Origin of the sequence: Amycolatopsis vastitatis (assembly GCF_002234595.1) — a bacterium.
In the GTDB taxonomy this organism is placed as follows: Bacteria; Actinomycetota; Actinomycetes; order Mycobacteriales; family Pseudonocardiaceae; genus Amycolatopsis; species Amycolatopsis vastitatis.
In genome coordinates, this window is record NZ_NMUL01000028.1 from 1 (window position 1) to 114,275 (window position 114,275).

A 114,275-nucleotide genomic window follows, 5' to 3' on the forward strand; every position below is an offset into this window, starting at 1 on the left:
CCCTTCGCGCGGGGGTCCCCACGGCAACCACAAGCCTCTGACCTGCACGTTTATACCTTATTTTTAGCCGTGTATTGACCCGCAGTGTGGTCGCCGTTACATTTTGCGCGGTTGTGACGCCGAGGTCCCCGCCCGTTACGCCGCGTCTCCATCCCGGGCACACCTCTCGATGAACGCCGCGGGTGCGGCGGAGGAGGTTTCGCATGAAGACGAGACGGCGGGTGATGACGCTCCTCGCGGCAGCGTCGGTCCTGGTCGGAAGCCTGACGACGACAGCGGACGCCGCGGTCACCCCGGATGGGTGGTACACCGTGACCGCCGCCAACAGCGGCAAGTGTGTTGACGCGCGGGCCGCCGGCTCCGCGAACGGGACCGTCGTCCAGCAGTACTCCTGCAACCGGACCTCCTCCCAGGAATGGCAGTTCCAGCCCACCGGTGACGGCTACTTCCGGGTGAACGCCCGGACCAACCCGGCCGCCGCCTGGGATGTCGCCGACGTCTCCGCCGCCGATGGTGGGCTCGTCCAGCTGTGGACCTACTCCGGGGGCGCCAACCAGCAGTGGCAGGCCGTCGACGAGGGGAACGGCCGCTACCACTTCGTCAGCCGCAACAGCGGGAAGTGCCTCGATGTGCCCGGGGCGTCCGCCGCCGACTCCGTGCAGCTCCAGCAGTACTCCTGCAACGGCACCGCCGCCCAGTCCTTCATGCTGACGCCTGTGACGACGAGCCAGCCCGACTTCGGCCCGAACGTGGTGATCTTCGACCCGTCCATGCCGAGCTCGACGATCCAGAGCCGGCTCAACAGCATCTTCAGCCAGCAGGAACGCAACCAGTTCGGCAGTCAGCGCTACGCCGTCATGTTCAAGCCCGGCACCTACGCCAACGACGTCAACGTTGGCTTCTACACCCAGGTGCTGGGCCTCGGCCTGAGCCCGGACGCCGTCACGATCAACGGCGCCGTGCACGTCGAGGCCGACTGGTTCCCGCCGCAGAACGCCACCCAGAACTTCTGGCGGGGCGCCGAAAACCTGTCCGTGAACCCGAACGGGGGCGCCGATCGGTGGGCCGTCAGCCAGGCCGCGCCCTACCGCCGCATGCACGTCCGCGGTGACCTGCAGCTCGACGACGGCGGCTGGGCCAGCGGCGGCTGGATCTCCGACACTAAGGTCGACGGCCAGGTCCGGTCCGGCTCGCAGCAGCAGTGGATCTCCCGCAACTCGCAGTTCGGCAGCTGGGCCGGCGCCAACTGGAACATGGTCTTCGCCGGTGTGCAGGGCGCGCCCGCCAACACCTTCCCGGCGCCGCCCTACACGACGGTCGGCCAGACGCCGGTCGTGCGCGAGAAGCCGTTCCTCTACATCGACAGCGCGGGCAACTACCAGGTGTTCGTGCCCAGCGTGAAGACCAACGCGTCCGGCACGACCTGGGCGAACGGCACCGCTCCGGGCACGTCGCTGCCCATCGGCCAGTTCTACATCGCCAAGCCCGGCGCCACCGCCGCGGACCTGAACGCCGCGCTCGCCGCCGGGAAGAACCTGCTGGTCACGCCCGGTGTCTACCACCTGAACCAGACGCTGCGCGTCACCCGTCCGGACACCGTCGTGCTCGGTCTCGGCATCGCCACGCTCGTCCCGGACAACGGCATCACCGCGATGACCGTCGACGACGTCGACGGCGTCAAGGTCGCCGGCCTGCTGATCGACGCCGGCACGACCAGCTCGGCCACGCTCATGCAGGTCGGCCCGGCCGGCTCGGCCGCGAACCACGCCGCGAACCCGACGTCGCTGCACGACGTCTTCTTCCGGATCGGCGGCGCCGCCGTCGGCAAGGCGGCGACCAGCCTGGTCGTCAACAGCGGCAACGTGATCGGCGACCACATGTGGATCTGGCGCGCCGATCACGCCGAGCGCGACGAGTACGTCGGCTGGACCACCAACACCGCCGACACCGGGCTCGTCGTGAACGGCAACGACGTCACCATGTACGGCCTCTTCGTCGAGCACTACCAGAAGACGCAGGTGGTCTGGAACGGCAACGGCGGCCGGACCTACTTATTCCAGAACGAGATGCCCTACGACGTGCCGGACCAGTCGAGCTGGATGAACGGGTCCACGCCGGGCTTCTCCGCCTACAAGGTCGGCCCGAACGTCACCAGCCACGAGGCCTGGGGCCTGGGCAGCTACTGCTACTTCAGCGCCAACCCGTCGGTCGCCAGCGCGCACGCCTACGAGGCGCCGAACACGCCGGGCGTGCGGTTCCACGACATGGTCACCGTGTCGCTCAACTACCAGGGCACGATCACGCACGTGATCAACGGCACCGGCGCGACGACCCCGTCCGGGACCAAGCCGGTCAACCTGGTGAGTTACCCCTGAGCCACCGGCGTGCGCCGTGGTGGCGGCCGCGGCGCACGCCGGTCCTTTGTGGATACGCCCGAACGGGGTGTTCGGGGAGCCCACCGGGGTGGTCGCCGCGATACTGGGTGCCCCACACCCGAGGAGCGACCTCATGACCTCCTTCGCAGCGTTCACCGTCGTCGAACCCCGCCGGGCCTGGCCGATCGCCGCCGTCCGCGGGGTGTTCGCCGTGCTCTTCGGGCTCTTCGCGCTGGTCTGGCCCGGTGCCACCGTGCTCGTCTTGGCGATCCTGTACGGCGTGTACGCGATCGTCGACGGCATCGGCGGCCTGATGCAGGCGTTCCGGCCGGGCGACGCCGCCCACCGCGCGGCCTACGGCGTCCTCGGCGCGCTCGGCATCGTCGCCGGCATCCTGGTGCTCGTGTGGCCGGGGATCACGGTGCTGCTGCTGGCGCTGCTCGTCGGCCTGTGGGCGATCGTCACGGGCATCGCCGAGATCGCCGCGGCGATCCGGCTGCGCAAGCAGATCCGCGGCGAGGCGTTCCTCATCGCGGCCGGCGCGATCTCCGTGCTCGCGGGCATCCTGATCGTGATCAACCCGATCGCCGGCGCGTACGGCATCGCGCTGCTCGTCGGGATCTACGCGCTGCTCTACGGGATCGTGCTGCTGGTGCTGGCCTTCCGGCTGCGCAAACTGGGGGACACCACCCCCGCCGCTTGAGTAACGTGCGGGAGTGTCGACCCGCGAACTGGTGGTGCTGGGCACCGCGAGCCAGGTGCCCACACGTCACCGCAACCAGAACGGCTACCTCCTCCGCTGGGACGGCGAGGGGATCCTCTTCGACCCCGGCGAAGGCACCCAACGGCAGATGCTGCGGGCCGGCGTCGCCGCCACGGACATCACGCGGATCTGCGTCACGCACTTCCACGGCGACCACAGCCTCGGCCTCCCCGGCGTGATCCAGCGGCTGTCGCTGGACAAGGTCGGCCATCCGGTGCACGCCCACTTCCCGGCGTCCGGCGCGCACTACTTCGAGCGGATGCGGCACGCGACGGCGTTCTACGAGCAGGCGGACCTGCGGGAACACCCGATCGCCGAGGACGGCCCGATCGCCACCGGGAAGGTGGCTCTCGAAGCCCGCCGGCTCAGTCACCCCGTCGAAGCGTTCGGCTACCGCATAGTCGAGCCGGACGGCCGGACCATGCTGCCCGAGCGACTGAAAGAACGCGGCATCACCGGCCCGGACGTCGGCAGGCTGCAGCGCGAGGGCCGGCTCGGGGACACCAGCCTCGACGACGTCAGCGAGCTGCGGCGCGGCCAGCGGTTCGCGTTCGTGATGGACACCCGGCTGTGCGACGCGGTGTACGCCCTCAGCGAAAACGCCGACATGCTCGTGATCGAGTCGACGTTCCTCGCCGAGGACGCCCATTTCGCCCGCGACTTCGGGCACCTGACCGCGCAACAGGCCGCGCGCGTGGCCGCCGAAAGCGGTGTCCGGCAGCTCGTGCTGACCCACTTCTCGCAGCGCTACCCGGATCCGCAGCGGTTCCTCGAAGAGGCGAAAGCCGAGTTCGACGGGGAGATCGTGGTGGCCGAGGACCTGGAGCGGGTCCAGGTGCCGAAGCGGCGTTCCTCCCCGCCCGCGCACGGCGCGCCGTAGGCTGCATTCGTGAGCCAGCCGATCCTGATGACCGTCGACGACGATCCCGCCGTGTCCCGCTCGGTCGCCCGCGACCTGCGGCGGCGCTACGGGAAGGACTACCGCGTCATCCGCGCCGACTCCGGCGCGGACGCGCTCGACGCGCTGCGCGAGATCAAGCTGCGCGGCGACGCCGTCGCGGCGATCCTCGCCGACTACCGGATGCCGCAGATGGACGGGATCGCCTTCCTCGAGAAGGCGATGGACCTGTTCCCGCACGCCCGCCGCGCCCTGCTGACCGCCTACGCCGACACCGACGCCGCGATCCAGGCGATCAACGTCGTCGACGTCGACCACTACCTGCTCAAGCCGTGGGACCCGCCGGAGGAGAAGCTCTACCCGGTGATCGACGCGCTGGTCGAGACGTGGAAAGCCGTCGGGGACCGGCCGGTCGAAGAGGTCAAGCTCATCGGCCACCGGTACAACTCGCCGTCGTTCCACCTGCGCGACTTCCTCGCCCGCAACGCCGTGCCCTACCGCTGGTTCTCCGTCGACGACGACGAGGCCGCCCGGATCCTGCAGGCCGCGGACGCCACGGAAAAGGACATCCCGGTCGTCGTCACCCCGGACGGGACTGTCCTGAAGCAGCCGACCGGCGGCGAGATCGCCGACGCGGTCGGCTTGTCGACCCGACCGGCGCAGGAGTTCTACGACCTCGTCGTGATCGGCGGCGGCCCCGCCGGCCTCGGCGCCGCGGTGTACGGCGCGTCCGAGGGCCTGCGCACGGTGCTCGTCGAGAAGAAGGCCACCGGCGGCCAGGCCGGGACGAGCTCGCGCATCGAGAACTACCTCGGCTTCCCGGACGGCGTCTCCGGCGCGCAGCTGACCGACCGGGCGCGGCGCCAGGCGCAGAAGTTCGGCGCCGAGGTGCTGACCGCGCGCGACGTCGTCGGCCTGGAGGCCCGCGGCTCGCAGCGGGTGATCACCTTCGGCGACGGCAGCGAGATCGCCGCGCACTCGGTGATCCTCGCGAGCGGCGTGAACTACCGCGCCCTGGACGCCGAGGGGATCGAGGAGCTGAGCGGCCGCGGCGTCTACTACGGCTCGGCTGCGACCGAGGCGCCCGAGTGCAAGGGCGAGCACGTCTACATCGTCGGCGGCGCCAACTCCGCCGGGCAGGCCGCGGTGTTCTTCTCCCGGCACGCCAGCGACGTCACGATCCTGGTGCGCGGCTCGTCGCTGGAAGCGTCGATGTCGCACTACCTGATCGAGCAGATCGCCGGCATCGAGAACATCCACGTCCGCACGCACACCACGGTCAAGCAGGTCCACGGCGACGGCCACCTCGAGCGGATCACGCTGTGCGAGAACGGCGTCACCGAGACGGTCGAGAGCGGGCACCTGTTCATCTTCATCGGCGCCGCCCCGCGCACCGACTGGCTCGGCGACGCCATCCACCGCGACGAGCACGGCTTCGTGTGCACCGGGCCGGACCTCCTGAGCGCCGGGCAGCGGCCGGCGGGCTGGCCGCTCGACCGTGATCCGCACTACCTCGAGTCGTCGATCCCCGGCGTGTTCGTGGCCGGTGACGTGCGGTCCCAGTCGGTCAAGCGGGTGGCGTCCGCGGTCGGCGAGGGCGCGATGGCCGTGACGCTGGTACACCGGTACCTGGAGGAACAATGAGCGCACTGCCGCGGGAAGAGCTTCGCGGCCTCTTCCTGTTCGAACACCTTTCCGAAGAGCAGCTCGACTGGGTCGCCGCCAACGCCGTGCTCGAGGAGTACGAGGGCGACAGCGCCGTCATCCGCGAGGGCGACGAAGCGACCTGCTTCTACGTGATCCTGCACGGTGCCGTCCGGATGACGCGGATGGTCAGCGGCACCGAGGTCGAGACCACCCGCTCCGACCAGCGCGGTGCCTACTTCGGTGCGACGCAGTTCTTCGTGCACCAGGAGGCCGAGCACCGCTACGGCGCGACTGTGCAGGCGCTGAGCGACCTGACGCTGGTCGCGCTGCCGGCGAGCGAGTTCGCCGTCCAGTTCCGCAGGTGGTTCCCGATGGCCACGCACCTGCTGGAGGGCATGTACCTCGGCTGGCGCAACAGCGACACCGTGGTCGGCTCGCGCCGCCGGCTGCTCGCCCTCGGCGAACTGTCGGCGGGCCTGACGCACGAGCTGAACAACCCGGCCGCGGCCGCCGTCCGGGCGACCTCCGCCCTGCGTGAACGCGTCGCCGGGATGCGGCACAAGCTCGCCTTCCTGGCGAAGAAGGACATCGACCCGGAGCTGCTCTACCAGCTCATCGACGTCCAGGAACGCCTGGTCAAGCAGGTCGCGCAGGCGGAGAAGCTGACCGCGATGCAGCAGTCCGACCGCGAGGACGAGATCGGCGACTGGTTCGACGACCGCGGCATCGACGGCGGCTGGGACCTCGCCGACATCTACGTCCGCGCCGGGCTCACCACGTCCGACCTGGACCACGTCCTCGAGCAGGTCGGCGACACCTTCATCGAAGGCGCCGTCCGCTGGCTCGCCTACGCGCTCGAGACCGAGATGCTGATGGGCGAGATCGAGGACTCCACCACGCGCATCTCCGCGCTGGTCGGCAAGGCCAAGCAGTACTCGCAGATGGACCGGGCGCCGCACCAGTGGGTCGACGTCCACGACGGCCTCGACTCCACGCTCGTCATGCTCGCCGGCAAGATCGGCCCCGGGATCCGCGTCGTCAAGGAGTACGACCGCGCCCTGCCGAAGATCCCGGCGTACCCGGCCGAGCTGAACCAGGTCTGGACGAACGTCATCGACAACGCCCTCGGCGCGATGAAGGGCGAAGGCACGCTCACGTTGCGCACCTGGGGCCAGAACGACCAGGTGCGGGTCGCCATCGGCGACACCGGGCCGGGCATCCCCGAGGAGATCAAGCCGCGGATCTTCGAGCCGTTCTTCACGACGAAGCCGGTCGGCGAGGGCACCGGGCTCGGCCTGGACATCTCGTGGAAGATCGTCGTCGAACGCCACCAGGGCGACCTGCGCGTCGAGTCCGAGCCGGGGAACACCCGGTTCGAGATCTGCCTGCCGACGGTCGAGCAGGCCTCGCTCTGATGGGTTCCGTCCCGGCGGTCACGACCGAGCTCGGGACGCTGGTGGGGCTGGCGGGCGACGGCGTCCGCGTCTGGCGCGGGATCCCGTACGCCCGCCCGCCGGTCGGCGAGCTGCGGTGGAAGGCGCCGCGGCCGCCGTCGCAGTCCGGCGGTGTGCACGTCGCGACCGAGCACGGCCCGCACGCGATGCAGTCGCCGGACCCGATGAACCCGTCCGCCGTGTGCGACGAGGACTGCCTGTACCTCAACGTCTGCACCCCCGAGGGACCCGCGCCCGACGGCGGGTGGCCGGTGCTGTTCTGGCTGCACGGCGGCGGTTACCGCGTCGGCCACGGCGAGCAGCTGGGTGACGGCGAGGAGTTCGCGCGGGCCGGGATCGTCGTCGTCACGATCAACTACCGGCTCGGTTCGCTCGGCTTCCTGCACCTCGCCGGGATCTTCGGCGAGTCCGAAGCGGATGCCGGGGTGTGCGGCCTGCTCGACCAGATCGAGGCGCTCAAGTGGGTGCGCCGCAACGTTTCCGCGTTCGGCGGCGACCCCGCGCGGATCACCGTCTACGGCGTCTCGGCGGGCGCGAAGAGCGTAGGGAACCTGATGGGCAGCCCGCTGGGCGCCGGGCTGTTCGCCCAGGCGATCAGCAGCAGCGGCGGTGCCGACCACGTCGCGACGCCCGAAGCCGGGACGGCGCTGGCCCGGCGGCTCCTCGACGAAGTCGGCTGCCATGACATGGCTGCTTTGCGGTCGGTCCCGGCCAAGGAGTTCGTCGAGGCGCAGGAGCGGATCCTGACCGGGTTCCAGGCGCTGTGGCTCTGGCGGCCGACGCTGCACCCCCGGGTGCTGCCGGAGGTGCCGATCGAGCCGATCCGCCGGGGCAGCGCGGCCGGGATCCCGCTGCTGATCGGCAACAACAGCAACGAAGGCAGCACGTACGCGATGATGCTGGGCGACGACGTCGCGACGGCTCCCGCCGCCGGTGTGCTCGCGAGCATCCTCGGCGAGGAAGGCGCTACGCGGCTTCTGGAGACGTATCTTCGCCGTGTTCCCGACCTCCAGGCCGCGAAGATCGCCGCGATGGGCGACGAACGGTACGGCATCCCGACGCAGCGGCTCGCCGACGCGCAGTCCGCGCACGCACCCGTCTACCGCTACCGCATCGACGTCGCCGCGCCCGGCGTGCCCGAACAGCTCGACGGCGGCCACGGCACCGAAACGACGATGGCGTGGAAGACGCCGTTGCCGCTGTACGCGCAGGCGACCGACGTGAACCCGAAGCGCGAGCGCGCGGCGTTGCTGATCCACCGCTGCTGGGTGCGGTTCGTCCGCGACGGCGTCGCGGACGCCGACGGTCCCGAATGGCCGCCGTACGGCCCGGAACTGCGTCCGGTGCTGGTTTTCCGGGAAGACACGGATCTGGTGCTCGACCCACGGGCGGACGAGCGGAAAGCCTGGGGCGACACGGAATGGGCGTCCGGGACCTGGTTCCCGGTGACCTGAGACCGTTCCTTCACCCCCTGTTCACTTCGAACCGGCTCGCTCCCGCGTCCAATGAGCGAAGGTCCGTCGAGGGGAGTGGCTCAGTGAAACGCCGGGTGTCGATCGGACTGGCCGTGGTGCTCCTGCTGGCCGTCGTGGCCGTGATCATCTGGGGTGACGACTCCAAGCCGGATCTCACGACCGTGCGCGGGGTGATCGGTTCCGAGAAGCAGGCGTTCTTCACCAATCAGCGTGTCGTCGACGCCTTCGCGCACCACGGGGTGAAGGTCGAGGTCGACACCGCCGGGTCACGCCAGCTCGCGACGACCGTGGACCTCGGGAAGTACGCGTTCGCCTTCCCGTCGTCGTCGCCGGCCGCGCGGAAGATCCAGCGCGACCGCAAGGTGACCACGGTGTACACGCCGTTCCAGTCGCCGATGGCGATCGCGACCTTCGAGCCGATCGTGGCGTTGCTGCGGGCGAACGGCGTGGTGCACAAGGGGGCCGGCGACTACGACGTCCTCGACGTCACGAAGTACCTGGAGCTGGCGAAGGCGGGAACGCGCTGGGACCAGCTGCCCGGCAACACTTCCTACCCGGCCCGCAAGAACGTCCTGGTCACCACGACCGACCCGCGCGAGTCGAACTCCGCGGCGATGTACCTGTCGATCGTTTCCTTCGTGGCCAACGGGAACGCCGTCGTCAGCACGCCGGAGCAGGAGGCGAAGGTGCTGCCCTCGGTGGCGAAGCTGTTCCTGGACCAGGGGTACACGCAGAACAGCACCGAAGGGCCGTTCGAGGACTACCTGTCGGCGGGCATGGGCAAGACGCCGCTCGCGTTGGTCTACGAGTCGCAGTACGTGGACCGGGTCGTGCGCGGTGACGGCTCGATCCGGCCGGACATGCGGATGCTCTACACCGCGCCGACGGTGTACTCGAAGCACACCCTGGTCCCGCTGAGCGCGGACGGCGACAAGGTGGGGCAGCTCCTCGCGACCGACCCCGAACTGGGCCACCTCGCCGCGACCTTCGGCTTCCGCACGAACGACCCGAAGCTGTTCGCCGACGTCGCCGCCCGGTCCCACGCGCCGGCGGACCTCGTGGACGCCGTCGAACCGCCGTCGTTCGAAACCCTCGAGCGGTTGCTCGACGCCGTCGGCAAGCAGTACTGACATGGACTTCGCGCTCATCCCACCGGAACCGGTCACGGCGATCCCCGCCGAACGCGCCGCCGGGCTCATCACGCTCAGCGACGACACGCGGTCGGAAGTCACCGTCCGCGCCGCGAAGTTCGCATCGCGGTTGGAAGCGCTCGACGTCCGATCGCCGGAGTTCGCCGACCTCCTGGACGAGCTGCTGGCCGTCGGCGAGGCCGACATGCGGGCCGCGGCCGGCGTCGCGGGGTCGATGCTCGAGCGGTCCCTGCGCAGCGCGGCCTCCCCGCAGGAGGGGGTCACGACAAGCCTGGCGAGTCTGCGCCGCGCGGTCGCCGAGCTGGACCCGGCGAAGCTGCCGCTCACCGGCCGGAAGCTGCTCGGGATGTTCCCGGTCGCCGCCGGCGCGAAGCGCGCCCTGGACCGGTACCGCGCGGCGAACGAGCCGGTCAACGCCCTGGTCGTCGACCTGCGCGGCCGCCAGGACGTCCTGCGTCGCGACAACGCCACGATCAAGGGCGAGCGCGAGCGGCTGTGGAAGGTCATGGGGAAGCTCGCCGAAGCGGCCGCCTTCGCCGAGGCGGTCGACGGCGCGATCGAGGCGCAGGCCGGGGTCTTCGACCTGACGGACCCCGCGCGTGCCACCGCGTTGCGGAGTGACGTGCTGTACCCGATCCGGCAACGGCACCAGGACCTGCTGACCCAGCTCGCGGTCAGCGCGCAGGGCTACCTCGCGCTGGACCTGGTGCGGCGCACCAATGACGAACTCGTCCGCGGCGTCGAGCGGGCGGTGTCGACGACCGTGGCCGCACTGCGGGTCGCGTTGCTGGTCAGCGGCGCTTTGGCGAGCCAGCGCGACGTCCTCGACGAGGTGGCGGCGCTGCAGGCGACCACCGACGGGCTGATCTGCGCGAACTCCGAGCTGCTGACGTCGCAGTCGGCGGAGATCCGGAAGGCGAGCAGCGACCCGGCCGTCGCCACCGAGACGATCCGCCAGTCGTTCGACCGGATCTACGCCTCGATCGACGCGATCGACGGGTTCCGTGCCGACGCCGTCCGCACGATGGCCGTCACGGTCGAGTCGCTGTCGGGCGAGATCCGCCGCGCCGAAGACCACCTGCGCCGTTCGCACGAGGGGGAATGATGAGAAAGGTGCTGGCGCTCTTCTTGGGGGCCCTGCTGCTGGCCGGCTGTTCGGATTCGTCGTCCGCCCCGCTGGGGGATCCCGAGCCGGGGACCTTGCGGGTGCTCGCGGGCAGCGAACTGGCGGACATGCAGCCGGTGCTCGACGAAGCCGCGAAGGCCACCGGTGTCAAGGTCAAGTTCACCTACACCGGCACGCTGGAGGGCGCCGAAGCGCTGGCGAACGGCAGTGTCGACGGGAAGTACGACGCCGTGTGGTTCTCCTCGAACCGTTATCCGGCAAGCATTCCCGAAGCGGCGAAGCGGCTCGGGAACCAGGTCAAGATCATGAGCTCGCCGGTGGTGCTCGGGCTCGCGACGTCGGTGGCCCAGCGGCTCGGCTGGGTGGGCAAGCCGGTCGGCTGGGGCGAGATCGCCGAGCAGGCGGGGAAGAAGGCGTTCAGCTACGGGATGACGGACCCGTCGGCGTCGAACTCCGGGTTCTCGGCGCTGGTGGGGGTCGCGTCGGCGCTGGCGGGAGCCGGCAACGCGATCGACGCCCGGCAGATCGTTGCGGTCACTCCGCGGCTGACGCAGTTCTTCGGCGCGCAGGCGCTTTCGGCGGGGTCTTCGGGCTGGCTGTCCGACGCGTACACGCGCCGCGCCACCGGCCAGGACCCCGGGCAGAAGGTCGACGGGCTGGTCAACTACGAGTCCGTGCTGCTCTCGGCGAACGCGTCCGGGAAGCTGCCGGAGCCCCTGACGTTGATCTACCCGAGCGACGGCGTCGTCACGGCCGACTACCCGCTTTCCCTGCTGGCGGACGCCGGTTCCGACGCGCGTTCGGCGCACCAGCGGCTTTCGGACTACTTACGCACGCCGGACGTCCAGAAGCGGATCATGGAGACCACGCAACGGCGTCCGGTCGTGCCGGGTGTCGCGCTGGGGGCGCAGTTCGCGGCGCACGACCTCGTCGAGCTGCCGTTCCCGGCGACGCGGCAGGCCGTCGACGCGCTGCTGACGGCCTACTTCGACAAGATCCGCCGTCCTTCGCGGACGCTGTACGTGCTCGACACGTCCGGGTCGATGGAGGGCGAGCGGATCGACTCCCTGCGGACGGCGTTGGCGGGGCTGACGGGCGCCGACGACTCGCTCACCGGCCGGTTCCGGCGGTTCCGGAGCCGGGAGGAGGTGACGATGCTGCCGTTCAACAGCGGACCGGGGACGCCTCGGACGTTCACCGTGCCGGAGCAGAATCCCGAGGGGGAGCTGGCGCGGATCAAGGCGTTCGCCGAAGGGCTTTCGGCCCGGGGCGGGACGGCGATCTACGACAGCCTGTCCCAGGCCTACCGGGTGCTGGAACCCTTGGCCGCCCAGGATCCCGACCGGTTCACCTCGATCGTCCTGATGACCGACGGCGAGAACGCGAACGGTTCGTCCCTTGCCGACTTCCTGGCGTGGTCCGGTTCGCTGCCACCCTCGATGAAGCAGGTGCCGGTGTTCACCGTGCTGTTCGGCGAGGGCAGCAGCGACGAGCTGACCCAGGTCGCGACGCGGACCGGCGGGAAGGTGTTCGACGCGCGGAACGTCCGGCTCGCGCAGGTGTTCCAGGAGATCCGCGGGTACCAATGATGCTGCGATACCTGGGCTCGACCAAGAACCTCGCCGGCTGCGTCGGCGGGCTGATCGGCGTGGTACTGCACCTGACCGGGGTGGTCGGGTGGTTCTGGCCGTTCGTCGTCGGGGCGTTGTACGCCGCCGGGGCGCTGCTCGCGCCGGCGGAGAAGGTGCGGCTGGTTCCCGACACGTCCGCCGAGCTGCGTTCGTCGTTGGAGACGCTGGTGCGGCGGGTCTCGGCGCAAGCCTCGCGCATGCCGCCGTCCGTTGTGGACACTGCAGGACGCATCGCCGAAGTGTTGCGGGACCTGCTGGCCCAGCCCGCCCGGCTGTCCGCCGATCCCGATCTCCGGCACGCCGTCGTGCGCCTGGCGGGCACGGACCTGCCGTTGTCGCTGGAGACCTACCTGAACCTGCCGTGGTGGTTCGCGGCCCGGCGGGCCGGTGCGGGCGAGGAACTGGTGGCACAGCTGGGTTTGCTCGAAGCGGAGGCGCACCGGGTGGCCGAGCGGTTCTACGCCTCCGAGGTCGATCGCCAGGCCGACCACACGCGCTATCTTCGGGACCGGGACGCCTGAGTCTCCGGCTCTACCCTTGTGAGTGATGATGTTCGAACGCGCGTTCGAGTAGCGTGGGCGGTGTCTGGCTCGTCAGGGGAGGAAGTCATGAACGCGTACCGAGTTTCGGCAGGGTCAACGTCATCGCGGCGGTCGTCAGCCAGCCCAGCAGGTCCGCGAGGGGAATGCGGGAAAGCCGGTCCGGCCATTCCTCCGCCACTGCGTGCAGCGCGAGTTCGTCGTGCTGGGGCTCGACCTTCGTCAGCCTTATCCCCGGCGGCAGTTCGGGCAGGGGCAGCACGATGGGCCGGAACCGCTTCGGTGCCCGCAGTTCCTTCTGTCCGATGTGGAGGGTCTGGGGCAGGAGCACCACTTCGTCGTCCGACACCTGGGGCCGCAGGGTCAGGTGGCCCCAGTGCGGGTGCTTGGCCCAGTGGATCCGGAGCAGCCCGTCCCCGGCCGGGGCCGCGACGATCCCGGGCCGGACCGCCGCCACCCGTTCGCGCAGCACGTCCGCGGACACGGCGATCCGCAGCCGCACCCGGGCGGGAATGGCGGCCGGCGTGGGCAGCGAGCGGAGGCGGACGTCTTCGGCGGTCACGGTGACCCGGCGCAGCGGAATGCTGCCGCCGTCGGGTTCGGGCCAGTCGACGTCCTCGGCGACGATCCGGACGTCGCCGAGGCGGCCGGTGGCCAGCCGGAGGCTGTCAGCCGGATAGTCGAGTTCGGCGAGGGTGAAGCGGACTTCGCGGTCGCCCGCGTTCGAGCCGCCTCTGTTCCGGTCGCCCAGGTTGGCCGTCAGCCTGCGGCCGACGAGCTGCTCGGTGACCGTGCGTGCCAAGGCGGCCGGCGTGACCGGGACGTTCGGGAACAGGGAACGCCCGGCCGCGGCCAGCCCGGCCAGTTCGGGCCAGGGCGACCACCCGTCGAACCACCCGCCGTCGCTCATCCGTCCAGTGTCGCCGAAGGACACCGGGGGCGGCGAGGGCGGGTGGCTCTCGAGGCGGGTGCGGACAGCGGGCCGACCGCCGTCACCGGCCCGCGAAGCGGGCGATGATGCCGGTCACGACCAGCCAGAACACCGCCGCCAGACCGTAGTCGAGGATCACGGCGAGGCTGGGGCTGTCCACCGGGAACAAACCGGGCCAGAACAAGGCGAGAGGAACCGCCAGCGACTTGATGAACTGGAAGAAGGCGTTGCCGGCGTTGGCACCGGCCAGCACCATGATCATGTAGAGAACTTCGATCCCCGCGAAGATCGCGCCGATCGCCGTGATGACCCGCACGGCCGTGTTCCGTCTGGTGGTGGTTCGCCAAGGAGACATGTCCGGAAAATTCCCGGATCGGGTGACCGATCAAACGCTCCAACCCCCAGATTGCGCCGTTCGGCCGCTTCCTGTTGCTCTCAGGAGTCGCGCGGACACGTTCAGTCGACGCTTTCTCGATCGGCGCCGAGCAGCCGGGCGAGGGCCCAGTCCTGCACGGCGAGACCCACGGACTTGAACACCGTCCGCCCGGTCGCCGCCGGGGGCGTGCGCAGGGCGTGGCCCAGCTCCAGCAGGCCGGCTCGTTCGAGAAGCCCGGTGTCGACGGCGTGGATCACCTCACCGGCCTCTTCGAGCGCGGCGTCGACCTGGTCCACCACGACGCAGCTCGCGGTCCGGAGGAGCTCCGCGGGAAGTTCCCGCATGGACGGCAGGTACGAACCGATCGCGTTGACGTGAACCCGTTCGGGCAAGGCTTCGGCCGGGAAGAGAGGAGTACTGGATGAAGTAGCGCAGCAGACGATCTCGGCGTCCGACACCGCGTCCGCCGCGAACGGCGCCACCCGCGTCACCACTTCGGGGAACTCCGAGCCCAGCCGAGCCGTGAAGGCCTGCGCGCGCTCGCGGTCGCGGCCGAAGACGGCCAAGCTGCGCACCGGGCGGACCGCCGCGACGGCGCGAACCTGGTCGGCGGCCTGCGCACCGGTCCCGAGGAGGGCGAGCCTGCTCGCGCCGGCCGGGGCGAGCAGATCCGTGGCAACGCCGGACACGGCACCCGTGCGCAAGGCGGTGACCTCGACAGCGTCGGCGACCACCTGGCCCGCGGCGGTGTTCCACACGAGCGTGCCCAGGATCATCGGCGTCCGCCCGGGCGCCAGGTTGAGCGTCTTCACGACGGTCGTCGACGACGGCGTGTGGCAGGCACTCATCACGAGCGTGGTACCGCCGCCGAAGGACAACCGTTGCGGCACCACGAAACGCCCGGCAGCGAGGTCGAGAAACGCCTCCCGCACGGCATCAACGGCGGCGGGCATCGACACGGCGCTCCGGACATCGTCGGCGTCGAGCATGGGCGGCCCCCCGGGATCGGCTGCCGCCAGCCTGGCGGGGTGTCCGACACCACGCAAGATGACGAATCGTGGCGGGGGCGGAGGGGACCGACACAATCTGCGCTCGTCGGCGCCGTGTCACCCGAACAAGCTGCGGTGCTCGTCACGTCGCTGGGGCTGCGGGTCCGGGCGTAGGCTCGCCGGGACCGGGAAGGGAGTGCCGCATGGGTGTCGTGACACCGGGTTTCCAAGGCCGGGCTCGCGGCGGCAACCCGCGCTTGCCGCCCGGGCAGTACCTGGCCGAGGACTTCCCGGTGCTGTCGGCGGGCCCGACCCCGCGCGTGCGCACCGAGACGTGGGAGTTCACCGTCACCACCGAGACCGGTGACAAGCACAGCTGGAGCTGGGCCGAGCTGATGGCGCTGCCCAGCGAAAAGCCCACGGTGGACATCCACTGCGTCACCCAGTGGTCCAAACTGGACACCCGGTGGCGCGGCGTTTCGATCGACACGCTGGTCGGTGGGCTCGACACCGAGGCCGACTACGTCATGGTGCACGCCTACGGCGGGTACACGACGAACCTGCCGCTGGCCGACCTGCTCGACGGCCAGGCCTGGATCGCCTACGAGTACGGCGGCAAGCCGCTCACCCCCGAGCACGGCGGCCCGGCGCGGCTGCTCGTGCCGCACCTGTACTTCTGGAAGTCCGCGAAGTGGGTGCGCGGGCTGGAGCTGAAGACCCGGGACGAGCCGGGCTTCTGGGAAAACGCCGGCTACCACGACTACGGGGATCCATGGCGCGAACAGCGGTATCAGGGCGACTAGCCTGGCGGGTCGCCCGCCTGGCCGGCTTCCGCGACGAGACGCCGACGGCGCGCACGCTCGTCTTCGACCTGCCCGGCTGGCCCGGGCATCTCGCGGGGCAGCACGTCGACGTCCGGCTCACGGCCGCGGACGGCTATCGCGCGCAGCGCAGCTATTCGCTCGCCGCGCCGGCCGATGGCGACCGGGTCGAGCTGACGGTGCAGCGCGTTGCCGACGGCGAGGTGTCCGAGCACCTCACCGGCCCGTACGCGATCGGCGACCCGGTCGAGATCCGCGGGCCGGTCGGCGGCTGGTTCGTCTGGCGGCCGGTGGACCCGGCGCCGGTGCTGCTCGTCGCGGGCGGCTCGGGCATCGTGCCGCTGATGGCGATGGTCCGCGCCCGCCGCGCGGCAGGCGTCCGGACGCCGTTCAAGCTGATCTACTCGCTGCGCACCCCGGCCGAGCTGTACTACGCCGAGGAGCTGCGCACGCCGCTGGCGGGCCTGGACGTCACGTACGTCTACACCCGCGAACTCCCCGAAGGGCGCCCCGGCATTCCGCGGCGCATCGACGTGGCCACGCTCAACACGGCTGCCTGGCCCGCGGAGTTCGGCGCGACCTGCTTCGTCTGCGGCCCGACGGGTTTCGTGGAGACCGTGGCGGACATCCTCGTCGCCCTCGGCCACGACCCGCACCGCATCCGCACGGAACGCTTCGGCCCCAGCCGAGACTGAGCGGCTTGGCCGAGCGTCATCCGATGAATAGGTGACTTCATGCCCCGATGAGCGGGAAATGGTCGACATGGGCCGCGAGAGATCCTATGTTTCGTCCATGCTGACCAAGTGGGGCTCGAAGCGGCGCCGCACCGCGGTGGTCGTTCTCCTGGGGGCGGGCGCGCTGCTCGCCACGACCGGCTCGGTGGCCGCGGCGGATCCGGACGCCGCGAGCCAGGACGTCTACGTCTCGCCCGCCGGATCCGACCACGCCCCGGGCACCGCGCACTGGCCCGTGCGGACCCTCGACAAGGCGCGTGACCTCGTGCGGCAGCGCGCGCCGCACCTCAGCCGCGATCTCACCGTGCACCTCGCCCCCGGCGTCTTCCGGCTGGCGCAGCCGCTGCGCCTCGACGCCCGGGACTCCGGCGGCAACGGCCACCGCGTCATCTGGCAGGGCAGCGGCGACACCGAGCTGAACGGCGGCCTGCGGGTCACCGGCTGGCGGCCGGTTCCCGGGCGTCCCGGGCTGTTCGCCGCGCCCGCGCCCGCCGGCCTGGACAACACCCGGCAGTTGTACGTCGACGGCGTTCGCGAACAGCGCGCCCGTGGCCCGCTGCCGGTCACCGTCAAGGCGACCGCCACCGGATACACCGCGAGCGCGGACACCTTGGCGCACTGGCGGAATCCGAAGGACGTCGAGTTCGTCTACACCGCGGGCGAGGCGCTCTGGAACATCCAGCGCGACGGCCTCGGTCAGTGGACCGAGCCGCGCTGCCCCCTCGCCGCGGCCGAGGGCGCCACGATCACGATGGCCCAGCCGTGTTGGGACAACTCCACGAAACGCGTGCTGTTCCCGGACATCCCCGGCCGCAGCGTGAACATGGTCGGCCCGGCCGACCTCACCAACGGGCGGCATCCGACCTACGCGGAAAACGCCTTCGAACTGCTCGACACCCCCGGCGAGTGGTACCTCGACCGATCCGCCCACGTCGTCTACTACCTGCCGAAGCCGGGTCAGGACCTTCGCCGCGCCGACGTCGAGGTGCCGGTGCTCGAGAAGCTCGTCGACGCGCAAGGCACGGCCGCGGCGCCGATCCACGACGTCGCCTTCCGCGGGTTGCGCTTCTCTTACGCGACGTGGCTGACGCCGTCGTCGCCGGAGGGCTTTTCGGAAATCCAGGCGGGCTACACGATCACCGGTGCCGACGGCTGGGCGGTGCAGGGCCTGTGCCAGTTCGTCCCCGGCGGCACCTGCCCCTACGCGTCGTGGACGCGGGAACCCGCGAACGTCTCCGTGTCGCACGGCCGGCGCGTCGAGTTCAGTGACAGCGTGTTCGCCCACCTCGGCGGCGCCGGGCTCGACCTCATCGACGGCACCAAGGAGTCCCAGGTCCGCGGCGACGTCTTCACCGACATTTCCGGCAACGGCGTCCAGGTCGGCGGGGTCGACAAGCCCGTCACGGACACCGACGCCGACGTCGTCCGCGACGTCGTGGTGACCGACAACCACCTCTACGGCCTGCCGCGCGAATTCCACGGCGGGGTGCCCATCGTCAACGGCTACACCGTGCGGAACACCATCTCCCACAACCAGATCGACCACGTCGGCTACTCGGCGATCTCGCTCGGCTGGGGCGGCTGGCCGGACAAGATCAAGAAGCCGGCGACGCCGAACCTCTCGCACGACAACGTCGTCTCGGACAACCTGATCTTCGACTACATGCTCATGCTCGACGACGGTGGCGGCATCTACACCCAGGGCATCACCGGCACTTCGCTCGAAGACGGCGAGAAGGTCACCGGCAACGTGGTGCACGACCAGTGGGGTCTCGGCAAGGCCGTGTACACCGACAACGGCAACACGTACGAGACGATCCGCGGCAACGTCCTGTACCGCACGGCGTACTTCAACGTCGGCACGGTGCACGTCGACTACCGCGACGACCTCGGCAACAACGACCCGACGCTGGTCGAGGACAACTACTGGGAGCAGGGTGACCGCGACAAGACCGACAAGGGCGCGATCACGCGCGGCAACAAGCTCCTGGGCCGCCCGTCCGACGCCCCGGCGGCGATCGTCGCGAACGCGGGCCTCGAACCGGCCTACCGCGGCCTGCTTGCCCGCCGGATCGGCGGATGCGCACCCCCCGAAGCGCCATCGCGCGTGGGCACGTTCGCGGTCGACGGCAAGCTGTACGCGACCTGGAACCCGACGTTCGCCTTCAACAACGCCCCGGTCACGGCCTACGTGGTGACGGCAACAGGCGGCGGCCGCACGCTCACGGCGACGATATCCGCCGCCGATTTCGCGAAGCGTGCGTACGCGGAGGTCTCGGGCCTGACGAACGGAACTCCGTACACGGTGACGGTCGCGGCTCGTAACGCGTACGGCACAAGCGAGCCTTCGCTGCCGGCGGCCCCGGTGACCCCGGGCCCGAAGCCGGGCGCACTCCCGGGCGCACCGACGAGCGCCCGAGCCCTCCCGAGCGCGACGGCGGCATCCAGCCGCTGGAACCCTCCGGCGGCAACGGGCGACACGCCGGTACTGGCCTACACGATCACGGTCTCCGACGGCCGCACGATCACGGTCCAGGGCCGCGACGCACTGGTCTCCCAGCCGACGATCAAGGGCATGACGAGAGTGGTGGACGGCCTGCAGCCGGCAACGGCGTACACGTTCACGGTGGCGGCGGTAACGGCGACGGGCACCGGCCCGGCAGCCACGTTCACGGCCACGACTGCCGCCACCGGCTGATTCGCGTCGCGCGCACTCCGGAATCGATCAGCGTCACCGCGGGAAAACCGCCGGGAAAGACCGGGAAATTGCGATCAATCCATCGGCGTCGTACACTCCGACGTTGCGATAGAACGATAATTTGATCCGGAAAGTCACGGCACGGCGACTCCGGTCTGGTGGTGATTTTTACGCCAGGCCGGATTGTCGTCGATCTGTTCGCGGTGTGGTGTGAGGGTGATCGAGGGATTGGGGAGAAAATGACGCAGGCAGAGCGTTCGGAAGACGGCACGTTCACGGTCGACTTGCGCGGCCTCGACCTCCCTGGGGAAGCTCAGGACAAGATCGCCCACGCGATCCAGAAAGCGGTGCTCGCCGAGATCGCGTCCCTTGATCTCGCGGAGAAACCGAAGATCCCCCGGTTCGATGCGACGCTGCGGCTTCCCGATCTCGTGGGGCCGAGGGGAATTGCGATCCGGGCGATCCGGGAATCGTGAGCGGGACGGAGTCCGCTGATGCCACCGGTCCGGATGCGGAAGCCGCCCGGTCGAGGTGCCCCAGTGGCCGCTGCCGTGAGGGCGCGCTGCTGATCGGCTTGATCGGCACGGACGGCCGGGTGCGTTACCTGGGCCGCCCGCAAGTGGTGGATTCCGGTTTCGTCGGCGCGGCCGAAGAAACCGGTACACCTGAGGCGCGCCTGCGTTTCAGCGAGCCGTGTGCGCAGGAGCGGTGTGCCCATTGGAAAGACCGGGCCTGCTCGCTCGCCGGAGCGGTGGCCGCCCTTCCCGAGGGCGGGGACCGGACGCAGGGTCTTCCCCGGTGCGGGATCCGGCGAAGCTGCGTTTGGTTCGCGCAGGAAGGTCCGGCAGCGTGCCGCGTGTGTCCGCTGATCGTGCACACGACCCGGGAAAGCCCGGTGTAGCCGGACCGGGCCGCGAAAGGCGGTGGCTCAGGGAGCGTCGGGCCGGGACAACAACTCCCGCAGCGTCGCCAGCAGCTCACGCCGATCAGCCGCGCCCAGCTTTCCTCGGATCCGGGCCATGTGGTGCTCCACCGTCTTGCCCGAAATGAACAGCTTGCTGCCCGCCTGCTTGTACGTCAGCCCCTCGACGACGAGCCTGGCCACCTCGAGCTCCCGTTCGCTCAACGCCGCCAATCCCGTCCCGCCCGCCGGTTCCGCCGACGCCCCGGGTTCGCGGCGGGCCGCCGTTCCCTGGAACTGGCGGGCCGCTTCCAGGAGCTGGACCATCGCTTTGCGATCCGACGTCCGGATCGCCGCCTGGCCGGCCAGGCGGGCCGCGTCCCAGCGGAGGCCCAGCTCGTGCAGCTCCGCTGCCGCCGCCGAAATCACCGCCGGGTCGAATGTTCCGCTCAGGACCGCCAGCCAGCTCTGGGCCGCCGTGGCCAGTGCGTGCGGGTGGCGGCCGCAGTGGGCGTGCTGCGTCAACGTCGCCAGGTGCGCCTTGGCCGCTTCCGCGTCCTCCAGCGTGATCGCCGCGTGGAGCTCGTGCCAGACCAGCGACACCGTCCACAATGGAGGCTCGCCGAGGCGGGACAGGAGGCCGTGGGCGCGTTCGAGCTGGCCGGACAGCTTGGCGAACGCGCCGGTGCGGGCCGCGGCGATCGCCAGCTCGCCCAGGGGCAGCAGCGTGAACAGGTCCGTCTGCTGCCGCATCGACGCCTGGTACGCGCGGTTCCACGACCGCTGCAGCCCGACCAGGTCGCTCGCCCGCCGGGCCAGGCCCAGCTCCAGCGTCGCGAAGAACAGCTCGTCGCGGGCTTCCAACGTCAGACCCGCCACGGCGTCGCGGTGTTCCGCCGCCGTCGCGAGGTCGCCCGCCGTCATCGCCACCCAGCCCAGGAGCAGGCGGTGCCGGGCCGCCAGGAGGTCTCCGCCGATCCGGCCGTCCAACGCCCGGGCCAGCACGGACTCCGCCAGCGCCAGTTCCCCGGTGTGCAGGGCGGCGAGCGCGGCCAGCGCGGCCGGGCTGTCCGGCAGCAGCGTGCCGCCCAGCGCCGGCTCCAGCATCGCCGCCGCGCCGAGGAGCGTCGACAACGTCTCCGTCGCGCAGCCGGACACCGAATCCACGATGCCGCGGGCCATCCGGGCCGCCGCGCCCGCGAACAACGTCGGCGCGACGCCGGGCGTGGGGGAGTCCAGGAGACGCCGGGCGCCTTCGAGGTCACCCGTGCCGACCAGCGCCGTCGCCGAGAACGCGTCCGTGCGGCCCGCCCAGTGGTACAGCTCGGCGCTGCGGGCCAGTTCGCCGCGGTGCGCCAGGACCGTCGCGGCGATTTCCGCCCCCGCCGCACGGGTTTCCGCGTCGGCCGCGCCGAGCATCCCGTCGCCGAGCTGCAGCGCGGTGTCGAGGTCGCCGGACAACGCCGCCGCGCGAGCCCAGCCCGCCGTGACGGCGGGGGAGCGGTCGCCTGCTTCGGCGGCGGCTTCGAACAGCCGGGTCGCGAGCCGCGCGTCGGTCGGCAGCGCTTCGCCCGCGGCCGCGGCGAACGCGGCCGCCGCGGACGCGCCGGAACTGCCCGTGCCGAGCAGCGAGCACGCCAGGTCGAGCACCGGGAGCCCGTTCGCCAGCTGCAGCTCGACCAGCCGCTGAACGGTGGTCAGCCGGCGGGCGGGCGGCCCGAAGTCGCGGACGGCCGCGGCCGCCAGGGGCAGCAGCGTGTCGTCGGGGGCCAGCAGGCCGGTCGCGCGGGCGCCGTCGACGATGCCGGGCAGCTGGTCGGCGTCGCGGTCCAGCAACGCGCACAACAGGTCCAGGTTGCGCCCCGCCCCGGCTTCGGCCGCGATCAGGTAGCGCAGCACGTCGTCGTCGAGCTCGTCGAGCTCCGGCCGGAACTCCTCCAGCCGCCCGAGCAGCGCACGCTCGGCCAGCCGCGGCACGCCGCCGCTGCGGGCGTGCAGTTCGGCCGCGGCCACCGGGTCGGCGGGCGAACCCGTCGCCGCGGACATCAGCTGCGCGATGTCTTCGACGCCGAGCGGGCCGAGCTGCAGCAGCGTCCAGCCGGGTGCCACCGCGGCCGGCCGGTGCGCGACGACGATCGGCCCGTCCGCGCCGGTGAGCAGTTCCGCCAGCTGGTCGGGGGCGAGCCGGTCGGCGTCGTCGACGAGCACGGCGTTGACGCCCGCGTCCCGGTAGCAGCGGTCGAGCGCGGCGAGCAGCACGCTCTTGCCGTACCCGCCGGGGGCGACGACGGCGAGCCGCAGCGGCGCGGCCGGTTCGGCGGCGACGCGGTCGAGCAGCCGCCGCGCCGCCGGGTGCACGGGAATGGTGCGAAGCGGGGGGACCTGCGTGAGCAGCGTGTTCAACAGTGACCTTCACCGGAGGGGGCGCAGTGGCTCGGGGCGGGGGTGGGGGGAGCGGGGGGACCCGCGTTGGCTTCACGGGCGGTGAGGGTGATCGCGCCGGCCGAGACGGCCGCGGCGAGCACCAGGATCGCGGCGGCGAGGGGGCGCCGGCGCCGGAACAGGTTCAGCGGGCTGCTGCGCTCGGGCAGTTCGAACGGCGTGATCTCGACCGGCGGCCGGGGCGGCCGCTCGCCGAGCTCACCGAGCGTGTCCACCTGGGGGAGCAGGGTGGTTTCGACGGCGGGAGGCTCCTGCGGCGTCCCCCGGCCGTCGGCACGCAGCGCCGCGAGGGCGGCCGCGCCGAGCGCGGCGGTCGCCGGCGGAACCGGTCCCGCGAACACCGGGCACGGCGGCCGGGCCGGCAGCGCGTGCGGGGGGACGTCGCCGCAGAAGACCACTCCGGCGAGCCCCTTGGGTGACGTCGAGGCCGCACCGGCGAGGGCGAACAGGGTGCTGAGCGCGGCCGCCGGGGCCACCCCCTCGGCACTCGCGCCGGGTTGCCAGCCACTCGCGCCGGACGCCGTCGCCAGCGTGACGTTCACGCCGTCGGCGCCGAACTCGCACACCCCGGCGACCTGGGCGCCGGGACCGGGGACGGGCAGGTGCGCGTCCAGCGCGGCGATCGAGCCGGGGACCAGCGTGACGGCGGTGAACCCGGTGTCGGCCAGCGCCCGCCGCAGCACGTCACGGCGGTAGGTGCCCCAGTCGCCGGGGTGGGTGAGCACGAGGTGGTCCGGGGCGCCGCCGAAGAGGTTCGCGGCGTGCTCGGCGATGCCTTCGACGAGCACGGCGGTGAGCGTTTCGGGCGGGAACGGCTCTCCCTCGACGAGCATCGGCACGTCGTCGCCGATCCGCCGGTGGAAGCCGGTGAGCAGCCGGGACGGGACTTCGGCGCCCGCCTGCGCGGCCGCGTCCCCGGTGAGCAGGTACCCCTCGTCGTCGAGGAACAGCGCGGACGCCGCGGCGGGGGATCGCTCACCCAGCCAGAGGGGTTCGGGTTCGCCCCAGCCGGGGCCTTGACGGCGGCAGGTGGCGGCGTGGGTCCGTCCCTGTGCCACGTCGATCCCGAGGACGTAGGGCAACGGTGCTTCCTCCTCACCTCGCAGGGCCGAACAGGGGCAGGGAATCCCCCTAGGGCTCGGGGCATCCTCACCCAAACGGGTTAGTCAGGCAAGGGTCTGGAGGGATTTAACCCAACTGAGCGCGTCTCGGATGACCCCCTAACTCCCTAACGATGACATATCGATCCCCTATCGGCTGACCGGACTGCGACTCGGAGTGATCCCCGATGTGCGCTGGGGGACCGGCTCCCTACCTTGAATCCGGAGCACCGGTCCCTGCGGCCGATGCTGTCCCCCGAACCACCGGATCTGGAGAAACCCCATGGACTCCGTGCAGACGTTGCACGACTTCGCCCTCAACCTGCTCAACGACCCGACCGCGCTGGCGGCCTTCGGGACGGACCCGCAGGGCGTCCTCGCCGCCGCCGGTCTCGGCGATGTCAGCGCCGCCGACGTGCACGAGGTCATCCCGCTGGTGCTCGACTTCGTGCCGGTCGACAGCCTCCCGGCCGTGGGCGGCCTCCCCGCCGTCGGCGACCTCTCCTCGGTCGGGACCGACGCCGTGGGCATCCAGGGTGCGATCGACCAGCTCACCGCCCTCACCGCGGGCCTCGGCCTGCCCGCCACCTCGGCCCTGCCGGGTGTCGGCGAGCTGGGCACGGGCGAGCTGCCTGTCGTCGGCGACCTCGGCCTGCCGGCCGTCCCGGCCGTCGGCGCGCTCCCGGTCGTGAACGACCTCACCAACACCGCCGCCGGCGTGACCGCGCTGGCCGGCGACCCGACCGGCGCCTTCGGTGCCGCGGGTGACCTCGGCTCGAGCCTGGACGCGGTCCAGGTCGCCGGCAACCTCGTGTACTCGGTCACCGACGTCGACCACAGCGCCGCCGTCGGCGCGCTCGGCCAGGTCAGCGGCCTCGGCGAGAGCGTGCTGGGCAACGTCTCCAACAACGCGACCGCCCCGGTCTACGAAGCCACCTCGCACGTCGGCGACGTCAGCGGTGACCTGACCCACACCGTCAACTCGGTCGTGGGCAACGTCGGCGACTTCTCCGGCATCCTCAAGGGCGCCGGCGACCTCGACGTCAAGCACGTCACCGGCGAGGTCACGAACACCGTCCACGGCCTCGGCGACGTCACCAGCACGGTGACCTCCGCCACCGGCATCAACGTGGACCACAACGTCGCGGGCCAGGTCGGCGACCTCGTCAGCGGCAACGGCTCGGCCGTCCACGACGTGGTCTCGGACGTCGCCAGCGTCGGCCACAACGCGCTGGGCAACTTGCACATCGGTGACATCGCGTCGAACAACGACATCCACATCGGGCACTGATCCCCGAACCGGTCACCGGTGCCCGTCCCGCGGTCTGGGTGCGACCGCGGGACGGGCACCCGGTGTGCGTACGGGGAGTGAACCGGGGAAACTCCTTGCCTGTGAACGCCCCTGCTTGGCTCGAAGTGCTCAACGAGACCCTGGACGCGTGCCGGACGCACGGCCGCGCCGATCTCGCCGAGCGCCTGCGCAGACGCCGGGACGCCCCCGCCGGGCAGACCCGGCTCGGCGTGCTCGGCTTCCCCAAACAGGGCAAGGGATACCTGCTCAACGCCGTGCTGAACGCGCCGGTGTGCGCGGTCGGCGACGCCGCGACCCCCGCCGTCCCCACGGAAATCACCTACGCGCCCGAACCCGCCGCGACCCTGGTCGGCCGGTCCCGCGAACGGATCCCCGTCGCGGTCGAACGGCTCACCGGCGAGCTCGGCGCCCGTCCCGCCGGGACGCTCAGCCGCGTCGAAGTCGGCGTGCCGCGCGAACTCCTCTCGGCCGGTCTCGTCCTGGTCGACACCCCGCCGGTCGGTGACCCGCGGTCACCGCGGACCGCCGCCGCGCTCGACTTCCTCGCCGAAGCGGACGCCGTGATCCTCGTCTCGGACGCGACCGCGCCGCTGAGCGCCGCCGAACTCGCGCTCGCGCGGCATGTGCGTACTTGGTGCCCGCATGTCGTGTTGGCGCTCACGAAGATCGACGCCTGCCCCGGGTGGCGAGCGGTCGCCGAACGCGACCGCGGGATGCTCGCCGAAGCGGGGGTCGACGCGCCGGTCCTGCCGGTTTCGGCCGTCGTGCGCCAAGCCGCCGCGAAGACCGGTGACGCGGATCTCAACGCCCGCTCGGGCTTTCCCGAGCTGCTGGGCTGGATCGCCGAGCAGGCCGCGCGCCCGCCCGAGCAGTCCCGCGCGCTGCTCGCCGCGGTAGGGGTGCGCGCCGCCGCCGCCGAACTGGTCGAGTCGCTGCGCGACCGCATCGACGCCGCCGGCCAAGACGCCGGGCTCGGCCAGGCCGCGCTGCTGCAGCGGGCGCAGCGCCGCGCCGACGACCTGCGGCGGCAGAACGCCCGCTGGCAGAACCTGCTTTCCGACGAGATCACCGACCTGCTGTCCGACGCCGAATACGACCTGCGCGAGCGGACCCGCAAGATCGTCAACACCATCGACCGGACCTTCGACGAGGGCGACCCGGCGAAGGTGTGGGACGAGTTCGCGCCGTGGCTGGACAACGCGCTGGCCGAAGCCGTCGACACCAACTACACGTGGATGGCCGACCGGGCGGAGTGGATCGCCCAGGCGGTCGCCGCGTGCTTCGGCGCCCAGTACGACCGCGCGCTGCCCGACCTGCGGCTCGACGGCTCGGGGGTGGAGGAGCTCGACGAAGTCCTGCGGCCGAAGATCGAGAAGTTCAAGATCGGCCACCAGGCGTTCACCGGGCTGCGCGGGTCGTACGGCGGTGTGCTGATGTTCGGCCTGGTCACCAGCCTGGCCGGGCTGCCGCTGATCAACCCGGTCTCGCTCGGCGCCGGCGCGGCGTTCGCGGCGAAGACGATCAAGGACGAGGGCGGGATGCGGCTGCAGCGCCGCCAGGCCGTCGCCAAGCAGGCGGCGCAGCGGCACGTCGACGACGTCTTCCTGCGGTTCGGCAAGGAATCCCGCGACGCGATCCGCGTCGTGCAGCGGCGGCTGCGCGACCACTTCACCGGCCTGGCCGAGGAACTCGCCGACGAGCTGACGCGGGAACGCGAGACGATCCTGGCCGGCACCGCCGAGCGGGAGCGGCGGACCGTCCACATCAGACGCGAGATCGACCGGCTCGCCGGGTTGCACCAGCGCGCGGGCGAACTCGGCACGATCGCCGGACGGCAGCAGCGGCGGGAGCTCTCGGCGTGACCCAGGACGTCCGCGACCTGCTGCACGCCGCGGCCGGGCTCTACCGGGACGACCCGCGTGCTTCGGCGCTCCTGCACGACTGCCTGAACCGGCTGGAGCAGCCGATGCGCGTCGCGTTCACCGGCGCCCCGGCGGCGGGGAAGACGACACTCGCCGCCGCGCTGGGCGAATGGCCGACGCGTGCGCTGCGCGACCTCGTGCTGCTGGACGACCCCGGCCCGGGCGACGACGTCCCGGACGCGACGGTCCGGCTGGTCCGCCACCTCGAACCGGACGAGCTCGCGGCGGCGCACCCGCCGGGCGGCTCGGCGTTCGCGCGGCAGAGCGCGGTCAACTCGGTCCTGGTGCTGTCACGGGCCGACGAGGTCGGCGCGGGCCGGATCGACGCGTTGCTGACCGCGAAGCAGCTGGCGCGCCGCGCGTGGCGGGAAGACCCGCTGTGCACGGGATTCCTGGGCGTCATCGCCGTCGCCGGGCAGCTGGCGTACGGCGGCCGGTCGTTGCGTGACGACGAGTTCGACCTGCTGGCGGCGTTCGCCGCGGTGCCGCGCGAAGAGCTGGAACGGCACGTGCTGTCGGTGGACTCGTTCACCGATCCGGCGTTCCCCGGCCCGATCCCGGTCGAGACGCGGCGGTCGCTGGTGGTGCGGTTCGGGATGTTCGGCGTCCGGCTGGCGCTCACGCTGATCCGCACCGGCTGCGACGACCGCGTCAAGCTCTCGGCGGAACTGGTGCGCCGCAGCGGTCTCGGCGAGCTGCGGGACACCCTGGCCGGGTGTTTCGTGGCGCGGTCCGAGGCGCTGAAGGCGCGGACGGCGGTCATCCGGCTGGAAACGCTGCTGGCGGCCCAGCCCCGCCCGGGTGGCGACCGCCTGGTGTCCCGGGTGGAACGGTTCGCCGCGGCCGCGCACGACTTCCGCGAACTGCGCCTGATCGCCGACATCCGCGGCGGCCGGACGGCGTTGTCCGGCGAGCCCGCGGAGGAGGCGGTCCGGTTGCTGGGCGCCCAGGGCACGGCCCCGGCGGACCGCCTGGGGCTCGAACCGGACGCGGACCCGGACGAGATCTACGACGCGGGTCTCGACGCGTTGCGGCGCTGGCGGCACGAAGCGGAGCGACCCGACCGCCCGCACGCGGAACGCGCGGCGGCGCACGTGGTGGTGCGCTCGGCCGAGGGACTGCTCTCGCTGTTCGCCTAGAGGACGGCGGTCACCTCGACCTCGACCAGGTGCTCCGGGACGTCCAGCGCCGCGACGCCGATGAGCGTGGCGGGCGGCTTCGCCGTGGTCCCGAGCTTGGCGCTGCCGCGGGCGATGCCGTCGAGCAGGGCGGGCATCTTGTCCGGTGTCCAGTCGACGGCGTAGATGGTCAGTTTCGCCACGTCGTCGAACGATCCGCCGGCTGCGCCCAGCGCGGCGCCGACGTTGACGTAGGCCTGCTCGACCTGGGCGGCGAGGTCGCCTTCGGTCTCCCAGGCGACCTGCCCGGCGACGAAGACGAGCTTCGTCCCCTCGGCGACGGCGACCTGGTGGTAGACGTCGATCTCGGGCAGTTCCGGCGGGTTCACCATGGTGACGGTCATCTTTTCCTCCGTGCTCTCTTGTGGTTACTCAGGAACCATAGGAGAGTGTGGGAAGATGCGGAAGAAGGCACTTTTCGGTGACGGGGGAACCAGATGGTGACCAAGCAGGACACGGACCTCGCCCGCGCGGATTCCCTGGCGCGCGAGATCTTCTCGGACGTCGCCAACAAGTGGGCGTTCCTGATCATCGAGACCCTCGGCGACCGCACCCTGCGGTTCAGCCAGCTGCGGAACGAGGTCGACGGCATCAGCCACAAGATGCTGACGCAGAACCTGCGCATGCTGGAGCGCAACGGGCTGATCGAGCGCGAGGTGTACCCGACCGTCCCGCCGCGCGTCGAATACACCCTCACCGAGCCCGGCCAGGGCCTGCGCGCGACGGTCGACAGCATGTGCGGCTGGACCCGGCGATTCATCGAGGACATCGAAGCCGCCCGGCGCAGCTTCGACGGCTGACGGGGTGAGGAAAGCACCGATCGGCGGGCCGGTGTGCCACCGGGTGTCCGGTATTGACGGCTGCCGGGCCGCGGCGCACCATAGAGCGGTCTATGGTCCAGCGCCGGCCCGAAGGGGACTCCCATGCCCGAAGACGTTCGCCCCAGGGCCCGGCTGTTCGGTGACCTCCTGGCGCACTGGGCAGCCGAACGCCCGGCGGGCACCGCGCTGATCTTCGGCGACCGGGCGTGGACGTGGGCGGAGTTCGACGAGCGGGTCCGCCGCCTTTCGGGTGCGCTCGCGGCCGCCGGGATCACCCGGGGCGACCGCGTCGCGTTCGTCGACAAGAACCACCCCTCCTGCCTGGAGACGACCTTCGCGGCGGCCGGGATCGGCGCCGCGAACGCCGTCGTCAACTGGCGGCTCTCCGGCGACGAACTGGCGTACGTGCTGAAGGACGCGGGCGCGAAGATCGTCTTCGCCGGCGCCGAGTTCGTCCCCGCGCTCGCCGCGATCCGCGACCGGCTGCCCGCGGTGGAACGCGTGGTCGTCGTCGGCGGGGACGCCGACGAGTACGAGTCCTTCCTGGACTCCGCCGCGCCGCACGCCGGGACCGACGTCGACGAGGACGACGGCGTGCTGGTCATGTACACCAGCGGCACCACCGGCTTCCCGAAGGGCGCGGTGCTGACCCACCGCAGCGTCCTCGCGCACGGCCTGGCCGCCGGGACCGCGTTCCCGATCGGCCCCGGCGACGTCAACCTGGTCGCGATGCCGCTGTTCCACGTCGGCGGCAGCTGTTACGCGGTTTCCGGCTTCCTCTACGGCGAACCGTCCTACCTGACCCGCGAACCGGACGCGGCGTCGCTGTTCGCGGCGCTGCGGGCCGGGATCACGCACGCCTTCCTCGTGCCCGCCGTCGTCGCCGGGATCGCGCAGGCCGGTGAGGCCGCGCTCACGGCGTTCTCCAAGCTGAAGTACCTCTGTTACGGCGCTTCGCCGATGCCTCTTCCGTTGCTGCGCACGGTGCTCGCCGCCTGGCCGGACGTCAAGTTCGCCCAGGTCTACGGCATGACCGAGCTGTCCGGTGCGGTCACCGCGCTGGACCCGGAGGCGCACCGGGACGCCGCGCACCCGGAGCGGCTGGCCTCGGCGGGCACCGCACTGTCCGGAGTGGACATCCGGATCGTCGACCCGGTCACCGGGGAGGACACCGAGGTCGGCGAGGTGTGGGTGCGCACCGAGCAGCGGATGGCGGGCTACCTCGGCAGGCCCGAGGCGACCGCGGAGACCATCGTGGACGGCTGGGTCCGCACCGGCGACATCGGGCGCCTCGACGACGGCGGGTTCCTGTTCCTCGAAGACCGCGTCAAGGACATGATCATCACCGGCGGCGAGAACGTCTACTCGCCGGAGGTCGAACGCGTGGTGGCCGAGTTCCCCGGCGTTGCCGAGGTGGCCGTGATCGGCATCCCGGACGAGAAGTGGGGCGAGCAGGTCAAGGCCGTCGTCGCCGGAGACCAGCTCGACGCCGACAAGATCGTGGAGTTCTGCCGCGAGCGGCTGGCCCACTACAAGTGCCCGCGCAGTGTCGACGTCGTGGATGCGTTGCCGCGCAACGCGACCGGCAAGATCCTCAAGCGTTCGCTGCGCGAGCCGTACTGGCGGGACCGGGACCGGAACGTCTGATGCCGGTGGTCACGCGGCGGGCGTACTTCGAGGCCGCGCTGGACGTGCTGGCGGAGCGCGGGTTCGCCGAGCTGAACGTCGGCGCGCTGTGCCGTCACCTCGGCGTCACGAGCGGCTCGTTCTACCACCACTTCGGCGGCTGGCCGGGGTTCGTGGCGCAGCTGCTGGACCACTGGGAGCAACGCCAGGTGCGCATCCTGCGCGAGCGCGAGTTCGGCACCGGCGGACCGGCGGCCGACTTCGCCGCGCTGATGGACCTCACGCTGGGGTTGCCCCACGAGGCCGAGGCCGCCATCCGGGCGTGGGCGAGGAACGACGAAACCGTGCGCGCGGCGCAGAAGCGGGTCGACGACGCCCGGCTGCGGACGGTCCGCAAGGCGGTCGAAGGCATCGTCGGCGACCGCGCGCTGGCCGGGACGCTGACCTCACTCGGGATGGCTATGCTGGTGGGCCACCAGCAACTCGCGTCGGCGGGGGAGCACGACGAGCTGACGGCGCTGCTCGCGGAGTACACCCGGCTGGTGCATTCCCGGGCGGGCGGCCGGTAGCCGGAGGGAGGGACGTCGATGGGGCCTGGCGCGGATAGTGGGATCGCCCTGCTGGTGTTCGGGGCACTTGGCGTGACGACGATGGTCGTCTTGTACCGGTGGCGGGAGAAGTCCGGCGGTCTCGGCCGGGTCCCGCCGCCTGACCCGGCCGACGCACACCAGCGGGTCACGCTGCGGGATGAGGACTACGACCTCGTCCTGCGGGGCACGGCCTCGGTGAACGGCGTCACCGTGACAGGGGGCCGCTCGAGGTTGCTGGTCACCCGCGACCAAGCCGAGCTGCGCGCCTTCTTCGCCCTTGAGCCGATCCGGTTCAGTCGCGCCGAGGTGACCGGCCTGCTTTGGGTGCCTGGCCCGTTCGGTGGCCGCAAGCTCAAGTTCCGGACCGCGTCGGGCCGGTTGGACAACGTGACCTTCTGGCCCCGGCGCAACGCCGAGGAACAGCTGGCCGAGCTCGGCTGGTACTAGGGCCGGTATCGAGTCGGTCAGGGCCTCAGGCGTTGCCGAGCACCCGGGTCACGGTGATCTCGATGACGACCCGCTGCGGGTTCGGCTTGGGTTGCCGGTAGCGGGCGGCGTACCGGTTTTCGGCGTCGCGCACCGAGTCCGGGTCGTCGCGCAGCACCGCGCGTCCCTCCAAAGTGGACCAGCGGGGGCCGTCGAGCTGGCAGACCGCGACCGGGATCCCCTCGGCGCCCGCGGCGCGCACGAGCCGGGCCTTGACCGACGGGGCGAACGTGATCACCCGGGCGAGGCCCGCGTCGAAGTCGACGGTGACGCCGACCGCGACGACGTGCGGGGTGCCGTCCGGCCGGACGGTGGTCAGCGTGGCCAGGTGGCGCTCGGTCCAGAACGCGCGGAAGTCCGGCCCGCGGCCGTCGAGGTCGATCTTCATGCTGCCCACGCTAGTCCGTCCGGGGGCCCGGACGGCGGGAGGACCCACGCACAGTGCTAGTAAGGAAGTCCCTCGCGCGGTGGTGGTTTCGCAGGAGTTTGCTCTGAGTGCACCCTGGGAGAGACGTTCACGCTCGCTCTCGCCACGTCTGACTGCACCCGTCCTGGACGCAGGTTCGCAAAACAAGGGTTGGATCGTCGGTGGAGGCCAAGCTGTGGAAGCCTCGATGCCCGGCAGGGCAGTCACACGCGGCTGTGCAGTGCCGAGACAAGATCGGTGGGCCCGCTTCCTTTGCGGCCCTGGCCAGCTCGGTGATCCCCGCGGCCACCTTGGTCAGTAGCTTGTCAGACTTAGTGCGATCGACCTTCTCGGCCACTCCGACGCCAGGGCCTGCAATGACCATGATGCCCTCTTTGTACACCGCAGTCAGGCCCGCCAAACTGTATCGCTTGGCGTCCTCGGTGCGTCCCTCGATCATCCACGTCGGTGTGATGCGCCATTGATTCACGATGAACAGGACTTCGTCTCGCTCGTCCTGCTGCTCGTTATCGAGGTCTTGTTGAACCTTGCGGAGCACGTCGAGCCGCGTCTGCTCCTCCTGACGCGTCGCCTTGGCCTTGGCTTCGACCTCGGTGGCACGTTGGTTCTCGGCGCGCAAGATCATGAATACTATTGGAATGCCAATGAGCAGCACCAAGAGAGCCACGCCCAGTACAGGTAATGACAGGCAAAAGGACCCAAGGTCGGGCCAAACGACCTTGGTAACCAGTGCCGCGCGCCGGGATCGACGGGTGGCCGCGTCTGTCGCCTGGCTGGACAAGCTGTGGACGGCGATCTCGACGTGGTCCCCGGACGCGACGGACTACTACGGGCGGGCATCACGATCCAAGTCCTGCTGATCCTGACCGGCAACTACGTGGTCGCGTGCGGAATCGCCGAACATCGGGAAAACGGAATGCGGGGTGGCGGGCGCGTGGGTGAGACTGGGGGCGTGACCGGTCACCCGCGCAGTGTCGAGGAGCTGACCCGCGCCCTCGACGCGGGGAAGCGGTTCAAGTACGTCTTCTTCTGGGGGCACCGGCCACCCCGCGGAGGCGGGGTCGGGGCCGGGTGTTTCAGCCAGTGGTGGCCGTCGCCGTTCGAGGTCGACGAGGTCCGCTTCGCCACGGCCGAGCACTACATGATGTGGCGCAAGGCGAAGCTCTTCGGCGACGAAGAGGTGGCCGCGCGGGTGCTCACCGCGGTGCACCCGAAGCAGGCCAAGGACTTCGGCCGCCGGGTGCGCGGCTTCGACGAGGACACCTGGGTGGCGCACCGCTACGGCATCGTGGTCGACGGCAACGCGGCGAAGTTCGGCCGGAACCCGGAGCTGGGAAGGTATTTGGCGGGCACGGGAAACCGGGTGCTCGTCGAAGCCAGCCCGGTCGACCGGATCTGGGGAATCGGCCTCGCCGCCGATGATCCGCACGCCGGAAAGCCCCGGGCCTGGCGTGGGCTCAACCTGCTCGGCTTCGCCCTCGCGGACGTCCGCGCTCAGCTGGGTTCGCGCAGCGGGAGTCCGGCGGCGCGGTAGATCTCGTCGATCACCGTCATCGTCTCCACCGCGTCCGCCGCCGGCGTCTTGACCGGCTCGCCCTTCAGGACCGCCGCCGCGAACGCGTCCAGCTGGTACGCGTATGACGCCCGGCGCGGGAAGCGCTCGGTCCGGCGAGCGCCCGAAGCCCGGACCGACAGGCGGTGGTAAGCCTGCGGGGCCACCGGGTTCAGCACCGCCAGCGACCCGCGTGAGCCGATCACCTTCGCGCTGATCTTGAGCAGCGAAGACGACCACATCGAACACTCGATCCGGCCCGTGTGGCCGGACGGGTACGCGAGCTCCGCCGTCATCGCTCGGTCGACCCGGGGCGACCGCAGCTTCGCCGAGGCCGAAACGACCGATGGCGTCTCGCCGCCGAAGACGCGGGCCATGTGGACCGCGTAGCAGCCCGCGTCCATCGTCGCGCCGCCCGCCAGGCCGTAGTCGTAGCGGATGTCCGAGAACTTCGGCAGCGGGAAGCACAACGCCGTCTCGACCCGCTGCAGCGTGCCCAGTTCGCCCGACGCCACGATCTCCTCCACCCGCAGCGCCAGTGGGTGGTAGCGGTAGTGGAACGCCTCCATCACCACGCGGTCCGATGCCGCGGCCAGGTCGGCGATCTCCCGCGCCTCGGCCGCGTTGGCCGTGAACGGCTTCTCGCACAGCACGTGCTTGCCCGCCTCGAGTGCGGCCCGGGTCCAGCGTCCGTGGAGGCCGTTCGGCAGCGGGTTGTAGACGGCGTCGAGGTCCGGGTCGGCGAGCAGTGCCTCGTAAGACGAATGCACTCGAGGGATGCCGTGCCTGGTCGCAAACGCTTGCGCACGCTCGGGTGAGCGGGCCGCCACCGCGTCCACCGACACCGAGGGGTTCGAAGAAGCGGGCTTGATCAGGGCGGCGGGGGCGATGCGAGCCGCCCCCAGGACGCCGATCCGCAGGCTCATGCCGCGAAGCTAGCACCGAATCAAGATTTCAACACACAGTTGACCTCTTCAACAACGAGTTGTACCGTTCCGGCCAGCCGAACAGTGGAGGCCTGAAATGACTCTTTCTCGTGCCGTGCAAGCGGGAGTGTTGCTCGCGAGCGTCGCCGTGCTGGTGACGGCTTGTGGTGGCGGTCCGGACGGCGCGGGCGGGACGTCGCAGGCCGCCGGCGCGCCCGCGTCGGGCATCCCGGACACCGCGGCCATCGTCCAGGGCGTGCAGAAGGACACCCAGCTCAACGCGGCCCTGCCGGACAACGTCAAGCAGGCGGGCCTGCACCTGGCCTCGAACCTGCAGTCCGCGCCCAACAACTTCTACGCCGCCGACGGCAAGACCCCGATCGGCTACGAGGTCGACCTCGCCAAGGCGATCGCCGCCAAGCTCGGCGTCCCCGTCACCCACCAGGACATGGCGTTCGGCTCGCTCATCACCAGCCTCCAGTCCGGCCGCATCGACCTGACCATGGCCGGGATGAACGACACGAAGGCGCGCCAGGCCCAGATCGACTTCGTCGACTACTTCACCTCGGGCATCACGATCATGATCCGCAAGGGCAACCCGGACGGCATCACCGGACCGGACACGCTCTGCGGCAAGAACGTCGCCGTCGTGCAGGGCACCAGCCACCAGAAGTTCGCCGCCGAGCAGAGCACCAAGTGCACGCAGGCCGGCAAGCCCGCCGTCAACGTCACCGCGACCGACAGCGACAACCAGAACCAGAACCAGCTGCGCACCGGCCGCGTGCAGGCGATCCTCAACGACCTCCCCAGCGCCGTCTACATCTCGCGGACGGCCGGTGACGGCAAGTTCTTCGAGGTCGTCCCCGGTGAGCCGATCGACGGCGGCCCGTACGGCATCGGCGTAAACAAGGCCAACACTGCGCTGCGGGACTCGGTGCAGAAGGCGCTGCAGGCCCTGATCGCCGACGGCACCTACGGCAAGATCCTGCAGGCCTGGGGCGTCGAGCAGGGCGCCATCGAAAAGGCGGCCATCAATGGCGGCTCCTGAGCCACTTCCCATCGTCCGGCTGAGGCACTGGGGCCGCTGGGTCGCCGCCGCGATCATCATCGCGCTGCTCGTCCTGCTGGGCATCGCCCTGGGCAACGCCCAGATCGAGTGGAACCAGGTCCCCGGCTTCGTCTTCTACCGCATCATGGCGACGGGCCTGCTCAACACGGTCATCCTCGCCGTGCTGTCCCAGGCCGTCGCGATCGTGCTCGGCATCGTCATCGCCCTGCTGCGCCGCAGCGCCAACCCGGTCGCCCGGTGGTTCGCCGCCGGCTACATCTGGATCTTCCGCGGCTTGCCCGTGCTGCTGCAGATCCTGCTCTGGTACAACCTGGCGCTCGTCTTCCCGGTGATCGACATCCCGTTTCTCGTCCACGAGCAGACGAACGTGCTGATCAGCGCGTTCACCGCGGCCTTCCTGGGCCTGGCGCTCAACGAAAGCGCGTACATGGCCGAGATCGTCCGTGCGGGACTGAACAGTGTCGACAGTGGACAGACCGAGGCGGCGAAGTCGATCGGCATGACGCCGGCGGCGACGCTGCGCCGGGTCGTGCTGCCGCAGGCCATGCGCGTGATCATCCCGCCCACCGGCAACGACTTCATCAACATGCTCAAGGGCACGTCGATGGCGTCGGTGATCGGCGTGACCGAGCTGATCCACGCGGCCAACAACATCTCGTCCAACAACCTGCTGGTCATGGAGACGCTGCTGGCCGCGGCCGTCTGGTACATGGTCGTGGTGACCGTCGCCGGCGTCGGCCAGCACTACCTGGAACGCTCGTTCGGTCAAGCCGATCGCGGGCCGCTGGCCCGCGCGGGCAAGGCGTTGCGCGGCGTGCCGCTGGTGAGGAGCGCCCGTGTCTGAGCCACTGCTGCGCGCCGTCGGCGTTCGGAAGTCTTACGGTCACACGGAAGTCCTCGGCGGGATCGACCTCGAAGTCCACAAGGGACAGGTCGTCTGCCTGCTCGGCCCGTCAGGCGCGGGGAAGAGCACGTTCCTGCGCTGCATCAACCACCTGGAGACGATCGACGCCGGCCAGATCTGGGTCGACGGCGAGCCGATCGGCTTCCGGCAACGCGGCGGGAAGCTGTACGAGCTGCGCGAACGCGACGTCGCCCGCCAGCGCCGTGACATCGGGATGGTGTTCCAGCGGTTCAACCTCTTCGCGCACCGGACGGCCCTGGAAAACGTCGTCGAAGGGCCGATCCGGGTCTTGGGCCTCAAACCGGACGAAGCCCGCAAGCAAGGACTGGCGCTGCTCGACCGCGTCGGCCTCGCGCACCGCGCCAACGCCTACCCGGCGCAGCTGTCCGGCGGGCAGCAGCAGCGCGTCGCGATCGCCCGGTCGCTGGCGATGAAGCCGAAGCTGATGCTGTTCGACGAGCCGACGTCCGCGCTCGACCCGGAGCTGGTCGGCGAGGTCCTCGAGGTCATGAGTACGTTGGCAGGGGAGGGGATGACGATGGTCGTCGTGACGCACGAGATGAGCTTCGCCGCGGAGGCCGCCGACGAGGTGGTGTTCCTGGCCGACGGCGCCGTCGTCGAGACCGGCCCGCCCGCCGAAGTATTGAGCGCGCCGAAGCACGAACGCACCCGGCAGTTCCTGGCGAGGATCCTCGCGTGACGCGGATTTCGCCCCGGTACCTGCTCCAGTTCGACGAGCCCGCCGGCTACCTCGACTTCGCCCGCTTCGGCCCGCCGTCGCACGCGGTCCTCGACACGACGGCCGCGCTGCTCCACCGGGCCACCACGGCCGGTCCGTCCACTGTGGACGAGCTGATGCGGCAGGAGGTCCGGGCCAAGGCCGCCGCGGCCCGGCTGTCCGGTTCGGACACCGACCACACCGTGCTGCTCCCGCACACCAGCCTCGGCCTCTTCCAGGCCGCGTTCCACAGCACCGGCGAGGTCCTGGTGTCGGCGGCGGAGTTCCCGGCCAACACCTACCCGTGGGCCAGGGCCGAGCAGGCCGGGCGCCTGCGTGTCCGGCGCCTGACCAGCGGTTACGTGACACCTGAGCGGGTGGCGGAGGCGTTGACGCCGGAGATCACCACGGTCAGCGTCAGCGCCGTCGACTTCCGCACCGGCTACCGGGCCGACCTGGCGGCGTTGCGCGAGGTCGTCGGTGACCGGCTGCTGGTCGTCGACGGGATCCAGGGCTTCGGCGTCGTCGATGAGCCATGGGAGGTCGCCGACGTCCTGGTCGCCGGCGGCCAGAAGTGGCTGCGCGCGGGCTGGGGGACCGGCTTCGCCGTGCTGTCCGACCGCGCTCTGGACCGGATGGATCCCGTGCTCTCGGGCTGGACCGGCGCGCGCGACCCCGGCCTGTTCGACGACGAGATCCACCCGCCGGACGCCACCGCCCAGTCCTGGTCGCTCTCCAACCTCAGCCCCATCACGTCCGGCGCCTTCGCCGAGGCACTGGAACTGGTCGAGGAGGCCGGGGTCGGCGCCATCGCGGCGCGGATCGCCGAGCGCCTCGGCGCGTTCGAAGAGGTGCTGGCCGCCTGTGGCGCGGAGGTCGTCTCGGCGGTGGACCGCCGGGCCGGGATCCTGGCGTTCACCCTGCCCGGCCACCCCGCCGAGCAGGTCGGCGCGGCGTTGACGAACGCGGGGATCGCGGCGACCGTGCGGCCCGAGCACGTCCGGCTCTCGCCGCACGCGTCGACCGCCGAGACGACTTGCGCGGAGCTGCTCCGGGAAGCGCTGGAAACGTTGACCGCGCCCCGGGAGCCGCTGGTCGTCCCGGCCGCGGGGGCGACGACGCACGAGGTGCTCACGGCGCTGGTCCCGGCGATCCCGGGGCTGGCCGCGATGCTCGGACCGGGCAACGAGGTGCTGCTGCACGACCTGAGCCGGCTGCCGGATTCGATCGTCGCCATCGCGGGCGACCTGACCGGCCGCAGCGTCGGCGGGCCGATGACCGACCTGCTGCTCGGCCTGGTCCGCCGCGGCACCACCCAGGACCTGACGAACTACCGCACGCACGGCCCCGACGGCCGCCCGATCCGCTCGTCGACGCTGTTCCTGCGGGACGCCGACGGGGTGGCGGTCGGCTGCCTGTGCGTCAACAGCGTCGACGCGGCCGCGCCCGCGGGCGGCAACGGGGAGCCGGAGACTTTCCCACCGGACGTCGACAGCCTGCAACGGTTCCTCGTCGACCGGGCGGTCGCGAAGGCGGGGATTCCGGTGGACCTGATGAAGAAACGGCACAAGGCCGCTGTGGTGCGGGAACTCGACGAGGCCGGTTATTTCCTCATCAAGGACGCGGTCGACCACCTGGCCGGGCGGCTCGACGTCACCCGGTACACGATCTACAACTACCTCAACGAAATCCGCGCCTGACGCTGCCCGAACGGACCTTGCCCGTGCGGCCGTTCGGGCGCACGATGGCGCACATGAGTGAACCGGACACGCACCGGGCCCTGGTGCGGCTCGAAGCGGACGGCGAGGCGGACGCCGAAGAGTTCGACCTGCTCGCCCGGCGGCTGCGTGCCGAGCTGGGCGGGCTGGACGTCGACCTGCTGCCGGTCCCGGGCGAGCTTCCGGCGGGAGCGAAGGCCGCGGACCCGGTGACGATCGGCTCGCTCATGGTGGCGTTCAGCGCGGCGGGCGGGGTGTTCCCGGGGCTCGTCGAGACCCTGCGCGAATGGCTCGGCAGGCAGGGCGGCAAGCACAAGATCAAGGTGACCATCGACGGCGACACCGTCGAACTGGAACGGGCGACCTCGGCCGAGCGGCAGCAGCTGATCGAGGCCTTCGTCCACCGGCATGGCTAGCCGGCACGCACTGCTGATCGCGACGGAGTCGGACACCGACCCGGCGCTGCGCCGCTTGACCGCCCCGGGCGCCGACGCGCGGGAGCTGGCCGCGGTGCTGAGTGACCCGTCGGTGGCGGGGTTCGAAGTGACGACGCTGATCGACGAGCCGCACCACGTGGTGGGGGAGGCGATCGGGGAGTTCTACCGCGGCCGCCGTCGCGACGAGCTGACGTTGCTGTACTTCACCGGCCACGGCGTCAAGGACGACGACGGGAGCCTCTACCTGGCGATGGCCAACACGCGCCGGCACAGCCTGATGTTCACGGCGCTGGCGGCGGAGCTGGTCGACCGCGCGATGGCCGGCTGCGCGTCCCGGCAGAAGGTGCTGGTGCTGGACTGCTGTTACAGCGGGGCGTTCCCCGCGGGAAAGCTGGCGAAGGCGGGCACGGACGTGCACACGCTGGAGCGGTTCCAGGGACGCGGGCGCGCGGTGCTGACGGCCTCGGACGCGACGCAGTACTCGTTCGAAGGCGAGGCGGTGGTGGGCTCGGCGGCGCGTTCGGTGTTCACGCGTCACCTGGTGGCGGGCCTGCGGGACGGCAGCGCCGACCTGGACGGCGACGGCGACGTCACGGTGGACGAGCTGTACAGCTACGTCCACGAGCGGGTGGTGGCGGAGATGCCCCGCCAGCGGCCGAAGCACCAGTCCGATGTGGAGGGTCGGATCGTGCTGGCCCGCAATCCCCGGTGGACGTTGCCGGAGTACCTCCGGCACGGACTGGCGAGCCCGATCGCCGACGACCGGCTGACGGCACTGGAAGGACTGCGGCGGCTGCACCGGGTGGGAAACGACCTGGTGCGGGAGCGAACGGCGGCGGAGATCAGACGCCTGGTGGACGACGACAGCCGACGGGTCTCGGCAGCCGCGGAGGCCTGGGCGGCGGAGACCGACAGCGCGACCGCCGAGCCGGTGGAGATGGGCGGGCCGGTGCCGGTGCCGGTGGCTGAGGCGCAGGAGCCCGTGCCGGTGGAGGCCGGAGAGCGCGTGCCGGTCGCGGCGGCCGGGCCGGTGTCAGTGGAGGCGGACGAGTCGGTGCCGGTGGACACGGACCGGCCGGTACCGGCCGGTGAGGCGGAAGCCCCGGTCGAACCGGATCCGTCTGCGTCGGCTCGCGCGCCCGCGGTCGCAGCGGCCCCCGTGGTCAAGCCGCGCCCGCCCGTGGCTCGCGGCGGCCCCAAGGTGGCTGCTCCCGCCTCTGCCAGGCCGGGTCCGCCGGGGCGAGTTCTCCCGGACGTGACCGGGCAAACGCCGTTTTTCCTGACCGCGGAGGGCAATTTCCTGATCGCGGGGCTTCTGCTCGTCTTGGCTGTCATCGTGCTCGGGGTGACCCGGGGTCAGGCGGTCGCCGGCCTCATGGTGCCGATCTCGCTGATCTTCTGGTTCTTCGTCGGCAAAGGGGTCTTCCGCTTGCGCCGGCAGCGGAAGTGACCGGTTTCCACCTTTCGTAGGGCATTCCGGTCCACCACGCCGGTTTGCCGTCCCCGCGAAGTCCGCGCGGGGCTAGGGTTCACCCCGCTCGATGCCGAGCCGAAAGGGGAGAAAACAGTGAGACGTGCCGTTCTCGCCGCGGTGGCCGCCGCCGCGGTGGCGTCCGCGCTCGTGGCCGCGCCGGCCGCGACCGCGGCGCCCGCACCGGCTGCCGGGACGATCGCCTGGGGGCCGTGCACCAACCCCACGCTGGTCGCCGCCGGCGCCGAATGCGGGTACCTCGGGGTTCCGCTCGACTACCGCAAGCCGGCCGGTGAGCAGGTCCAGCTCGCCGTCAGCCGCGTCAAGCACAAGGTCCCGGACGCGCAGTACCAGGGCGTCATGCTGACCAACCCGGGCGGCCCCGGCGGCTCCGGGCTGCTGCTGGCCACCCGCGGCCCGCGCGTGCCCAACCACGCCGGTGACGCCTACGACTGGGTCGGCTTCGACCCGCGCGGCGTCGGGGACAGCAAGCCCGCGCTGAGCTGCGACCCGAACTACATGGACTACAACCGGCCGCAGTACGTGCCGTTCACCCCGCAGCTGGAGCGGACCTGGCTCGACCGGTCCAAGGGCTACGCCGAGGCGTGCGCGAAGAACAACCCGCGCGCCCTGCTGGAGAACATGAAGACGACCGACACGGTCAAGGACATGGACTCCATCCGCCAGGCGCTGGGCCAGAAGCAGCTGAACTTCTACGGCTACTCCTACGGCACCTACCTCGGCCAGGTCTACGGCACGCTGTTCCCGCGGAACGTGCGCCGGATGGTCCTCGACTCGACGGTCGACCCGCGTGGCGTCTGGTACGGCGACAACCTCAACCAGGACGTCGCCTTCGACAAGAACATCCTGATCTGGTTCGGCTGGGTCGCCCAGCACGACGACGTCTACCACCTCGGCAAGACGCAGGCCGCGGTGCAGCGCGTGGTCAACGAGCAGCTGCTCAAGGCGTCCTTCAACCCGGCCGGCGGCGTGATCGGGCCGGACGAGATCATCGACGTCATCCAGCAGGCGAGCTACTACCAGCTGCGGTGGACGCTGCTGGGCGACGCGCTCTCCCGGTTCGTCAACAAGGGTGACTGGCAGAACTGGAAGACGCTGTTCGAGGCCTTCGGCGGCCGCGGCGACGACAACGGCTACGCCGTGTACCTCGCCGTGCAGTGCACCGACGTCCAGTGGCCGCAGAGCTGGAACCAGTGGAGGCGCGACAACTGGCAGACCTTCGCCAAGGCGCCGTACTTCACCTGGCAGAACGCGTGGTTCAACGCGCCCTGCCTGTACTGGCCGGCGAAGGCGGGCAAGCCGACGAAGGTCGACGGCCGGGGCGTGCAGAGCGTCCTGATGATCGACGAGACGCTCGACGCGGCCACGCCGTACGAAGGCAGCCTCGAGGTCCGCAGCCGCTTCCCGGGCGCCTCGCTGATCGCGGAGCCCGGCGGTACCAGCCACGCGATCACCCCGCGCGGCAACGCGTGCGTCGACAACAAGATCGCCGACTACCTGGCGACGGGCGCGCTGCCGGCCCGCAAGCCGGGCCGCACGGCCGACGTCGAGTGCGCGCCGCTGCCACAGCCGACGCCCCCGGCGCCGACGGCGGCCGCGGCCCACGCGGACACCCAGGGCCTCGCCTCCGGCCGGTTCGCCGGCTGACCTGCGGAAACCCGCTCAGAGCGGGGTGTCGGGCACCAGCCCGGCACCCCGTTTCGCGTCTGGTCACCTCAAGCGCCCCAATGTGGCGTTCGGTGCGTCCAACGCACCGAACGCCACATTGGGTGCTCCTCCCATGCCCCCACCACCGCCCTCAGCGGAGGCGCTTCGCGCCGCAGAGTCATTCAGCGCAACCAACGCCACATTGGGGCGCTTCGTGCTCTCCGACACCGTGGGCTTTGAATCCAAGCGAGGTTTGTGTTACAAAGTTCCCCAGCGACTTTGCGATGCAAAGTCCACGAACGGAAGGGAGGCGCCATGACTGGGGGACCGGCGTTCGCGCTCCACGGCCTGACCAAGCGGTTCGGTCGCGTCACGGCGGTCGGCGGCGTGTCCGTCGAGGTCGCGCCCGGCGAGGTCGTCGCGCTGCTCGGGCCGAACGGCGCGGGCAAGTCGACCACCGTCGACATGCTGCTCGGCCTGACCGAGCCGGACGCGGGGGAGATCACCGTCGCCGGCGGCACCCCGCGCGAAGCCGTCGACCGGGGGATCGTCGGCGCGATGATGCAGAACGGCGCGCTGCTGCCGGACGTCACGGTCGGCGAAATCGTCGGCCTGGTCGTTTCGACGCACGCCCACCCGCTGCCCGCGAGCGAGGTGATCGCCCGCGCGGGCCTCGGGCACCTCGTGAAACGCCGCTGCGGCAAGCTTTCCGGCGGCGAACGGCAGCGCGTCCGGTTCGCCCTCGCCTTGGCAGGCGACCCCCAGCTGCTCGTGCTCGACGAGCCCACCGCCGCGATGGACGTCGACGGCAGGCGGGCATTCTGGGCGTCGATCCGCGAGTTCGCCGCCGCCGGCCGGACGGTCCTGTTCGCGACGCACTACCTCGCCGAAGCCGAGGACTACGCCGACCGCGTCGTGCTGATGCGGCACGGCGCCGTCGTCGCCGACGGCCCGGTCGCCGAGGTGCGGGCCGCCGTGTCCGGGCGGGTGCTCAAGGCCCTCGTGGCCGGCGCCACCGAGGCGGACCTCGCGCGGCTGCCCGGCGTCACGTCCGTGCAACTGCGGGGCGGCCGCGCCGAACTCGCCTGCGCCGACTCCGACGCCGCGATCCGCGCGCTGCTCGTGCAGTACCCGCAGGCCGAAGACATCGAAATCACCGCGCTCGGCCTCGAAGAGGCGTTCCTGGCGCTGACCGCCGAGGAGGCAGCCGCGTGAACACCACCTACCTGAGCCTGGAGATCAAGCGGATCCTCCGCAGTCCCCAGTTCACGATCTTCACCATCGGCATGCCGGTGGCGATGTACCTGCTGTTCGGCTCCATCTGGGGTGACGCGATCATGCCCGATGGCCTGCGGTCGAGCACGCAGACGATGATCGGCATGGCAGCGTACGGCGCCAGCGGCGGTGCGCTGTTCACCGGCACCCGGGTGGCGCAGGAACGCACCGACGGCTGGCAGCGGCAGCTGAGGCTCACGCCGATGCGCGGCCCCGGCTACCTGGTCGTCAAGGTCGCCTCGGCGATGGCCGTCGCCCTGCCGGTGCTGCTGGCGATCTTCTTCGTCGGCTTCCTGCGTGGCGAGCCGCTCACCATGGCCGAGTGGGGCAGGCAGCTGGTCCTCCTGTGGGCGGCCACGCTCCCGTTCGCCGTCCTCGGCCTGGCCATCGGCCTGTTCGGAAAGGGGGACACGGTCGGCGCGGTCACCGGTGCGCTGATGATGCCGCTCAGCATCCTCGGCGGGCTGTTGATCCCGCTGGAGATCCTGCCCGGCTGGATGTCGACGCTGGCGCACTTCGTGCCCACCTACTGGCTGCGCCGGGTCGGCCTCGACCCGCTGACCCACACCTCCGGGACGTGGGTCGCGGCGATCGTGCTGGCCGGCTGGCTGGTCGTCCCGGCGCTGATCGTGGTGCGCCGGTTCCGGCTGGACACGGCCCGTCTGTGAATGCGTGTTAACTTCCGTGCAGCTATGAGGGGTCTGCACGGGAGGAGGGCGAAGAAGGTGGACGACGAACCGTTGTCGGCGGAGGAGTCGCTGAACCTGATCGCCCAGCAGAACCGGCGGACCCGCCGGGAACTGGGCGGGGGCCCGGCGCGGATGCTCGCCGCGTGGGCCCTCGCCTGGATCGTCGGCTGGGGCTTCACCTACGTCACGACCCTGCCCGGCGTGGGCGTGCCCGGCTGGGTCGCCGGCGGCATCGTCGTCCCGGTGCTGTTCCTCGGCGCCGTCGCCTACTCCACCTACACCAGCATCCGCACCGGCCGGGGGATCCGCGGGCCGTCCCGCACGGTGGGCGCGATGTACGGCTACGGCTGGGCGCTCTCCTCGATCGGGCTGATGGTCGTCGACATCCGGATCACGCAGTTCCAGGCGCTGTCGAACGACCAGGTGTCGCTGCTGTGGACCGGCACGTGGCTGCTGCTGACCGGCGTGATGTACCTGGCGGGCGGCATGGTGTGGCAGGACAAGCTGATGTACGGCCTCGGCGCGTGGATGATCGTGTCGGCCGCGCTGAGCGTGCTGATCGGGTACCCCGCGAACTTCCTCGTGCTCACCGTCTGCGGCGGTGGTGGGTTCCTCCTGGGCGCGGTCGTCTACTTCGTGCGCGAGAAGACCGGTCGATGAGCGAACTGCCGCAGCTGGACCCCGTCATCCACGCCCAGGCGCGGCTGCGGGTCACCGTCGCGCTCGCCGGGCTGCGCACCGGCGACCAGATCACGTTCCCGCGGCTGCAGCAGCTCCTGGACATGACGGCCGGCAACCTCTCGACGCACCTGCGCAAGCTCGAGGACGCCGAGTACGTCGAGATCACCAAGGCCTACGAGCACCGCACGCCGGTCACCCTGGTCCGGCTGACCGCGGCCGGCCGGGCCGCGTTCGAGAGCTACACCAAGGCGCTCCACCAGCTGCTGGACGCCACCGGCGGGGACTGACGTGGCCCGCTGGGTGATCCACCTCGACCTGGACGCCTTCTACGCCTCGGCCGAGCAGCTCACCCGCCCGACGCTGGCCGGGCGCCCGGTGCTCGTCGGCGGGCTCGGGCCCCGCGGCGTCGTCGCCGGCGCGAGCTACGAATCCCGGGTGTTCGGCATCCGCTCGGCGATGCCGATGTCCCAGGCGCGGCGGCTGCTCCCGGCGAACGGCGTGATCGTGCCGCCGCGGTTCCGCGTTTACGAGCGGCTCAGCCAGGAGGTCTTCGCCGTCGTCACGGCGGTCGCGCCGGTGCTGGAGAAGATCTCCCTCGACGAGGCCTTCGCCGAACCGCCTTCGTTGACCGGTGCTTCCTTCGAGGCGGTGACGTCGTTCTGCGCGGAGCTGCGGGCCCGGATCCGCGAGGAGACCGGCCTGGTGGCGTCGATCGGCGCGGGCAACGGCAAGCAGATCGCGAAGATCGCCTCCGACGAGGCCAAACCGGACGGGCTGCTGGTCGTGCCGCAGGGCACCGAACGGGAGTTCCTCGCGCCGCTGCCGGTGCGTGCGCTGTGGGGGATCGGCCCGGTCGCCGAGAGCAAGCTGCGGTTCATCGGCGTCCAGACGCTCGGGCAGCTGGCGGCACTGTCCGAACAGGACGCCGTCGCCACGCTCGGCGGCGTCGTGGGCCGCGACCTGCGACAGCTCGCCACCGGCGCCGACGACCGCCCGGTGGCGGGCCGCGCCGAGACCAAGCAGGTCAGCGCGGAAACGACGTTCGACACCGACATCATCGACCTGGCGACCCTGAAGACGGAGGTGCGGCGCATCGCCGCCGGGGCGCACCAGCGGCTGCTCAAGGCCGGGCGCGTCGCCCGGACGGTGGTGATCAAGCTGCGGCACACCGACATGCACACGGTGACCCGCTCCGAGACGATCTCCGCCCCGACCGACGACCTGGCCGAGCTGGCCGCGACCGCCGAGCGCCTGCTGCTCGACCCCGCGGAGTTCGGCGGCATCCGGCTGGCGGGTGTCGCCTACAGCGGACTTTCGGTACCGCACCAGGACGCGCTGTTCAGCCTGGCCGCCCCTTCGGTGCCCTCGACGGTGGTCTCCGCGGCCCCGGCCACCGCGCCACCCCCGTCGACGTGGCGGCAGGGCGACGACGTCGTGCACGAGGAGTTCGGCACCGGCTGGGTCCAGGGCGCGGGCCACGGCCGCGTGACGGTCCGGTTCGAGACCCGCACGAGCGGGCCCGGCGTGGCGAGGACGTTCGAGCAGGCGGACCCGGCCCTGCGCCGCGGCGACCCCGGCGACTGCCTGAGCTGAGCACCGGCCCGCCGGATGTGACATTCTGGGAAGCCGTGTCGCCGAGGGGGTGGTCCGTGTCGTGGGAAGCGGCCGAGCTGGTCCGGTGCGCACGGGCGGTGATCTTCGACTGCGACGACACCGTGCTCGCCACCGCCAGGACCCGCTGGCGGCTGCTGATCAGGACCGCCCGGACGTTCGGCGTCACGCTCACCCCCGAGACCATCGTCGCGGCGTGGGGACTCCCGTTCGACCGGTTCGTCGCCGCGATCGTGCCGTCGATCGACCCGGGCGCCTTCGTCCGGCGCTACCGGCTCGCGATGCGCGTGAACCACCCCCGGACCACGAAGGGCGCGCCCGAACTGCTCGCGCGGCTGGCCGCCCGGGGGACGCGGATGGAGATCCTCACCTCCAGCAGCCGCGCGCTGATCACGCAGGACCTGGACGCCGTGGGCCTCACGCGGTACTTCGCGTGGATCCACGGCCACGAGGAAACCCCGTTCCACAAACCGGATCCGCGGGCGCTCGACGTCGTCGTCGAGCACCTGGCCCGTGCCGGTTACGCGCGTGGGGAACTGGTGTACATCGGGGACAGCGTCCGCGACTTCCGCGTGGCGTCGGCCCGGTCGGTGCCGTTCGTGGCGGTGCTCAGCGGCATCGAGCCGGCGGCCGACTTCGTGGCGGCGGGCCTGAGCACCGAGTGGATCGTCGCCGACCTGACGCAGCTGCTGACGGACTGAGGGGGCTTCCCGCGCGGGAAGCCCCCTTCCGGCTCAGGAGGCCGAGCAGCCCTGGAGCTTCGCCACCTGCTGACCCGCGAGCAGGAACGCGCCCACGCCGTAGGCCGCGGTGTCCGTCTGCTTCGCCGTGGCCGGGCGGTCGCCGACCGGCTGGACGTAGCCGACCAGGCCGCTCGGCTGCAGAGCCTTCGTTGACAGCGCCGTCCACGCCTTGTCGACCACCGGGCGGAACCGGGCGGCGTCGAGGATGCCCGCGTTGATGCCCCAGCCGATGCCGAAGGTGAAGAACGCCGTGCCGCTGGTCTCCGGGCCACCGTGGTCCCACGGGTTCAGCAGGTCGGAGTTCCAGAAGCCGTCACGGCGCTGGACCAGAGCCAGCGTCGACGCCATCTTCTTGAACACGCGCAGGTACTCCGGCCGCCGCGGATCGTCCGCCGGGAGGACCTGCAGGACCTTCGTCAGCGCCGCCAGGGCCCAGCCGTTGCCGCGCGACCAGAACACGCCCGTGCCCTTGAACCGCGCGTCGCGGTACCACAGGCCGGTGAACTCGTTGAACAGCTTGTGCTCGGAGTAGGAGAAAAGCTGCTGCATGGCGTCCAAATAGGACGGATCGTGGTCGATCAGGCTCATCCGGGCGAACGACGGCATCGCCATGTTCAGCGCGTCGACGTAGTTCCAGTAGTCGCGGTGTCCCGCCTGCACCGAAGCCACTTCGTCCTTGATTCGCGTGCGGATCGATTCCAGGGAGATCTCGGGGTGGAAGTAGGTGTACAGGTCGAGGTACGCCTCGCCGGCCGCCTGGTTGTCGGGGAAGAACGGCCGTTTCGGGTCGGTGGGCAGCTGGTAGTTGTTCGCCTGCGCCCAGGGGAGCGTCTTGTGGTTGGACTGGCCGGTGGTCCGGACCAGGGCGAGGTTGCCGACGTGGAACGTGGCGTTCTGCCAGTCCGGCGCGGCGAGGTTCGTCCCGTTGGCGACCCAGTAGTTGCCCGCGGCCACCATCTCGTCCGAGACAGCGCATCCGGCCGGTGCCGCGACCGCCACCGTCGCCGGCACCAGCCCGCTCGCCAAGGCCGCGGCCGCGAGCACGCCGAAACCACGAATTCCCGGGAAACGCATGAAAGCGTCCTCCTCAGCACGTCATGGCGGCGGGTCATCCGCAGCGAGTGAAGCGCGTCCCGGTGGGTGTGTCAAGGTGCCGATGAGTGGTACGCCGCAACGGTTTCCAGCAATCGGCGGGACGCGGACTCGGCGCCGTCGGCGTCCTTCGCCAGCACCAGCGTCAGCACGCGGGAATGCGCGACGAGCGTGTCCGCCGGTTCGCCCTGCGCCCGCAGTGCCGCCACCACCGGCACCTGAAGCTGCGCGATCAGCGCGTTCCCCGACGCGCGGACCAGCGCCGCGTGGAACCGCGCGTCCGCGGCCCGGAAGGCCGCGGTGTCGACCGCGTCGGCCATCAGCGCGTAGGCCGCCGCCATCACCGAAAGCTCGTCCGGACGCCGGTGCCGCGCGGCCATCCGTGCCGCCTGCGGTTCGATCGCCAGCCGCAGTTCGAACAGCTCGCGCAGGTGCTCGCGGCCGTCCGGACCGCCGACGCGCCAGGCGATGACGTCCGGGTCGATCGCGTCCCACGCCTCGGGCGGCAGTGTCCACGTGCCGACCCGCGGGCGCGCGGTGACCATGCCCTTGGACTCCAGCACGCGCAACGCTTCGCGGACCACGGTCCGGGAGGCGGAGAACCGCCGGCCGAGCTCCTCGGGGACGAGCGGCTGCCCGTCCCCGAGGACGCCTTCCACGATGAGCCTGCCCAGTTCGTCGACGATGCGCGCGTGGAGGTTCCGCACCGCTACTCGGGCAGGCCGACGCGCCGTTCCCCGCTGCGCAGCTGCTGCAGCACGACCGCGATCACGAGCAGGGCGCCGTGGGCGACGTTCTGCCAGAACGGGTTGATGCCCAGCCCGGACATGCCGTTGTCGAGCACGCCCAGGATGATCACCGCGAGCACGGTCGAGATGATCGACCCGCGGCCGCCCTTGAGCATCGTGCCGCCGAGCGCGGCGCCGGTGACGGCCTGCAGCTCCAGGCCCTCCGAGCCGGACGTCGGCTGGCCGGAGCCGGTACGCGCGGTGATCAGCACGCCCGCGATCGCCGCGACCACGCCGACGAGGGCGTACACGCCGATGATGTACCGGTTGATGTTGATGCCGGCCAGCCGGGCGGCGGTGTCGTTGCCGCCGATGGCGTAGACGTTGCGGCCGATGTCGGTGTACTTCAGGAGGAAGTGCAGCAGCGCCGCGACGATCAGGAACACCCACACCAGCGACGGCAGGCCCGCGATCGCGCCCTTGGCCAGGAAGATGAACAGGTCGTCGCCGCCGGTGTAGCCCTGCGCCTTGCCGTCCGAGATGACCTGCGCGATGCCCTTGTAGGTGGCGAGCATGGCCAGCGTCGCGACCACCGGGTTGACCCGGCCGAAGATGATGATCATGCCGTTGACCAGGCCGCACAGGATGCCGACGCCGACCGCGGCGAGGATCCCGACCTCGGCGTTGCCGGTCGAGGTGAACACCATCGCCGAGATGACCGACGCGAGCCCGGCCATCGAGCCGACCGAGATGTCCAGCGCGCCCAGGATGATCACCAGGGTCTGGACCAGGGCCAGCAGCCCCATGATGGTGATCGCGCTGCCGATCAGCAGCAGGTTGTTGGTGCGGAAGAAGTTCTCGTTCAGCACGCTCAGCAGGATCACCAGCGCGATCAGCGTGATGATCAGGCTGGAGTTCTGCACGCCGATGCCGGTCAGCGCCCGGCGCAGCGCCGAGGGCTGCTGCGGCGCGGCCGGTTCGGAGGACATCGCTTTCTCCTGGGTGGGGGTACTCATGCGCCGATCTCCTGGGCTTCTTCGACGGCGGGTTCGGTTTCGGGGATGGCGAGGGTCAGCACGGCTTCTTCGGTCGCTTCCTCGCGGCCGAGCTCGCCCGCGAGACGGCCGGCCCGCATCACGAGGATCCGGTCGGCCAGCGTCAGCACCTCGGGCAGGTCGGAGGAGATGACCAGCAGGGCGATGCCTTCGGCGGCGAGGCCGTCGATGATCCGGTAGATCTCGGCCTTCGCGCCGACGTCGACCCCGCGCGTCGGCTCGTCGAGGATCAGCAGCTTCGGCCGCCGCGCGAGCCAGCGCGCGAGGACAGCCTTCTGCTGGTTGCCGCCGGACAGCTTGCGCACTTCCTGCTCCATCGACGGCGTCCGCACGCGAAGCTCGCGTACGTACTCCTCGACCAGCGCGCGTTCCTTCGCCCGCTTCACGACACGGAAGCGGCGAAGGCGGTCGAGGACGGCGATGGAGACGTTGTCGCGTACGGACCGCTGCATGAGCAACGCGTCCGTCTTGCGCTCTTCGGGCGCGAAGCCGATGCCCGCCTTCACGGCGTCGCCGGGGTTGTGCGCGCGCAGCCGCTTGCCGTCGAGTTCGACGGTCCCGGACCGGATCGGCAGGTCGCCGACGATCGCGCGGGCCAGCTCGGACCGTCCCGCGCCGACCAGCCCGGCGAGGCAGACCACCTCGCCCGCGCGGACCTGCAGGGAGATGCCGGTGACGTCGTCGGTCGTGACGTCGTCGAGCTTGAGGACCTCCTCACCGGTGTCCTGCGTGACGCGGCGCTCGAGCGCCGAAAGGTCGCGACCGATCATCATCCGCACCAGGCCGGGCTCGTCGGTCTCCGCTACCTGCTGGACGCCGACGAGCTTCCCGTCGCGCAGCACGGCGACGCGGTCCGCGAGCTGGAAGATCTCCTTCATCCGGTGCGAGACGTAGACGACCGCGACGCCGCTGTCGCGCAGCCGCCCGATCAGCCGGAACAACGCCTCCACCTCGTGTTCCGACAGCGACGACGTCGGCTCGTCGAACGCGATCACCTTCGGCGGGGTGGCCGCAGTGAGGACCCGGAGAATCTCGACGATCTGCCGCTGCGCCGCCGACAGCGCGACACCGAGCGTCGCCGGGTTGAGCACGCCTTCGAAGCCGTACTCGGCGAGCGCTTCCTGGGTCGCCTTCATGAGCGTGCGGCGGTTGAAGACGCGCGCCTTCGCGGGGAGTTCGCCGACGAAGACGTTCTCCGCCACCGAAACGTGCGGGATGATCTCGGGTTCCTGGTAGATCACGCGCACCCCCGCGGCCATCGCCGCGCGCGGGGTGTCGAAGGTGACCTCGGTGCCGTCCAGGAGGAGCCGGCCGTCGTCGGGGCCCTGGTCACCGGACAGCACGCGCAGGAGCGTCGACTTGCCGGCGCCGTTCTCGCCCATCAGGGCCAGGACTTCGCCGGAGCGGAACTCCAGCGAGACGTCGTCGAGGGCGGTGACACCGGAGAAGCGCTTGCCGATGCCCTCGACGGCCAGCGCGGGTGAAGAGGAGGACATTGAACGGCCCTTCGGCGGACGGTCCCGTGGGCGGTGCGCTGGGCACCACCCACGGGAGAGCGGTCAGGTGCAGTTGACGCCGGCCTGCTTGTAGTTGTCCTTGTTGACGATCGTGGTCTTCGCGATCGTCTCCGCGGGCAGGGCCTTGCCGTTCTTCACCTTGTCGACGAGCACCTGGATCGCCGAGCGGCCGACCTCGGCGCCGGAGATGTAGAGCGCGGCCTTGTTGCCGGTGTCCTTGCCGGCGGCCCAGTCCTTGCAGGTGAGGTACGCGCCGAGCCCGACGCCGATGATGTTGTTCGCCGGCACGCCGGAGTTGGCCAGCGCGGTCACGACGCCGGTCTCGTTCTCGTCGTTGCAGCCCCAGACGACCCAGTGCTTGACGCCCGGGTTGGAGCCGATCACCGCGCCGGACTTGTTCTGCGCGTCGACCGGGGAGTTGTCGGTGCCGACGTTGATCACCTGGACGTCCGCGCCCGCGGACTTCGCGAACGCGCTCTTCGCGGCGTTGACGCGGTCGGTGCAGACGGTCAGGTCCTGCTTGTAGGCGCTGATGATCTTCGTGTCGGCGGCGGCCCAGCCCGCGGCCTTGAACAGCTTCCCGGCCTCGGTGCCGACCGAGTCGCCCATCTGGCTGCCGTTGAAGCCGACGAACGGCGCCTTCGCGCCCGAGCCGTCCTTGATGACGTCATCCGAGGCGATCAGCGGGATGCCGGCGCTCTTGGCCTTGTCGATCACCTGCGGGCCGATGGCCTGGTCCGGGACGACGATCGCGACGCCGTTGGCGCCCTGCGCGACCGCGGCGTCGAGTTCGGTGATCGCCTTGTTGGCGTCCTGGCCGAGGTTGACGACCTTCAGCTCGACACCGAGCTCCTTCGCCTTCTCCTGCGCGCCCTGCGCCTGCTCGACGAAGTACTGCTGGTCACCCTGTTTCTGCAGGTAGTACAGGGTGATCTTGCCGTTGGACGGCGCCTGCTGCTGCGGTGCCGCAGTGTCCTTGCCGGAGGAGCAGGAGGCCATCAGGACACCGGAAATCAAACAACAACCAACAACGCTCCAGGTCCGGAACCTGTGCGGGTATGTGGACATCGAGTGCTCCCATGGGGGCCGAGGTCGAGTGGGGCGGGTCGGGTACCGCGAGTGACTCGTATTACAAAACACCCGTTCGTGGAGCGTCAAGGCGCTTTGGCCCGGCAGTTAGCGGAGTGAGACCTACTCTCCGTGACATCGTGGGTACGTAAGCGCGGTCAATTATCGTATTTTTCTGTCCCTGTCCTGCGTGTTGACCGGTTTTGTCCAGTGGGAATGTTCTGATCGGTGTTGTCGACTGTGGTGCGATTGGTCGAGCGGGTTTTGTCGATCAGCGGGACGGCGTCCCTGCCCGATTCGCCCGGCTGGCAGGATGGCCGGACCACGTCAGGAGGGGGTCCGATGACGAAGCACCGCGTCGCCGCGCTCGCCGGCGTCGCCGTCCTGGCGGCCGCCTGCAGCAGCCCGCCGCAGCAAGGTCCGGCGCCGACGCCGTTCCCGGAAGCGGCGGAATCCTCGTCCGCCGCCGCGCCCGACGCCTCTGCCGCACCGGATGGGTCGTTCAGCGTCGTCGCCACCGGGGACGTCCTGATCCACCCGGCGCTGACCGAGCAGGCCGAGGCCGACGGCCACGGAAAGATCGACTACCGACCACTGCTGGCCGGGATCAAGCCGCTGATCTCCGGCGCCGACCTGGGGATCTGCCACCTCGAGACGCCGCTGGCGCCGGAAGGTGGGCCCTACAGCGGGTATCCGTCGTTCAGCGCGCCGCCGGAGATCGCCGACGCGATCAAGGACACCGGCTACGACACCTGCTCGACGTCGTCCAACCACACCATCGACCAGGGCGCCGAGGGCGTCACCCGCACCCTGGCCAAGCTCGACGACGTCGGCGTCAAGCACACCGGCTCGGCGCGGTCGGCCGCCGAAGCCGCGAAACCGCTCATCCTCGACGTCCACGGCGTCAAGGTCGCGCAGGTGTCCTACGCCTTTGGCTTCAACGGGATCAAGGTGCCGTCCGGCAAACCGTGGCTGGCCAACCAGATCGACGTCGACGACGTCCTCGCCGCGGCCCGCAAGGCTCGCGAAGCCGGCGCGCAGGTCGTGATCGCGAGCCTGCACTGGGGTGTCGAGTACCAGCACGACCCGACGGCGGAACAGCGGTCGCAGGCCAAGAAACTCCTGGCGTCGGACGACATCGACCTGATCGTCGGCCACCACGCCCACGTGGTCCAGCCGTTCGAGAAGATCGGCGGCAAGTGGGTGGCCTACGGCCTCGGCAACAGCGTCGCCCGCCACTCCGACCCCCGCGGCGACACGGAGGAAGGCGCGGCAGCCCGTTTCCGCTTCGTCCGCGACGGCGACCGCTGGAAGGTCGACAAGGCCGAGTACATCCCCACCCTGATCAAGCTGGACGCCCCGATCCGCCTGATCGACTTGTCGACATCCCCCAAGTCCCCCCAGGTCACCAAGGCCCTTCAGGACACGGACAAGAACATCCTGAGCCTCAACGCGGACAAGTCCGGCCTGACCCGCCCCGGCAAGTAAGGGTCGACACGCGTGATTGAGAGGTCGACACGCGTGATTGGAGGGTCGACACGGCGGCACCGGACCCGCCGCGGCGTGTCGACCCTCCAATCACGTGAGTTGGCGTTCTGATCACGTGAGTTGGCGGTTCAATCACGCTCTCAGTGGGTGCGGGTGGTGATCAGGCGGGCCAGGGCCGCCAGTTCGGCGGCCGGGCGGGGGACCGGGTTCGCCGCGGCGAGGTCGCGCAAGGCCTTGGCCAGCAACGCCTCCGCCTGGGCCTGGCTCCACTGACGTCCGCCCGCGGCCTCCACCAGGGAAGCCGCGCGGGCCAGCGACGCTTCGTCGAGGGGCTCCCGCCGGGCGTAGAGCGTGGCCAGGTCCGCGCCCGCGTCCGTGCCCGAACACAGCGCCGTCACCACCGGCAGCGACTTCTTGCGGTTCTGCAGGTCCGAGTACACCGGCTTGCCGGTGACGGCCGGGTCGCCCCAGATGCCGAGCAGGTCGTCGACGTGCTGGAACGCCAGCCCGACCGACCGCCCGAACGCGCCGAAGCGGTCCGCCTCGCGCTGCCCGGACGTCGCTCCGAGCGTGCACGCCGCGCCCAGCAGGGCCGCCGTCTTGCCCTCCGCCATCCGGGCGCACTCGCCGGGGGTGACGTCGTCGCGCTGCTCGAAGTCCAGGTCCGCGGCCTGTCCCTCGAGCAGGGCCAGCACCGCGGACGACAGCAGCCGCGCGTTCGGCGCCCCGCCCGGCGCCAGCACCTCGAACGCCAGGCTCAGCAACGCGTCCCCGGCGAGCACCGCCGGCCCGGTGCCGAACACCGTCCACGCCGTCGCGCGGTGCCGCCGGGTCGTGTCGCCGTCCATGACGTCGTCGTGCAGCAGCGAGAAGTTGTGCACCAGCTCGATCGCGACGGCGGCGGGAACGGCGTCCGCGGGGTCGCCGCCCGCGGCTTCCGCGCACAACAGCACCAGGGCCGGCCGCAACGCCTTGCCGCCGTCGGCCGACGACGGCCGCCCGTGGGCGTCCGCCCAGCCGAAGTGGTAGGCGGCGATCCGCCGCATCGCCTCGGGCAGCCGCTCGACGGCGGTGTGCAGCGCCGGGTCGACCAAACCGCGGCTCCAGGCGAGGACATCGGCGAGGGGCCGGGCCGCGGTGCGCGTGTTCATGGTCGTCATGAGCGGCCGATCTCGACGTCGTCGAGCACCCCGAGCGCGTCCGGGACGAGGACGGCGGCGGAGTGGTACGCGCTGACCAGGTACGAGGTCACCGCGCGTTCGTCGGTGTGCATGAAGCGGACGTTCAGCCCCGGCTGGTATTCGTCGGGCAGCGCTTTCGGGCGCAGGCCGATGACCCCGGCGTCGTCTTCGCCGGTCCGCATGGCCAGGATCGACGTCGTTCCCGAAGCGCTGACCGGGATTTTGTCGCACGGCAGGATCGGCACCCCGCGCCAGGCGGCGACGCGCTTGCCGTCCAGCACGGTGGGAGCGGGATACACCCGCCGGGCGGTGCACTCCCGGCCGAACGCCGCGATCGCGCGCGGGTGGGCGAGGAAGAACCGCGTCTTTCGGCGGCGGCTGAGCAGGTCGTCCAGGTCGAGCGGGGTCGGCGGCCCGGTGCGGGTGGTCAGCCGGTGCTTGAGGTCGGCGTTGTGCAGCAGCCCGAACTCGGTGTTGTTGACCAGCTCGTGTTCCTGGCGTTCCCGCAGTGCTTCCACGGTCAGCCGCAGCTGCTGTTCGAGCTGGTTCATCGGCTGGTTGTAGAGGTCGGTGACGCGGTTGTGCACCCGCAGCACAGTCTGCGCGACGGCCAGGTCGTACTCGCGCGGCGAAGGGTCGTAGTCGACGTAGGTGCCGGGCAGGAGCGGTTCCCCGTCGTGCCCGGCTGCCAGGTCGACGCTCGCCTCGCCGGCTTTGTTCTGCGGTTTCCGCGGCCGCGTCAGCGCTTCCGCGACGTGGGTGCGAAGCGCTTCGGACCGGCCGTTGAGGCGGGCGTAGGCCGCGGCGGGCAGCACCAGCGCGACGACGCGGGTGGCGGCCCGTGCGGTGAACGCCCAGGTGCCGGTGTCGCCGCCGAGGAGTTCCTCGCCGAAGTGGTCGCCGTCGGTGGCGGTGCCGAGGAGGACCTCGTCGCCGTACTCGCCGGTGCCGTGGCGGGTGACCTTGCCGTGGGCGATGAGCACCAGCGTGTCCAGCGGCGTGCCCTCGGTGAAGAGTGTCGCGCCGGGTTCGTATTCGCGTTGTTCGAAGGCGCCGGCCAACGCGCTCAGCGCCTGCTGGTCGCCGAAATCGCGGAGCAGGGCGAGTTCGGTGAGCTCGGCGGGCACGACCTGCACCCGGGCGCCGGTGTTGTAGAAGCTCACCTTGCCGTCGCCCACGGTGTAGGTCAGGCGCCGGTTGACCCGGTAGCTGCCGGCCGGGACGTCGACCCACGGGAGTTGCGCCAGCAGCCAGCGGGTGGTGATGCCGCGCATCTGCGGCAGCGACTTGGTCGTCGTGGTCAGCGTCCGCGCCGCTCTGACGCTCAGCGACAGCTGCACGGCCGTTTCTTCGGTGACTGTCAAGGTTTCACGCGCCGATCGGGTTCGGGGGCTTCGGGCGGACGGGTGCCCGCGGGCCGCGGCACGACCCGGGCGGCGGCCGTGCCGAGCCCGGTCGGCCCGAAGGCGGACGGCGGTAACGCGGGCGGGCGCCCGGGCGCGTCCGGCTTGCGAGGCGGAGTCGCGGGCTCGGGCATCACTCCTCCCGGCCGAGTTCGGCGGCTTCCAGGACGGCGAGGGCGTCGGGCACCAGCACCGCGGCGGAGTAGTAGGCGGAGACGAGGTAGGAGATGACGGCCTGCTCGTTGATGCCCATGAACCGCACGTTCAGCCCCGGCTGGTACTCGTCCGGCAGCCCGGTCTGGTGCAGCCCGACCACGCCCTGGGCCTCTTCGCCGGTGCGCATCAGCAGGACCGAGCTGGTGCGGGTCTCGGTGACGGGGATCTTGTTGCAGGGCAGGATCGGCACCCCGCGCCACGCCGGGACGTGGTGCCCGCCGAGGTCGACGGCGTCGGGGTAGACGCCGGCCTTCGTGCATTCGCGGCCGAACGCGGCGATCGTCTTGGGGTGGGCGAGGAAGAACCCGGGGTCCTTCCACACGAGCGAGAGCAGCTCGTCGAGGTCGTCCGGGGTCGGGGGACCGGTGCGGGTGGGGATCCGCTGCGCGAAGTCGGCGTTGTGCAGCAGGCCGAAGTCCGCGTTGTTGATCAGCTCGTGTTCCTGGCGTTCCCGCAACGCCTCCACGGTCAGCCGCAGCTGCTGCTCGATCTGGTTCATCGGCTGGTTGTAGAGGTCGGCGACGCGCGAATGGACCCGAAGGACCGTCTGCGCCACGGACAGCTCGTACTCCCGCGGCCTGGCTTCGTAGTCGACGAACGTGCCCGGCAGCACCGGTTCCCCGTCGTGCCCCGACGCCAGGGAGATCTCGGCCTCGCCTTGGTCGTTGCTGGGCGCCTCACCCTGCGCCACGTAGCCGTCGAGGTGCGCCCGCAGCGTTTCCGAACGGGCCAGGACGTCCTCGAACGCCTGGCGGGGCAGGGAAAGCACGGTGCAGGCGGTGACGGCCTTGGCGGTGAACTCCCAGATCCCGTCCCCGCTGACGAGCGCGTGCTCCCCGAAGTGGTCGCCGTCGGCGAGCGTGCCCAGCACGACCTGGTCGCCGTAGGCGCCGGTGCCGATCTTGCTGATCTTGCCGTGGGCGAGGAGGAACACCTGGTCGGCCTGGCTCCCGAACTCCACCAGGGCGTCGCCCGGCTCGAATTCGTGCTGGGTGAACCGGTCGGCCAGTTCGGTGAGGACCTCTTCGTCGTCGAACCCCCGCAACGGCGCCAGTTCGCCCAGTTCCGGCGGGATGACCCGGACCTGCGAGCCGGTCGTGGTGAACGTGACCCGGCCGTCGCCGACCGCGTAGCTCAGCCGCCGGTTCACCCGGTACGCGCCGCCGGAGACCTCCACCCAGGGCAGCAGCTTCAGCAGCCACCGGGAGGAGATGCCCTGCATCTGCGGAACCGACTTCGTCGTCGTCGCCAGTGTCCGGGCCGCGGCCCGGCTCAGGCTCGACAGCGTCTGCTCGTCCGCGTTCACGGAATCCACCGGGTCGGTGACAGTCACAGCGAGAACCACCCATTCATTCGCGTCGGCACGCGCCCCCTCGGGCACGCCGGTCATGAGCTGCTATTTCTTGCTATTCGCGGATTTCGCAACCCCTCGAAATCAACATAGCAACCGCGTTCGGTGGCACAAGAACACGATCGGGTCATGGCGATGATCACCGGTTCGTTATTGATCATTTGGCCGTGTGCCGGAAAGAAGTGGTCACCGCGTGTTGACGGCTGTCACCCGGTCGGGACGATCGCGGCTCGGCGCGGCCTTCCCCGGTCGCAGGGAGAACGCCGGGAGTGGTCGTGATGCGCGGAACTGCGCCGAACCGGCGATTCGCGGGGCGGGGATACGGCCACCCGGATGAATTCCGCAATTGCGGTTGTCCGCCCGGAAACGGGTCGCTAACTTGGCGGTTCCCGGTGGCGTAATGCGCCGGACGGCACTTCCCGCGCCCCGCGGGTGAAAGGACCTGGATGAACATCTTCGTGGCCGGCGGTCTGTGGGTGGCCGGCGCGGCACTGGCCGGTGGCGGGATCGCCTACCTGGTCCGCAGACTCGGCGGCGGTGGGGACGGCGAAGGCAGGCCCGCCAACAACGACGCGGCGGGCCAGGTGTTCACCATCGTCGGCGGGCTGCACGCGGTCCTGGTCGCGTTCGTGCTCATCTCGCTCTACGACTCGGTGAGCGCCGCGAGCCAGGACGCGCGGACCGAAGCCGACAGCCTGGTCGCGGCCACCTGGGCGGCCGACGCGCTGCCGGCGGAGACCAAGGACCGGGTGCACCAGCTCGCCGTCGCCTATGCGCGGACGGTCGAGGACCAGGAGTGGCCGCGCCTGGCCGACGGCGGCGAGGTGCCCGCCACGGGCTGGCGGCAGCTCGACCAGATGCGCCAGGCGGTGGCGGCCGCGCCGACCGACGGTGACTGGCAGATCGACCGCAAGACCGAAGCGAGCAACCAGCTCTGGGCGGTCTACCAGGCCCGCCAGCAGCGGCTGGCGGACTCCGGCGACGGCGGGGTCGGCGCGGTCGTCTGGTTCGCGCTGATCCTCGGCAGCCTGATCACCGCGATCCTGCTGCCCAACCTCTTCGGCGGCACCCGGCTCGCCGCGCACGTCATCATCGTGTCCACGCTGGCCGGCACGATCACGTTGCTGCTGTTCGCCATCCACGAGCTGCAGAACCCGTTCAGCGGCGGCGCAAAAGTGCCGCCCGAGGCGTTCACCTCGGCGCTGGAAAGGCTGGCTTGACCCGCGCGCGGGCCCGCTGGGCTGCGATGTTCGGCGTGGCCGCGGCGGTTTCGGCGCTGCTGGCCGCGACGGGCTGGCTCGCGCCCCCGGCGTCCCGGACCGCCGGGGCTCGGCAGCCGGACTCGTGCACGGTCCTGCAGGCGGAGACCGAACGCGACCACGCGCCGACGACGTTGCGGCTCCTCTCGCTGCCCAGCGGGGCCACGCAGCGGGTGACCGAGGCCGGGTACTGGATCAACGCGATGGGGTACTCCGCAGAACAGGACGTCGTCTACGGCGTCGCGGACGGCACCGGCCGCGGCCGGTACGACCACGGCGCGCACGCGGTGCGGATCGACTCCGCCGGCACGGTCACCGACCTGGGCGTGCTCGGCCGCGCGGGCGCGCGGCATCCGATGTGGAGCCTGGTCACCGGTGCCACGGCCGGCACGATCGACGGTAACCGCTGGTACGTGCGGCAGGACAGCGATCTGTACACAGTGGACATCGACCCGGCGAGCGCGGACTACCTGCGGGTGGTGCACCGGACGGCGCTGCGGCCGGTGACACTCGCGGCCGGCGTCGACGACTTCGCCTACGACCCGGCGGACGGCCTGCTCTACGGCGTCTCGACGACCACGCGCGGCGGCGGAACGGTGGTCACGCTCGACCCGGCGACCGGCAAGGTCGAGCCGGTGCCCGGGGAGCGCTTCCCCGAGGGCGGCGCGTACGGCTCGGTCGCGCTCGGGCCCGGCGCGATCTACGCCACGGCCAACCGCGACGGGCACCGCAGCGTCACCTACCGGTTGCCGCGCGATGGCTCGGGTCCGGCCGTCGAGATCGCGACCGGGCCGCCGCTGGCGAGCAGCGACGCGGCCGGGGACTGCCCTACCGAACCCCCGCCGCCGCCGCCGTCTTCGCCGCCGCCTCCGGAACCGCCGTCCTCGGCTCCCTCGGCGACGCCGACACCGACGCCGACGCCGCCTCCGTCACCGACCACGCCGGAGCCATCGCCGTCGTCTCGACAGGAGCCGCCTCCTCCGCCGCGGCCGCCGCCGGTCGAGCGGCCGGTCGTCCTGCCTCCGACGACATCGACACCGGCACCCGCGCCACCACCGTCGGCGACGCCCTCACCCACGCCGTCGGCCCCGGCGACGTCACGGCACGCGCGCCCGGCGCCGAAGCCCCAGCCGGTGGCCGAGGACACCGGCCGCCGGACCCAAGAGCAGCGCCGCTGGGGATTGACGGCGCTGATCCTGGTCCTCGGCGGCGGTGCGGCGGCCGCCCACGTGCGCCGGCACCGTTAACGCCCCGGCCTCCTCGAAGACGGGCGTTGTCCACTTCGGCCGCCCAGACTCCTCCTCCGGCGCGTTTCCCGCGCCGGAGGAGGAGAAACGGATGAAGCGGGTACGAATCGCCCTCGTGGCCGGGGTGCTGGCCTTGCCGCTGGCGGCCGCGGGACCGGCCGCGGCCCACGGTCACGGCCTCCGGGCTGCCGACGACGACGACCGGGTCCGCGCGGGGCAGCCGCTGTGGGGCCGGGTGCTCGGCAACGACCGGGGTGCCACCGCCGTCGTCCGGCACACCGCAGCCGGGCACGGGACCGTCACGATCGGCGCCGACGGGACGTTCCGCTACCTCCCGGCGCCCGGCTTCACCGGCCGGGACACCTTCACCTACACCGTTTCCGACGCGGTCACGCTCCACCCGGCGGATCTCCCGCCGCTGGCGACGATCGGCGGTGTCGAGATCAAGGCCGGCGCCTACGGCTCCGCGCTCACACCCGTGCCCGGCGAGTGCGACGAGTTCTACGGCCTCACCGACCGCGGCCCGAACGTCGACGCGCCCGGTGGCGGCAAGATCGAGCCGCTGCCCGGCTTCACCCCGGCGATCGGGAAGTTCCGGCTCCGCGGCGGGAAAGCCGTGCCGGAAAAGACGATCCCGCTGCGCGCGGCCGACGGCATGCCGTACAACGGGCAGGTCAGCACGCTGGCGAGCACCGGCGAGAAGATCGCCGACCTGAACGGCGGCGTCGTAGCCGTCCGCCCGCGGGCCGACGTCGGTGGCGCCGGACAGGTCGATCTCGAACAGTTTCTTGAAAGCACCCGGCTCGTCAAGGGCGGGCTGCTCGTCGCCGGGAAGAGCATCGACGCCTACGTCGGCAAGGACACCACGGCCGAGGCGTTGACGGACCTCGCCGCGGCGGGCATCACGCCGGTGACGAAGAAGCTCCACCTGGACCTGGGTGCCCTCGTGTCCACGCTGGATCCGAGCGGCGGTTTCTTCGGGCACGACAAGGTCGAGGGCGTCGCGACGACCGACGGCGGCCGGACGGTCGTGATCAGCAACGACAACGACTTCGGCATCGACGGCGTGACGAACGCCGCGCCGCCGTACGCGTTGCACCCGAAGACGTTGCCGGACGGCCGTCAGGACGACGGCGAGTACCTCGTCGTCGACACGACGCGGCTCCCGGCGGCGACGAGCACCGCGACGGTGACGATCGACGTGCGCTAGTACTTGAACTGGTCGACGTTGTCGGTGGTGATGAGCAGCGGATCGCCCAGCAGGACGGTCTTCGACGCGGCGTCGTACTTCACCGCCGGCAGCTCCAGGCTCACCTTGTTGACGGCCTGGAGCGGCTTGCCGTCGGCGACCTGCTTGGCCGTCCACGCGGTCAGGTAGCCCAGCGACTCGACGTTCCACAGCACCGACTGCGAGCACGAGCCGTCGAGCAGGAACGGCTTGATCGCCTGCGGCGTGCCGACGCCGACGGTGAACACCTGGCCGATCTTCTGCTCGTCGCGCACGGCTTCCGCGACACCCGGGGCCGACGTCGTGCACTCGCCGATCAGCCCGGTCAAGCCCGGGTGGCCCGCCATGATGCCCTTGGCCAGGTTCGTCGCGGTGTCCTGGTCCTCGCCCGCGTACACGGTCTCGACGAGCTGGGCCTTCGGGTAGTGCCCGGCCGCGTACTCCTTCTGGACCGCGATCCACGAGTTGAGGTTCGCCGCCGCCGGGCCGCAGGAGACGATCGCGTACTGGCCGGTGCCGCCGGTCTTCGCCATCAGCGCGTCGACGAGCGCGGTGCCGATGCCCTGGGCGCTGGCCTGGTTGACGAACACCTCGCGCTGCGTGCCCGGCGCGTCGGTGTCCGAGGTGAGCACGTGGATGCCCTTCGCCCGCGCGTCGGCGATCACCGGCGCGAGCGCGGCGGGGTCGTTGGGCGCCACGACGATGACGTCGACCTTCTTCGCGATGAGGTCGCGCACGATCTTCACCTGCGCGGCCGGGTCGACGGTCGGGGGGCCGGTCGTGGACCACTCGATGCCCAGCTGTTTCGCCGCTTCGCGGCCACCGGTGTCCATCGCGTCGAAGTACGGGATGCCGGCGATCTTGGGCACGAACGCGATCCGGGTCGGCGGCGACGGCGCCGGGCCGCCGCCCCGCTGGTCCGAGCAGCCGCCGAGCGCGAGCACCGCCCCCAGCAGCAGCGTCGCGACCAGCCGGAAGGTCTTCGTCGGCCCTCGCATCCCCACCCATTCCTCAGGACTTTCGAACGGTCTGCGCACGGTGGAGACCAAGGGCGAACGTAGGGCCCCGGGTAACTGTGGTCAACGGGATGTGCGCAAAGGGTTACGGAAGTGAGTTCTGCTTCGCGGGTTTCCTGGGGAAATACCCTGGATGGCGGTGTCGGACACGCTGAGTGACAATGATGGATACTTTGAGTTGTAGGCCGGTGTGATGTGCCAGACATGACTCTTATACCCCCGAGGGGTATAGTCGCCGGCATGAACGAACAGCACGGGGCTTCGTGGGCGACGGCGATCCAGGCGACTCTGCACTGCCTGACCGGCTGCGCCATCGGTGAGGTGCTCGGCATGGTGCTGGGCACGGCGTTCGGCCTGCACAACGCGACGACGGTGGTCCTGTCGATCGTGCTGGCCTTCGTCTTCGGCTACGGCCTGACCATGCGGGGAGTGCTGAAGTCGGGGCTCGGCGCGGCGGCGGCGTTCAAGGTCGCGCTGGCCGCGGACACGGTGTCGATCGCCGTGATGGAGCTGATCGACAACACCGTGGTCGTGGCGATTCCCGGAGCGATGGACGCCGGCCTGGCGAGCGTGCTCTTCTGGCTGGCTCTGGCGCTCTCGCTGGCGGTCGCGTTCGTGGTCACGGTGCCGGTGAACAAGTGGATGATCGGCCGCGGCCTCGGCCATGCCAAGGTGCACGCCCACCATCACTGAAAAGCGCGTCCGGGGAGGTGGCGGCCTCCCCGGGCGCCGCTACACGCTCGAAAGGTCGATCGCGCGGTCGGCCTTCCGCCGGTCGAGCACCCGCAGGATGCCTTCCAGCAGGTAGTAGTCGGCGTAGGGGAGCGACACCTCGACGCCGTCCTCGTTCGGCCGGTTGCGGGTGCAGCGCGCGACGCTCGCCTCGGCCCGGGTGGACTTCGTGGTCAGGCACGTCCGCGCCACGGCGGTGAGAATCCGCAGCGCGCTCTCCCGGTAGTGCGGGCGGTGCGTGAGCTCGGCCAGGTCGAGCAGGCCGCACGCCATGATCACCCCGGCGGAGGCGTCCTTGACGTCGTCTGGGGCCTGGGGCGCCAGGTAGTCCCACACCGGCACGTGGTCCGGTGTCAGGTGCGACAGCGCGAAGTCCGCGAGCCGCTGGGCGGTGGTGAGGAACTCCGGGTCGCCGGAGCGGCGGTGGATGGTGGTGAACCCGTAGACGCCCCACGCCTGCCCGCGCGACCAGCACGACGCCGGGCTGTAGCCCTGCACGGTGTTCGGCCCGACCGGCGCGCCGGTGACGGGGTCGAAGTCGAACACGTGCGGCGTCGAACCGTCCGGGCGCGGGAAGTACCGCTGGGCCGTCTTCGCGTGCGCGACGGCGACGTCCAGGTAGCGTGGGTCCCCGGTCTGCCGGCTCGCGAAGGCCAGCAGGTCGAGGTTCATCATCGTGTCCATGATGACGCGGCCCGCGTTCTTCGGGTCGTCGAGCGCGCCCCAGGCCCGGATGAAGTTCCCCGCCGGGTTGTAGCGCTGGACGAGCGACGACGCGGCCTGCACCGCGCCGTCCCTCCACTTCGTGTCGCCGGTGAGCCGCCAGGCGGTCACCCACGAGGGGTAGAAGAGGAATCCGAGGTCGTGCGTGCCGGTGTCGGTCCGGCGTGGCGCGAGTTTCTCCGCGGACGCCAGCGCGAGGGTCTTGAATTGTTCGTCACCGCTGTGCAGCCAGGCCAGCCACAACTGTCCCGGCCAGAATCCGCCGACCCAGTCACCATTTTGTGAATAGGTCCATTTCTCGAACTTCGTGCCGACCGGAAACGCGGTGACGCCGGGTGCCACCGCGCGGAGCTTGGCCACCGCGTAATCGGCCGCTTGGCGGAGCGTCCGGGTGGCCGATGCCTGGTCGGCGGCATCGGGAGTGGCCGCGGCAGCGGCCGTGGAGGTGCTGGCGCTCACCGCCACCGCGGCACCGGCCGCGGTGGTCAGCAGGGTTCTCCGGGTAACGCTCACAGGTGCCCGCCATTCCGTGTGGGGAAAGTGCCCGGAATTTTCGCACGATCGGCGCGAGCTTGTACACCCGGCGGACATTTGTTCATGGTTGTGAATTGTGTGCCGGTGAGCGGAATGGTCCGCGAATGGGCGAAGGCCCGGCAGGGGAATGCCGGGCCTTCGCTGTTATCGCGGGTGAGGGCAGTCGACCACGCGATGATCGTGGTGCACTCGAGCCAGGGGTCAGCAGTGCGGCGCCACGGGGCTGTCGGAGCCGGTCTGGACGTAGGTGTCCGAGACGTAGTTGTTCGGCCCGATCCGGTCCCAGATGTTGGTGGTGCCGAGCTTGCCGGCGACCGTGTCACCCTCGACGTAGCACTCGATGTTCACCTTGGCGTAGTTCGCCGCCAGGCCCTTGATGGCGGCCGAAGTGCTGGCGCTCGCCCGGACGTTCATCGGGTCGCCCGCGGTGCTGATGACGCCGGTCTTGTCGGAGCCGGTCCACAGGTAGGTGACGTTGACGTTGCCGTTGTCCGACATGCCGAGCCCGTCGTAGAAGACGCCGTCGGCGAGGTCGATGCCGGCCGGGTTGCCGACCTTGTAGCCGAGGTCGTCCTTACCGCCGTTGTAGCCGTTGTGGTAGGCGGCGTACGCCTCGGGCTGGCCCTGGGGGAGGTCCTTGTACTCGGCGCGCACCGACGCCGGGTTCCAGTAGTCGTCCTTGGTGTTCCACGGGCCGACGTCCCACACCGGGGCGTACTCGCACCGGCTGCCGTCGGTCTTGCAGACGCGCACGGTGTAGGTGCCGCTGCCCTTGCTCGACAGGCCGCGCCCGGACGGCAGCGCGACGAAGTGGTCGCGGCTGGTGATGACGTGGCCGTTGGCGGTCGTCTGCCCGGTCAGGCCTTCGCGGGTGGCGTAGATCTTGTAGGTCAGCGCGGTCGAGGCGGCCAGCGCGCTGGCCTGCGGGACGCTGTCGGCGCTGAGCGCGACGCTCTTGACCGCGGGCCGCACGCCGTCGGTGGTGCTGTGCAGGCTGATCCGCACCTGCACCTCGCTCACGGTGCTCTTCAGCGCGGTGCCCGCGGGCGTCCACTCTGTCCAGTCGTTCACGCCGGTCCGGCCGCGGACGTCGACGTCGACCGAAGTGCCCTTGGGGGTGTCGGCGTTCAGTTCCGCGCTGACGCGGTTCGACGGCGAGCCGAGCTTGTGCTCGGCGGTGATCAGGCTGCCTTCGCTGCCGGCGAACACCCGGGCGGTTCTGTGCCACGCGGCGTCGGCCAGGGTCAGTGTTCCGCCCGCACCGGTGACGTTGACGTCATCGTTGTCCACAGTGGACAGATTTGCGGTCCAGCTCGCGGTGTTGGTGGTCGCGGCCTGGGCGGGGGCTCCGGCCAGCGCCGTCACCGCCCCGGCGGCCAGGACCGCCGCGGTCACGCGGCCGGTCTTCTTGATCCGGATCATCCCCGGTTCTCCTCTCGCACTCGTTCACTCGAACGTGGCGAAAGACTGACCGGACGGCGTACATGATCCGTACAAGCAGTTTGTGCGTCAGGCGGACACGATGTGCGGCGGCTCCTCGACCACGGTCAGCGGCTCCTTCGGCGGCGTCGACAGCTCGTGCCAGATCGCCAGCGCGCGCTCCGAATAGTCGCGCGACCGCTCAGGCTGCGAGAGCGCCCGGTGCAGCTCGCCGAGCAATTGGGACACCTCCGCCTCCGACCGCCGGTCGCCGTTGCGGCGGTGCACCGACAGCGAGTTGACCAGCAGCAGCTGCGCGTGCGCGAAGTCGCCGCTGTGCAGGCACAGCTCTCCGAGGTTCTGGTTGGCGTAGCCGACGCAGTGGTCGTCGCCCAGCTCGGTGAAGATCGCGATCGACCGGTCGACGTGCTCGCGCGCCGCGGCCAGGTTGCCCTGGTGCTGGTGCAGCAGCGCCAGCCGCTTGAACGCGTGCGCCTCGCGGTGCCGGTCGCCGATCTCCGCCGACAGCTCCAGCGCGTCGGTGAACCAGCGCTTCGCCGCCGCGTAGCAGCCGCGCGACATCCAGACCGCGCCGGCGCCGATGCGCGCCACCGCTTCGCCGTGCTGGTCGCCGGCTTCGTCGAACAGCTTCAGCGCTTCGTGGCAGTGGTCGAGCGCCAGGTCGTCCTCGCCGTCGATGCGCAGGATCGTGGCGAGGCCGGTGAGCGCGATGGCGACGCCCTGGATGTCGCCGACGCGCTCGAACAACGCCTTCGACTCCTCGAACGCCACGCGAGACTCGGCGTAGTCGTCCTGGTAGAGCAGGTACTGGCCGACGTTGCGCTGCACGATCGCCTCGGCACGCAGCGAGCCGGTCCGGCGGGCCGCGGCCAGCGCGATGATGTGCGTGCTGTGCCAGTCGTCCTGGTGCCCGCGAAGGTCGAAGTACGGCGTCAGCGCCGACGCCAGCTGCCAGGCCAGGTCGTCGAAGCCGTGCTCGGCGGCCAGCGAAACCGCCGCGACGCTGGTGTGCCGTTCGGCCGCGAACCACGCGGCCGGGTCGCCGGCCGGCACGTCGGCGGGCACCGACGGGCGCGGCAGCTCGTCGTCGCAGTACATCCCGAAGAAGTGCAGGGGCATCCGGCGCGCGGCTTCGAGGGCCAGCGCGAGGTAGCCCTCCAGTACCCGCCGCAGGCCGGCGCGCGTCTTCGCCGCGTCACTCCGCTCCGCGAGTTCGACCGCGTACACGCGCAGCAGATCGTGGAGCCGGTAGCGCGGCTGCCCGGCCGAGTCGGAGCCGACGAGCTCGACGAGGTGGCCGTCGACGAGCACGTCGAGCACGTCGTCGGCGTCACGGCGGCCCAGCACGGACGCGACCGCCCACGCCGGGAACTGGACCGGCCCGAGCAGCCCGAGCCCGCGGAACGCGGTGGCCGCCGACATCGGCAGCAGGTCGTAGGACAGCGTCACGCTCGCCCGGACGGCGAGGTCGCCGACGCGCAGCTCGTCGAGACGGCGGCGTTCGTCGCCCAGCCGGTCGGCCAGCAGCCGCAGCGTCCAGCCCGGCCGGTTCGTCAGCTTCGCGCCGGCCACCCGGATCGCCAGGGGAAGGTGCCCGCACTGGCGCAGGATCGCCGCCGCGCTCTCCGGCTCGGCGGCCACCCGGTCGGCGCCGACGATGCCCTGCAGCAGCCGCGCGGCCTCGGCCTCGGGCAGCAGGTCGACGTCCACCGGCGTCGCCCCGGCGAGCCCGGGCAGCCGGATGCGGCTGGTCACCAGCACCGCGCAGGCCCCGGCGCCGGGCAGCAGCGGACGCACCTGGGCGGCGCTGCCGGCGTCGTCGAGCACGACGCACATCCGCCGCCCGGCCAGCCGCGACCGCAGCAGCGCCGACCGCTCGGCGAGCTCTCGCGGCAGGCCGGCGTCGGGGATGCCGAGCGCGTGCAGCAGCTCGGCCAGCACGCCCATCGGCGCCCGCGGCGACGACGAGGTGCCGGCCAGGTCGACGTGCAGCTGGCCGTCGGGGAAGTCGTCGCGGACCGCGTGCGCGACCCGGACGGCGATCGCCGACTTGCCGACGCCGGGAGCGCCCGAAAGCACGATGACGGCGGGCGTGCCGGAGTCCGCGCGTTCCCGCATCAGGCCGACGACTTCGCCGATCACGTCGTCGCGGCCGGTGAAGTCCGGCAGGTCGAGCGGCAGCTGGCAGACGGGGGCGGCTTCGACGGGACGCGGGGCGAGGACGTTCTCCGGCACCAGCGTCGCGCGCAGCTCGCGCAGCCGGGCGGCCGGTTCGGCGTCGAGCTCTTCGCGCAGCACCCGCTCGGCCGACTCGTAGGCCTCGATGGCGTCCGTGGTCCGGCCCGCGGCGCGCAGCGCGACGATCAGCTGCGCCCACAGCTCCTCGCGCAGCGGGTGTTCGGTGACCAGCCCGCGCAGCTCGGCGACGGCCTCGCCGCACCGGCCGAGGCCGATGCGGGCCTTCAGGCGTTGTTCCTGCACGGAAAGGCGGAGTTCGGCGAGCCGGGCGACGGTCGCGCCCCAGCTGTGGTCGTGCGGCAGCCCTTCGAGGACTTCGCCGCGCCACAGCGCGTCGGCCCGGTCGAGGAGCTTGAGCGCGCTCTCGGCTTCGCCGTTGTCGAGTACTTCCTGCGCTTCACCGGCCAAGGCGGTGAAGGCGAGGTGGTCCAGTTCTTCCGGCGACGCGGTGAGCAGGTAGCCGGAGGCCCGGCTGCTGATCCGCTCGCCCAGGGCGGGGTCGATCTCGGCGAACCGTCTTCGCAGCGAATGGACGTACGTGCGGATGTTCGCCGCGGCCGACCGCGGCGCCGCCTGTGGCCACAGCACTTCCACCAGCACGTCGGTCGACACGACGACGTTCGGCTGCAGCGCCAGCGCGGCCAGCAGCAGCCGGGGCTTCGGACCGCCGAGCGCGATCACCTGCCCCGCGGCCGTGACCTCCAGCGGTCCGAGGACGCGGATGGTGAGCGAGGTGGTCTCAACCTGCCCGATGAGTTCCCCCATACAGCGGATGCTAAGGCCGTTCGGACCGGCCGGGATAGATCCATTCGGAGTGTCTGTGCGCACACGTGCGGCTTTGTACGGGACGTGTACGGCGCGAAGTCACGCTGTGGCCATGAAGCGTTCGAACCTCCGGCGGATAGCCGGCTCAGGGGTGGTCATCGCGACGATCGGCGTGCTGGCGGTCGGCGGCGCGCTCGAAGCGTCGGCCGCGGCGACCGGCACCGTCAAGACCGCGGGTGACCCGCTCAACGTCCGCCGGGCGCCCACCACGAGCGCCACGGCCGTCAGGACCGTCGCCAGCGGCACGGCCGTGACCATCGACTGCCAGATCGAAGGCTCGTCGGTGGCCGGGACCTACGGCACGGGCACGCTGTGGGACTACGTGCCCGCGCTCGGCGGGTACATCTCGGACACCTACGTCTACACCGGCCGCGACGAGCGGATCGCGCCCGACTGCGGGGTCGGCTCGGGCAGCGGCCAGTGCGCCGGCGCCTGCGCGGCCGAGGGGCAGTACCGCTCGTCCGACTCGCACTTCCTCGTCTACGACACGAACTCCGACGGCTATTCGGCCGTGGTCGCGTACTGGCTCAAGGGCGGCGCCGGCCCGTTCTACGTCTGGAACTCCGGCGGCGAGGGCACCAAGGTCGACAAGGCCGTCACGGTCGCGCACGGCAGCTGGGTCTTCTACAAGGTCTGCGTCGCGAACTACACGACCGGCAAGCCGGACCTGAAGTCCTGCAGCGACGGCCTCACCGACTTCGCGGCCTGACCGCGTCCCTCCTCCCCGAAAGGCATTCCGACATGGTTCAGCTCAACCGGCGCAAGGTGCTCCTCGGCGGGCTCGCCGCGGTCACCGCCACCGCGGCTTCGGCGGCGCTGCCGTCCTGGGCGAACGCCCGCACCACGGCCGCCGCTCCGGCCGTCCACGATCCCTTCCAGCTCGGCGTCGCGTCCGGAGATCCGCTGCCCGACAGCGTCGTGCTGTGGACGAGACTCGCGCCCGCGCCGCTCAACCCGGACGGCTTCGGCGGCATGCCGGACGCCACGTACGCGGTCGACTGGGAGATCGCGAACGACGCGGCGTTCAGCTCGATCGTGCAGAGCGGCTCGGTGAGCGCCGCCCGCGCGTCCGCGCACAGTGTCCACATCGAACCGACCGGGCTGCAGCCCGCGCGGGAGTACTTCTACCGGTTCAAGAGCTCCGGCTACATCTCGCCGGTCGGCCGGACGCGCACCGCGCCCGCCGCCGGCGCCGCGGTCAACCAGCTCAAGTACTGCTTCAGCTCCTGCCAGCACTGGGAGGAGGGCTACTACCACGCGTACAAGGGCATCGTGGCCGACGACCCGGACCTGGTGCTGTTCCTCGGCGACTACATCTACGAGAAGAAGTCCGGCCGGACCGCCCAGGACCGCAACCCGCGCAGCCTGGCCTTCACCGAGGACGTCACCACGCTCGCGCAGTACCGCGCCCGGCACGCCCAGCACAAAACGGACGCCGACCTGCAGGCCGCGCACGCGATCGCGCCCTGGATCGTGGTCTTCGACGACCACGAGGTCATGAACAACTGGAACGGCACCACCTCGCCCGCCACGGCCGCGCGCAAGGCCGCCGGGTTCCAGGCCTTCTACGAGAACACCCCGATCCGGTCGACGGCCAAGCCCAACGGCGCGTCGATCCAGCTGTACCGGCAGCTGATGTGGGGCAACCTGGCCCGGTTCCACATGCTCGACACGCGCCAGTACCGCAGCGCCCAGGTGCCCGACCCCGCCGGCGACGCCGGTCCGGCCTGCGCCGACATGCGCAGCACGTCCCGCAGCATCCTCGGCGCCACGGAGGAGGCGTGGCTGCTCAAGCAGTTCGAGTCGCACCCGGCGACCTGGGACTTCCTCGGCCAGCAGGTCTTCTTCGCCACGAAGGACGCCGACGGCAACAAGGCCACCTGCGAGAACAACGACTCCTGGCAGGGCTACGAGGCCTCGCGCAACCGGATCCAGCAGGGCTGGGTCGACCGCAAGGTCGCCAACCCGGTCGTGCTCACCGGCGACGTCCACCGGCACTGGGCCGCCGACCTGCGGCTCGACTACTTCGACCACAGCGACCCGGTCATCGGCTCGGAACTGGTGACGACGTCGGTGACGAGCAACAGCGACACCGCCGGGGCACCCAGCGCGGCCTGGTACGCGAACAACCCGCACGTCAAGTACTGCAAGGGCGAGCGCGGCTACGTCCGCGTCACGACGACGCCGTCGCAGACGCGGGCGGACTTCATGACGACCTCCGACGTCAGTGTGTACGACCCCGCTTCGGTGGTGATCAAAAACGACGTCAGTTACGTAGTGCAAGCGGGCAAGCCGGGTCTCGTGCGAGTCTGAACCCCGTTCGCTACGCCGCGTGGCGATCATGCTCGATTCCCCGTCACGACCATGAAAATCACACGGGAACCCGGGCTCCGGCGAAGGTAGACTGCGAAAATCCTGATAGGACACCGGAGCCGGCGGGCTCGCGGTGCCGGCCACCCCGAACACCGGGGGACCCGCGTCCGACTGGGGGTGGCGCGGGTCTCCCGGGCTTTCGCGCGTAAAAGTGTTTCCTTGCCGCCGCGGCGATCTTGACAGTCCGCTCCGGACGCTCGTAATCTGAGTGCTCCGCCGTCATGCCGAGCTTTTTCGATTCCATGACAAGGCGGTTTCACGGTGCAAGCGAAATTCCTGCTGATCTCTTTCGCGGTGGCGGGGCTGGTGGTAACCGGCGCCGGGGTCGCCGCTGCCGCGCCCGGCGGCGTTTACGACGTCAAGGACTACGGCGCCAAGGGAAACGGGTCGGCCAACGATTCCTCCGCCATCGACAAGGCCGTCACGGCGGCCAACGCGGCGGGCGGCGGCACCGTCCGGTTCACTTCCGGCACCTACAAGTCGGCCAACACCGTCCACCTCAAGAGCAATGTGACGATCCAGCTCGACGCGGGTGCGACGATCACCGGATCGAGCGCGGACACCTACGACAAACCCGAGTCGAACCAGTGGGACGACTACCAGGACTACGGCCACAGCCACTTCCACAACGCGATGTTCTACGGCGACAAGCTCACGAACATCGGGTTCACCGGCGCCGGCACGATCGACGGCGGCGGCAACCTCATCACCGGCAACCCGAAGTCCGGCGAGGCCGACAAGATCCTGTCCCTCACCCGGTGTGACGGGCTGACGCTGTCCGGGATCAAGCTGCGCCGCGGCGGGCACTTCGCGGCGCTGATCAACGGCTGCAAGAACGTCGTGTCGGACCACCTCACCATCGACACGGCGAGCGACCGCGACGGCTGGAACATCATCAGCACGACCAACGTCACGATCACCAACGCGAACATCGCGGCGAACGACGACGCACTCGTGTTCAAGAGCGACTACGCGCTCGGCGCGAAACTGCCGAACGGGAACGTCACGGTGAACAACGCGAAACTGTCGGCGCAGTGCTGCAACGCGCTGATGTTCGGCTCCGAGACGTGCGGTGACTTCACCGGCTACCAGTTCTCGGACATCACGATCACCGGCGCGCACAAATCGGGCATCGGGATCGTTTCGATGGACGGCGCGAAGATTTCCGACGTGCACTACCGCAACATCACCATGTCCGGCACGTATTCGCCGATCATGATGAAGATCGGCACGCGGAAACGCTGCGGGAACAGCCCCGGCGTCGGCTCGATCAGCGGCATCACGTTCGACAACATCACCGGCACGCACACCGGCAGCAACTTCAGCCCGACGATCTGGGGCGCGGACAGCGGCCACCGCGTCTCCGACGTCACGTTCACCGGCGTGCACCTGACGGTGCCCGGCGGCAACGGCACCATGGGCACGGGCGTGCCGAGCAACACCGCGACGGACTACAACCCGAAGAGCATCGGCACCCGCCCGTCGTACGGCTGGTACCTGCACTACGCGTCGGGCATCAAGTTCACGGACAGCTCGGTGGAGTTCGGCAAGGACGACGGCCGCCCGGCGAGCATCGTCAACAACAGCTCCGACATCACGTTCGACCACTTCACGGCGGAGAAGGGCTCGAAGAGCCCGCTCGACATCGGCTTCCAGTCGGTGACGGGCTACTGCGTCCAGAACTCGGCCACCACGTCGGGCTCCGCCCTCCGGATCAACACCACAGGTTCCACCTCAACCTGCTGACCCACCCGCCGCGGCCCCCTTCCCCGCCGGGGAAGGGGGCCGCGGCTCGTGATCGAAGCGTCAACTCGCGTGATTGGAAGGTCAACTCGCGTGATTAGAGGGTCGACACGGCGGAACGGCAGCCCGAAGCCGTGTCGACCCTTCAATCACGCGTGTCGACTGCTCAATCACGCGTGTCGACTCTTTACACACGGACGAAGGGGCCCCGGCCGGTTGGCCGGGGCCCCTTCTGCGGCGTGACAAGGGTCAGTGCATGTACTGCTCGTTCATGATGAGGAACGCGCCGAGGCCGTGGAAGTCGTTGGTCTTGCGGGCCCGGCCGTAGTAGTAGGACAGGTCGCCGACGTTGGTGCCTTCGCAGATGTCGGTGATGTTCGTCAGGCCGTCCGAGCCCAGCGAAACCTTCTTCAGCACGCCGGCGTACCCCTTGTCCGCCACCGCCTGGTACGACGACGGCAGGTAGCCGCGCTGGACGCCGCGGGCCATGGTGAACGTGTACATCGACGACGCCGACGTCTCGAGCCAGTTCTTCGAGTCGCCGCCGCGGTCGACGACCTGGTACCAGCGGCCGGTGGCCTGATCCTGCCAGCGCTGGTAGCCCGCGGCCAGGAACTGCACGACCTCGATCAGCGCGGCCCGCCGCGGGTGGTTGGCCGGCAGTACCTCGAGGATGTCGATGGTGGCCATGCCGAACCAGCCGATCGCCCGTGCCCAGTGGTACTTCGAGTGGTGCCCGGACCCGGACGCCCACGACTCGGAGCCGTCCTCGTCGTAGGCGTGGTACAGCAGGCCCTTCGCCGGTTCACGCAGGTGGCTGAAGTACACGACGATGTTCTTGGCCGCCTCTTCGAAGCAGTACGCGCCGTCGTTGAACGCGGCGCCGTAGAGCGCGAGGAACGGCTGGGCCATGTACACGCCGTCGCCCCACAGCTGGCCGACCTTGCTGGTGGCGTGGAACATCCCGCCGTCGGACGTCCTCGGGTAGGACGGGAACCGCTTGCGGAGCTGGTCGGCCGCGGTCTTGTACTTCTTGCGGCCGGTCTCCGCGTACAGCAGCGGCAGCATCTGGCACGAACGCATCGAGTCGAGGTTGTTGAAGCTGTTCGAGATGCCGCTGTCGGTGATGAACCGGTCGTACCAGGCGATGATGTAGTCGAGGTACTTCTTCTCGCCGGTGCGCTTGTAGAACAGGTACTGGCCGTAGAGGTACAGCCCGAGGGTGTAGCCCCAGCCGCCGATCTTGTCCGGCGTGTAGCGCTTCATCGTCGAGTCGATCACGGCGCGCGACCAGTCCGTCGGCGGCGCGCCGCCGATCGGGGGGAGCTGGTCCGCGGCCCGCGCGAGGGGGCCTGTCGCGGCGAGGGCGCCCAAGGCGCCGAGGGTGCCGGCCAGGACCGCGCGCCGGGTCGGGCGAAGGGGGTGTTCGGACATCGTCGTCCCTTTCGTGCACTGGCCCCGCGACGCGGTGGAAGGGTGGCCGGGATGCCGATCCGCCGTCCGTCGGCATCCCGACCAGCTCTGGGGGGCGCGGCGTGCTGCCCGTGTCGCCGGAGCGATGGTCTTGGAGCGAAAGCGCTCTCTGGGGAGAACATCTACCCGCCCCGCCGACCCGCAGTCAAGAGAGATCGGATCTCTCGTCTCATATATCAGATATTTAACCCGAATGGCGGGTACTTCGATGTACCGGCCAGCGAAACTCGGCGGAAAGGTCGGATCTAAGCCTTGACCAGGCCGCGACGGCAGGAGTACACCACCGAGTGGACCAGACCACTGGAGGTCGTTCATGTCAGCCAAGTTCCTGCGCCGGGTCCTCGTCGCCGCGGCGTCGATGCTGGTGGTGACCGGGCTCGTCGCCGCACCGGCGTCGGCCGACCTGCAGAAACCCTCCCAGCAGTGGCTGCGCGACAGCCAGGCGGGGCTGTTCCTGCACTGGGGCATGCGCACGTCGCCCGGCTACACCAGTTGCAGCGCCTGGGAGAAGGCGATCACCGACGGCGGGTGGAGTCCCGCCTACTGGGTCACCGAGGCCAAGAAACTGCACGCGTCGTACCTCGTGCTCGCCTCCTTCCACAGCCGCCTCGGCTACTCGCGCGCCTGGCCGTCGAAGATCCCCGGCAGCTGTACCACCAAGCGGGACTTCCTCGGCGAGCTGATCGCCGCGGCGAAACCCCAGGGTCTCAAGGTCATCCTCTACATGACCAACGACGCCCAGTGGCACGACGAGGGCGGCCACGAGTGGCTCGACTCGGCCGGCTACTCGAAGTACAAGGGCAAGGACGTCGATCTCGACAGCCAGAGCGGCTTCGGCCAGTTCAGCTACGACAACTTCTTCGAGGTCATGAAGAACTACCCCGACCTCGGCGGGTTCTGGATCGACAACGACAACGCCTACTGGGAGTCGCACGACCTCTACCAGCAGATCTACCAGCAGCGGCCGGACTACCTGCTGAGCAACAACAACGAAGACACGCCGATCATGGACACGATCAGCAACGAGCAGAAGACCGGCATGTCGCCGTCGTACGACTACCCGCAGGCGACGTACACGGCGATGCCGCGGCTCACCGAGGCGTGCTTCAAGCTCCCCGACACCGGCTCCTGGTGGTACGGCGGGTCCAACTCGTCGGTGAACAAGATGCTCAACATCGGACGTCTGGTGACCAACTCCGGCTCGTCGATCAAGTCGCTGATGGCGGAGACGGCGATGGTGAACGGCAAGTTCCCGTCGAACCAGGAGGCGTTCAACAACTTCGCGAACACCTACCTGGACGCGATCTGGGAGTCCCTCGGCGGCACCGAGGGCGCCGGGTACATGTACGGCGGCATGCAGCCGGGCTTCTGGAACGACGGCGCGCACGGCGTCATCACGATCAAGGGCGAAACGCAGTACGTCCACGTCCTGACCAAGCCGTCGACGTCGACGCTGAAGATCCGCGACAACGGCTACCGCGTCCGCCGGGTGACGAACCTCCGCACCGGCGCGGCGATCGCGTTCAGCCAGGGCAGCGGCAGCCTGACGCTGACCGGGCTGTCCGGCTGGGACACCTACGACACGGTGTTCAAGGTGGAGACGGCGGGCCGCACCGGCACGTACGACCCGAAGACCGTGACGCTCAAGGCGAGCGCCTCGGCGAGCGGCCACAGTGGACAGTCCGCGAGCGACGGCGACTACCTGACCTACTTCGACAACGGCAAGACCCTGCCGGTCAACCTGGACTTCGACCTCGGGTCGGCGAAGAAGGTGCAGTACGTCGGGATCAACCAGCGCGAGGACTCGGTCAGCTACGCCCGGTCGGACTCCGAGCAGTCCGCGCGGATCAAGGCGTACAAGGTGTTCGTCTCCAGTGACGGCAAGAACTGGGGAGATGCGGTGAAGTCCGGGACGCTGCCGAGCCACCGCGGCGTCCAGTTCGTGGACCTCTCCGCGGTGACGGCCCGGTACGTCCGGCTGCAGGTGACGAGCACGTACGCGGCCTCGAGCGACAGCACGCGGTACAAGCGCCTGCGGATCGACGAGACCTGGCTGGGTTCGGACTACGCGACCGCGGCCGGCTGAGCGAGGAGGTCGACGGTCAGGGCCGCGGTCCAGCTGAACGACCGGGCGCCGTGGCCGGCGCCGGTCAGCGGGTCGCAGTACTCGGCGAAGTCCGTCCGGGCCGCGGTCGCGGCGAGGTCGTCCGCCAGCCGTGAGGCCAGGGCGTGCTCGCCGTGCCGCAGCAGGCCCTGGCGGACCAGCCAGCCGACGTTGAACCACGACGGCCCGCGCCAGTAGCGGCCCGGGTCGAAGTCCGGGGCCGTCAGGTCGTAGCTCGGGACGCCGTGCACCCGGCCGAGCCGGAAGCGCGGGCCGGTCGCCGTCGCCACCAGGGCGGGGGCGACCGCCAGGTCCGGCAGCAGCAGCGGCAGCAGGCCCGCGCACGTGTGCTCGGGGGTCAGCGCGCCGGTCCGGACGTCCCGGGCGAAGAACCAGCCGGAAGTGCTGTCCCACAACGTGTCCTGCAACGCCTTCGCCACGCGCGCCGCGGCCTCGCGATGGGCCGCGGCGGCCGCGGGCAGCCCGAGGATCCCGGCGATCTCGGCCAGCGCCAGCTCGGCGTCGGCCAGCAAGGCGTTGAAGCCCGGGTCCTCGACGACGAAGTCGCCGAAGTCCTGGTAGCCGCTGTCCCGGTAGTCCGCGGCGAGCCGCACGTACCGGCCGTAGTCCTCGTCGCTCGGCCGGTCGGCCGCGGCGCCGTGCTGCAGGTCGCGGCGGACGAACCCGGTCGACGGCGTGACGGAGGCGAGCGGGCCGTCCCACGCCGGGCTGTTGTCCATCCCCGACTCCCACGGGTGCACGATCGCCACGAGCCCGCGGCCGCCCGCGTCGCGCCGGGTCCGCAGGTACTCGTGCCAGGCCCGCAGCTTCGGGTACAGCGTCGCGAGGAACACGGGGTCGGGGTCGGCCTCGTGCACGGCCAGCACCGCCCGCGCGTGCACCGGCGGCTGGACCAGCCCCGACGTCCGCCCGGCGTGCCAGAAGGACGGGCCGGGGAAGTACGCCTCGGGCGGGGTGTCCGGGTTGAAGAGGATGTGCGGCACGCGGCCGTCGCGCCACTGGGCGGAGAACAGCGTCAGCAGTTCACGCCGCGCGCGCTCGGGCGCGAGGTGGCGCAGGCCGAACGCGATGAAGGCGGAGTCCCAGCTCCACTGGTGCGGGTAGAGCCCGCGCGAGGGCACGGTCGACGAGCCGAGCCAGTTGCCCGCCAGGACGTCGGCGGCACGCCCCCGTGTTACGTTCATATGTCCAATCTATCTCCAACTTATGTCTTGTCAATAAGCAAAAGAGGCCCGGATGACGACGCCGACCAGCGCCGGCGAGCTGTTGTGGCTGGTCAGGACCGGCCAGGCGACCACGCGGAAGGCGCTCCAGACGCGCAGCGGCTTGTCCCGCTCGACGCTGACCGCGCGTCTCGAGCAGCTCCAGGCGGCGGGCCTGCTCGTCGAGGGCGGCCAGGAGGACTCCACCGGCGGCCGCCCGGCGCGGCAGCTGCGGTTCGACGACCGGCACGCCGTCGTCCTCGCCGCGAGCATCGACACGACGCACGCCGAGGCCGCGCTCACCGACCTGTCGGGACGGCGGCTGGCGCACCGCGCGGGCTCGCTGCGCGTCGCCGACGGCCCGGAACCCGTGCTCGGCCGGATCGCGGAGTGGTTCGAGGCGATGCTGGCCGAGGTGGACCGGCCGGCCTGCGGCGTGGGCGTCTCCGTGCCGGGCCCGGTCGAGGACAACCGCGTCAAGCAGCCGCCGATCATGCCCGGCTGGGACGGCTACCCGATCGACGCGGACCTCGGCGCCCGCTTCGGCGTCCCGGTGCTGGCCGACAACGACGCCAACCTGATGGCGCTCGGCGAGCACCGCGCCCGGTACCCGGAGACGGCCGCGCTGGTCGTGGTCAAGGTGTCCACCGGGATCGGCGCCGGGCTGGTCCTCGGCGGCGAGGTGTACCGCGGCATCGACGGCGGGGCGGGCGACATCGGGCACATCCGGCTGCCCGGGTATCCCGAAGCCCGCTGCGCGTGCGGTTCGCTCGGCTGCCTCGCGGCCGTCGCCAGTGGCGGCGCGCTGGCCGCGCGCCTGACAGAGCTGGGCCTGCCGACGACGTCGGGCTCGGGGGTGCGCGACCGGATCGTGGCCGGCGAACCGGCCGCCGTGCGGCTCGCCGAGTTCGCCGGCCGCCAGGTCGGGGAGGTGCTCGCCACGCTGGTCTGCGTGGTCAACCCGGGGGTGCTGGTGATCGCCGGCGACCTCGCCGAGCCGCACTTCGTGGCCGGCGTCCGCGAGGTGCTCTACCGGCGGGCACTGCCGCGGGCGACGCAGAGCCTGCGTGTCGAAATCGGCGGCCGCGGCGAAGCGCTCGGCGGGGCGGTCACCATGGTGGTCGAAGCGGTGTTCGCCCCGGCCGCGGTCGATCACCGGTTGGCTGGCAGGGCCTGAGGGCCGAAGTGCCGTCACGGGCTCGACTGTCCCGAGTGGACGGAGCGACCGACTTTCGTAGGTGGTGGCCGCCGGTCCCGGTTGTTCCACGATACGAGAACGAACCGGACTTAACGTGCATTGAGGACTATTCCTCGCGTTTTCCGCGTGACAAACCGGATTTCCGTACCACCGGTGAATGCGCGGCGAGATAACGGTTCCGCAAGCACTTCCCCGCGAGCGGAACACCGTTCTAGTCTCACCCGGTGTTCCAGGCCCGTTTTCTGGGGGCCGCATTCGAGAGGGAGATTTCTGTGCGAAGAAGCTCCACCCTGCTCCTTTCGCTCGCGGTGGTGGGTGGCCTCACCGCCGCCCTGCCGGCGACGGCGTCGGCGCAGGGCCGTCAGGACATTCCGCAGTCGCACCCGTTGTGGGCGAACGCGCAGGCGAAGGTTGCCGACACCGCGCCCGCCGCGAAGCTGAGCTTCCGGGTTTACCTGAACCAGCGCGACAACGCCGGTGCCGAGGCGCTGGCCCAGGCCGTTTCCGACCCGGACAGCCCGGCCTACCGCCAATTCCTGAACCCCGACCAGGTGCGTGACCGGTTCGCCGCCAGCGACGCGACGGTGAACGCCGTCAAGGCGTGGCTGACCGGCAGCGGCTTCAGCATCGGCGAGGTGCCGTCGAACCGCGCCTACGTCGAAGCCACCGGCACGGCCGACCAGACGGAGAAGGCGTTCGCGGTCGACCTGGGCAAGTACCGGGTGAAGGGCCAGACGCTGCGCGCCGCCGACAAGAACCTGTCGGTGCCGGCGAACCTGGCCGGCGACGTGCTCGGCGTCGTCGGCGTCGACCAGGCGACCAACCTGTTCAAGCCGGACCACGCGACCGGCTCGGGCACGCCGTCCGACGTCCCGCCCGGCCCCGGGTTCCGCAACGCGCGGCCGTGCAGCGCCTACTACGGCGAGAAGATCGACACCACCGATCCCGCCTACAACGGCAAGCAGCTGCCGTACGCGCCCTGCGGCTACACCCCGGCGCAGCTGCGTTCGGCCTACGGCATCGACAAGGTCGGCGCCGACGGCAAGGGCACCACGATCGCCATCGTGGACGCGTTCGCCTCGCCGACCATCTACTCGGACGCGAGCACGTACGCCAAGAAGAACGACCCGCAGCACCCGCTGAAGCAGAGCCAGTTCAAGCAGCACGTCTTCCCGGCGAACCCGGTTCTCGAGCCGCCGGACCAGTGCGACGCGGCGGGCTGGTACGGCGAGGAGACCCTCGACGTCGAAGCCGCCCACGGTCTCGCACCGGGCGCGGACATCCTGTACGTCGGCGGGGAGTCCTGCGAGGACAACGCCCTCGACGTGGCGCTGAACTACGTGATCGCCGGCCACAAGGCCGACATCGTGTCGAACTCCTACGGCGACACCGGCGAAGACATCCCGGCCGACGAGGTCAAGGTGTTCAACCAGATCTCGCTGCAGGCGGTCCTCGAGGGCATCGGTGTCTACTTCTCCTCGGGCGACAACGGTGACGAGGTCGCGCGCCTCGGCACGCCGTCGCCGGACTTCTCCGCCTCGGCGCCGTGGATCACCGCGGTCGGCGGCACGTCCATCGCGATCGGCAAGGACGGCAAGCGGATCTTCGAGACCGGCTGGGAGACCAGCAAGTCGCTGCTGACCAACGGCGTCTACGGCCCGGCCAACTACACCAGCGGTTCCGGTGGCGGCACGAGCCGGCTGTTCCCGCAGCCCTTCTACCAGAAGGGTGTCGTGCCGGACGCGCTGGCGAAGAAGAACCAGACCGGCAACAACAAGGGCCGGGTCGTCCCCGACATCTCCGCGATCGGTGACCCGAACACCGGCTTCCTGGTCGGCCAGACGCAGACCTTCCCGGACGGCGCCTACTACGACCAGTACCGGATCGGCGGCACGAGCCTCGCGTCGCCGGTGTTCGCCGGCATCATGGCGGTGGCCGACAGCTTCGACCACTTCCACCACGGCTTCATCAACCCCGTGATCTACAAGCTGACCTCGCGCACCGCGGCGATCAGCGACGTGAAGCACGTGGACGCCGCCGTGGCCCGCGTCGACTACGCGAACTCGGTCGACGCTTCGGGTGGCCTGCTGCACTCGGTCCGCACCCTGGACTACCAGGGCCTGACCATCCACACCACCCCCGGCTACGACGACGTGACCGGCCTCGGCACGCCCAACGGCTGGCTGTTCCTGCTCCTCGTCTAGTTCCGAGTCCGTGAAGGCCACTTTCGGGAATTCAAGTTCCCGAAAGTGGCCTTCACGGCTTTTCGGCCAACGGGATGACCGCGCACACGGTGGTGCCGCCGGGGCCGCTGGCGACCTCGAGCTCGCCGCCGAGGGCCTGGACGCGGTCACGCAGTCCCGCCAGGCCCGTGCCGCCCTCGAGGTCCGCGCCGCCGGCGCCGGCGTCCGTCACCGCCACCCGCAGCTCGGCTCCCTCGACCGCGATCCGGACGTCGACGTGGTCGGTCTGGGCGTGCTTGAGGGCGTTCGTCAACGCCTCCGACGTCACGAAGTACGCCGTCGCCTCCACCGCCGCGTCGAGGCGCGGCACGGTGCCGACCGACAGCCCCACCTCCATCGGGATGCGGGCGGCCAGCGACCGGACCGCCGCGGCCAGGCCCGCTTCGGTGAGGATCGCCGGGCGGATGCCGCGCGCCAGCTCCCGCAGCTCGGTGATCGCCGTCTGCAGCTCGTCGACCGCGCCGCCGAGCAGGGCCCGGACCTCCGTGGGCAGCGCGGCGCCGTAGCGGCGGCCGGCCATCCGCAGCAGCAGCACGACGCTGACCAGCCGCTGCTGGGCGCCGTCGTGCAGGTCCCGCTCCAGACGCCGGCGCTCCTCGTCGCCCGCCGCGACCAGCCGCGCCCGCGACGCCCGCACCTCGGCGAGCCGCTGCTCCAGCTCGGCGGTGAGCCGCTGGTTGTCCAGCACCAGCCCGGCCGCCGCGTTGAGCGCGTCGATCGACCGGCTGTCCTTCCACACCTCGTCGTCCTGCACCAGCGCGGCCAGCCCGGTGCCGTCGCGTTCCAGCAGCAGCCGGATCATCTCGGCGTTGCCGACGCGGGCGCGCAGCACCCCGGCCAGGAACGCCAGCGGCCACAGGCAGAACAGGATCCGGTAGGCCTGCAGCAGCGGCGCGGAGAGCGGGTTCCCGTCGCCGAGCGCCGTGCCCACGCCGGAGGCGAGCGCGCCGAACAACGCGATGGCGATCACCGGCGACAGCAGCCGCCGCTGCGGCAGCCGCCCGGTCAGCCACCGGTAGAGCAGCACGACGACCACGCCGGCGCTGATCGCCGTCGCGACGAAGTCCAGCGCGCGGTGGGCGAAAACGGTGTCGGCCGAAGCGGACGAGATCGCCAGCAGGTTGCGCGGGTCGTCGTCGGCCAGCAGCCCGAGCACGCCCGAGCCGAGCACCACCAGGTAGGCCGCGGCGACGAGCAGCCGTTCCCACCGCGACCGGAGCCGTCCGTGCGGGAACGCGAGCACGAGGTGCGCGATGACCGGGCTGGACGCGGCGCGCAGCGGCATGGCGACCGTGTACAGCACCGGGTTCCGCGTGAACTGCAGGTCTTCGAGGAACAGCGCGAGGCCGGCGAGCGCGATGAGCACGCCGATCGGGTTGGCCGGCCGCCGCACGTGCGCGACCGCGCCGGCGAGCAGGAACAGGAACCCGGTCGTGGTGCTGAGCGCGGTGTCGAGCGCGGAGTGGGTGCCTTCGGCCGCCTTCAGCGTCAACGCGGTGACGCCGAGCGCGAAACCGGCGGTCAGCAGACCGGTCATCGCGAGTGTCCGGGGGTGCTGCACCGCAACCACGCAACCCCTCCCGGTTTGCTTCGCGGACGCGCGCTCCGGCAACCGGGTGACACCTGGCGGCCTCGGGCGGTGTTCCGGCAACGGCTAACCATGATTCGCCCGTTCGGGCCGTCGCGTTACACCACGCGGCCGCGCTTTAGGGTGAACCGGGGGTTCGAACGGGAGGCAGGACATGAGCGGACGCGGTTTCGACGCCGAGGTCTTCGGCGGGCGGATGCCGACGGGAGGGCGGGACCTGGCGGTCGAAACCCACGGCATCAGGCCGGTTCCGGAAGACAACCGCTTCGGGCGCCCGTGGCGGCTGTTCAGCGTGTGGTTCGCGCCCAACCTGACGATGACGGCGGTGTTCACCGGCACCCTCGCCGCGACGCTCGGCCTGGGCTTCTGGACGGGGCTCGCCGCGATGCTTCTCGGGACGGTGCTCGGCTCACTGCCGGTCGCCTACCTGTCCACCTGGGGCCCGCGCACCGGCACCGGCCAGCTGCCGCTCGCGCGGCTGCCGTTCGGTGGCGGGGTCGTGCTGCCGGGTCTGGTGCAGTGGCTCGGCTCGATCGCCTGGGACGCGCTGGTCGGCCTGTTCGGCGGCGAGGCCCTCGCGGAGCTGACCGGGCTGCCGTTCTGGGCCGCGGTGCTGGTCGTGCTGGTGCTGCAGGGCGCCCTCGGCGTCTTCGGCTACGCCCTGATCCACCGCGTCCAGACGGTGATGAGCGTGCTGCTGGTGCTCGCGTTCGCCGCGCTGGCGGTGAAAGTCCTTTCCGGACACCCGATCGCCGCCGCGGACACCGCGTCCGGCGCCGGACTGGCGGGCGGCGTCGTGCTGTTCACGACGATCGCGTTGTCGCTGGCGATCTCGTGGGCGCCCTACGCGTCGGACTTCAGCCGTTACCTGCCCGCGGGCACGTCGTCGCGGTCGGTCTTCTGGGCGACGCTGCTCGGCCTGACGGCGTCGTACGCGATCGGCGAAGGTCTCGGGCTCGCGCTGGGGACGTCGCTGGGCGACCAGACGGCGAAGGGCGTCGCGGACCTGCTCGGCGGCGGGTTCCTGGGTGCGCTGGCGCTGGCGGTGATCGCGCTGGCGGCGGTGTCGTCGAACGCGATGAACGACTACAGCGGCTCGCTGGCCCTGCAGACCGTCGGCGTCCGGCTGCGGCGCCCGGTGTCGGCGGTGGTCGTCACCGTGCTCGCGTTCGCGCTGATCCTCTGGATGCACAGCGGCGAGCTCGCGGCGAAGTTCCAGAACGTGCTGCTGTTCGTCAGCTACTGGATCCCGCCGTTCCTCGGCGTCGTCGTCCCGGACTGGCTCGCGCGCACTCGCGGCGGGCGGCGGGTGGACGTCCTGGCTTCGGTCTCCGTCCGCCCCTGGGCGGCGGTCGTGGCGTTCGTGGCGGGCTTCGGCGCGGCGGTGCCGTTCATGAACACGTCCCTCTACACCGGACCGGTCGCCGCGGCGCTGCACGGCGCCGACCTCGCGTACTACGTCGGGCTCGTCGTTTCGCTGGCAGCGTATTTCCTGCTTCGCGGCCGTCCTTCGGTTGACCTCGACTAATATAGAGGTTTCACGATGGTGTGGTACCCCTCGAAGGAGGAACCATGCCCACCGCTCTGATCACCGGGGCGTCCGCCGGTCTGGGCCGCGCGCTCGCGGCGGCCCTGGTGAGTCGCCAGTGGACGGTCGTCGGCGACGGCCGGGACGCGGCCGCGCTGGATTCGGCGGCTCGGGAGATCGGCTTCACCGCCGTCCCCGGCGACGTCGCCGACCCGGCCCACCGCGCCGCACTGGCCGGCGCCTGCCCGGAACTCGACCTGCTCGTCAACAACGCCAGCTCGCTCGGCGTCAGCCCGCTGCCGCCGCTGGCGCGGTATCCCTTGGCTGAGCTGGAAAACGTCTACCGCGTGAACGTCTTCGCCCCGCTCGCGCTGACCCAGCTCCTGCTGCCCGCGTTGACGGCGGCGCGGGGCATCGTGCTCGACATCAGCTCGGACGCCGCCGTCGAGCCGTACGAAGGCTGGGGCGGCTACGGCTCGGCGAAGGCGGCGCTCGACCAGCTCACCGCGGTCCTCGGCGTGGAACACCCGGACCTGGCCGTGTACGCGGTCGACCCTGGCGACCTGCGCACGGCGATGCACCAGCGCGCGTTCCCCGGCGAGGACATCTCGGACCGGCCGCTGCCGTCGTCCGCGGTCCCGGCGTTCCTCAGGCTGCTCGACGAGCGCCCACCCAGCGGCCGCTACCGCGCCGCCGACCTCCTGGCGGCGGTGTGAACGTCCGGTTCGAGCTCCCGGACGAGCTGTCGGCGTCGGCGCCGCCGGAAGCTCGCGGCCTGGCGCGCGACGAAGTCCGCCTGCTGGTCGCTTCACCGTCGGGCGTCCACCACACGGTGTTCGCCTCGGTGGGCGAGCACCTGCGGCCGGGGGACCTGCTGGTCGTCAACACGTCCGGGACGCTGCCGGCGGCGGTCGACGCCGTCCGCGGCGGCCGTCCGGTCGTGGTCCACTTCTCGACCTCGCTCGACGACGGTGCGTGGGTGGTCGAGCTGCGCGCCCCGGGCGGCCCGCTGCGCGACGGCCGGCCGGGGGAGCGCCTGGAGCTGCCCCGCGGCGCGTCACTGACCTTGCTGGCGCCGGCGGCCCCGGGTGATACGCGCCTGTGGCGGGCGGAGGTGGCGGTCGAGGGCCCGGTGCCGGGGTTCCTGGCGGCGGCCGGCCGCCCGATCCGCTACGGCTACGTCCCGCGGGCCTGGCCGCTCGCGGACTACCAGACGGTGTTCGCCCGCGAGCCGGGCAGCGCGGAGATGCCGTCGGCGGCCCGCCCGTTCACGACGGAGCTGGTGACACGCCTGGTCACCGACGGCGTGCTGTTCGCGCCGCTGCTGCTGCACACGGGGGTGTCGTCCCCGGAGGCGGGCGAGCCACCCCAGCCGGAGCGTTTCCGCGTACCGGCCCCGACGGCGGCACTGGTCGCCTGGGTCCGCGCCCGCGGCGGCCGCGTGATCGCGGTGGGGACGACGGCGGCCCGGGCCCTGGAGTCGGCGGCCTCCGCGGACGGCGTGGTCCGCCCGGCCGAGGGCTGGACGAACCTGGTGCTGGGCCCGGACCACCCCGCCCGGGTGGCAGACGGCATCATCACGGGTTTGCACGCGCCGGACGCGTCGCACCTGCTGTTGCTGCAGGCGGTGACGGGCGCGGAGGTGGTCCAGCGCGCGTACGACGCGGCGGTGGAGGAGCGGTACCTGTGGCACGAATTCGGCGACGTGTCACTTCTGCTGCGCCGCTGAGACAGCGGGCGCTTGCCTGGGGCGGTGGTGACGAGCGCCACGGACTTCGCGCTGCTCAGGCAGGGGCTTGGCTGACGCCGGCAGCCACCCGCTGGTCGCCCTCGGGGACCAGCGGTCAAGGGGCCCAGCCGGGGCGAGGCGCTCGAGGTCATGAACGACTCGTTCATGACCTCGGACGACATGAACGAGTCGTTCATGACATCCCAGCGGCCGCCACGCACGGCGAGCGGACCTGCGGTCCCGGAGTCCGGGCGCACGGCGTTGCCGGAACACCACCCGCCCTCCCTGGGGGGCGTGCCCACGTCCAGCGTATCGGCACCCCCCGACGAAAAGCCGGGCAAAGCCCTCCGAGGCCGGGGTTGTCCACAACCCCGTCGCCCTGTGGACAACCCGGCCTACTGGCGAACCTCGGCGTTCTGCCGCCCGGACCGGTGGGACCGGTACCACCCGGCCCCGACCACGGCCGCGATACCCAGGCCGACGCCGCTGACGATCGAAGCCACCAGGCTCGCCGTGCCGGTGGCCAGGCCGAACCCGCCGCCCACGTAGACCGGGATGCTCACCGCCACCGGCAGCCAGGTGCGCAGCGCGAATGCGCGGTCCGACGCCAGCCACAGCACCAGCGCCACCGCCGCCCCGGTGACGACCGGGATCGCCCAGACGACCAGGCCCGTCACCGCGTCCATGCCGAGTGACCTGAGCCACTCGAACGACGCCTGGCCCAGCCCGATGAACAGCACGAACAGCGCCACCCGGACGCCCACGGCCCCCTGGCCGCGTCGCTGTGCGGTGCTCGTCATGTCTTCCCTCCCGAATCGGTGGTCACCCTTACCACGTCCGGGTGACACGAGCGGTTGTCCGCGCCGGCGACTTTCTTCGAAAACGGCCCCTAAGCGCCGCGACCGCCGATGTCAAGAAATCTCACCGGATGTCCCGGGATGCGGATGGCTATGCGCCTGAGTGGGTGACCGTGCGAACCTCGCCCGGACACCGACGAAAGGCGATACTGACGTGCGCACCCCACGGAGAACCCTGGCCTCGGCGCTGGCCGCCCTGACCGTCGTGGGCGTGCTCGCCGGCTGTTCGCGCGCGGACAGCAGCACCGCCCCGGCCGCGAACCAGGGCGCCGCCGGCGAGGTGCGCATCGGATTCTTCCCGAACGTCACGCACGCGCCCGCGCTGATCGGCGTCAAGAAGGACTTCTTCAAGAACGAGCTCGGCTCGACCAAGCTCACCACCCAGACCTTCAACGCCGGCCCCGAAGAGGTCAACGCCCTGCTGGGCGGCTCCCTCGACGTCGCCTTCATCGGCTCGGGCCCGGCGATCAACGCCTTCACCAAGTCCAAGGGCGCCATCCAGCTCGTCTCCGGCGCCGTTTCGGGCGGCGCGCAGCTCGTCGTCAAGCCGGACATCACCAGCGTCGAGGGGCTCAAGGGCAAGAACATCGCGACCCCGCAGCTGGCCAACACCCAGGACGTCGCGCTCAAGAAGTTCCTCGCCGGCAAGCAGCTGACCGGCCAGGTCAAGATCACCAACCTCGACAACCCGAAGACGCTCGACGCCTTCAAGAAGGGCGAGGTCGACGGCGGCTGGCTGCCCGAGCCGTGGGCGTCGCGGCTGGTCCTCGACGCCGGCGCGAAGGTCCTGGTCGACGAGAAGACGCTGTGGCCGGGCGGCCGCTTCCCGAGCACCGTCGTCATCGTGCGCAGCGAGTTCCTGCAGGAGCACCCGGACACCGTCCGGGCGCTCCTCAAGGGCGAGCTGGCCGCGATCGACTGGGCGAAGGCCAACCCGGCGGACGCGAAGACCGTGGTCAACGGTGCACTCAAGGAGCTGGCCGGCAGTACCCTGAGTGCAGCGGTCCTGGACCGTGCGTTTTCCGGCATCGAGCTGACCACCGACCCCATCGCCGCCGAATTCCCGCAGCTCGCGCAGGACTCGGTGACGGCCGGCGTGGTGAAGTCGGCAGTGGCGCTGAAGGGCTTCGCCGACTTCGGCCCGCTGAACGAGGTGCTCAAGGCGCAGAACCTGCCCGCCGTCGAAGCCCCCGAACTGACCAAGTGAAACCGGGGCTCGGCCCCGGGCCGGGGGCTCCGCCACCCGGAACCCCCGAAAAAAAGTGAGTGATCCGGAGAGGCCACCAGCGATGACCACGACCCTCCCGACCGGCCGGAGCAGCTTCACCGGCGCGACCGCGGTGCGTCTCGACGGCGTGCGCAAGACGTTCGGCACGGCCGGCCGCGCGGTCGTCGCGCTCGACGGCGTGGACCTGACGGTCGCGCCCGGCGAGTTCGTCTGCCTGCTCGGGGCATCCGGCTGCGGCAAGAGCACGCTGCTGAACCTGGTCGCCGGGCTGGACGCGCCGTCGGCGGGGGAGATCACGCTGAACACGTCGCGGCCCGCCGTCATGTTCCAGGAGGCCGCGCTGATGCCGTGGCTGACCGCGGCCCGCAACGTCGAGCTGCCGCTGCGGCTGGCCGGGTTCGGCCGGGCCGAGCGCCGGGAGAAGGCCGCCGAGCTGCTGGAACTGGTCCGGCTGAACGGCGCGGGCGGCAAGCGGCCGCACGAGCTGTCCGGCGGCATGCGGCAGCGCGTCGCGCTCGCCCGCGCCCTGGCCGCGACGCTGCGTGTCGGCGGCGACCCGGAACAGTCACTCCTGCTGATGGACGAGCCGTTCGCCGCGCTCGACGCCATCACCCGCGACGTCCTGCAGGGCGAGCTGCTGCGGGTCTACCGCAGCACGGGCACGTCCGTGCTGTTCGTCACCCACGACGTGCGCGAGGCGGTGCGGCTGGGTCAGCGCGTGGTCCTGCTGTCGTCGCGCCCCGGCCGGGTCGTGCGCGAATGGACGGACGTGTCGCTGGCCGACGCCGCGAAGCTGACCGACGAAATCACCGGGCACCTGCGAGAGGTGATCAGCACCCATGCCGCAGCTTGACTCTGCTGCTTGGGGGTCGAACCCCCAGACCCCCGGCGGCGGTGCTGCTTGGAGGTCGAACCCCCAGACCCCCGCCCCAGGGGCTCCCGAGGACGAACTCGACGCGGTCGGCGCCGGGCTGGATTCGCTCGACGCTCCCGCGGGTGACCGCCGCCCGAGCTTCTGGAAGCGGTTCGCCTGGGGGGTTCTGCCGCCGTTGGGCGCGCTGGCCCTGCTGATCGTCATCTGGCAGATCCTCTGGGCCGCTGCCTTCTGGCCGGAGGCGCAGCTGCCGGCCCCGCTCGCGGTGTGGAACGAGTTCTGGGGCATCGTCGCCGACGGCCAGGTGTTCGGCTTCGTCTGGACGTCGGTGCACCGCGCCGCGCTCGGCTTCCTCGCCGGCGTGCTCATCGGTACCCCGCTCGGCTTGGTCGTCGCGAAGATCCGCGTGGTGCGGGCGGCGATCGGGCCGCTGCTGACCGGGCTGCAGAGCCTGCCGTCGGTGGCCTGGGTGCCGGCGGCGATCCTGTGGTTCGGGATCAACGACGCGGCGATCTACTTCGTGGTGCTGCTCGGTTCGGTGCCGTCGATCGCGAACGGCCTGGTGTCCGGCATCGACCAGATCCCGCCGATCCTGCCGCGCGTCGGCCAGGTGATGGGCGCGAACCGGCTGTCCTCGGCCCGGTACATCCTGCTGCCTGCCGCGCTGCCGGGTTTCCTGGCCGGGCTCAAGCAGGGCTGGGCGTTCTCGTGGCGGTCGCTGATGGCGGCCGAGCTGATCGCGCTGTCGCCCCAGCTGGGTGTCGGGCTCGGCGCGTACCTGAACCAGGGCTCGTCGTTCAACAGCATGGAGACGGTGATCGCGGCGATCTTCCTGATCCTGCTGGTCGGCGTGGGGATCGAGCTGGCGGTGTTCCGCCCCCTGGAGCGCGCGGTGCTGCGGGCCCGCGGCCTGACGTCGTCGCTCTAGTTGGCTTCGTATCGGGGTTGCGGGGAGGGGTCTGGGTGGGGCGCTACGACTTGCCGGAACGGGTGAGGACTGCCCCGGCCCCGGCGGAAATGCCGGGGCCGGGACCAGTCAGCGTGAGCGGCGGGCACCCGCGCGAGTGCCCGAGGAGAACGCCGCCGCGCCGCCCGAACCCGAGCGGCGGTTGGCCGCGGCCGGGCCGCCCGATCGCCGGCTACCGCCCGAAGCGGCGCCCGACCGGCCGGAAGCCTGACGCTCCGGCTGGGCCGTCCGTCGCTCCGACCGGGGCTGCTCCTCGCGCCGCGCCTGACCGGCCGCTCGCGACCGCTGGCCGCCGCGGTTCTCCTTCGGTGTGGCCGGAGCGCCGCGGCGCCCGCGGCCCGCGCCCGGTGCCGCGCCCGTCGCCGAAACCTTCTTCGGGCGGTTGTCCACCGGAGGCCGCTTCGGCGACGCCGTGAACGAACGCTCGCCGGGGGCCAGCTCCGCCAGCAGCGGGTGGCCCGGGCCGAGCTGGGTCGTCGTCGGCTTGATGCCCGCCTTGCGCGTCAGGTCCCGCACGTCGCGGACCTGCGCGTCGGTCATCAGCGTGACCACCGTGCCCGACGCGCCGGCGCGCGCCGTGCGGCCCGAACGGTGCAGGTACGCCTTGTGCTCGACCGGCGGGTCGGCGTGGATGACCAGCCGGACGTCGTCGACGTGGATGCCGCGCGCCGCGATGTCGGTCGCCACGAGCGTGCGTGCCGTCCCCGAGGAGAACGCCTCGAGGTTGCGCGTCCGCGCGTTCTGGCCCAGGTTGCCGTGCAGCTCCACCGCGGGCACGCCCGAAGCGACCAGCTTGCGCGTCAGCGCCTTCGCGCGGCTCTTGGTCCGCGTGAACACCAGCGTGCGGCCCGGCGCGGCGGTCAGGTCGACCAGCACCGGCAGCCGGTGGGTCTCCTCGAGGTGCAGGACGTGGTGCTCCATCGTCGACACCGGCGACTGCGCCGAGTCGACGCTGTGCGTGATCGGGTCGCTCATGAAGCGCTTGACCAGCACGTCGACGCCGTTGTCCAGCGTCGCGGAGAACAGCATCCGCTGCCCGCGCGACGGCGTGGCGTCCATGATCCGCCGGACCTCGGGCAGGAAGCCCAGGTCGGCCATGTGGTCGGCCTCGTCCAGCACGGTGATTTCGATGGCGTCGAGCTTCACGTGCCCGGAGCGCATGTGGTCGGCGAGCCGTCCAGGGCAGGCGACGACGATGTCGACGCCGTCGCGCAAGCGCGTGATCTGCGGGTTCGCGCTGACGCCGCCGAAGATGGTCGTGGTCTTCAGACCCAGCGGCTTCGCCAGCGGCAGGATCGAGGCCTCGATCTGGGTCGCCAGCTCGCGCGTCGGCGCGAGGATCAGCGCGCGGGGACGGCCCGGCTTGCGCCGCGTCGGGCCCGCGGCGAGGCGGGCCAGCAGGGGCAGCACGAAGCCGTACGTCTTGCCGGAGCCGGTCCGGCCGCGGCCCAGGACGTCACGCCCGGCGAGCGTGTGCGGCAGGGTCGCCGCCTGGATGGGGAAGGGCTCGGTGACGCCCTGCGCGGCCAGCGCGGTCACGAGCGGGGTGGGCAGGCCGAGTTCGAGAAAAGTGCTCATAAGTACGTGCGGGCACGCGGGTGCCCTGGTCTCCATAACCTGAGAAGGGTTGTCCTGCCCGGCGCAGACCTACGTACGGCCGCGGCGCGTGGTAGTCGACAACAACAGCGGGCCGAGGCAGAACTGAGCGGCCCGCATGATCAGTATAGCGGGACAGGGTGACGTAGCCCCAGTGAGATTGCCCGCACTCGCGCGGCCTTGCTAAGTTACTGGTCGGTAATCGAGGAGGACGACCATGCTGCTGAACCCGCGCGAGTACGACCCGGCGCACTTCGACGCCGAGACACGGCGCCTGCTGCGCGCCACCATCGACTGGTTCGAACAGCGTGGCAAGGCGAAGCTCACCGAGGACTACCACAACCGCACCTTCTACGCGGACTTCATCGAGTTCGCCGGCAAGGAAGGCCTGTTCTCGACGTTCCTGACCCCGGCCGCGAACGCCGGGGGCCACCCGGACAAGCGCTGGGACACCAGCCGCGTCGCCGCGCTGTCGGAAATCCTCGGGTTCTACGGGCTGAACTACTGGTACCCGTGGCAGGTCACGATCCTCGGCCTCGGCCCGGTGTGGCAAAGCGGCAACGACGTCGCCCGCAAGCGCGCGGCCGACGCCCTGGACGCGGGTGGCGTCGGCGCGTTCGGACTGTCCGAAAAGGACCACGGCGCCGACATCTACTCCTCCGACATGGTGCTCACGAAGGACGGCGACGGCTACCGCGCCACCGGCTCGAAGTACTACATCGGCAACGGCAACTGCGCGCGCACGGTGTCGGTCTTCGGCCGCATCGACGGCGTCGAAGGCCCGGGCCAGTACGTCTTCTTCTACGCCGACTCCGAGCACCCGAACTACCACGTGGTCAAGAACGTCGTGCCGTCGCAGATGTACGTCGCCGAGTTCCGGCTCGAGGACTACCCGGTGCACGCCGACGACATCCTGCACGTCGGCGCCGAAGCCTTCAGCGCCGCGCTGAACACCGTCAACATCGGCAAGTTCAACCTCTGCTTCGGCGGCATCGGCATGGCGACGCACTCGCTGTACGAGGCCATCACGCACGCGCACAACCGCGTCCTGTACGGCAAGCCCGTCACCGATTTCCCGCACGTACGCCGCGAGTTCGTCGAGGCCTACGCGCGGCTGACCGCGATGAAGCTGTTCTCCGACCGCGCCGTCGACTACTTCCGCAGCGCCGGCCCGGACGACCGGCGCTACCTGCTGTTCAACCCGATCACCAAGATGAAGGTGACGACCGAGGCGCAGAAGGTGATCGGCCTGGTCGCCGACGTCGTGGCCGCCAAGGGCTTCGAGGCCGACACCTACCTGGCGATGTCCAAGAACGACATCGACGGGCTCCCGAAGCTCGAAGGCACGGTGGCCGTCAACCTCGCGCTGATCGCGAAGTTCATGCCGAACTACCTGTTCGCGCCGCAGGAGTACGCCCCGGTGCCGACCCGCACCGACGCCGCGGACGACGAGTTCCTCTTCCGCCAGGGCCCGGCGCGCGGCCTGTCGAAGGTCCGTTTCCACGACTGGAAGACCGCCTACGCGGAGGCCGCGCACATCCCGAACGTCGCGCTGTTCACCGAGCAGGCCGGTGCCCTGGTCAAGCTGCTCACCGAAGCGGCGCCGGACGAGGCGCAGCAGGCGGACCTCGACTTCGGGCTCGCGCTCACCGAACTGTTCACCCTGGTCGTGTACGGCCAGCTGATCCTGGAGCAGGCCCGCATCACCGGCCTGGACGACGAGGTCGTCGACCAGATCTTCGCGGTGCTGGTGCAGGACTTCAGCGTCGCGGCGGTGGACCTCAACGGCAAGGCGAGCTCGACCGAAGCCCAGCAGGCGATCGCGCTGGCCGCGCTGCGCAAGCCCGTGGTGGACGCCGAGCGCTTCGAGAACGTCTGGGCGCGCGTCCGTGCGCTTTCCGGGGTCTACGCTATGAATCCGTGATGGCGAGGAAGTACCGGCTGGGCGTGACGCGGAAAGCCGCGAACGTCGTCGTGAAGGCGTTGCTCGAGCGCGGAATCCCCGTCAACGGGAACACCGGGTTCCTGCTCACCACCCGGGGACGCAAGAGCGGCGCCGACCGGACCACGCCGGTCAATGTCATCGAGGTCGACGGCGAACGCTGGCTCGTTTCGCCGTACGGGCGGGTCGGCTGGGTGCACAACCTGCGCGCCGACGCCACGGCCCGGCTGTGGCGCGGCCGACGGCGCGAGACGTGGGAGGTCGAGGAGGCCGACGCCGCCACGGCCGGTCGGGTGCTGCGCGCGTACGTCCGCAAGATCCCGGTGACGGCGCCGTTCTTCGACGCGAAGCTGACCGGCCCGGCCGAGGCTTTCGCCGCGGAAGCCGATCGACACCCGGTGTTCCGGTTGGCAAGATCGCGGGTGTGAACCGGGAGCGGGCGGCGGAGCTGATCTGGGACGCGTGGCAGACCGGGAAGCGGCTCGACGGTCTTCCTGCCGGCGCCCGTCCGCGCGACCTGGCCGAGGGCATGGCCGCGCAGGCGGCGCTCGCCGAGCTGGCCGGACCGGTCTCCGGCTGGAAGATCGCGGCGACCACCGTGTATGCCCGGCAGTACCTCGACGTCCCCGGGCCGCTGGCGGGCGCGCTGTTCGAGCGGTTCCACCACGTCGAGGGCGCGCCGGTACCCGCGGACACGATGACCATGGGCGTCGCCGAACCCGAGTTCGCCTTCCGGCTCAAGGCCGATCCCGGGCCGTCGCCGTCGCTGACCGCGGTGCTCGACGCGGTCGACACGATGTTCCTGGCCCTGGAAATGCCGGACAGCCGCTACACCGACCACCAGCACGCGGGCGGCCCGCAGCTGCTGGCAGACGTCGCCTGCGCGGGCCGGTTCGTCGAAGGACGGGCGGTCCCGGGCTGGCGCGACCTCGACCTGCCCCGGCAGCCGGTGGTCCTGCACGCCGACGGCGCGGAGTTCGCCCGCGGCAGCGGAAGCCTGGTGCTGGGCGACCCGCGCCTGGCCCTGCACTGGCTGGCGATGGAGCTGTCCCGCCACGGCCGTTCGCTGCGCCCGGGCGACGTCGTGACGACGGGCACGGCGACCCCGCCGTGCCCGATCCACGCGGGCGGCCACGTGATGGCGGACTTCGGCGCGCTGGGCAGCGTGGAAGCGCGGTTCGCGGGGGGAGGGTAATCCGGCGGTTCCGGGGCTATCGTCGGCGCGTGGGCGAGCGCGGCAGGCCACGGCACCCGGACCGGCTGACCCCCGCCGAGTGGCGGGTGGTCGACGCGGTCCGCCACGGCCTGACCAACCGCGAGATCGCGCGGCGGCGCGGCACCAGCCAGGACGCCGTCAAGTTCCACGTCGGCAACGCCGTCCGCAAGCTGGGCCTGGCGGGGCGGGCCGAGCTGCGCGCCTGGCGTGGTGCCCCGGCGGACAGCGCGCTCGCCGGCCGGACGGGTGAGGAGGCGACGGTGCTGGGACCGATCGGGCAGGTTTCGCGGACGGTCGCGGACCTCGGCCGGGCGAAGGCCTTCTACGGCGACGTGCTCGGCCTGAGCCACCTCTACACCTTCGGCGACCTGGCGTTCTTCGACTGCGACGGCGTCCGGCTGTTCCTGACCGCCGGCGAGCCGAAGGGCGCGGAGTCGGTGCTGTACTTCAAGGTTCCGGACATCGACGCGGCCTACGACGAGCTGCGCTCGCGGGGCGTGGAGTTCCTGGGCGCGCCGCACCTGATCCACCGGCACGAGTCCGGGGTGGAGGAGTGGATGGCGTTCTTCACCGACCCGGACGGCCATCCGACGGCGATCATGGCTCAAGTCTCGCTAGAGTGACCGGGTGATGACGTTCCGTGCCGGGTTCGTGGTGCTCGCGGTGATCGTGGCGGCGCTCGACGCGGGATTCTGGCTGTTCACGCGCACCCAGCACCAGACGACGGCGCGGATCGGCTTCGTGATCGCGTTCGTGCTGCTGCTGGCGCTGCTCGCGGCGTCCGCGGGACTGGTGCGCTGGGAGGTCGCGGCACCACTGGGCGCGGCGTCGACCTCCGGCCTGTTCTTCGTCGGCGCGGCGGCGATCTTCAGCGTGGGCTTCGGGTTCCTGCTGACGGCGGTGATCGAGGCCGCGCTCGTGCGGCGGATGGTGCCGGCGGCGGGCTGGCGCGGCGGCCACTGGCTGATCAGCGCGGCGGCGGCGGTGGTCCCGGTGGTGCTGTTCGCGGTCGGTCTCTTCGCGCTGGATTGATCGCCGAGGATACTTTGCAAAGGATCCTCTGCGGTCTAGGGTGAGGACATGCCCGAGGACAAGTCGTCGCGACCGCTCGACGCGCGGATGCTCCGGGCGATGGCCCACCCGTTGCGGATGCGGATGATCGACCTGCTGCAGGCCGACGGGCCCGCCACCGCCACCGGGCTGGGCAAACGGGTCGGCGAAAGCTCCGGGACGACCAGCTGGCACCTGCGCCTGCTGGCGGAGGCCGGCCTGGTGGAGGAGGACCGCGAACGCGGGAACAAGCGCGAACGCTGGTGGCGCTCGACCCAGGACTCGACGAGCATGCGCGTCGCCGACTTCATCGACGACCCCGACCTGGCGGGCCCGCTGGACAGCTTTCTGCGGTCGGTGATCGAGCAGCGGTACCAGGCGGAGTCCCGGTTCGCCGGCGAGCTCCCGCGGTGGATGGACCAGTGGTACGACAAGGCGATCTTCAGTGACGTGCGGCTGTCCTTGACGCCCGAGGAAGCGGCCGCGATGAGCGCCGAGGTAGTGGCGGTGATCGACCGCTACCGCCGGGACGCGCGACCGGGCGACCACAACGTGATCGCCCACTGGTCGGCGTTCCCCCGGCAAGCGCGGCCAGAGGATTCCGGCACGGCAGAGTCCGGTTGAGGGGGAGGAACGTGGTGCACTTCCTGATGGCGGAGGACCTGGTCCGCGAGCGGGAAACCGAACTGAGGCGCGTGGCGGCGAGGCCGAGAGGTGTCCGGCGCGAAGGAACTCGGCGGCAACGGCTCGGGTGGATGCTCGTGGAAGCGGGGTTGCGGCTGACGGCGGAGAACGGCGTGGCGTCGGCTCGCAGCGCGGTCTGACAGCCGCCGCCGGGACTTCTGCAGGAGCCTGTCCACTTGTCCGGGGAGTCGCCGAGCAGCGGCGCTGGCCGCCCCGCGAATCCTCCCTCGCCCTCCCTGGCAGGGCTCCGGCGAAGTCGTGTCGTCGCAGGCAGCTCTGCAAAGGACTCGTTGGCCCACCACCCCGAAGCCGGATTGTGACTACGGACGGTAGTGCCGGGTCAAGGCGGGAAAGCGTGCCTTGACCCGGCACTGCCGTCCGTGTTCTGGCCCCGTATCGGGGTTGCGGGGAGGGGTCTGGGTGGGGTGCCGGTTGTGTCTTCAGCGTGCCGTCATGCCGGTGAGGCACTTGAAAAAGGGGGCTGCTACGACTTCGCCGGGGACCCCTGGGCCCGAAAACCTCCCCCGCCCTCCCTGGGGGGCGTCCCCAAGTCCAGTCTATCGGCACCCACCGACGAACCCGGCTGGAAAGCCGCCAGCCGGCGGAGTTGTCCACATCTCCGCCGGCCTGTGGACAACCTACTTGCCGAAGCCGGCCCGGCGAAGCGCCTCGGCCATCGACCCGCTGGCATTGCCGCCGCGGTCCCGGCCGCCGCCACCGCCGCGCCGGTCACCGCCGCCGCCGCTGCCGCTGCCGCCGCGGCGCTGGCCGCCGCCCTGACCGCCGCCGCCCTGGCCGCGGTCACGCCGCTCGCCGCCGCGCGACGTCGAAGCTCCCGGCTCGTCGTCCAGCCTCAGCGTCAGCGAGATCCGCTTCCGCGGCACGTCGACGTCGAGGACCTTCACCTTCACGATGTCCCCGGGCTTCACGACCTCGCGGGGGTCCTTCACGAAGTTCTTCGACAGCGCCGAAACGTGCGCCAGGCCGTCCTGGTGCACGCCGACGTCGATGAACGCGCCGAATGCCGCCACGTTCGTCACCACGCCCTCCAGCCGCATGCCCGGCTTGAGGTCCGAGATCTTGTCCACGCCCTCCGCGAACGTCGCCGTCTTGAACGCCGGGCGGGGGTCGCGGCCCGGCTTGTCCAGCTCCGCCAGGATGTCCGTCACCGTCGGGAGACCGAACGTGTCGTCGACGAAATCACCCGGGCGAAGCGACGACAGCGTCCGCGTGTTGCCGATCAGCGAGCGCAGGTCCGTGCCCGTCTTCGTCAGGATCCGCCGCACCACCGGGTACGCCTCCGGGTGCACCGACGACGAGTCGAGCGGGTCGTCGCCGTCCGGGATGCGCAGGAAGCCCGCGCACTGCTCGAACGCCTTCGGGCCGAGCCGCGCGACCTCCTTCAGCGACGTCCGCGACCGGAACGGCCCGTTCGTGTCGCGGTGGGCGACGATGTTCTCCGCCAGTCCCGTCGTGATGCCCGAAACCCGGGTCAGCAGCGGCGCCGACGCCGTGTTGACGTCCACGCCGACCGCGTTCACGCAGTCCTCGACCACCGCGTCGAGCGAGCGCGACAGCGAAACCTCGGACAGGTCGTGCTGGTACTGGCCGACGCCGATCGACTTCGGGTCGATCTTCACCAGTTCGGCCAGCGGGTCCTGCAGCCGTCGCGCGATGGAGACCGCGCCGCGCAGCGAGACGTCCATGTTCGGCAGTTCCTGTGAAGCGAACGCCGACGCCGAGTACACCGAAGCGCCCGCCTCGGACACGACAGCCTTCGTCAGGTTCAGCGAAGGGTGCTTCTTGATCAGCTCGATGGCGAGCTTGTCGGTCTCGCGCGACGCCGTCCCGTTGCCGATCGAGATCAGCTCGACCTTGTGCCGCGCGCACAGCGCCGCGAGCTCGGCGATCGACTGGTCCCACTTGTTCGCCGGCTGGTGCGGGTAGATGACGTGGGTGTCGACGACCTTGCCGGTCGCGTCCACGACGGCCACCTTGACGCCGGTGCGGAAGCCCGGGTCGAGACCCATCGTGGCGCGGGTGCCGGCTGGCGCGGCGAGCAGCAGGTCACGCAGGTTGGACGCGAACACGCGCACGGCGTCGTCCTCGGCCGCCTGGCGCAGCCGCATCCGCAGGTCGATGCCCAGGTGCAGGAGGATCTTGGTGCGCCACGCCCAGCGCACGGTGTCGCCGAGCCACTTGTCGCCCGGGCGGCCCTGCTGCGCGATGCCGAACTTCGCCGCGATGCGGTGCTCGTATTCGGTCGGGCCGACCTGCGGTTCGTCGGTGGGCTCCTCCGGTGCCATGGTGAGGTCGAGGACCTCCTCCTTCTCGCCGCGCAGCATCGCGAGGATGCGGTGCGAGGGGAGCTTGGTGTAGGGCTCGGAGAAGTCGAAGTAGTCGGCGAACTTGGCGCCTTCCTCCTCCTTGCCCGCACGGACCTTGGCCACCAGGTGCCCCTGGCGCCACATCTTCTCGCGCAACTCGCCGATGAGGTCGGCATCCTCGGCGAAGCGCTCGACGAGGATCGCGCGGGCGCCGTCGAGGGCGGCCTGCGCGTCCGCGACGCCCTTGTCGGCGTCGACGAACACCGCGGCGGCGGCCTGCGGGTCGGTCGTCGGGTCGTTCAGCAGGCCGTCGGCCAGCGGCTCGAGCCCGGCCTCGCGCGCGATCATCGCCTTCGTGCGGCGCTTCGGCTTGTACGGGAGGTAGATGTCCTCGAGCCGCGACTTCGTGTCCGCGGCGAGGATCTGGGCCTCGAGGGCGTCGTCGAGCTTGCCCTGGCTCCGGATCGACTCCAGCACGGCGAGCCGGCGCTCGTCGAGTTCCCGCAGGTAGCGCAGCCGTTCCTCGAGCGTGCGCAGCTGCGCGTCGTCGAGCATGCCGGTGACTTCCTTGCGGTAACGCGCGATGAACGGCACGGTCGACCCGCCGTCGAGCAGCTCGACGGCGGCCTTGACCTGTCCTTCGCGCACGCCCAGTTCTTCGGCGATCTTCTGCTCGACCGACACGCTCACTGCAACACGCTCCTGCTTCGCCTGGATCCGATCGTCCCATTCTGCCGTTTCCGGCGCCCCGACTTTCGGATGGGGTTCCTTGACAATCAGATTGGTCTAGTCCATTTTGTGGTGACCTGCCTCACTGGTGTCGTGGAGGTCCCGTGGTCCCCAAGGTTCGCTTCGCCCTGCTTTCCTTACTTTCCGTGGTCGCGCTCTGTCTCGGTGTGACCTTCGTGCTCGCCGGCAGTGCTTCGGCGGCGAACATCCTGGCCAATCCCGGCTTCGAGGCCGGCGCCACGGGCTGGACGTGCACCACCACGCCGGCCGTGGTGAGCAGCCCGGTGCACGGCGGGAGCCGGGCCCTGAACGTGACGCCGACGTCGTCGGACAACGCGCAGTGCTCGCAGACGCTCACCGTTTCGCCGAACACGGCGTACAAGCTGTCGGCCTGGGTCCAGGGCAGCTACGTCTACCTGGGCGTCTCCGGCTCGGCGACGACCAGCACGTGGACACCCGGCACCAGCGGCTACCAGCAGCTGTCGCTGAGCTTCACGACCGGATCGGGCACGTCGCTGACGGTGTACCTGCACGGCTGGTACGGCCAGCCCACGTACTACGCCGACGACGTCAGCCTCGACGGCCCGGGCACCCCGCCCCCGACGACGCCCACCACGCCCACCACCCCGCCGACGACCACCACGACCCCGCCGACGACGACCACGCCGCCGCCGACCCAGGGTGACCTGCCGAAACACGTCCTGACCGGCTACTGGCAGAACTTCTACAACGGCGCCAAGGCGCTGAAGCTCGCGGACGTGCCGACGAAGTACAACGTCATCGCGGTGTCGTTCGCGGACGCCACGGGCACGCCGGGAGCGGTGAGCTTCACCCTCGACTCGGGCCTTTCCTCGCAGCTCGGCGGCTACACGGACGCCCAGTTCAAGGCCGACATCAAGACCGTGCAGGCGCGCGGCCAGAGGGTGATCATCTCGGTCGGCGGCCAGAACGGCACGATCAGCGTCAGCGACTCGACCTCGGCGAACAACTTCGCGAACAGCATCAAGTCCCTGATCGCGAACTACGGCTTCGACGGCGTCGACATCGACCTGGAGAACGGCATCAACGCCACGTACATGGGCCAGGCGTTGCGAAGCATCTACAACGGCGGCGGCAAGGTGATCACGATGGCGCCGCAGACGATCGACATGCAGTCCACGTCCGGCGGCTATTTTCAGCTCGCGCTGAACATCAAGGACATCCTGACGATCGTCAACATGCAGTACTACAACTCCGGTTCGATGAACGGCTGCAACCGCAACGTCTACTCGCAGGGCACGGTCGACTTCCTGACGGCGCTGGCCTGCATCCAGCTGCAGGGCGGCCTGCGCGCGGACCAGGTGGGCCTCGGCCTGCCTGCCTCGCCCCAGGCAGCGGGCGGCGGCTACCAGGCGCCGTCGAACACGGTGTCGGCACTGAACTGCCTGGCCCGCGGCACGTCCTGCGGCTCGTTCAAACCGTCGGCCACGTACCCGTCGATCCGCGGCGCGATGACGTGGTCGATCAACTGGGACGCGTCGCAGGGGTACGCGTTCGCCAACACGGTCTCGGCCGGGCTCGCGGGCCTGCCCTGACCGTGTGCTGAAGAAGGCCCTCCCGGAAGCGCGGCCGGGAGGGCCTCTTCATTTCGATATGACGGGCAGCCGCAACGCTCCCGGTGCGCCGACGGGAACCACCGGACTGCGAGGCGCCACCGCGGCCACCCGCCGGTGCGGCGCACCCTGCGGCGGCCGCGGATCGGCCTCCCCGCGGACCGGTCTCCAGCACGCCGACGCGGTAGCCCTTTTCGGTCAGCCGCAGCGCCGTGACGCTGCCGCCGAACCCCGAGCCGATCACCAGGACGTCGTAGTCCATCACGCCACCCGGTAGTCCGCGACGTCGAGCCGCCGGGTCCGGCGGTCGTACTCGGTGACCAGGCCCGGCCAGTTGGTCGTCACCCTCCCGTCGGCCTGGCGGTACCAGCTCGTGCAGGCACTCCAGACGCTGTGGCCCAGCCGCGCCTGCACTTCGGCGTCGTAGCGCCGCTCGACCTCCGGCCGTACGTCCAAAGAGGACACTCCGGGCCGGGTGAGCTGCTCCACCGCCTGCCGGATGTAGCGTGCCTGGCGTTCGATCATGTAGATGATGGACCCGGCGCCGAGGTTCGTGTTCGGCCCGTAGACGCAGAACAGGTTCGGGAAGCCGGGCACGGTGATGCCCAGGTACGCCCGCGCGCCGCCGGACCAGGCGTCCCGCAGCGACCGGCCGCCGAGGCCGCGCACCTCTATCCGGCCGAGGAAGTCCGTCGCGGCGAAGCCGGTGCCGTACACCAGGACGTCCGCCTCGAGCTCGGTCCCGTCCTCGACCCGCACGCCGTTCGCGGTGATTTCGCGGATCCGCCGCGTCTCGACGTCGACGTTCGGCCGGGCGAGCGCGGGCAGGTAGTCGTTGCTGAAGAGGATCCGCTTGCAGCCCATCGGATACGCCGGCTTCAGCTTCGCCCGCAGCTCCGGATCCTCGATGTGGCGGCGCCGGAGCTGCGCGGTCCGCAGCTCGAACACCTTGGCCAGCAACGGGTGGCGCGTCATCGCGTACGTCGCGTACTCGGCCAGCAGGAAGATCCGCAGCCGGCCGAGCAGCTGCGTGGGCGGCAGGTGCTCGAACAGCCAGTGCTGCCACCGCCGGTAGCTCGGATCGGACTTGGCCATGACGTACGGCGGCGTGCGCTGGAAGACCGTGACCTGCTTCGCGCGCTTCTGCAGCTCGGGCACGAACTGGATGGCGCTGGCCCCGGTCCCGACGACGGCGACGCGCTTGCCGGCCAGCTCGACGCCGTGGTCCCACTGCGCCGAGTGGAACGCGTCGCCCGCGAAGCGCTCACGGCCCGGGATGTCGGGCAGTACCGGCGTGGACAGCTGGCCGACCGCGGGGACGAAGACGTCGGCTTCGAACGTCTCGCCGTTCTTCGTGGCGACCCGCCACTTGCCCTCGTCGAACTCGGCGCCGGTGACCTCGGTGCCGTACCGGATGTGCGGCTCGAGCCCGTACTTCGCGATGACGCGCCGCAGGTAGGCCAGGATGTCGGGCTGGTGCGAGAACCGCTTCGGCCAGCGCGGGTTCGGCTCGAAGGAGAACGAGTAGAGCGGCGACGGGATGTCACACGCGGCGCCGGGGTAGGTGTTGTCCCGCCAGACGCCACCGGGCCCGTCGGCGCGCTCCAGGATCGTGAAGTCGCCGAACCCGGCGCGCTTCAGCTCGATCGCCGTCCCGATGCCGCCGAACCCGGCGCCCACGATCAGCACCGAGGGGCCCTTCGCCGAACTACTCATGCGGGAGAAGCTACGGACCGGGAGGGTGTGACACCAGGGCACGATCGGTCACCCGATCGAGAATTCCGGCCAAGGCGACGGGCGCATTACGCCGGAGGCAGCACCTTGACCTCGTGCGTCTCCGCGCCCGGCTCCGCCCACGTCACCAGCTTGCCGGCCGAACTTTCCAGTGCCGCCAAGTCCTTCTTCGGCAGCCTCTCGAACGGCGACAGCTCCACTGCCGCCGCCTTGCGCTCCTTCCGCAGCTCCCAGAACCCGCGTACGTACCCGCCCACCAGCAGCGTGCCCTTGACCAGTCCGTTCGCCGAGATCACGCGCTTGCGGTACTCGTCGGAGATCACCCGGGTCCGGTCCGCGTACGAAAGGATCATCTGGTCGAACCCCCCGAGCAGCCGCGGCGGTGCCGGGACGTCCTCGTCCGGCACCGTCAGCTCCGGCAGGTCCAGCAGTTCCCGGCCGTCCGGGTCGCGGTAGCGCCGCAACTCCATCGAAGCGGCCACCTCGCCGAGGCGGGTGATGCCCGCCCAAGTCTGGACGTCGGCCACCGTGGCCGGGCCGAAGGCCCGCAAGTAGCGCGAAATCAGCGAAGCAGGCGAAGGCGGCGAGAGCGGTGCGCCCACCCACTCGTCCAGGCACGCGTACGTCGTCTGCCCGGCCTTGCCCCAGATCGCCCGGGGCGGGGTCTGCACCAGCGGCAGCCGGGCCCGCGCGAGGAACGTGAGCGACGCCTTGGGGACGTCCGGCCAGCGCTGTGTCAGCTCGGCTCCCAGCGCGGTGCCCGCCAGCGGACCGCGGAGAAGCAGCTTCCGCGCGGCCTCGGCGACGAGATCGTGGTCCAGCCCGGCCAGCTCGTGGGCGTGCTGCGTGTTCTGCTTGAGGTCGCGGTCGTACAGTCCCTGGACGACCGGGCGCCACGCCAGCGCGTCCGCCGCCGTCACCAGGTGGACCGTGCCGCGCATCAGCGCGATCCGCACCACCTGCCTGCTCTCCAGCAACGACACCAGGTCCGACGGCCGGAACGACGCCAACCGCGCCCACAGCGCGTAGTACGGCGGGAACGGCGCCTGCGCCTGGAGCCCGGCCAGGTGCTCCACCGCGTCGTAGGCGGACATCTTCGCGCGGCTCAGCAGCAGCTGGCGCTCCAGCATCGCGCGGTTCAAGGCTCTCCGGCTCAACGTCTGCACGCCGTCACCCTAACGATCACCTAGGACAGTTACGGTCCTCGATTGCCCGGCGGAAGGGCGTGATCCATACTTCCGGCCATGGCCGAGCTCGCCGCGCCCGCCGTCGGGGACTGGGACTTCCCCCGCGGCACCGCGAGCATCGAGCTGATGACCCGGTTCGCCGCCGGCCGCGGCTGGCCCGCCGGGAAGCTGCTCGCCGCGACGACGCTCTCGCCGGAGCTCCTCGCCGACCCGGCCGTCCAGGTCGACGCGCGTCAGGAGCTGGCCGTCGTCCGCGCGCTGGCCGGGCTGGACGGTTCGGACGCGACGGCGCTGGAGCTGGGGCGCCGCTACCGCGTCACCACCTTCGGCATCTTCGGCTTCGCCTGCATCAGCAGCCCGACGCTGCGCGACGCGATGCTGTTCGCCCTGCGCTACTTCGACCTCAGCTTCGCCTTCTGCATCCCGCACGTCGAGCTGCGGGACGACCGGCTGACGCTGGAGCTCGACGACAGCCGCGTGCCCGCCGACGTCGCCCGCTTCCTCGTGCTGCGCGACCTGGCCGCGATCTTCACGGTCATGAGCGACCTGCTGCCCGAGATCACGCTGGAGGACCTGGCTTTCCGGCACGAGCCGTCCGCAATGGACGCCTACGAGACGACGTTCGGGCTGCGGCCCCGGTTCGGCGCCGACGCCTGCCGTGCGACGCTCGACCCGGCGCTGCTGACCCGGCCGCTGCCGCAGGCCAACGACCAGACCGTCGCCCTGTGTGCCGCGCAGTGCGACGCGCTCGTCGCGCGACGGCGGCAGCGCTCGGGGATCGCCCAGCAGGTCCGGGAACGCCTGGTCCGGCTCGGCGGCGTCGACGCGGGGATGGACGAAATCGCCCGCCAGCTGGCACTCGGCACGCGGACCCTGCGCCGCCGCCTGACCGAGGCCGGCACGAGTTACCGCGCGCTGGTCGACGAGGTGCGTCACACGCTCGCCGAGGAGCTCTTGGACACCGGCGTGCTCTCGGTCGAGGACGTCGCCTACCGGCTCGGGTACGCCGAGGCGTCGAGCTTCATCCACGCGTTCAAGCGCTGGACCGGGATGACGCCGGCGGCGTTCGCCCGTCGCTTCCGCGCCGCTCGGCAAGCACCGCCGGGTAGGTGAGCTTGAGCAGGTTGAGGAGCGAATCGGTGAGGAAGGTGCGCAGCGCCGCGCGGTCCAGCGTGCCGCGGATCAGCCATTCGCGCGACGCCGCCCGCAGCATCCCGCCGAACGACCGGATCATCGCGCGCAGTTCTTCGCGCCCCTCGGTCACGCCGGTCATCAGCGCGGCCTCCAGGACCCGGTCGGCCGCGATCTCGTCGGCCTCCAGCATGATCCGCTCGATCTCGGGGTCGCGCCCGGCCGCCTCCGGCCCGATCACGGTCAGCCACGCGTCGCGGTTGCGTTCGACGACTTCGATCCACCGTTCGACGCCGATCGCCAGGCGCTGCTCCATCGTGGTGTCCGGCAGCGCTTCGGTGACCGGCGCGGGCACGATCATCATCTGCCGCACCACTTCCAGGTACAGCTCGCGCTTCCCGCCGAAGTAGTGGTTGATCAGCGGGCGCGCCACGCCGGCCGCTTCGGCGATGTCCGAAGTGGACACCGACGCGTAGCTGCCGGTGCCGAACAGGTGCCGGGCCGCGGCGAGGATCTCCGCGCGCCGCTCGGCCGGTTCGAGCCGGCGCCGCCGCGGCCGGGTCCCACTGGTCATCCGCTCAGCCTCGCGGGGGATCAGCACGCTGTCAACAAGTAGTTGACCCGATGTCAAAAGAGTGACTCCGGTGGCGGCCGGCCGGTGTTTCGCGCCAACCTCTGTCGTTACGCAACCGGAACAACCGGCCGGTAACTTCCCGGGACCCGGATGCGACGAGACGGCAGGGACCCGCGACCGGGGGCAGGAGCAGATGACCGAAGAAGACGCGCCGATCCGGCCGGCCGGACGCTGGGTGAGCGTTCGCCTGCAGCATCGTCACGTCAGTTTCGACGAGGACTTCGAAGCGGACGAGCCCCTGCCCGACGGCGACTGCGCGGACGAAGAGTCGCTGTCCTACTCCGGCATCGTGATCACCAGCTACGACCGGGGGGCCAAGGTCTCCGAGCGCTGGATCCCGCTGGGCGTGGACCCGTCCGAAGCGGACGACGAACAGCTCATCGAGCAGCTGCGCTCGGCCCTGCTCTGGCAGGCGGGCCGGCCGCCGCAGAACGCCGAGGACTGACCCTGGCTAGGCTGGGGCCATGCTGCTCGGGCGCCTCCTCGTCGTCGTGGCGCTGCTGGCTCCGGCCGCCTGTTCGACGGGCAAGGACGCCGTGGGCGCACCGGACACGTTCGAGTTCGTCTCCCCGGGCGGGCAGACGCACCTGTTCTACGAGGCCGGTCAGCGGAAACGGGTGGCCGAGCTGGCGGGCCCCGACGTCGCCGACCCGGCCAGGCAGGTGTCGCTGGGCGACTACGCCGGGAAGGTCGTCCTGCTCAACCTGTGGGGCGCGTGGTGCCCGCCCTGCCGCTCGGAAGCGCGCACCCTGAAGGCGATTTCCGAGCGCGGGAAGAGCGAGGGCGTCGCGGTCCTCGGTCTCAACGTCCGCGACAACCGTCAGTACGCCGCGGACTTCGTCCGGAACTTCGAACTCGGCTACGCGTCGATCTTCGACGAGTCCGGGCGGATCGCCCTGCGGCTGCGCGGGCTTCCGCTCGCGGCCGTGCCGATCTCGCTGATCGTCGACAAGCGGCAGCGGGTGGCGGCCGTCTACATCGGAGAGGTCCTCGAAGAAGACCTCCGGCCCACCTTGGACCGCGTGCGGGCGGAGTAGCGGCTCAGGAACCGGTGCGCAGGCCCTCGAACGCCACCTTGCACACCGCGTCCGCGAGCTCGGCCGCCGCCGATCCGCGCCGCGGTTTGTACCACTCGATCAGCGAGTTGACCATGCCGAAGACCAGCCGCGCGGTCACCGCCGGATCGACGTCGGGGCGGACGTCGCCCTCCGCTTCGGCCTGCTTCACCAGGTCGGTCACCAGGCGGTCGAACTCGCGGCGCCGCGTCAGTGCCGCTCGCTCCACCTTCGTGTTGCCGCGCACGCGAAGCAGCAGTGTCACGAACGGCAGCTGGTCGGCGAGCACCAGCACGCTGCCGCGCACCAGGTGCTCGAGCCGGTCGATCGCGCGCCCGTCGAGCCGGGCCGTCTCCGCCGCCACCTCGAACAGCCCGTCCAGGGCCCGGTCCACCGCCAGCCGCAGCAGTTCCTCCTTGCTGGGCACGTGGTGGTAGATCGCCGACTTCGTGATGCCGAGCTTGCGGGAGAGGTCCTCCATGCTCGTGCCGTCGTAGCCGCGCTCGTTGAACAGCTTCACCGCCACCTGCAGCAGTGATTCGAGGTCGTAGCCGGGCCGTCCGCGCCGAGGGGTCGTCACGGCGTCTCCCGCTGGTCGATGATCCGCCGCATCTTGCCCATGGACCGCTCGAGGGTGTCGGGGTCGACGACCTCCACCGAGACCGTCACGCCGACGCCGTCCTTCACGCCGGTGACCAGTTCGGACGCGGCGAGCTCACGGTCGTCGCCGGAAGCGTCGTGACGTGCCTCGACCCGCACGGTCAGGTGGTCGAGCCGCCCGCGCGTGGACCGGACGAGCTGGAAGTGCGGGCTCAGCCCGGCCGTCCGCAGCACGATCTCCTCGATCTGCGTCGGGAAGACGTTGACCCCGCGCAGGATGATCAGGTCGTCGGTGCGGCCGGTGACCTTGGCCATCCGCCGGAACGCCGGCCGCGCGGTCCCCGGCGACAGCGCTGTGAGGTCGCGGGTGCGGTAGCGGATGATCGGCAGCGCCTGCTTGGTCAGCGACGTGAACACCAGCTCGCCGGTCTCGCCGCCGCCCAGGACGCTTTCGTCGTACGGGTCGATCACCTCGGGGTAGAAGTGGTCCTCCCAGATGTGCAGGCCGTCCTTCGTCTCGACGCACTCCTGCGCGACGCCCGGGCCCATCACCTCGGACAGCCCGTAGATGTCGACGGCGTCGAGCGCGAACCGCTCCTCGATCTCGGCGCGCATCTGCTCGGTCCACGGCTCGGCGCCGAAGATGCCGATCTTGAGCGAGCTCGCCCGCGGGTCCACGCCCTGGCGCTCGAACTCGTCGAGCAGCGTCAGCATGTACGACGGCGTCACCATGATGATCTCGGGCCGGAAGTCGGTGATCAGCTGCACCTGGCGCGCGGTCATCCCGCCCGACGCCGGGATCACCGTGCAGCCCAGCTTCTCGGCGCCGTAGTGCGCGCCGAGCCCGCCGGTGAACAGGCCGTAGCCGTAGGCGACGTGCACCTTGTGCCCCGGCCGCCCGCCCGCGGCGTGGATCGAGCGGGCCATCACCGTCGCCCAGGTGTCGATGTCCTGCTCGGTGTACCCGACGACGGTGGCCTTGCCGGTGGTGCCGCTGGAGGCGTGGATGCGCCGCACCTGGTCCTGCGGCACGGCGAACATCCCGAACGGGTAGTTCTCGCGCAGGTCCTGCTTGGTGGTGAACGGGAACTTCGCCAGGTCGCCGAGTTCCTTGCAGTCGTCCGGGTGGACGCCGGCTTCGTCGAACTTCCGCGTGTAGGCGGGCACGTTCGTGTAGGCGTGCCTGAGTGTCCACTGCAGACGCTCGAGCTGGAGCGCGGCCAGCTCGTCGGCGCCGATGTCCGTCTCGATCATGCTTCGTCCCGTTTCGCGGAGAGGACGCGGCTGCGGCCGCGGAATTCGGCGACGACCTCGGGCCCCGCGGGGGTCTCCCGGTGCACGGTGACGTCGTAGATGCCGTTGCGGCCGTAGCGGGTGCGCTCGGCGGCCGTCGCGACGAGGTGGTCTCCCAGCCGGCCGGCGGCGACGAAGGAGATCTCCGCGCCCGCCGCGACCGTCACCGGGCCGTGGGTGTTGCAGGCGCAGGCGAACGCGGTGTCGGCGAGGAGGAAGACGTATCCGCCGTGGGCGATGTCGTGGCCGTTGACCATCGCCGCGGTGATCGTCATGGTCGCGACGGCCCGGCCGTCGCCCGCTTCGACGAGTTCGATGCCCAGCGCGCGCGAGGCCTCGTCGGCGGCGAACATGGTGTGCGCGGCGTTGGTCATCTGCCCTCCGTCCGAATAAACCTGCGGCGCGAAGCGCCTCCGCTGAGGGTGGCGGCGGGGGCATGGATGGACTGACCGAATGGACGGTCACCTCGCGGTGCCGCTCAGTAAAGGCAGTGGTCGGGGCCGGTGTCAAGCGTCCGGCCTTCCGATCTTCGGCCGCAGCGGATACCATGCGATTAACTGAACGTCCGGTAGGTAATTCGGCGAGAGGGTCGGACCTGATGGCATTGCTGCGCAGCTACGTCTCGGGCGGGTGGCACACGGCGGCGGACGAGGGCGCCCCGCTGCACGACGCGGCCACCGGCGAGGAGGTCGCCCGGATCTCGTCGAAGGGGATCGACTTCGCCGCCGCGCTGGCGTACGGCCGCCGCGTGGGCGGCCCGGCGCTGCGCGAGCTGACGTTCCACCAGCGTGCGGCCCTGCTCAAGGCGCTGGCCTCGCACCTGCGTGAGCACCGCGACGAGCTGTACGCGCTGTCGGCTCGCACTGGGGCGACGCTGGGCGACTCGAAGTTCGACATCGACGGCGGCATCGGCGTCCTCTTCAGCTACGGCTCGAAGGGCAAGCGCGAGCTACCCAACGACACGGTCTACGTCGAGGGCAACGTCGAGCCGCTCTCCCGTGGCGGCACGTTCGTCGCGCAGCACATCGCGACCCCGCTGCGAGGGGTCGCCGTCCAGATCAACGCGTTCAACTTCCCGGTGTGGGGTCCGCTGGAGAAGTTCGCGCCGGCGTTCCTCGCCGGGGTGCCGAGCCTGGTCAAGCCCGCGAGCCAGACGGCCTACCTGACCGCGCGGCTGGCCGAGCTGATCATCGAGTCGGGGATCCTGCCGGAGGGGTCGCTGCAGTTCGTCGCCGGCAGCGTCGGTGACCTCCTCGACCACGTCACCGCGCAGGACCTGGTGTCGTTCACCGGCTCGGCGTCGACCGCCCAGAAGCTGCGGGCGCACCCGGCGGTCATTCGCAACGCCGTCCGGTTCAACGCCGAGGCGGACTCGCTGAACTGCTCGATCCTCGGCCCGGACGCGGTGCGCGGGACGACGGAGTTCGACCTGTTCGTCAAGCAGCTGGTCACCGAGATGACGGTCAAGGCCGGCCAGAAGTGCACCGCGATCCGCCGCGCGTTCGTGCCCGCCTCGCTGCTCGACGATGTCGCTCAGGCAGCGTCGGAGCGGCTGGCGAAGGTCACCGTCGGCAACCCGGCGTCGGAGGGCGTCCGGATGGGCGCGCTGGCCAGCCTGGAGCAGCGCGAGGAGGTCCGGCGGTCGTTGAAGGCGCTGCTGGACGCCGGGAGTGTCGTGTTCGGCGACCCCGAGCGCGTCGAGGTGGTGGACGCCGACGCCGAGCGCGGCGCGTTCATCTCGCCGGTGCTGCTCAAGGCGGACCCCGAACGCTCCGAGCCGCACGAGGTCGAGGCGTTCGGCCCGGTCTCGACACTCATGCCGTACACGTCCACCGAGCAGGTCGTCGACTTCGCCGCGCGGGGCGGCGGCAGCCTGGCCGGGTCCGTGGTGTCGGCGGACAAGGAGTTCGTCCGGGACGTCGTGCTCGGCGCGGCGCCGTTCCACGGCCGCCTGCTGGTGCTCGACGCCGAGGACGCGAAGGAGTCCACCGGGCACGGTTCGCCGATGCCGCAGCTGGTGCACGGCGGCCCGGGCCGCGCGGGCGGCGGCGAGGAGATGGGCGGTATCCGGGGCGTGCTGCACCACATGCAGCGCACGGCCGTGCAGGGCTCGCCCGCTGTGTTGAGTGCCGTCACCGGCCGCTGGGTCGCCGGCGCCCCGCGCACCGAAGGCGTCCACCCGTTCCGCAAGTCACTGGCCGAGCTTCGCATCGGTGACTCGGTGGTGGCCGGGCCGCGGGTTGTTTCCCAGGAAGACGTCGACCACTTCGCCGAGTTCACCGGCGACACCTTCTACGCGCACACCGACCCGGAAGCCGCAGCGGCCAACCCGCTGTTCGGCGGGATCGTCGCGCACGGCTACCTGGTCGTCTCGTTCGCGGCGGGGTTGTTCGTCTCGCCCGAGCCGGGCCCGGTGCTGGCCAACTACGGCCTGGAGAACCTGCGGTTCCTCACCCCGGTCAAGGTCGGGGACTCGCTGACGGTCACGTTGACCGCGAAGCAGATCACGCCGCGGATCGACCAGGACTACGGCGAGGTCCGCTGGGACGCCGACGTCACCAACGCCGAGGGCGAGTCGGTGGCCAAGTACGACGTCCTGACCCTGGTTTCGAAGGAGCAGCCGTGACCGCGATGGCATCGCTGGAAGAACACTTCGAGGCGACGATCGAGCGCGACCAGCGGATCGAGCCGCGCGACTGGGTGCCCGAGGGGTACCGCAAGACGATGATCCGGCAGATCGCGCAGCACGCGCACTCGGAGATCATCGGGATGCAGCCGGAGGGCAACTGGATCACGCGGGCGCCGTCGTTGCGACGCAAGGCGATCCTGCTGGCCAAGGTCCAGGACGAGGCCGGTCACGGGCTCTACCTGTACTCGGCGGCGGCGACGCTGGGCGCCGACCGGGCGGACCTGACCGACAAGCTGATCACCGGACGGCAGAAGTACTCGTCGATCTTCAACTACCCGACGCTGACCTTCGCCGACGTCGGCGTGATCGGCTGGCTGGTCGACGGCGCGGCGATCTGCAACCAGGTGCCGCTGTGCCGGTCTTCGTACGGGCCGTACGCGCGGGCGATGATCCGGATCTGCAAGGAGGAGTCCTTCCACCAGCGGCAGGGCTACGAGCTGCTGATGACGATGATGCGCGGCACTCCGCAACAGCGTGAAATGGTCCAGGAGGCGGTGAACCGCTGGTGGTGGCCGTCGCTGATGATGTTCGGGCCGCCGGACGCCGATTCGCCGAACACCGCGCAGTCGATGGCGTGGAAGGTCAAGCGCCACACCAACGACGAGCTGCGGCAGCGGTTCGTCGACATGTCGGTGCCGCAGGCCGAAGCCCTCGGCGTCACGTTCCCGGACCCGGACCTGAAGTGGAACGCCGAGCGCGGGCACTACGACTTCGGCCCCGTGGACTGGGACGAGTTCAAGAACGTCCTGAAGGGCAACGGGCCCTGCAACGCTTCGCGGATCGCGCACCGGCGCCGGGCCCACGAAGAGGGCGCGTGGGTGCGGGAAGCCGCCGTGGCGCACGCTGGGAAAAAGGAGCGCAAGTGACCGACCTGACGGCCGAAGGCGGCCACGGCGCCGTCCCCCTGGAAGGTGTCCCGGCCGCCCCGGGGCCGATCAAGCACGACTGGCCGCTGTACGAGGTGTTCGTCCGCGGCAAGCGCGGGCTGAACCACGTGCACGTCGGATCGCTGCACGCGGCCGACGACCAGATGGCGCTGCACCACGCCCGTGACCTCTACACGCGCCGCAACGAAGGCGTGTCGATCTGGGTTGTGCGCGCCTCGGACATCACGGCGTCGTCGCCGGACGAGAAGGACCCGTTCTTCGCGCCCAGCGGCGACAAGGTCTACCGGCACCCGACGTTCTACGACATCCCCGAGGAGGTGCCGCACATATGAGTTTCGACAACGTGTACGAGGCCATCACCGAGGAGAACGACGCCCGCTGGGCGTTCGGCACCGGCTTCGATGACCCGCTGTCCGGAGTGGACACCTCGGTACCGTCCGGTGTGGACGGTGCTTCTCTGGCCGCCTACTGCCTGATGCTGGGCGACGACGCGCTGATCTTCTCCCACCGGCTCCAGGAGTGGTGCACGAACGCGCCGGAGCTGGAGGACGAGGTCGCCATCGCGAACATCGCCCTCGACCTGCT

General features: G+C 70.9%; 100 protein-coding genes and 1 pseudogene (1 of these 101 running past the window's edge). 67 read left to right on the top strand and 34 right to left on the bottom strand.

Annotated features, from left to right (window positions below; all coding sequences use genetic code 11):
* Positions 1 to 203: 203 nt before the first annotated feature.
* From CF165_RS26230 to CF165_RS26275, 10 genes are all read left to right on the top strand, one after another.
* Positions 204 to 2,375, top strand: coding sequence for an RICIN domain-containing protein (locus CF165_RS26230; protein ID WP_240521796.1), 2,172 nt, complete (start codon positions 204 to 206; stop codon positions 2,373 to 2,375).
* A 133-nt stretch (positions 2,376 to 2,508) separates the two neighbouring features.
* Positions 2,509 to 3,078: an HdeD family acid-resistance protein gene (locus tag CF165_RS26235; RefSeq protein ID WP_093950237.1), complete on the top strand. Its 570-nt coding sequence runs from the start codon at positions 2,509 to 2,511 to the stop codon at positions 3,076 to 3,078.
* Positions 3,079 to 3,091: 13 nt separating this feature from the next.
* On the top strand, positions 3,092 to 4,018 hold the full coding sequence (locus CF165_RS26240) for a ribonuclease Z (RefSeq protein ID WP_093950238.1): 927 nt from the start codon (positions 3,092 to 3,094) through the stop codon (positions 4,016 to 4,018).
* A 9-nt stretch (positions 4,019 to 4,027) separates the two neighbouring features.
* Positions 4,028 to 5,680, top strand: a complete 1,653-nt coding sequence (locus CF165_RS26245; protein WP_093950239.1) for a response regulator — start codon at positions 4,028 to 4,030, stop codon at positions 5,678 to 5,680.
* The gene (locus CF165_RS26250; RefSeq protein WP_093950240.1) at positions 5,677 to 7,098 is read left to right on the top strand and encodes an ATP-binding protein; all 1,422 of its coding nucleotides are present in this window, start codon (positions 5,677 to 5,679) and stop codon (positions 7,096 to 7,098) included. Before CF165_RS26245 ends, CF165_RS26250 begins: the two co-directional genes overlap by 4 nt.
* Positions 7,098 to 8,591, top strand: a complete 1,494-nt coding sequence (locus CF165_RS26255) for a carboxylesterase/lipase family protein (RefSeq protein ID WP_093950241.1) — start codon at positions 7,098 to 7,100, stop codon at positions 8,589 to 8,591. The genes CF165_RS26250 and CF165_RS26255 overlap by 1 nt, the downstream gene beginning before the upstream one ends.
* An 83-nt stretch (positions 8,592 to 8,674) precedes the next feature.
* A complete protein-coding gene (locus CF165_RS26260; protein ID WP_093950242.1) occupies positions 8,675 to 9,742 on the top strand; it encodes a hypothetical protein in 1,068 nt (355 codons plus the stop codon).
* A 1-nt stretch (position 9,743) separates the two neighbouring features.
* On the top strand, positions 9,744 to 10,868 hold the full coding sequence (locus tag CF165_RS26265; protein WP_093950243.1) for a toxic anion resistance protein: 1,125 nt from the start codon (positions 9,744 to 9,746) through the stop codon (positions 10,866 to 10,868).
* Complete coding sequence (locus tag CF165_RS26270) at positions 10,868 to 12,478, top strand: substrate-binding domain-containing protein (protein ID WP_093950244.1); 1,611 nt, start codon at positions 10,868 to 10,870, stop codon at positions 12,476 to 12,478. Before CF165_RS26265 ends, CF165_RS26270 begins: the two co-directional genes overlap by 1 nt.
* A complete protein-coding gene (locus CF165_RS26275; RefSeq protein WP_093950245.1) occupies positions 12,475 to 13,041 on the top strand; it encodes a hypothetical protein in 567 nt (188 codons plus the stop codon). Before CF165_RS26270 ends, CF165_RS26275 begins: the two co-directional genes overlap by 4 nt.
* An 85-nt stretch (positions 13,042 to 13,126) precedes the next feature.
* On the opposite strand, the gene CF165_RS26280 is transcribed toward CF165_RS26275, so the two are convergent.
* The 3 genes from CF165_RS26280 to CF165_RS26290 form a co-directional block, all read right to left on the bottom strand.
* Complete coding sequence (locus CF165_RS26280) at positions 13,127 to 13,969, bottom strand: LmeA family phospholipid-binding protein (protein WP_093950246.1); 843 nt, start codon at positions 13,967 to 13,969, stop codon at positions 13,127 to 13,129.
* Positions 13,970 to 14,051: 82 nt separating this feature from the next.
* Positions 14,052 to 14,306 carry a hypothetical protein gene (locus CF165_RS26285; RefSeq protein ID WP_003083120.1) on the bottom strand — a complete coding sequence of 85 codons (255 nt, stop codon included), beginning with the start codon at positions 14,304 to 14,306 and terminating at the stop codon, positions 14,052 to 14,054.
* A gap of 140 nt (positions 14,307 to 14,446) precedes the next feature.
* Complete coding sequence (locus tag CF165_RS26290) at positions 14,447 to 15,355, bottom strand: ornithine cyclodeaminase family protein (protein WP_093950247.1); 909 nt, start codon at positions 15,353 to 15,355, stop codon at positions 14,447 to 14,449.
* A gap of 203 nt (positions 15,356 to 15,558) precedes the next feature.
* Between CF165_RS26290 and CF165_RS26295 the strand changes: the two genes are divergently transcribed.
* From CF165_RS26295 to CF165_RS26310, 4 genes are all read left to right on the top strand, one after another.
* Positions 15,559 to 16,158 carry a sulfite oxidase-like oxidoreductase gene (locus tag CF165_RS26295; protein WP_093950248.1) on the top strand — a complete coding sequence of 200 codons (600 nt, stop codon included), beginning with the start codon at positions 15,559 to 15,561 and terminating at the stop codon, positions 16,156 to 16,158.
* Complete coding sequence (locus tag CF165_RS26300) at positions 16,128 to 16,871, top strand: ferredoxin reductase (protein WP_093950249.1); 744 nt, start codon at positions 16,128 to 16,130, stop codon at positions 16,869 to 16,871. Before CF165_RS26295 ends, CF165_RS26300 begins: the two co-directional genes overlap by 31 nt.
* 97 nt (positions 16,872 to 16,968) lie before the next feature.
* Positions 16,969 to 19,608, top strand: coding sequence for a fibronectin type III domain-containing protein (locus CF165_RS26305; protein ID WP_093950340.1), 2,640 nt, complete (start codon positions 16,969 to 16,971; stop codon positions 19,606 to 19,608).
* A gap of 239 nt (positions 19,609 to 19,847) precedes the next feature.
* Positions 19,848 to 20,084: a hypothetical protein gene (locus CF165_RS26310; RefSeq protein ID WP_143268667.1), complete on the top strand. Its 237-nt coding sequence runs from the start codon at positions 19,848 to 19,850 to the stop codon at positions 20,082 to 20,084.
* Between the two features lie 452 nt (positions 20,085 to 20,536).
* Here the strand turns inward: CF165_RS26310 and CF165_RS26315 are convergent, their stop codons facing one another.
* On the bottom strand, positions 20,537 to 22,912 hold the full coding sequence (locus CF165_RS26315; protein ID WP_093950251.1) for a helix-turn-helix transcriptional regulator: 2,376 nt from the start codon (positions 22,910 to 22,912) through the stop codon (positions 20,537 to 20,539).
* On the bottom strand, positions 22,909 to 24,033 hold the full coding sequence (locus CF165_RS26320; protein ID WP_093950252.1) for an Hsp70 family protein: 1,125 nt from the start codon (positions 24,031 to 24,033) through the stop codon (positions 22,909 to 22,911). The genes CF165_RS26315 and CF165_RS26320 overlap by 4 nt, the downstream gene beginning before the upstream one ends.
* A 301-nt stretch (positions 24,034 to 24,334) precedes the next feature.
* Here CF165_RS26320 and CF165_RS26325 point away from each other — a divergent pair, with 301 nt between their 5' ends.
* From CF165_RS26325 to CF165_RS26335, 3 genes are all read left to right on the top strand, one after another.
* A complete protein-coding gene (locus CF165_RS26325) occupies positions 24,335 to 25,342 on the top strand; it encodes an IniB N-terminal domain-containing protein (RefSeq protein ID WP_093950253.1) in 1,008 nt (335 codons plus the stop codon).
* A gap of 101 nt (positions 25,343 to 25,443) precedes the next feature.
* A complete protein-coding gene (locus CF165_RS26330; protein ID WP_205660975.1) occupies positions 25,444 to 27,225 on the top strand; it encodes a P-loop NTPase family protein in 1,782 nt (593 codons plus the stop codon).
* The gene (locus CF165_RS26335; RefSeq protein ID WP_093950255.1) at positions 27,222 to 28,424 is read left to right on the top strand and encodes a GTPase; all 1,203 of its coding nucleotides are present in this window, start codon (positions 27,222 to 27,224) and stop codon (positions 28,422 to 28,424) included. Before CF165_RS26330 ends, CF165_RS26335 begins: the two co-directional genes overlap by 4 nt.
* Here CF165_RS26335 and CF165_RS26340 read toward each other — a convergent pair.
* Positions 28,421 to 28,807, bottom strand: a complete 387-nt coding sequence (locus tag CF165_RS26340; protein ID WP_093950256.1) for a RidA family protein — start codon at positions 28,805 to 28,807, stop codon at positions 28,421 to 28,423. The genes CF165_RS26335 and CF165_RS26340 overlap by 4 nt on opposite strands.
* A gap of 93 nt (positions 28,808 to 28,900) precedes the next feature.
* Between CF165_RS26340 and CF165_RS26345 the strand changes: the two genes are divergently transcribed.
* From CF165_RS26345 to CF165_RS26360, 4 genes are all read left to right on the top strand, one after another.
* On the top strand, positions 28,901 to 29,263 hold the full coding sequence (locus CF165_RS26345; protein ID WP_093950257.1) for a winged helix-turn-helix transcriptional regulator: 363 nt from the start codon (positions 28,901 to 28,903) through the stop codon (positions 29,261 to 29,263).
* Between the two features lie 123 nt (positions 29,264 to 29,386).
* The gene (locus tag CF165_RS26350; protein WP_093950258.1) at positions 29,387 to 30,931 is read left to right on the top strand and encodes an acyl-CoA synthetase; all 1,545 of its coding nucleotides are present in this window, start codon (positions 29,387 to 29,389) and stop codon (positions 30,929 to 30,931) included.
* On the top strand, positions 30,931 to 31,479 hold the full coding sequence (locus tag CF165_RS26355; RefSeq protein WP_093950259.1) for a TetR/AcrR family transcriptional regulator: 549 nt from the start codon (positions 30,931 to 30,933) through the stop codon (positions 31,477 to 31,479). The genes CF165_RS26350 and CF165_RS26355 overlap by 1 nt, the downstream gene beginning before the upstream one ends.
* A gap of 18 nt (positions 31,480 to 31,497) precedes the next feature.
* Positions 31,498 to 31,947, top strand: a complete 450-nt coding sequence (locus CF165_RS26360; protein ID WP_093950260.1) for a hypothetical protein — start codon at positions 31,498 to 31,500, stop codon at positions 31,945 to 31,947.
* A 25-nt stretch (positions 31,948 to 31,972) separates the two neighbouring features.
* Here the strand turns inward: CF165_RS26360 and CF165_RS26365 are convergent, their stop codons facing one another.
* The gene (locus CF165_RS26365) at positions 31,973 to 32,374 is read right to left on the bottom strand and encodes a PPOX class F420-dependent oxidoreductase (protein WP_167441574.1); all 402 of its coding nucleotides are present in this window, start codon (positions 32,372 to 32,374) and stop codon (positions 31,973 to 31,975) included.
* A gap of 127 nt (positions 32,375 to 32,501) precedes the next feature.
* On the bottom strand, positions 32,502 to 33,038 hold the full coding sequence (locus tag CF165_RS26370) for a hypothetical protein (protein ID WP_143268668.1): 537 nt from the start codon (positions 33,036 to 33,038) through the stop codon (positions 32,502 to 32,504).
* 291 nt (positions 33,039 to 33,329) lie between these two features.
* On the opposite strand from CF165_RS26370, the gene ybiA reads away from it, so the two are divergent.
* Complete coding sequence (ybiA, locus tag CF165_RS26375; protein ID WP_093950341.1) at positions 33,330 to 33,947, top strand: riboflavin biosynthesis intermediates N-glycosidase; 618 nt, start codon at positions 33,330 to 33,332, stop codon at positions 33,945 to 33,947.
* Here ybiA and CF165_RS26380 read toward each other — a convergent pair.
* Positions 33,908 to 34,891: a Gfo/Idh/MocA family protein gene (locus CF165_RS26380; protein WP_093950263.1), complete on the bottom strand. Its 984-nt coding sequence runs from the start codon at positions 34,889 to 34,891 to the stop codon at positions 33,908 to 33,910. The genes ybiA and CF165_RS26380 overlap by 40 nt on opposite strands.
* A 97-nt stretch (positions 34,892 to 34,988) precedes the next feature.
* Between CF165_RS26380 and CF165_RS26385 the strand changes: the two genes are divergently transcribed.
* The 13 genes from CF165_RS26385 (at position 34,989) to CF165_RS26445 (ending at position 47,833) form a co-directional block, all read left to right on the top strand.
* The gene (locus CF165_RS26385; RefSeq protein ID WP_093950264.1) at positions 34,989 to 35,939 is read left to right on the top strand and encodes an ABC transporter substrate-binding protein; all 951 of its coding nucleotides are present in this window, start codon (positions 34,989 to 34,991) and stop codon (positions 35,937 to 35,939) included.
* The gene (locus CF165_RS26390; protein ID WP_093950265.1) at positions 35,926 to 36,804 is read left to right on the top strand and encodes an amino acid ABC transporter permease; all 879 of its coding nucleotides are present in this window, start codon (positions 35,926 to 35,928) and stop codon (positions 36,802 to 36,804) included. The genes CF165_RS26385 and CF165_RS26390 overlap by 14 nt, the downstream gene beginning before the upstream one ends.
* The gene (locus tag CF165_RS26395) at positions 36,797 to 37,564 is read left to right on the top strand and encodes an amino acid ABC transporter ATP-binding protein (protein ID WP_093950266.1); all 768 of its coding nucleotides are present in this window, start codon (positions 36,797 to 36,799) and stop codon (positions 37,562 to 37,564) included. Before CF165_RS26390 ends, CF165_RS26395 begins: the two co-directional genes overlap by 8 nt.
* Positions 37,561 to 39,282 carry an aminotransferase class V-fold PLP-dependent enzyme gene (locus tag CF165_RS26400; protein WP_093950267.1) on the top strand — a complete coding sequence of 574 codons (1,722 nt, stop codon included), beginning with the start codon at positions 37,561 to 37,563 and terminating at the stop codon, positions 39,280 to 39,282. The genes CF165_RS26395 and CF165_RS26400 overlap by 4 nt, the downstream gene beginning before the upstream one ends.
* 53 nt (positions 39,283 to 39,335) lie before the next feature.
* Positions 39,336 to 39,716 carry an effector-associated constant component EACC1 gene (locus tag CF165_RS26405; RefSeq protein WP_093950342.1) on the top strand — a complete coding sequence of 127 codons (381 nt, stop codon included), beginning with the start codon at positions 39,336 to 39,338 and terminating at the stop codon, positions 39,714 to 39,716.
* Positions 39,709 to 41,187, top strand: coding sequence for a caspase family protein (locus CF165_RS26410; RefSeq protein ID WP_093950268.1), 1,479 nt, complete (start codon positions 39,709 to 39,711; stop codon positions 41,185 to 41,187). Before CF165_RS26405 ends, CF165_RS26410 begins: the two co-directional genes overlap by 8 nt.
* 141 nt (positions 41,188 to 41,328) lie before the next feature.
* Positions 41,329 to 42,876 carry an alpha/beta hydrolase gene (locus CF165_RS26415; RefSeq protein WP_093950269.1) on the top strand — a complete coding sequence of 516 codons (1,548 nt, stop codon included), beginning with the start codon at positions 41,329 to 41,331 and terminating at the stop codon, positions 42,874 to 42,876.
* Between the two features lie 315 nt (positions 42,877 to 43,191).
* Positions 43,192 to 44,091: an ABC transporter ATP-binding protein gene (locus tag CF165_RS26420; protein WP_093950270.1), complete on the top strand. Its 900-nt coding sequence runs from the start codon at positions 43,192 to 43,194 to the stop codon at positions 44,089 to 44,091.
* The gene (locus CF165_RS26425; protein WP_093950271.1) at positions 44,088 to 44,819 is read left to right on the top strand and encodes an ABC transporter permease; all 732 of its coding nucleotides are present in this window, start codon (positions 44,088 to 44,090) and stop codon (positions 44,817 to 44,819) included. Before CF165_RS26420 ends, CF165_RS26425 begins: the two co-directional genes overlap by 4 nt.
* Before the next feature lie 57 nt (positions 44,820 to 44,876).
* Positions 44,877 to 45,500, top strand: a complete 624-nt coding sequence (locus tag CF165_RS26430; RefSeq protein WP_093950272.1) for a hypothetical protein — start codon at positions 44,877 to 44,879, stop codon at positions 45,498 to 45,500.
* On the top strand, positions 45,497 to 45,808 hold the full coding sequence (locus tag CF165_RS26435; protein WP_086856427.1) for a transcriptional regulator: 312 nt from the start codon (positions 45,497 to 45,499) through the stop codon (positions 45,806 to 45,808). Before CF165_RS26430 ends, CF165_RS26435 begins: the two co-directional genes overlap by 4 nt.
* A 1-nt stretch (position 45,809) precedes the next feature.
* A complete protein-coding gene (locus CF165_RS26440; protein ID WP_093950273.1) occupies positions 45,810 to 47,114 on the top strand; it encodes a DNA polymerase IV in 1,305 nt (434 codons plus the stop codon).
* 56 nt (positions 47,115 to 47,170) lie between these two features.
* Positions 47,171 to 47,833, top strand: a complete 663-nt coding sequence (locus CF165_RS26445) for an HAD family hydrolase (protein ID WP_158226832.1) — start codon at positions 47,171 to 47,173, stop codon at positions 47,831 to 47,833.
* A 33-nt stretch (positions 47,834 to 47,866) separates the two neighbouring features.
* On the opposite strand, the gene CF165_RS26450 is transcribed toward CF165_RS26445, so the two are convergent.
* The 5 genes from CF165_RS26450 to CF165_RS26470 all read right to left on the bottom strand — a co-directional run bounded on the left by CF165_RS26450 (position 47,867) and on the right by CF165_RS26470 (position 53,284).
* Positions 47,867 to 48,949: a glycoside hydrolase family 88 protein gene (locus CF165_RS26450; protein ID WP_093950274.1), complete on the bottom strand. Its 1,083-nt coding sequence runs from the start codon at positions 48,947 to 48,949 to the stop codon at positions 47,867 to 47,869.
* Between the two features lie 71 nt (positions 48,950 to 49,020).
* Positions 49,021 to 49,674: a FadR/GntR family transcriptional regulator gene (locus CF165_RS26455; protein WP_093950275.1), complete on the bottom strand. Its 654-nt coding sequence runs from the start codon at positions 49,672 to 49,674 to the stop codon at positions 49,021 to 49,023.
* A 2-nt stretch (positions 49,675 to 49,676) separates the two neighbouring features.
* Positions 49,677 to 50,711, bottom strand: a complete 1,035-nt coding sequence (locus CF165_RS26460) for an ABC transporter permease (protein WP_093950276.1) — start codon at positions 50,709 to 50,711, stop codon at positions 49,677 to 49,679.
* Positions 50,708 to 52,246: a sugar ABC transporter ATP-binding protein gene (locus CF165_RS26465; protein ID WP_093950277.1), complete on the bottom strand. Its 1,539-nt coding sequence runs from the start codon at positions 52,244 to 52,246 to the stop codon at positions 50,708 to 50,710. The genes CF165_RS26460 and CF165_RS26465 overlap by 4 nt, the downstream gene beginning before the upstream one ends.
* Positions 52,247 to 52,309: 63 nt before the next feature.
* A complete protein-coding gene (locus CF165_RS26470) occupies positions 52,310 to 53,284 on the bottom strand; it encodes a substrate-binding domain-containing protein (protein ID WP_093950278.1) in 975 nt (324 codons plus the stop codon).
* Positions 53,285 to 53,677: 393 nt separating this feature from the next.
* Here CF165_RS26470 and CF165_RS26475 point away from each other — a divergent pair, with 393 nt between their 5' ends.
* Positions 53,678 to 54,823, top strand: a complete 1,146-nt coding sequence (locus CF165_RS26475) for a CapA family protein (RefSeq protein ID WP_093950279.1) — start codon at positions 53,678 to 53,680, stop codon at positions 54,821 to 54,823.
* Between the two features lie 140 nt (positions 54,824 to 54,963).
* Here the strand turns inward: CF165_RS26475 and CF165_RS26480 are convergent, their stop codons facing one another.
* The 3 genes from CF165_RS26480 to CF165_RS26490 form a co-directional block, all read right to left on the bottom strand.
* Entirely contained in the window at positions 54,964 to 55,983 is a 1,020-nt protein-coding gene (locus tag CF165_RS26480; RefSeq protein ID WP_093950280.1) for a family 2 encapsulin nanocompartment cargo protein polyprenyl transferase, read from the bottom strand.
* Complete coding sequence (locus tag CF165_RS26485) at positions 55,980 to 57,368, bottom strand: family 2B encapsulin nanocompartment shell protein (RefSeq protein ID WP_093950281.1); 1,389 nt, start codon at positions 57,366 to 57,368, stop codon at positions 55,980 to 55,982. The genes CF165_RS26480 and CF165_RS26485 overlap by 4 nt, the downstream gene beginning before the upstream one ends.
* A 172-nt stretch (positions 57,369 to 57,540) precedes the next feature.
* Positions 57,541 to 59,013, bottom strand: a complete 1,473-nt coding sequence (locus CF165_RS26490) for a family 2B encapsulin nanocompartment shell protein (protein WP_093950282.1) — start codon at positions 59,011 to 59,013, stop codon at positions 57,541 to 57,543.
* A 407-nt stretch (positions 59,014 to 59,420) separates the two neighbouring features.
* Between CF165_RS26490 and CF165_RS26495 the strand changes: the two genes are divergently transcribed.
* From CF165_RS26495 to CF165_RS26505, 3 genes are all read left to right on the top strand, one after another.
* Positions 59,421 to 60,194 (top strand): bestrophin-like domain, encoded by a 774-nt coding sequence (locus CF165_RS26495; protein WP_093950283.1) that lies wholly within the window; start codon positions 59,421 to 59,423, stop codon positions 60,192 to 60,194.
* Positions 60,191 to 61,480, top strand: coding sequence for a DUF6923 family protein (locus tag CF165_RS26500; protein ID WP_093950284.1), 1,290 nt, complete (start codon positions 60,191 to 60,193; stop codon positions 61,478 to 61,480). The genes CF165_RS26495 and CF165_RS26500 overlap by 4 nt, the downstream gene beginning before the upstream one ends.
* Positions 61,481 to 61,571: 91 nt before the next feature.
* Entirely contained in the window at positions 61,572 to 62,690 is a 1,119-nt protein-coding gene (locus tag CF165_RS26505) for an Ig-like domain-containing protein (RefSeq protein ID WP_093950285.1), read from the top strand.
* Here the strand turns inward: CF165_RS26505 and CF165_RS26510 are convergent.
* Positions 62,687 to 63,706, bottom strand: a complete 1,020-nt coding sequence (locus tag CF165_RS26510) for an autoinducer 2 ABC transporter substrate-binding protein (RefSeq protein ID WP_205660976.1) — start codon at positions 63,704 to 63,706, stop codon at positions 62,687 to 62,689. The two genes, CF165_RS26505 and CF165_RS26510, sit on opposite strands and share 4 nt — an antisense overlap.
* Positions 63,707 to 63,964: 258 nt before the next feature.
* Between CF165_RS26510 and CF165_RS26515 the strand changes: the two genes are divergently transcribed.
* Positions 63,965 to 64,417, top strand: a complete 453-nt coding sequence (locus CF165_RS26515; RefSeq protein WP_093950287.1) for a DUF4396 domain-containing protein — start codon at positions 63,965 to 63,967, stop codon at positions 64,415 to 64,417.
* A 39-nt stretch (positions 64,418 to 64,456) separates the two neighbouring features.
* Here the strand turns inward: CF165_RS26515 and CF165_RS26520 are convergent, their stop codons facing one another.
* The 3 genes from CF165_RS26520 to CF165_RS26530 form a co-directional block, all read right to left on the bottom strand.
* Complete coding sequence (locus tag CF165_RS26520; protein ID WP_093950288.1) at positions 64,457 to 65,692, bottom strand: glycoside hydrolase family 88 protein; 1,236 nt, start codon at positions 65,690 to 65,692, stop codon at positions 64,457 to 64,459.
* A gap of 222 nt (positions 65,693 to 65,914) precedes the next feature.
* Complete coding sequence (locus tag CF165_RS26525; RefSeq protein WP_093950289.1) at positions 65,915 to 67,135, bottom strand: DUF8814 domain-containing protein; 1,221 nt, start codon at positions 67,133 to 67,135, stop codon at positions 65,915 to 65,917.
* 87 nt (positions 67,136 to 67,222) lie between these two features.
* Entirely contained in the window at positions 67,223 to 70,156 is a 2,934-nt protein-coding gene (locus CF165_RS26530; protein WP_093950290.1) for an AfsR/SARP family transcriptional regulator, read from the bottom strand.
* Positions 70,157 to 70,268: 112 nt separating this feature from the next.
* Between CF165_RS26530 and CF165_RS26535 the strand changes: the two genes are divergently transcribed.
* The 3 genes from CF165_RS26535 to CF165_RS26545 all read left to right on the top strand — a co-directional run bounded on the left by CF165_RS26535 (position 70,269) and on the right by CF165_RS26545 (position 74,335).
* Complete coding sequence (locus CF165_RS26535; protein WP_167441575.1) at positions 70,269 to 70,925, top strand: hypothetical protein; 657 nt, start codon at positions 70,269 to 70,271, stop codon at positions 70,923 to 70,925.
* 32 nt (positions 70,926 to 70,957) lie between these two features.
* On the top strand, positions 70,958 to 72,529 hold the full coding sequence (locus CF165_RS26540; RefSeq protein ID WP_093950291.1) for an alkaline phosphatase D family protein: 1,572 nt from the start codon (positions 70,958 to 70,960) through the stop codon (positions 72,527 to 72,529).
* A gap of 321 nt (positions 72,530 to 72,850) precedes the next feature.
* Entirely contained in the window at positions 72,851 to 74,335 is a 1,485-nt protein-coding gene (locus CF165_RS26545; RefSeq protein ID WP_205660977.1) for a glycoside hydrolase family 28 protein, read from the top strand.
* Between the two features lie 246 nt (positions 74,336 to 74,581).
* Here CF165_RS26545 and CF165_RS26550 read toward each other — a convergent pair whose 3' ends face one another.
* Positions 74,582 to 75,766 (bottom strand): glycoside hydrolase family 88/105 protein, encoded by a 1,185-nt coding sequence (locus CF165_RS26550; protein WP_093950292.1) that lies wholly within the window; start codon positions 75,764 to 75,766, stop codon positions 74,582 to 74,584.
* Positions 75,767 to 76,118: 352 nt separating this feature from the next.
* Here CF165_RS26550 and CF165_RS26555 point away from each other — a divergent pair, with 352 nt between their 5' ends.
* Positions 76,119 to 77,891, top strand: coding sequence for a discoidin domain-containing protein (locus CF165_RS26555; protein ID WP_093950293.1), 1,773 nt, complete (start codon positions 76,119 to 76,121; stop codon positions 77,889 to 77,891).
* Here the strand turns inward: CF165_RS26555 and CF165_RS26560 are convergent.
* The gene (locus CF165_RS26560) at positions 77,870 to 79,114 is read right to left on the bottom strand and encodes an MGH1-like glycoside hydrolase domain-containing protein (protein WP_093950294.1); all 1,245 of its coding nucleotides are present in this window, start codon (positions 79,112 to 79,114) and stop codon (positions 77,870 to 77,872) included. The two genes, CF165_RS26555 and CF165_RS26560, sit on opposite strands and share 22 nt — an antisense overlap.
* Positions 79,115 to 79,166: 52 nt before the next feature.
* Here CF165_RS26560 and CF165_RS26565 point away from each other — a divergent pair, with 52 nt between their 5' ends.
* Together CF165_RS26565 and CF165_RS26570 are read left to right on the top strand one after the other, a co-directional pair.
* A complete protein-coding gene (locus CF165_RS26565) occupies positions 79,167 to 80,309 on the top strand; it encodes an ROK family protein (protein WP_093950295.1) in 1,143 nt (380 codons plus the stop codon).
* A 293-nt stretch (positions 80,310 to 80,602) separates the two neighbouring features.
* Entirely contained in the window at positions 80,603 to 82,534 is a 1,932-nt protein-coding gene (locus CF165_RS26570; RefSeq protein WP_093950296.1) for a S53 family peptidase, read from the top strand.
* A gap of 52 nt (positions 82,535 to 82,586) precedes the next feature.
* On the opposite strand, the gene CF165_RS26575 is transcribed toward CF165_RS26570, so the two are convergent.
* On the bottom strand, positions 82,587 to 84,110 hold the full coding sequence (locus CF165_RS26575; protein ID WP_205660978.1) for a sensor histidine kinase: 1,524 nt from the start codon (positions 84,108 to 84,110) through the stop codon (positions 82,587 to 82,589).
* A 205-nt stretch (positions 84,111 to 84,315) separates the two neighbouring features.
* On the opposite strand from CF165_RS26575, the gene CF165_RS26580 reads away from it, so the two are divergent.
* From CF165_RS26580 to CF165_RS26590, 3 genes are read left to right on the top strand one after another with little or no spacing between them, the layout of a single operon-like run.
* Positions 84,316 to 85,689 carry a purine-cytosine permease family protein gene (locus CF165_RS26580; RefSeq protein ID WP_093950298.1) on the top strand — a complete coding sequence of 458 codons (1,374 nt, stop codon included), beginning with the start codon at positions 84,316 to 84,318 and terminating at the stop codon, positions 85,687 to 85,689.
* 44 nt (positions 85,690 to 85,733) lie between these two features.
* Positions 85,734 to 86,405, top strand: a complete 672-nt coding sequence (locus CF165_RS26585) for an SDR family NAD(P)-dependent oxidoreductase (RefSeq protein ID WP_205660979.1) — start codon at positions 85,734 to 85,736, stop codon at positions 86,403 to 86,405.
* The gene (locus CF165_RS26590) at positions 86,402 to 87,418 is read left to right on the top strand and encodes an S-adenosylmethionine:tRNA ribosyltransferase-isomerase (RefSeq protein ID WP_093950300.1); all 1,017 of its coding nucleotides are present in this window, start codon (positions 86,402 to 86,404) and stop codon (positions 87,416 to 87,418) included. Before CF165_RS26585 ends, CF165_RS26590 begins: the two co-directional genes overlap by 4 nt.
* Before the next feature lie 395 nt (positions 87,419 to 87,813).
* Here CF165_RS26590 and CF165_RS26595 read toward each other — a convergent pair whose 3' ends face one another.
* Positions 87,814 to 88,218, bottom strand: a complete 405-nt coding sequence (locus tag CF165_RS26595; protein ID WP_093950301.1) for a hypothetical protein — start codon at positions 88,216 to 88,218, stop codon at positions 87,814 to 87,816.
* A 211-nt stretch (positions 88,219 to 88,429) separates the two neighbouring features.
* Between CF165_RS26595 and CF165_RS26600 the strand changes: the two genes are divergently transcribed.
* The 3 genes from CF165_RS26600 to CF165_RS26610 all read left to right on the top strand — a co-directional run bounded on the left by CF165_RS26600 (position 88,430) and on the right by CF165_RS26610 (position 91,305).
* A complete protein-coding gene (locus CF165_RS26600) occupies positions 88,430 to 89,482 on the top strand; it encodes an ABC transporter substrate-binding protein (RefSeq protein ID WP_093950302.1) in 1,053 nt (350 codons plus the stop codon).
* A gap of 82 nt (positions 89,483 to 89,564) precedes the next feature.
* Positions 89,565 to 90,356 carry an ABC transporter ATP-binding protein gene (locus CF165_RS26605; RefSeq protein WP_093950303.1) on the top strand — a complete coding sequence of 264 codons (792 nt, stop codon included), beginning with the start codon at positions 89,565 to 89,567 and terminating at the stop codon, positions 90,354 to 90,356.
* Positions 90,343 to 91,305 (top strand): ABC transporter permease, encoded by a 963-nt coding sequence (locus CF165_RS26610; protein ID WP_093950304.1) that lies wholly within the window; start codon positions 90,343 to 90,345, stop codon positions 91,303 to 91,305. Before CF165_RS26605 ends, CF165_RS26610 begins: the two co-directional genes overlap by 14 nt.
* 108 nt (positions 91,306 to 91,413) lie before the next feature.
* Here the strand turns inward: CF165_RS26610 and CF165_RS26615 are convergent, their stop codons facing one another.
* Positions 91,414 to 92,922 carry a DEAD/DEAH box helicase gene (locus tag CF165_RS26615; protein ID WP_093950305.1) on the bottom strand — a complete coding sequence of 503 codons (1,509 nt, stop codon included), beginning with the start codon at positions 92,920 to 92,922 and terminating at the stop codon, positions 91,414 to 91,416.
* 235 nt (positions 92,923 to 93,157) lie between these two features.
* Here CF165_RS26615 and CF165_RS26620 point away from each other — a divergent pair, with 235 nt between their 5' ends.
* From CF165_RS26620 to CF165_RS26650, 7 genes are read left to right on the top strand one after another with little or no spacing between them, the layout of a single operon-like run.
* The gene (locus tag CF165_RS26620) at positions 93,158 to 94,864 is read left to right on the top strand and encodes an acyl-CoA dehydrogenase family protein (RefSeq protein WP_093950306.1); all 1,707 of its coding nucleotides are present in this window, start codon (positions 93,158 to 93,160) and stop codon (positions 94,862 to 94,864) included.
* Positions 94,864 to 95,310 (top strand): nitroreductase family deazaflavin-dependent oxidoreductase, encoded by a 447-nt coding sequence (locus tag CF165_RS26625; protein WP_205660980.1) that lies wholly within the window; start codon positions 94,864 to 94,866, stop codon positions 95,308 to 95,310. The genes CF165_RS26620 and CF165_RS26625 overlap by 1 nt, the downstream gene beginning before the upstream one ends.
* Positions 95,307 to 96,077, top strand: a complete 771-nt coding sequence (locus tag CF165_RS26630; protein ID WP_093950308.1) for a 2-keto-4-pentenoate hydratase — start codon at positions 95,307 to 95,309, stop codon at positions 96,075 to 96,077. The genes CF165_RS26625 and CF165_RS26630 overlap by 4 nt, the downstream gene beginning before the upstream one ends.
* Before the next feature lie 29 nt (positions 96,078 to 96,106).
* Positions 96,107 to 96,721, top strand: a complete 615-nt coding sequence (locus tag CF165_RS26635) for a VOC family protein (protein ID WP_158226833.1) — start codon at positions 96,107 to 96,109, stop codon at positions 96,719 to 96,721.
* A gap of 7 nt (positions 96,722 to 96,728) precedes the next feature.
* Entirely contained in the window at positions 96,729 to 97,130 is a 402-nt protein-coding gene (locus CF165_RS26640; RefSeq protein ID WP_240521800.1) for a hypothetical protein, read from the top strand.
* Between the two features lie 48 nt (positions 97,131 to 97,178).
* Complete coding sequence (locus CF165_RS26645; RefSeq protein ID WP_093950311.1) at positions 97,179 to 97,772, top strand: ArsR/SmtB family transcription factor; 594 nt, start codon at positions 97,179 to 97,181, stop codon at positions 97,770 to 97,772.
* 11 nt (positions 97,773 to 97,783) lie between these two features.
* On the top strand, positions 97,784 to 97,972 hold the full coding sequence (locus CF165_RS26650) for a hypothetical protein (protein ID WP_143268670.1): 189 nt from the start codon (positions 97,784 to 97,786) through the stop codon (positions 97,970 to 97,972).
* A 498-nt stretch (positions 97,973 to 98,470) separates the two neighbouring features.
* Here CF165_RS26650 and CF165_RS26655 read toward each other — a convergent pair whose 3' ends face one another.
* Entirely contained in the window at positions 98,471 to 100,849 is a 2,379-nt protein-coding gene (locus tag CF165_RS26655; protein ID WP_093950313.1) for a Tex family protein, read from the bottom strand.
* Between the two features lie 143 nt (positions 100,850 to 100,992).
* Between CF165_RS26655 and CF165_RS26660 the strand changes: the two genes are divergently transcribed.
* Positions 100,993 to 102,462, top strand: a complete 1,470-nt coding sequence (locus CF165_RS26660) for a chitinase (protein ID WP_093950314.1) — start codon at positions 100,993 to 100,995, stop codon at positions 102,460 to 102,462.
* Between the two features lie 172 nt (positions 102,463 to 102,634).
* On the opposite strand, the pseudogene CF165_RS50390 reads toward CF165_RS26660, so the two are convergent.
* From CF165_RS50390 to CF165_RS26675, 3 genes and pseudogenes are all read right to left on the bottom strand, one after another.
* Positions 102,635 to 102,742, bottom strand: a pseudogene (locus CF165_RS50390) (NAD(P)-binding protein); the annotation flags it as partial.
* On the bottom strand, positions 102,742 to 104,196 hold the full coding sequence (locus CF165_RS26670; RefSeq protein ID WP_093950316.1) for a flavin-containing monooxygenase: 1,455 nt from the start codon (positions 104,194 to 104,196) through the stop codon (positions 102,742 to 102,744). The gene CF165_RS26670 and the pseudogene CF165_RS50390, both read right to left, overlap by 1 nt.
* A gap of 86 nt (positions 104,197 to 104,282) precedes the next feature.
* Positions 104,283 to 105,380: a winged helix DNA-binding domain-containing protein gene (locus tag CF165_RS26675; protein WP_093950317.1), complete on the bottom strand. Its 1,098-nt coding sequence runs from the start codon at positions 105,378 to 105,380 to the stop codon at positions 104,283 to 104,285.
* A gap of 78 nt (positions 105,381 to 105,458) precedes the next feature.
* On the opposite strand from CF165_RS26675, the gene CF165_RS26680 reads away from it, so the two are divergent.
* The gene (locus CF165_RS26680; RefSeq protein ID WP_093950318.1) at positions 105,459 to 106,514 is read left to right on the top strand and encodes an AraC family transcriptional regulator; all 1,056 of its coding nucleotides are present in this window, start codon (positions 105,459 to 105,461) and stop codon (positions 106,512 to 106,514) included.
* On the opposite strand, the gene CF165_RS26685 is transcribed toward CF165_RS26680, so the two are convergent.
* Positions 106,435 to 107,106, bottom strand: coding sequence for a TetR/AcrR family transcriptional regulator (locus CF165_RS26685; protein ID WP_093950319.1), 672 nt, complete (start codon positions 107,104 to 107,106; stop codon positions 106,435 to 106,437). The genes CF165_RS26680 and CF165_RS26685 overlap by 80 nt on opposite strands.
* 193 nt (positions 107,107 to 107,299) lie before the next feature.
* On the opposite strand from CF165_RS26685, the gene CF165_RS26690 reads away from it, so the two are divergent.
* Together CF165_RS26690 and CF165_RS26695 are read left to right on the top strand one after the other, a co-directional pair.
* Positions 107,300 to 107,611: a hypothetical protein gene (locus CF165_RS26690; protein WP_093950320.1), complete on the top strand. Its 312-nt coding sequence runs from the start codon at positions 107,300 to 107,302 to the stop codon at positions 107,609 to 107,611.
* A 19-nt stretch (positions 107,612 to 107,630) separates the two neighbouring features.
* A complete protein-coding gene (locus CF165_RS26695; RefSeq protein ID WP_093950321.1) occupies positions 107,631 to 108,203 on the top strand; it encodes a TlpA family protein disulfide reductase in 573 nt (190 codons plus the stop codon).
* Between the two features lie 4 nt (positions 108,204 to 108,207).
* Here the strand turns inward: CF165_RS26695 and CF165_RS26700 are convergent, their stop codons facing one another.
* The 3 genes from CF165_RS26700 to paaI are packed head-to-tail and all read right to left on the bottom strand — an operon-like array spanning position 108,208 to position 110,488.
* Positions 108,208 to 108,801 carry a TetR/AcrR family transcriptional regulator gene (locus tag CF165_RS26700; RefSeq protein ID WP_093950322.1) on the bottom strand — a complete coding sequence of 198 codons (594 nt, stop codon included), beginning with the start codon at positions 108,799 to 108,801 and terminating at the stop codon, positions 108,208 to 108,210.
* Positions 108,798 to 110,075: a phenylacetate--CoA ligase PaaK gene (paaK, locus tag CF165_RS26705; protein WP_093950323.1), complete on the bottom strand. Its 1,278-nt coding sequence runs from the start codon at positions 110,073 to 110,075 to the stop codon at positions 108,798 to 108,800. Before paaK ends, CF165_RS26700 begins: the two co-directional genes overlap by 4 nt.
* Positions 110,072 to 110,488, bottom strand: coding sequence for a hydroxyphenylacetyl-CoA thioesterase PaaI (paaI, locus tag CF165_RS26710; protein ID WP_093950324.1), 417 nt, complete (start codon positions 110,486 to 110,488; stop codon positions 110,072 to 110,074). The genes paaK and paaI overlap by 4 nt, the downstream gene beginning before the upstream one ends.
* A gap of 224 nt (positions 110,489 to 110,712) precedes the next feature.
* Here paaI and paaZ point away from each other — a divergent pair, with 224 nt between their 5' ends.
* The 4 genes from paaZ to paaC all read left to right on the top strand — a co-directional run.
* The gene (gene paaZ, locus CF165_RS26715; protein ID WP_093950325.1) at positions 110,713 to 112,740 is read left to right on the top strand and encodes a phenylacetic acid degradation bifunctional protein PaaZ; all 2,028 of its coding nucleotides are present in this window, start codon (positions 110,713 to 110,715) and stop codon (positions 112,738 to 112,740) included.
* A gap of 5 nt (positions 112,741 to 112,745) precedes the next feature.
* Positions 112,746 to 113,669 carry a 1,2-phenylacetyl-CoA epoxidase subunit PaaA gene (gene paaA, locus CF165_RS26720; protein WP_205660985.1) on the top strand — a complete coding sequence of 308 codons (924 nt, stop codon included), beginning with the start codon at positions 112,746 to 112,748 and terminating at the stop codon, positions 113,667 to 113,669.
* Between the two features lie 68 nt (positions 113,670 to 113,737).
* A complete protein-coding gene (gene paaB, locus CF165_RS26725) occupies positions 113,738 to 114,022 on the top strand; it encodes a 1,2-phenylacetyl-CoA epoxidase subunit PaaB (protein WP_043792750.1) in 285 nt (94 codons plus the stop codon).
* Positions 114,019 to 114,275, top strand: partial view of a 1,2-phenylacetyl-CoA epoxidase subunit PaaC gene (gene paaC, locus CF165_RS26730; protein ID WP_093950327.1) — the beginning only. The gene runs 601 nt beyond the window's last position; only the first 257 of its 858 coding nucleotides appear in the window; the start codon lies at positions 114,019 to 114,021; the stop codon falls past the right edge of the window. Before paaB ends, paaC begins: the two co-directional genes overlap by 4 nt.

What these genes read in the sequence shown, in the direction of transcription:
- CF165_RS26385 (WP_093950264.1), top strand. Translation starts at nt 34,989, where the DNA reads ATGACTCTTTCTCGTGCCGTGCAAGCGGGAGTGTTGCTCGCGAGCGTC.
- CF165_RS26605 (WP_093950303.1), top strand. Translation starts at nt 89,565, where the DNA reads ATGACCACGACCCTCCCGACCGGCCGGAGCAGCTTCACCGGCGCGACC.
- CF165_RS26410 (WP_093950268.1), top strand. Translation starts at nt 39,709, where the DNA reads ATGGCTAGCCGGCACGCACTGCTGATCGCGACGGAGTCGGACACCGAC.
- CF165_RS26510 (WP_205660976.1), bottom strand. Translation starts at nt 63,706, where the DNA reads ATGCGAGGGCCGACGAAGACCTTCCGGCTGGTCGCGACGCTGCTGCTG.
- CF165_RS26585 (WP_205660979.1), top strand. Translation starts at nt 85,734, where the DNA reads ATGCCCACCGCTCTGATCACCGGGGCGTCCGCCGGTCTGGGCCGCGCG.
- CF165_RS26530 (WP_093950290.1), bottom strand. Translation starts at nt 70,156, where the DNA reads ATGGGGGAACTCATCGGGCAGGTTGAGACCACCTCGCTCACCATCCGC.
- CF165_RS26340 (WP_093950256.1), bottom strand. Translation starts at nt 28,807, where the DNA reads ATGACCGTCACCATGGTGAACCCGCCGGAACTGCCCGAGATCGACGTC.
- CF165_RS26460 (WP_093950276.1), bottom strand. Translation starts at nt 50,711, where the DNA reads ATGAGTACCCCCACCCAGGAGAAAGCGATGTCCTCCGAACCGGCCGCG.
- CF165_RS26640 (WP_240521800.1), top strand. Translation starts at nt 96,729, where the DNA reads ATGACGTTCCGTGCCGGGTTCGTGGTGCTCGCGGTGATCGTGGCGGCG.
- CF165_RS26610 (WP_093950304.1), top strand. Translation starts at nt 90,343, where the DNA reads ATGCCGCAGCTTGACTCTGCTGCTTGGGGGTCGAACCCCCAGACCCCC.
- CF165_RS26355 (WP_093950259.1), top strand. Translation starts at nt 30,931, where the DNA reads ATGCCGGTGGTCACGCGGCGGGCGTACTTCGAGGCCGCGCTGGACGTG.
- CF165_RS26505 (WP_093950285.1), top strand. Translation starts at nt 61,572, where the DNA reads ATGAAGCGGGTACGAATCGCCCTCGTGGCCGGGGTGCTGGCCTTGCCG.
- CF165_RS26490 (WP_093950282.1), bottom strand. Translation starts at nt 59,013, where the DNA reads ATGACCGGCGTGCCCGAGGGGGCGCGTGCCGACGCGAATGAATGGGTG.
- paaA (WP_205660985.1), top strand. Translation starts at nt 112,746, where the DNA reads ATGGCATCGCTGGAAGAACACTTCGAGGCGACGATCGAGCGCGACCAG.
- CF165_RS26625 (WP_205660980.1), top strand. Translation starts at nt 94,864, where the DNA reads ATGGCGAGGAAGTACCGGCTGGGCGTGACGCGGAAAGCCGCGAACGTC.
- CF165_RS26390 (WP_093950265.1), top strand. Translation starts at nt 35,926, where the DNA reads ATGGCGGCTCCTGAGCCACTTCCCATCGTCCGGCTGAGGCACTGGGGC.
- CF165_RS26540 (WP_093950291.1), top strand. Translation starts at nt 70,958, where the DNA reads ATGGTTCAGCTCAACCGGCGCAAGGTGCTCCTCGGCGGGCTCGCCGCG.
- paaI (WP_093950324.1), bottom strand. Translation starts at nt 110,488, where the DNA reads ATGACCAACGCCGCGCACACCATGTTCGCCGCCGACGAGGCCTCGCGC.
- CF165_RS26365 (WP_167441574.1), bottom strand. Translation starts at nt 32,374, where the DNA reads ATGAAGATCGACCTCGACGGCCGCGGGCCGGACTTCCGCGCGTTCTGG.
- ybiA (WP_093950341.1), top strand. Translation starts at nt 33,330, where the DNA reads ATGCGGGGTGGCGGGCGCGTGGGTGAGACTGGGGGCGTGACCGGTCAC.
- CF165_RS26525 (WP_093950289.1), bottom strand. Translation starts at nt 67,135, where the DNA reads ATGATCCGGATCAAGAAGACCGGCCGCGTGACCGCGGCGGTCCTGGCC.
- CF165_RS26405 (WP_093950342.1), top strand. Translation starts at nt 39,336, where the DNA reads ATGAGTGAACCGGACACGCACCGGGCCCTGGTGCGGCTCGAAGCGGAC.
- CF165_RS26575 (WP_205660978.1), bottom strand. Translation starts at nt 84,110, where the DNA reads ATGACCGGTCTGCTGACCGCCGGTTTCGCGCTCGGCGTCACCGCGTTG.
- CF165_RS26550 (WP_093950292.1), bottom strand. Translation starts at nt 75,766, where the DNA reads ATGTCCGAACACCCCCTTCGCCCGACCCGGCGCGCGGTCCTGGCCGGC.
- CF165_RS26230 (WP_240521796.1), top strand. Translation starts at nt 204, where the DNA reads ATGAAGACGAGACGGCGGGTGATGACGCTCCTCGCGGCAGCGTCGGTC.
- CF165_RS26435 (WP_086856427.1), top strand. Translation starts at nt 45,497, where the DNA reads ATGAGCGAACTGCCGCAGCTGGACCCCGTCATCCACGCCCAGGCGCGG.
- CF165_RS26345 (WP_093950257.1), top strand. Translation starts at nt 28,901, where the DNA reads ATGGTGACCAAGCAGGACACGGACCTCGCCCGCGCGGATTCCCTGGCG.
- CF165_RS26695 (WP_093950321.1), top strand. Translation starts at nt 107,631, where the DNA reads ATGCTGCTCGGGCGCCTCCTCGTCGTCGTGGCGCTGCTGGCTCCGGCC.
- CF165_RS26280 (WP_093950246.1), bottom strand. Translation starts at nt 13,969, where the DNA reads ATGAGCGACGGCGGGTGGTTCGACGGGTGGTCGCCCTGGCCCGAACTG.
- CF165_RS26420 (WP_093950270.1), top strand. Translation starts at nt 43,192, where the DNA reads ATGACTGGGGGACCGGCGTTCGCGCTCCACGGCCTGACCAAGCGGTTC.
- CF165_RS26370 (WP_143268668.1), bottom strand. Translation starts at nt 33,038, where the DNA reads ATGATCTTGCGCGCCGAGAACCAACGTGCCACCGAGGTCGAAGCCAAG.
- CF165_RS26265 (WP_093950243.1), top strand. Translation starts at nt 9,744, where the DNA reads ATGGACTTCGCGCTCATCCCACCGGAACCGGTCACGGCGATCCCCGCC.
- CF165_RS26250 (WP_093950240.1), top strand. Translation starts at nt 5,677, where the DNA reads ATGAGCGCACTGCCGCGGGAAGAGCTTCGCGGCCTCTTCCTGTTCGAA.
- CF165_RS26325 (WP_093950253.1), top strand. Translation starts at nt 24,335, where the DNA reads ATGGACTCCGTGCAGACGTTGCACGACTTCGCCCTCAACCTGCTCAAC.
- CF165_RS26295 (WP_093950248.1), top strand. Translation starts at nt 15,559, where the DNA reads ATGGGTGTCGTGACACCGGGTTTCCAAGGCCGGGCTCGCGGCGGCAAC.
- CF165_RS26380 (WP_093950263.1), bottom strand. Translation starts at nt 34,891, where the DNA reads ATGAGCCTGCGGATCGGCGTCCTGGGGGCGGCTCGCATCGCCCCCGCC.
- CF165_RS26565 (WP_093950295.1), top strand. Translation starts at nt 79,167, where the DNA reads ATGACGACGCCGACCAGCGCCGGCGAGCTGTTGTGGCTGGTCAGGACC.
- CF165_RS26450 (WP_093950274.1), bottom strand. Translation starts at nt 48,949, where the DNA reads ATGCGTTTCCCGGGAATTCGTGGTTTCGGCGTGCTCGCGGCCGCGGCC.
- CF165_RS26235 (WP_093950237.1), top strand. Translation starts at nt 2,509, where the DNA reads ATGACCTCCTTCGCAGCGTTCACCGTCGTCGAACCCCGCCGGGCCTGG.
- CF165_RS26275 (WP_093950245.1), top strand. Translation starts at nt 12,475, where the DNA reads ATGATGCTGCGATACCTGGGCTCGACCAAGAACCTCGCCGGCTGCGTC.
- CF165_RS26670 (WP_093950316.1), bottom strand. Translation starts at nt 104,196, where the DNA reads ATGAGTAGTTCGGCGAAGGGCCCCTCGGTGCTGATCGTGGGCGCCGGG.
- CF165_RS26535 (WP_167441575.1), top strand. Translation starts at nt 70,269, where the DNA reads ATGAAGCGTTCGAACCTCCGGCGGATAGCCGGCTCAGGGGTGGTCATC.
- paaZ (WP_093950325.1), top strand. Translation starts at nt 110,713, where the DNA reads ATGGCATTGCTGCGCAGCTACGTCTCGGGCGGGTGGCACACGGCGGCG.
- CF165_RS26305 (WP_093950340.1), top strand. Translation starts at nt 16,969, where the DNA reads ATGCTGACCAAGTGGGGCTCGAAGCGGCGCCGCACCGCGGTGGTCGTT.
- CF165_RS26475 (WP_093950279.1), top strand. Translation starts at nt 53,678, where the DNA reads ATGACGAAGCACCGCGTCGCCGCGCTCGCCGGCGTCGCCGTCCTGGCG.
- CF165_RS26310 (WP_143268667.1), top strand. Translation starts at nt 19,848, where the DNA reads ATGACGCAGGCAGAGCGTTCGGAAGACGGCACGTTCACGGTCGACTTG.
- CF165_RS26555 (WP_093950293.1), top strand. Translation starts at nt 76,119, where the DNA reads ATGTCAGCCAAGTTCCTGCGCCGGGTCCTCGTCGCCGCGGCGTCGATG.
- CF165_RS26360 (WP_093950260.1), top strand. Translation starts at nt 31,498, where the DNA reads ATGGGGCCTGGCGCGGATAGTGGGATCGCCCTGCTGGTGTTCGGGGCA.
- CF165_RS26560 (WP_093950294.1), bottom strand. Translation starts at nt 79,114, where the DNA reads ATGAACGTAACACGGGGGCGTGCCGCCGACGTCCTGGCGGGCAACTGG.
- CF165_RS26465 (WP_093950277.1), bottom strand. Translation starts at nt 52,246, where the DNA reads ATGTCCTCCTCTTCACCCGCGCTGGCCGTCGAGGGCATCGGCAAGCGC.
- CF165_RS26615 (WP_093950305.1), bottom strand. Translation starts at nt 92,922, where the DNA reads ATGAGCACTTTTCTCGAACTCGGCCTGCCCACCCCGCTCGTGACCGCG.
- CF165_RS26480 (WP_093950280.1), bottom strand. Translation starts at nt 55,983, where the DNA reads ATGACGACCATGAACACGCGCACCGCGGCCCGGCCCCTCGCCGATGTC.
- paaK (WP_093950323.1), bottom strand. Translation starts at nt 110,075, where the DNA reads ATGATCGAGACGGACATCGGCGCCGACGAGCTGGCCGCGCTCCAGCTC.
- CF165_RS26290 (WP_093950247.1), bottom strand. Translation starts at nt 15,355, where the DNA reads ATGCTCGACGCCGACGATGTCCGGAGCGCCGTGTCGATGCCCGCCGCC.
- CF165_RS26255 (WP_093950241.1), top strand. Translation starts at nt 7,098, where the DNA reads ATGGGTTCCGTCCCGGCGGTCACGACCGAGCTCGGGACGCTGGTGGGG.
- CF165_RS26645 (WP_093950311.1), top strand. Translation starts at nt 97,179, where the DNA reads ATGCCCGAGGACAAGTCGTCGCGACCGCTCGACGCGCGGATGCTCCGG.
- CF165_RS26580 (WP_093950298.1), top strand. Translation starts at nt 84,316, where the DNA reads ATGAGCGGACGCGGTTTCGACGCCGAGGTCTTCGGCGGGCGGATGCCG.
- CF165_RS26270 (WP_093950244.1), top strand. Translation starts at nt 10,868, where the DNA reads ATGAGAAAGGTGCTGGCGCTCTTCTTGGGGGCCCTGCTGCTGGCCGGC.
- CF165_RS26515 (WP_093950287.1), top strand. Translation starts at nt 63,965, where the DNA reads ATGAACGAACAGCACGGGGCTTCGTGGGCGACGGCGATCCAGGCGACT.
- CF165_RS26620 (WP_093950306.1), top strand. Translation starts at nt 93,158, where the DNA reads ATGCTGCTGAACCCGCGCGAGTACGACCCGGCGCACTTCGACGCCGAG.
- CF165_RS26595 (WP_093950301.1), bottom strand. Translation starts at nt 88,218, where the DNA reads ATGACGAGCACCGCACAGCGACGCGGCCAGGGGGCCGTGGGCGTCCGG.
- CF165_RS26300 (WP_093950249.1), top strand. Translation starts at nt 16,128, where the DNA reads ATGGCGCGAACAGCGGTATCAGGGCGACTAGCCTGGCGGGTCGCCCGC.
- CF165_RS26690 (WP_093950320.1), top strand. Translation starts at nt 107,300, where the DNA reads ATGACCGAAGAAGACGCGCCGATCCGGCCGGCCGGACGCTGGGTGAGC.
- CF165_RS26495 (WP_093950283.1), top strand. Translation starts at nt 59,421, where the DNA reads ATGAACATCTTCGTGGCCGGCGGTCTGTGGGTGGCCGGCGCGGCACTG.
- CF165_RS26350 (WP_093950258.1), top strand. Translation starts at nt 29,387, where the DNA reads ATGCCCGAAGACGTTCGCCCCAGGGCCCGGCTGTTCGGTGACCTCCTG.
- CF165_RS26685 (WP_093950319.1), bottom strand. Translation starts at nt 107,106, where the DNA reads ATGACCAGTGGGACCCGGCCGCGGCGGCGCCGGCTCGAACCGGCCGAG.
- CF165_RS26680 (WP_093950318.1), top strand. Translation starts at nt 105,459, where the DNA reads ATGGCCGAGCTCGCCGCGCCCGCCGTCGGGGACTGGGACTTCCCCCGC.